Raw genomic sequence first — 111,447 nt, forward strand, 5'->3', positions numbered from 1 at the left:
CATCAGCAGATACAACCTGTGCATTGTTTGCAGGAAGCGGTGGGGCGAGGCTACCAACTTACAATTGGGACATAGCCTTTTATTTGGCGGAAGGGGCAGGGTCAAAAAGACATGGCCAGCCCCAGATACCAAGCGATGATTTCCTTTCCCTTCCAGTGGGCGACCAGGCCCGCGGCGATAAGATAGGGGCCGAATGCCTGCGGCTGGCTGCCATCGATGCGCTTCAAATGAATTTTCAGGCCGCCGAAGATGGCGCTGCCGACAGCGCCGATGGCGATGATCAACGGTATGGCCTGCCATCCCAGCCAGGCGCCCATTCCCGCCATTAATTTCCAATCCCCCCTGCCCAGGCCATCCTTTCCTGTGCAAATCAAAAATAGAGCCGCAATCGCCCGCATGGCCAGGTAGCCGGCCATGGCGCCGATGACGGCGTCCGGCAGCGTCGTGAACCGCTCCGACATATTGAATGCCAAGCCCAGCCAAAGCAGCGCTTGAGTCAAAACGTCCGGCAGCAGCTGAGCGTCAAGGTCGATGAGCGCGAGGGCGGCCAGCAGAAACAGGAAAGTCATTTCGGCCAGCGCTCGGCTGTCCAGTCCATGGCGCCAGCCTATCCAGGCGGATGCCAAGCCGAAGGCGGTTTCCACAAGCGGGTAGCGCAGGCTGATCCTCGCGCCGCAATCGGCGCATTTGCCGCGCAGCAGCAAGTAGCTCAACAGGGGGATGAGCTGCCAGGCGCGCAAAGGGGTGAGGCAAGCCGGGCAGTGGGAGCGCGGGCGGCGCAGGTTGAGTTCGGGCATGGCGGGGGATGCCGCGCCCATATAAGCGGCGCACTCTTGCCGCCATTTTTGGGTCAGCATCAGCGGCAGTCTATGAACCAGCACATTTAAAAAACTGCCCATGGCCAGGCCTAGCAGCAACAGCGCGGCAGCGCTCTTGCCGGCCGGCGCGCCATGCAGGCCCAGCCAGGAGAATGCGGCCAGCAGCGCGACAATGAGCAGGGACAGGCAGGAGAAATTTCTCAAAGCATGATTCATGGGTTCCCCATCCGGGAGTGGCTGAGCTTGGCGCGAAAGACGGATTATCAAGCGTTGAGTTCGCCACGTTTTGCAAAATGTTTGATTAAGTATGTATCTTAATATAACATAATTTCATCGGAATGATGAATGGGTGCTTGCGATGCGGAAGGGTCAGGATTTTGGCGAGGCGGAAAGTTTGGCGCTGGAGGGCGATGCGCTGGAGCCGCCCATGGTTGAGGCTGGCGGCCATGTCGAAGAGCGTGCGGGCAAGCAGGCTGAGCCGCGCCGGCCTGCGCGAGATTACCGCAAGATGGTTTTGCTGGTCCTGATCGCCTGGCTGTCGCTGGCGGCTGCCGGTCTGTTTCTATGGCAAAAATTTTCCGGGTATCCGCCGCTCCCCGTTGAGGCCGAGGCAAAGCCGCTTGTCTCTATAGCGCCGGACAAGCGCGGCCCTGCGCCTCAGGCATCCATGCCGGCCGCCGCGCCCGCGCTGCAACTGCGCCCGGCCAATGCCGGAGTGAGCGCGAAGCCGGTTATGGCTTCGGCTTCGGCTCCGCAAAGCCTGGCCGCGACGCAAGCGCCTGTCGCCATTTCCCGGCCGGCGCTGAAACCCGTGGCGGATATGGCGCGGCTGGAGGATAGGGTGGCCAAGCTAGAACAGGAAATCAAGACATTGTCCGGACGCGGCCATGCGCAGGCGCGCACGCCCAAACCGCAAGCCGCGCATGACGCCGGCAAAGTGGTGGGCATGTCTTCGACCTCGGTCTGGGTGAGAAAGGCCGGCGGCGAGATGGTTGAGCTGCGCGTGGGCGACCGGTTCAGAGGGAGCGAGGTCATTCAGAGAATCGATCAGCAGGCGCAATTGATTGAAACGGATAGAGGCAGCTACAAGGCGGGTCTCTAGCCTGCGATTGGCGAAGCGTGCGCCAGGCGACTGGCATCAATAAGGACATATCATGCGCAAATTTTTCGCGAAAATGCTGCTGGGCGACGACGCCGCCAGCAAACTAAAAACTCCGCAGCCGGTGGAGGCCGCGCCAACGCTTCCGGCCGCGCCGACGCGCAGCTCGGCGGAAGACGCCATCAGCGAAACGCTGAGAGCAAGCTCGCCCACCATCACCCGTGAGCAGATCCGCTCCTTGATCGAGATAGATATGGAGATCCATGGCGATATCTATATCGGGCGGGGCGTCAAAATTTCAGGCCGCGTCATCGGCAATCTGATGCCGAATGGCGCGGTGGAGGGCGGCGATCCTATCGTGATTGTCAGCCAGGGCGGCGATGTGGATGGCAATTTGCACGCGCGGGTGGTGGTGGTGGCGGGCAATCTGGATGGGGACATTTACGCCGATCATGTGCTGCTGATGCCGACCGCGCAGGTGAGCGGAACCGTCAATTATCGCCACACCCTGAGGCAAGACATTGGTTCGACCTTGTCCGGCATGGTTCGGCGAGTGGAGCAGATCGCCATGCTGGATATGCCGCCCCATCCCGCGGATACGTTGAGCATGGACGCGCTGGGCGGCGCGACGGATGCCATACCGGTGCTGTCGCTGGAGCGGGAAGAGCTGGCCGCCGCTTCGGCCGTGTCGCCGCTGGCCAGGATAGCGGCCATGGCGCCGACTTCGTCGGGCCTGGATATCGAAAGTTTGTACCGGGGCCTGGAGATGGGGCGCGAAGCGTCGCCGCCACTGCGTCCCGTCGCCGCCAGCGCGTAATCTCCTGCGGCCTGGTTCTGATGGCCAGGACGAAAGGGGGCTTGTGATGTTCAATATGGTTTGACATGGATGGCATGATGCTGGATGAGGGATTTCCGCTAAGAGCGCCTGCCGATGCCTTCTCGGAGGCGGAGCGGGAGCAACTGGGCCTGGCGGCGGAGGCCGAATCGCCGGAGAGCGACGAAGAGGATGCGCGCTGGTCGCATGTGCCCTTCTTGTCGCGGGCTGTAGAGAGGATGGGCATGCTGTTGCTGCTGGCGGAGGATTATGAGGTCGAGCTCGACCCGCGCGGCATGGAAGACTTGGCCGCGGCCGGGGCGGCCGAATCGGGCGAGGATGCCGTATTCGCGCAGATAGCCGTCGACTATCTTGCCGGACTGGAAACGTTGGCCTCGATGAGCGGGCGCCGAGCCGACGATTGGCATCGCGCTATTTGTGCGCTGTATCAGCCGGAGCGCTTGTGATGGAGAAGCAAGCGTGGAGAATGCGCGACTATGCGCGCGAAGCGGCGGACAAGATAGCGGCACGCATCGAGCTCTCTTCCGAGGGGATGGCGAGATTTTGCAGGCCGGGCCGCGGCGCAGTCCGGCATTTCAACCCGGTATCCGGCGCGCTTTACCGTGGGATCAACCACCTGATGCTGTCGCTCGCCGCGCCGCCAGACGGCGGCGATTCGCGTTGGCTGACGCTTAGCCAGATAGAGGCGCGCGGCATGAGTCTGGCGCCGGGCGCGAAAGCCGGTCTGGCGCTGTTCGCCAAGCGGGTTTCCGGCGGCGCGGAGCCTGCCGCCTATGCGATAAAGGGCTGTTCCATCTTCCAGGCCGCGGATGTGCTCGGCTTGCCTCGGCAGGAATGCGCGGCGAAGAGACAGGATAATCCTTCGCTATTGCTGGATGTCGTCAGGCGGGAATGCGAGGAGCGTTTCACTGAGGCCGGGCGGGTTATGGAGGCCGGAGATGCATCTGGGGAGGATGGCGTCGGCGCGCAGGCGTACCGGCTGGCGGGCTTGGCGGCCTGCGGCATAGGGTTGTCCGCCAGCCCATCGATGATGGCGGCAAGCACCGCCATCGCCGCGTTTTTGCTTTTGGACATGTTGGAAGTCGAGGGCGGAGTGGATTTGCCCTGGCGCGCGGAACTGGCGGCGTGGCAAAGAGAGTTGGCCGAGGAGCCGCGGCAGGCCTTGCGCGCCGCGCGGATGGCGGAAGAGGTCTTGTCTGCGGTAAGGACGGCCTCCGCAACTTGGTCGGGCAGGCAGAAGATTGCGGACGCGCGGATGAAAAGCGGCTTGCTGCGGGACGGCGCGGCGGGCGAATTGGCGACCCAGGCTCAGCTCGCGGCTCGCGCGGCCCTGAAGCTGGAGGTGTCCTTGCTCAGTCCGGCTGAGCTGGAACATGCGCTGGCCGCGGCATATGGTTGCCAGGGCGTTTTGCCGCAAACCAACGAGGCGATTCACCGAGACTTTGCAGCATGGGCCGCCCAGTCGATAGATTCCGGCGCGCTGGATGGCCAAGCGGCCGACGCGAAAAGCGCGTTCCTGTTTTTTTTGCGGAGCGAAGCCTTGCGCGTGGAGGACTGGCTAGCGCGGGACGAGGCGAGTCGGAGGCAACGCTTGGCGGAGGGGGCCATCGATATGCCGCGCGGGCACGGGCAGGCCCTGTGCGGCGAAACGCGGCGGATCGACTTGCAGCCGCTGCGCGACGCGAATGGCGAATGGCTGGCGGTGGCGCATGGCGACCTGGTCGCATCTGGCCTGAGCGAGGGCATCGAGGACGGGCGCTGCCGCATGGGGCCGGAGCGAGTGTATCTGATCGGCGAAGATGCCCAGCGATTTCTTCAAGCAGCCGCATCGGCGGGTTGGGGTCTGGAGATGCGCGCCGCCATTGAGGCGGACTGCGATATCGTTGGCGGCTATGCCGCCTACTATGCGCCATTGGCGGGTTACGCGCCCGCGGTGGGGGACAGGCTGCGCCTGGCTTCGGGAGAGGGCTGGATAGAGGCGCGCTTGCCGGAGGGCGATTGGCTGTTGCGGCTTGAGTGCGGCCGTCGACAGCTTTTTCGTCGGGAAAACTTCTATGACCACATCGAGGCGGTCATCGAGAGGGCGGCGCAGACCTAAAGCGATGATGCAGATGCAAAAGGGAAGGCTCAGGCCTTCCCTTTTGCATGGCCGCCGTTGCGGTCACCAGTCCTGCATTTCCGGCGGCGTGCCGTCTGAAAGCATGACATCCTGCATCCATTGCTTCAATTGGAACTGCAGGTTGACCGCATTCATCAAGGCGGTATTCAAGGGTGCTCGCAGCGGGTCTTCTAGGGAGGTCTGTTGCAATGCCCGCCGCAACAATGCCTGTTGCTGTTCCACGGTCGCGCAGGCGGGGGGCTGATCCGGCGCGGCGCGGCATTGGCGCAGCAAATTGGAAACCGCATTGGCCCGCGCTTGCAGCGGCTGTCCCTTCGGGTTCGCCAATACTGGAGATTGGCGCAAGGCGTCCAAGAAAGGCGAAAGCAAGGCTTCGGTCTTGTCTTGGGCGCTTGGGTCGTTGACTGCCGCGGCGGCGCCGGAGAGCCTGTGCTGAAGAGACACGACAGGCTCCATGGAGGAGGGCGCGAGCCCGGCCGGCAATCCGCCGGCGGCTTGGGTGGTCAGCATGATTCCGATTCCTGATGATCGTTGTCGGCAGCCTGCGAGAAGGCTTGCAGCCTGGCGTCGAGTTGTTGCTGGAGCTGCCTGAGCGCCGCTGCGGAGAGGCCGGCGCAGTCTCGGGACAGCGTGTGGAGGCGTTGCCGCAGAAGCTGGCTGGCCGGCTCGACGAATTGCTCTGGCGAAAATTCGGCTGCCTGATCGGCGCAGCGCATGATGAAGCGCTCATCATCGTGATAATCGATCTGAATCGCGCCGTGCCAATTGTCGGACAACAGAGCCATCAGCTCGGCTTGCCGTCCTTTGGCACGTCTGGGCAGCAACAAATGCAAAACCGCTTCTTGCGCTGAGCCATTCTGGCTTTGCAGCCATTCATCCAGCAGCAATAGCAAGGTGTCTGGGTGATTCACCGCCGCGGTCAGCATGTCGCGGGCCTCGGCCGAGAGTTGCGCCTGCCAGCGCGCCGCCTGGCTTTGATAGTCGCCCAGCTGCGCCGCCACCTGGTCCAGCGCGCGCAGCATGCCTGCTTCGTAACCGGCTTGCCAGGCATGGCTTTGCAATGTCTCGGCCTCACGCAGAGCCGCGTCTACAATCTGCCGCGCGCGTCGCCGCGCCGTTTTTTCCAGATTGTCGCAACGGCGCAGTTGCTTGAGATCGGATTGGCGGATCAGCGCGTTTTCAATCGGGGTCGCTGGGCGGGGCAAAAGGGTGTCTCCCGGCCTGTTGCAAGGCCAAAGTCAATAGCAGAGCGTCGGGCTGCCCGGCCGCCGTTTCAAGGTCATCGACCATGGGCGGAAACAACAGCGGTAGGCGCTGCGTCAAGGCCAGCGGAAGCAGAGTGCGCCAGCGCAGCAATTGATGGTAGCCGGCGCATGACAGGTCCCGGTGGTTGACGCGCCGGGTAGACGGAGCATTGTGGGCGGTTTGCAGCGGTAGCCGGACAAACGCTTGCGCCCAGCCGGGCAGTCGCAAGATGGCCCCCTGCCGCAACAACTCGGCGCGCAAGGCTTGACAACCCATCAGATAGGCGGCTTGCGGCAAGCGCTGCCAGTGGCGCAGAAATTGCCGCGCGACCCCGCTCATCTCGTTGACGCCCCAACAGGTATCCAGTTCGTAAGCTGCGATCAGCAAGTCATTGACGATGCCGCGAGCAGCTGGGTTGGCAAGGGATGGCGTCCATGGCAGTCGCTGGGGGGCGATATAGGATAGCGGGTCAAACAAGATGGCCCTCCATTCGGGTTTCATCTCGTCCGCAGCTGGATCGGCGCCAAGCCGGCGTTTAACCATGTGTCTGCCTATGTCTGGGGCGTTGCCGTTGTAGCCAGAACCAGGCCGCAACGACGGCGATCAGGGCGGCCAGGCTCAGTCCGGCAATCAAAGCGGGCTGGCCGGGCGAACGATTGGATGGTGGCGCGACGGCCGGCTGCTGCTGGGCCTCTTCTCGGCGCGAGAGTACGACTGAGATATTGTCGTACTCCACTTCGGCGAAGCTGTTCTTCAGAAAACGCTTGATGTCGTTGATCATCGGCGCGGGGTCGGCGTCGCGGTCGTATATGGCCAACACCGAGATATGCACGGGTGGTGCGGGGCGGCCATTCTCGCCGGCCTCCAGGTCATAGCTGATGTGGACGCGGGCAGACAGCACCCCGTCCAGGGTTTGCAGCGACTGCTCCAACCTTTGCTCTATGGCCGAGTACAGCCGCGCCTTTTCCGCCCGCGGCGAGGAAACCAGCGCGTCGGCGGGGAACATTTGCGACACCTCCATCCGCGGCCGCGAGGGCAGGTTGTAGGTTTTCAGCCAATCCACCGCGGCGGCGAAATCCGGCGGTGCCACCATGATGCTGTAGCCGCCCTTGCCCTTGTCCTGTTTGTCCGCCTCGATATTGTGCCTTTGCAGCACGGCGATCACCTCGTTGGCCTGCTGCTGATCCAGGCTCTTGAGCAATTCCTTTTGCTGGCAGGCGCAAAGCAGTAGCGCCAGCGCGGCGGCCTTGAGGATCGATGGCTTCATGCCCGCAGCAGGCTTTCCACCACCGCCACGCCTTTGCGCGCCAGGGTGCTGAGCATGGACACTTCCAGGTTGTAGTTGGAGGTGCGGACCTGCAATTGATACAGCTCGGCTGGGTTGGACAGCGACTTGGCCTGTTCGACCTTTTGCATGATCTGTTCTTTTTCCACATCGGCGGCGGATGCGGATTCGGCGAAGGCGCGCACCAGCCGGTCTTCCAAGGAAACCGGCTGTTGCAGGCTGGCGCTGATGTCGCGCGCTTGCGTGGCGGCGATGCCTGAAACGGGAAGCATGATGCGTCTCCTTTTGGAGGGCCGGCGCATTGCCGGCCCTTATGGTTAGCGGAAGTTCTGGATGATGGCCGCATCGATGTCCTTGAAGGACTTCACCACGTTGGATTGGGCGTTGCGGTACAGGTTGTATTCCGACAGCGTGCTTTGATACGTGGCGAGTTTGGTAGGGTCGGACGGATTCTTGATCAGATCCGCCAGCGAAGTTTCTACCGCGGCATGTAACGCAGTGGTATCAAAATCTTTGGATTGCTTTGTGATATAAAAAGCATCAGCCATGATTGCTCCTTTGGTTTAAAACTGTTTTGGAAAAACCCAATGGCCAGCGTCTTGCTTGACGTAGCCTTGGTCGCCGTACAGAAAGGACTTGCCCTTGAGCTTGTCATCTTTCAATTCGATAGCGAACTGCGCGTAACGGCTGCCCCACTGCCGGGTGTAGCCATCAATGAATTGGCGCAGTCCTTGCAGCGCGCCGTCTTCCAGTTCGCCGGAAATGATGAAGGTGATGCTGTCCGCTTGATTCTGGCGGCGGAAGGGCAGCGCCAGGCTGGCCAAGCCGGCCTCGGCCTGTTTGGCGGCCTCGTTGTCGTCCATATCGATGATTTCAACTTTTTCCGCGTAAGGCAGTTGCTCCGCCAGCTGGGCGCGAAGCCGCAGCTTGTCCGGCGCCTGCAGCGCGGCGCGTTGCCGGCTGATCCACAGGCTGGGGTGGCGCGGATCACGCAACTGCAGCCTGAAATACGCCAAGCCGGGATAGCTGGCTGCCAGCCAGCGGCTCAGTCTTTCGTTTTCCAGTCCGGCCAGTATCACCTGTGGAGGATTGGGGAAATCGGCGCGCAACGCCGCCTGCCTGGCCCAGGCGCGGTCTCTTTCGTTCTGGGTAGCGACATACAGCAGGCCGTCATGCCCTTGCATCACCTCAAAGCGCCCGCTGTCGCCGCCTAGCAGCGCCGACAGTTGTTCCGCCTGGAGTTGCGGCAAGTTTTGCGAAGCCTGGTAATCCAGCGCCAGCCATGCCAGTCCGCCGATCGCCGGCAGCAGCGCCAGCCAGGCCCATGCGCGCAGTCCGGCTCGGCGCGGGCGAGCGGGCGCTGGCTCCGCTCCGTTTTGCGGCTGGCGCAAAACCTCCGGCGACCAGTCCATATGCTCGGCGCGCAAAGCCAGCTCCAGGCTGCCGATGCGGATGCGCTGGTTGAGCGTGGCTTCGCGCTCGTTCGCTCCGTCCTGGCCCAGTTCGCGCAGCCTGATGGTTTCGCCGACCAGGATTTCGAAATTCACGCCGCCTTCTTGCCAGGGCAGATAGATCGCGTCGGCGGGCAGCTCCGGCAGCTGGCGCGGATCGGCCAGGGCCTGATCGGCGCCGACCAGAAACAGCGTCTTGCCGGCAGGCAGCTCAAATTCACAGCCGCGCAAGGGGCCATTGAGCAGCCGCAGCGTCAAGCCGGCGCTGTCTAGGCTATGTGGATTCTCGGCGGACATGGGGGGGGGCTCAGGCCTGGCTGCTTGGGTTCATGGAAAGCACTGTATGCGCGCGGCGCTTAGGATTCCTGATGGAAAACCGATTAAAAGCCGCTGGCTTGATCATAATCGTCCGGCATCCGCCACTCCGCCGCCGCCATGGCCGGGTCGTTGAACAGCTCGGCCAGCCGCGGATCGTGCCGCCAGGCCGCCAGCCAGGGATAGCCGCCGTCTTGCAACTGGCGCAACAAGACGATGGCGGATTCGCGGCCTTCTCGCGCCAGCACTAGCGGGAGCAGGCTGGCCCGCACTTGGCGGCTGTCGATTTGCGGCGCGGACAGCCGCGCGCCGTCGCCCGAGCGAGCGTATTCCACGCAGCGGCGATTGATTTCCAGCAGCCCGTCTTCTTCGCCGGCTTCTTGCACTTGGCGAACCAGCTCCTGCGCTTCGTCATGGCGCTGCTGTTGCGACAGCATCAGCGCCAGCAGGTTTTGCAGCACGGGATGCTGCTGGCCATAGCGGCGCAATTGGCTGTGTCCCAGCGTCACCGCTTCGTCGATGCGGTTTTGGTAGAAGGTCAGCCACAGCTTCAAAATGCCAGGCGCGATGCGGGAAGGATCGCGCGTCAGGCAGGCGTCCAGCGCGCCTTGCGCGAGTTCTAGCCGGCCGGTCAGGAATAAATGCCAGGCGCGATAGTAATGCAGCTCCACCGATTGCGGAGCCAATAGCCTGGCCTGTTCCAGCAGCGCGTCGGCCAACGCGTATTCGCCGCGCAGGCTGCCCAGCAGCGCCAGCAAACCCAGGGTTTGCGGATGGGCGGCATCCAGCTCCACCGCTTTGTCCACCGCCGCCTTGGCCTGGCGCAAGGCCTGCTCCTGATCGAATAGGCTGAGTTGCGCCAGCGCCAGATAGCACTCGGCCAAAGCGCGCCAGGATGGCGCGTGGCCTGGTGCGCGCTCCACGCACTGGTGCAGTTGCGACAGCGCGCGGCGCAGGCTGGAAGGCGTGTGTTGTTGCAGCTCGCGCATGGCGTTGAGATAGGGAGTGGCGGAACTGAGCGAATCCAGCTCGCGGGCCTGATCTCCGCGTTGGCCGGCGATTTGCCGCGCCAGCAGGTCGCTCAGCCGCGCTTGCAGCGCGGCGGGGTGCAAACCAGCCAGGGCGATGCTTTCGTGATGCACCAGCTGATGCCCAGGCGAACGGATCAATTCCACCCGCAGCACGGCGGCTTCGCCTTCGCCTTGCGCCTGGCCGGCCAAGTAGTAGTCGGGGGAGAGCTGCTCCATCAGCAGCTTGAGGTCGCTCAGGCTTTGGCAGTCGCGCGTGAGCGTGGCGGGCAAGACCCGCAAGCCGAACGGCAGGTAGCGAACCAGATTCTGCACCAGCGCGCCATGCAGCGCCTGCGTATCCAGCTGGCCCTCGGCCCGGAACGGCAGCACCGCCACCGATGCGGAGCTTGCCGCCTCCCCTTGGCGCGCCACCACCGCCACCGGCCGGCAAAAGCGGTAGCCCTTGCCGTATACGGTGTCGATGTAGCGCTGCTCCTTGTTCTCCAGCAGGATGCGGCGCAGCGCGCAAATGCAGCGAGTCAGCGATTCTTCATTCACCTCGCCGCCTGGCCAGGCGCGCTCCAGCAGCGCGTCCTTGCTGACCAGCTCGCCCGCCGCTTCCAACAGCGCGGTCAACACCGCCAGCTCCTTGGGCGGCACGCCGACAGGCTGGCCGCTGTGCGTCAGCCTGCCGTCGAAGTGCAGGATGAAGTCGCCGAAGACGAATTGCCGGTGGATGAAGCCGTCCTTGTTCACCATCTTGCTCCCCAGTCACGGATATTCCGCACGTGAATGCGGTGATGTAATGTTTGATATAATACATACTTTAGTGAACATGATATGATGTATGGGCTAGGTTGGCAATCTGAAATTTGCAAGGAGGCAAGATGTGGGTGGGCGGGCGAAAAATGAGCGGTTTTTGTAAGTAAAAAAGTGAGTTATTGCTTATGCTGAGTCCTAGTTGTATCTGAAAAAAATAGTGGGATCTACCTGCCTGGTGTGATTTGTATCGGTGGCCATGCAATGTCTTTAAAGTGTTCTAATTGGTGGATAGTTTAATTTGGAAAATTAGCAGTTAGTGGTATTTGCATGTCAGTGCTGTTGATGTCATTCTACTTATTATTAATTGGGGTTGAGAATATGATTCAGAATGCAATGAATCCATTATCTTTTTCAGGCCAAGTAGCATGCAGCTTGGGCGAACTGGTAAAGGAAACTCTTTTGCAATTGGGTGTTAATGAAAAACTATTGATTGAGTTTGATCATGATTTATCAGTGGCGCTAAGTTTTGAGGGAGTGCCGGATGTACTGATTTCTGTTTCCGACGACCGCCTGTGGGTGTGGAGTAACTTTTCAGGGGTGAGTGAAAATATAATATTAAGTAATGCTTATGGTATTTTAATGGTGCTAATGGAACCGTTAGATAATGTTGAGTGTGGCCAGCTTACATTTGGCAGAGGAAATAATGGATATGAGTTGAAGGCACTGGTGAATTTAAGGTGTTTGTCATGTGGAGATGGAGGTGGTTTAGGTGTGCTGCTGGAGAGTTTTTATGAAAGGTTGAGAGGTTTATGTGGAGTGATTTGTTAGGGTTGATTTAACTTTTATATAGAATAGGTAATTAATCCGGTGAGTTGTGTATTGGGTGTTGCTGTGTCAGCGGTATTTTTATAGAGAATGTTTTAGTTTTTGATTGTGCCTAGTTTTTAGGTGATGATTTGTGAAACTTTACCGCGTTAGTACTTGCATTTTTAATGGATGCCGCAGTGAAATTTTTCAATCAATTACCTATGTTGATTAATTGGAGTGGTTTGTTAAAGGAGTTATTCGATGGTGAATCCACTGCGTAGAAGTTTGTCGTGCCCAGACTTAAGGTCATCTCTTGGGTCTACGAAGGAAAATTTTTCTTTTGCGGAAAAGATTTTGGCTTTGAAGTCAAGTTCTATTGATCCGACTAGCCGTGGAAGGGGAGAGCCTATTGAGGTGAAATTAAACCCTCAGTGGATAAATCCTGAAACAAGGTTGCAATGTAAATATTCCCCAGTAACTGTTCCTAAAGGTCAGCGTCCCCAAGCGCAGGGCAGCATGCGAGGTGTTTGGGAAGATCGTATTGCTGTATGCAAAGAGTTGGCGAGTGGTGGGAAGGAAAGCGATAGTTGGTTGTCATTTAGGCGGAGTAATACTATACAAGTAAAGGGGGCAAGCCCTAAAACTGTGCCTGCCATTGTGATTAGCGGTGGGGCGGCAGGAAAAATAAAGACAGAACTCAATCGGGAGGCTATTCGTGAAACAGGCAAACAGTTTATAGAAAGCCTAGATAGTAAGGTTGTGTGGCATCCAGGATATAATGGAGGTGAGCCGGTTTATCTGATGGTGCATAAGGATGAGTATGATAATTATAAGAACGTGCTGGGCGACGAGCTAGAGAAATTCAAAAATCTATCACTAGTTGGATGGGATGGGGGTGAGCTAGCCGGATTTGGTCCTGCTCGAGTAGCCGCCACTACTTTTGCGGACTCTTTGGAGTATCAACCAGAGAGATTTATGATGATAGATCAGGATGTTGTCCTAACCAAGAATACAAATCCTGCTTTGGAAAAAGTTAAGACGAGTGTGGAAGAAATGCACGCTCGGTTTGGTAAAGCGAAACCCATTGTAGCATATGGGGTGGGCGAGCCAACTAGATTTTCCATAGAAGAAATAAGTGCTGCGCGAGGTGGGACGGTTGTAAGGTCTGAACCGGATAGTGAAGAGATAAGAAAATTTAACTCACCAGCCCAGCAATTTGTTTCTATCAAAACAGGTGTTCGGCACAGCAGTATAGTGGGAAATGATGGCATCTATCCTGCCTACATGATTGCGGGTGGCGAGGATATGCTCATGGGGCAAATTTTAAATCTTACGGAAGACGATGTAAATGCCGTATTAAGAGATGCGCAGATCTATAAAAAAAACTTGATGGGTAATTATGATGCGACTAATGGGGGTAAAAATTCTCGAGTTAAAACACTGGAGCATATTTATGAAAGGGAAAAAAATACTGAGCTGAAATTTGAAGGTAAAAACATGACCTTGGAAGACTTGATGAAAGAATTTGTATCGCGCGAGTATATTAAAGAGAGTGATATTCCGAATACGGCAGCTTGTGTTGTCGAGCGTATTATATTGAGGGCGGATAAAGAATTGGGAGGAAATAGTAACCGGCCAGATGGCACTGTATTTATGCGCAACCCTAATTGATTCTCTTCTGAATATCAGGGCCTCTGCGTTCTGAAATTGTAATGATGCATGCTCGATAAGCAATGGCTTGCGTATCCTAATACTAGCAGGGTGTTGAAAAAACTATTTTTGATGATGGAAAAATTGCCGAAATGTCTATTTCGAACAAAAAATAAGCTAAAATAGATTAAATTTTAGGCAAAACACCATTGTGAGTGGTATTTATTCAATGATTTTCTGTTCTGAAATTTTTTTTAAACAGTCTGCTAGGGCTAAATTTACGAAGTCAAATGTTTGACATGAGTAAGGCCACTTCAGTGATGGCGCTTTGCCTTGTTGATACTTCGTTTGAGCGGATAGGCACTTGGGAAGTTGGCTATTTTATCAGTGCATGCTTTGGGTGGTTGGTGTGATAACTTGGCGCATTTATTATTGAGGTGGTTGAGTATGACGGGTGCAATTGACAGGATGGTGTCTTTTTTTTGGGGGGGGAAGGAGAGATGTGATGTTTTTGATGCGATTGCTGATGGTGCGCCGCTTGATACTAAAGTTACACATGGACCAGACGGATTGTTGAAAAGAAACTCATCAATTAATAATTATTTGGATGGTTTGGTGACCAGTACTGAAAGGGGGAATAGGAGTAGTCTTGAAATGCTAATGAACATTGCGTTGACAGAAAGAGGGGCAGGTAATTATGCGCGAGATGCTCTGGTTGCGTTGATGAGTAAGCCAGATTTGGGGAATTATGCGCTTGCTAGGGATATTAGATCTTGTGCCCAGGAAGCTATTGGCTGTGTTTCGGGGAAGTCGGGTTATGTGAGTAATGAATCAAGCGAGTTCTTTAAATTATTGCTGATGGCTGGTTCGATGTTGCATGATGAGACGAGTGATAATAATATCAATAGATTGATTAAGGATGGTATTAAAAAATTCTCTGTGCGCGATTTAGACGTACCGCCTCCGACGCCTCTGCCGCCTCCGCCGCTTTCCATGAATTCGGAGGTGCTACCATTTTCCGAGGGTTCGGCGGCTCAAGTTGCTCTGCGGAGTCTACCTGATTTGCCTGATCCAGAAGATCTGCTTTCTCGACCACGGTGGTGGATAAATAATTCGCCCCAAAATGGGGTATTTAGTTTTGATCAACTCCAAAATATAGCTAATGATTTGGTTAATGAAGATCATCAGGCGATGGCTGCTGTCGATTCCGATGCTAGTAACGCAGATCGAAATGCTCAAGACGCTGCGAGGCGTGATATTTTACTCAAGCAATTTCAACACCGTTTGGATCCCTGACGGATGCGCTGAGAAAGGTGAATGCATCCGCAATGGTGAGCATGCTTTCCAACGCAGATGGGCATTGTTGCGCCACTCCGTGTTGGATACAGATCTACAGCCCGCGGCCATTCAATTCTAAAACGGATCAATGACAGCTTCTCGCCGCTGCGTCCAGGGTATGAATTGATCGATCTTGGCCGGAAGGATTTTGCCGCGGGCGCATTTCTTTTGGGCAGCGAGCGCCAGGCTGATGAAGGTCAGCTGCTGGCACATAGCGGCGTCCTGGATAGGCTGAGGTGGAGTGAGTATGCGGGAAGGGCAGGGGCTTGTTCAGACCTTGCCTAGTTTTTGCGATGCTCATCATATTCCCATCAGGATTCCTTCTCCTTCCTCCCCCACACTGCTGTCATCCCGGCATTTGCCGCAGCCAGGACAGGCGCGATGACAGACAACCATATGCTTCACCCGATGCAAACGATAGAAACGGCCTGCCGCCGCGAGGTGTCCGGCCAGGCTGCTTGGCTATTGCTGCCGCTAGCCCAGCCGGGTGCGGAGTTGAGGTTGTCCGGCGCTTGCGGCAAGGCGCAATGGCAGTTGCCTCCTGGCTGGCAGGGGCTGCTGTTGTTGGAGCATGCCCGCGTGTTGGTGGCAACGGGCAGTTTGAGTTTTCACGCGGTTCAACTGGAGATCCTGGCCAAATTGCTGGCCTTTATCGACGAGGCGCGGGCCTTGCCGACGGTGAATCCGGAAGCGCGCTGCGAGCGTTTGTTTCTGGAGGATTTATCCATCTGGTCCGACCGGCGGCGTTTGGAGTATTGGTTCTTGGCGCAGCTATTTGCGCCGGAGCAAACCGTCGCGCCTCTGTTGGCCCAGCTTAGGCGCAATGAGAGCTATTGGCTGGTGCGGTTTTTATTGTCGCACTCGGCCCGCGGCGACAAGTTGCAGAGTTTGGGCGATCGCTATGGGGTGTCGACTTCGCATTTCCGCCGTTTGTGCCGCCATGCGCTGGGCAATGCCGCCAAGGCGTCGTTGCGCGATTGGCGCGCGGCGCGCTGCATGCTGGACGTGGTGGGCGGCGAGGAAAGCCTGACCCAGCTCGCGCTCAAGCACGGCTATGCTTCGCCGGCCCACTTTTCCAAAGAGGTAAAGGACTTGATGGGCATCTCTCCGCGCGGCTTGTCCAATCTGATTCAGCTGGCGGCGAAATGAGCAAGGCAGTGGCCATCGCTCTGTTATTGGCAGGCTTGTGTTTGCCGCAGTTTTGCGCGGCGGAGAGCGAGGGGCGCGGCTCGGGCTATGTCGCGCGGCAAGATAGCTTGCGCTCGGTGTTCGACGCCATCTCTTCCAGGCTCAAAAAACCGGTCATCCTCAGTTCGCGCGCGGCGCGCAAGCAGGTCAGCGGAGAGTTCGATCTGGGCAATCCCCAGGCCTTGCTGGAAAAAATGACGCTGCAATTGGGTTTGATCTGGTATGGGGATAGCCAGTCCATTTATGTTTACGACGCCGGCGAAATGCGCAACTCGGTGGTGCTGTTGCGCAATGTGCCTCTGGCCACGCTGAACGACTTTTTGCGCAAATCCGGTTTGTACGACAAACGCTATCCGCTGCGTGGCGATAATCGCAGCGGCACCTTTTATCTCTCCGGGCCGCCGGTCTATGTGGATTTGGTCAGCAATGCCGCCAGTTTCATGGATCAGCAGAGCGAGGGCATGGATCTGGGGCGGCAGAAGATAGGCGTGATCCGGCTCAACAACACCTTTGTCGGCGACCGCAGCTATGAGATGCGCGATCAGAAAGTCGTCATTCCCGGCATGGCCACGGTGATAGAAAAATTGCTGCAGGGCGAGAGCAAGCCGCTTGCCGCGACGGAGGCCGCGCCTGCCAAGCCGGCCGCGGAGGCGCTGGCCAATCTGCCCATGCCCGTGCCTGCCGGTTTGCCGCCTTTGCCCCGGCCGGGCGATGCCAAGCCCAAGTCAAGCCTCCCGGCGGAAACGCTTGACCCGTTCGCCCGTGCCGCAGCCGCCAGCGATATCAAGGTGATCGCCTATCCCGACACCAACAGCCTGCTGGTCAAGGGCACGGCCGAGCAGGTGCGCTTTATCGAGAAGCTGGTGGCCGCGCTGGATGTGGCCAAGCGCCACGTCGAGCTGTCTTTGTGGATCATCGATATGGAGAAGGATGATCTGGACCAGCTGGGTGTGGATTGGCGCGGGCAGGTTTCCCTGGGCGGCCGCCTGGGCGTAACGCTCAACAGCGCGGGTTCGTTCAGCACCCTGGATGGCACCCGTTTCCTCGCCTCGGTAATGGCCCTGTCGCAAAAGAACAAGGCTAATGTGGTGTCACGCCCGGTGCTGCTAACCCAGGAAAACGTGCCAGCCATCTTCGACAATAACCGCACCTTCTACACCAAGCTGGAAGGAGAGCGCAGCGTCGATTTGCAGCATGTCACCTATGGCACGATGGTGAGCGTATTGCCGCGTTTTTCCGCCGACGGCCAAATTGAAATGGCGCTGAATATCGAAGATGGCCGCGAGGCTCGCGCCCCAGACTATAGCCAGGGCAATAAGGACGCCTCCACGCCGGAAGTGGGGCGCACCCGCATCAGCACGGTGGCGCGGATGCCGCAGGGCAAAAGCTTGCTGATAGGCGGCTTTACCCGCGATTCCAGCAGCGATGCCCAGACCCGGATTCCGCTGCTGGGCGACGCGCCTCTAGTGGGAAAGCTGTTCCGTTATCAACGGCAGAATCTTTCCAATACCGTGCGCGTGTTCTTGATCCAGCCGCGCGAAATCACCGAGCCGCTCAAGCCGGACGCGGCGGAGATGACAGCCGGCCTGGCCAGCCAAAGCGGGCTGGACGTTGATCCCTTGCAGCAGAAAGTGCGCGATTACCTGGAACGGCGCGGGAGCTGGACCGGTGGACATTAGCGGCAGGACGCTTAGCCATTCGGCTTTGCGCACCGCCAGACAGCAAGCGCAGCTGGACGCTAAGCGCGAAGCGCGCCAAGCGCCTGTGCATCAGGACGAGTCCCAACAAGCCCAAGCTGAATTGAACGAGGCCGAGCAGGCGGAAGCGGCCAGTCCGGGCGCTTTGCAGCAACGCGCGGCGAAATCGGCCAATGGCATGGCGGCCATGCTGGCCCAGTTTCGCAACCGGCGAGATTACGACAAGAAGCGCAGCAGCCTGGCGGATAGCTTCGAGCGGGTGCTGGAGGAGGATGTTGAATCCAAAGCGGATGGCATTTTGCTTGTCGCGCGGTCGCCCGACGCTTCGGCGGAGGAACTGCTAAACCAGGCGCGCCGGCAGTTTCCCGACGATAGCGATTTGGTGTTGGTGCTGCGCCAACTGGCGCGGCGCAAGCAACTGGACGAGGCTGCCCGCAAGCGGCTGCGCGAAGCGCTGAAGCAGGCCGAGGCCGAAGCGGACCCGCAGGCTTTGAAGGCGGGCATCAACAGCGCGCTCAAGGCGAGGCTGTTCGGCGCGGCGCTGGAAATGAGCCCCAGCCTGCTGCGGGCAAGCTACAGACAGTTTTTGCAAAGCGAGGGCTCGGAGTCGGAGATCTATCAAGACTGGGTGGCGAGCTATGGCTTCCAGCATCGCCGCGCCGTGCTGGATTTTGTGGAGGGCGCGCTGCTGGCGGATATCGACTCTCTGGACCCCAGCTGCTCGCGGCTGGAATTCGGCAATCTGCTGGGCAGGCTGACTCAGCTCAAGCTGCTGCGCTCGGCGGATTTGCTGTTTGTCCGACGCTTGTTGGCCAACCCGTTGGTTTGCCGTTTCAACCCCAGCGAGGCCGACTGGCTGCTGTTGATGCTGTCTTTGCTGCAAACGCCGCAAGAGCTGGATGGCCTGTTGGCCGAAACCGTAGGCGACACCGCGTTGCTGAGCCGCCATGCCGATCGTTCCGCCTTGTTGCAAGCCTTATATCAGGCGTGCAAGACGCTGCCGCCCAGGCTGTTTCCAGATGAGGAATGGCAGGAAGCCTTGCTGGAGGAGTTTCGCTATCTGGCCCATATCGCTTATCGGCACGAGCAGATCGAGCGGCGTAGAGAGCAATGATGCCGCGGCCCTTGGGTTTGCATGTTTTGTCAGGCGCGCGCGTCTGTATTTTCTGGATGGATGAACGGTGTTGAATTCTTTGTTGAGCGGCGCGCGGGCGCGGCCGGAGTTGCTGATTCTGGCGCTGATGGTGATGATCATCTCGATGTTGATCATCCCCTTGCCCACCTATTTGGTGGACTTCCTGATCGGCCTCAATATCGTGTTGGCGGTGCTGGTTTTCATGGGCTCGTTCTACATCGACCGCATCCTCAGTTTTTCCACCTTTCCTTCGGTGCTGCTGATCACCACGCTGTTCCGCCTGGCCTTGTCCATCAGCACCAGCCGCTTGATTCTGATCGAGGCGGATGCCGGGGAGATCATCGCTACCTTCGGCCAGTTCGTCATCGGCGACAATCTGGCGGTGGGTTTCGTGGTGTTTTCCATCGTTACCGTGGTGCAGTTCATCGTCATCACCAAGGGTTCGGAACGGGTGGCGGAAGTGGCGGCGCGTTTTTCGCTGGACGGCATGCCCGGCAAGCAGATGAGCATCGACGCCGACCTGCGCGCCGGCATCATCGACGCCGACGCGGCGCGCGAGCGGCGCAGCGTGCTGGAACGCGAAAGCCAGCTGTATGGCTCGTTCGATGGCGCGATGAAGTTCATCAAGGGCGACGCCATCGCCGGCATCATCGTGATCTTCGTCAACTTTGTCGGCGGCATCGCGGTGGGTGTGTCCCAGCACGGCATGACCCTGTCCAACGCCTTGTCCACCTATACCATGCTGACCATAGGCGACGGCCTGGTGGCGCAGATTCCCGCATTGTTGATCGCCATCAGCGCCGGCTTCATCGTCACCCGCGTCAATGGCGACAGCGACAATATGGGCCGCAACATCATCGTCCAGTTGCTGGGCAACCGCTTTGTGCTGGTGGTGACGGCGGTGATTGCGCTGGCGGTGGGCATGCTGCCGGGCTTTCCTTTGTTGGTCTTCTTGATCCTGGCTGCCGCGTTGGGCGGCCTGTTTTACTACCGGCGGCGCAATGATCAGCCGGCCCAGGCGCAGCAGGGCGGCGGCGCCAGCCGACAGGAGCGAGCGCCCAAGCCGGGCAAAGCGGGCAAGTCCGCCGCGTCGTCCGCGCCAGCCGGCGCTGCCGGCGCGGAAGATAAGGCCGGCTCCTTGCGCTTGATCGAAAACTTGGATCAAGTGGCGACCGAAACCATCCCGCTGATTTTGTTGGTCGCGCCATCGCGGCACGCGGAGCTGGAGAGCTTGAAGCTGGCCGAGCGGCTGCGCAGCCAGTTCTTCATCGATTACGGCGTGCGTTTGCCGGAGATGATGCTGCGCGACTCGCCTAACGTCGCGGACAACCGTGTGATGCTGCTGATCAACGAGGTGCGCGCAGAAGAGTTCGTCGTGCATTTCGATCTGCTCAAAGTCATCAACTATTCGGACGAACTGGAGGCTTTGGGGGTCAAGCCAGTGTTCGAGCGTCAACAAGAAGGCCAGAGCGCCTGGGTGAAACCATCCGACCGAGACAAGCTGGCCAAGCTGGGCTATCAGTTGCGGACCGCGCTGGACGAGTTCTATCAATGCCTGGCCGCCAGGCTATCGCGCCATGTCAACGAATACTTCGGGGTGCAGGAAACCAAGCACATGCTGGATCAGCTGGAAAGCCGCTATCCGGACTTGCTCAAGGAAGTGCTGCGCCACGCCACGGTGCAGCGCATCGCCGAGGTGCTGCAAAGGCTGCTGACCGAGCGGATATCGGTGCGCAATATGAAGCTGATTATGGAGGCGCTGGCATTGTGGGCGCCGCGCGAGAAGGACGTGATCAATCTGGTCGAGCATGTGCGCGGCGCCATGGCCCGCTACATCTGCCACAAATTCGCCCAGGACAATGAGCTGCGGGCGGTGATGGTGTCGGCCGAGGTGGAGGACGTGGTGCGCAAGGGCGTGCGGCAGACCTCGGCGGGGGCCTTTCTCAATCTTGATCCTTCCACCTCGGAGGAGCTGATGGATCTGTTCGGCGCCGGGCTGGGCAGCCTGGGTTTGTCCAATAAGGACATGGTGCTGCTGGCCTCGGTGGATGTGCGCCGCTTTATCAAGAAATTAGTCGAAACCCGCTTCCACGACCTGGAAGTGGTGTCCTTCGGCGAGATCGCCGACAGTGTGTCGGTCAATGTGATCAAGACCATTTGAGCGGGAGGGCAGGCATGAAGGTAAGCAATTGGAATAGCCGCAAGCTCGATGGGAGCCCGCGATGAAGCCGCCGCGCCTGTTGCGCAGGCTGGCATATCCCTTGCGCTTGTCCGGCCCCATCATCGAAGCGCTGCTGCCCGATGTGGCGATAGGCGAGCTGTGCGAAATCCGCCGCAGCTGGCAAGACAGCGAGGTGGTGGCTCGCGCCCAAGTGGTGGGCTTTCATGGCTCGCGCGCGGTGCTGAGTCTGATCGGAAATGCCCGCGGCCTCTCGCGCGAGGCGGTGCTGCAACCCACTGGCGGCGCCTTGTCGGCCTGGATAGGCGACGACGCGCTGGGCGCGGTGATCGATCCCACCGGCCAGATCGTCGAACGTTTTTGCGAATCCACCGGTTTGGCCGGCGGCCGTCGCGGCATCGATGTCGATCCACCGCCGTATTCGCAACGGGTGGGCATACGCCAGCCGCTGTTGACCGGCGTGCGAGTGATAGATGGTTTGCTGACTTGCGGCATTGGCCAGCGGGTGGGCATTTTCGCTTCGGCTGGCTGTGGCAAGACCATGCTGATGCATATGTTGATCGAACAGACCGAGGCGGATGTGTTCGTGATCGGACTTGTGGGCGAGCGCGGCCGCGAAGTGACCGAGTTTGTCGAGGCCTTGCGGCAGTCGCACAAGCGCGAGCGCTGCGTGCTGGTGTACGCCACGTCGGATTATTCCTCGGTGGATCGTTGCAACGCTGCTTTGTTGGCCACCACGGTGGCCGAGCATTTCCGAGAGCAAGGCAAGCAAGTGGTGCTGTTTGTCGATTCCATGACGCGCTACGCCCGCGCCCTGCGCGATGTGGCGCTGGCGGCGGGGGAACCGCCGGCGCGGCGCGGCTATCCGGCGTCGGTGTTCGACAGCCTGCCGAGGCTGCTGGAGCGGCCCGGCACGATGAGCCAGGGCAGCATCACCGCTTTTTATACCGTGCTGCTGGAAAGCGACGACGAGCCGGACCCGCTGGCGGATGAAATCCGTTCGATTCTGGACGGCCACATTTATTTGAGCCGCAAGCTGGCCGGGCAGGGGCATTACCCGGCCATAGACGCGCTCAAGAGCACCAGCCGGGTGGCGGGGCAAGTGACGGAGCGGGCGCATCAGCAAGCGGCATCGGCGGTGCGGGGATTGATGGCGCGGCTGGAGGAGCTGCAAGTCTTTATCGACCTGGGCGAGTACCGGGCCGGCGAAAACGCCGACAACGATAAGGCGATGAAGGCGCGGGACGCGCTGCGGCTATGGCTGCGCCAGCCCATGGATCAGCACTCGCCGTTCCCGCTCACGCTGCGGGGCATGCATGAGCTTGTTGCCTAAGATAGGCGCGTTGCTGCGCCGCTGCGAACTGGCGCAATCGCGCTGCGAACAGGCCTTGGCGCAATTGGCGCGGCGCGATGCCGACTTGGAGCGGGAAATTGCAGCGATGAAAACGCAGCAAGACGGCATGCGCCAACTGTTGCTGGCGCAGCGGCCGGACGGCGAGGTGATGGCGCGGGACGAGTTGTTCGCCTGGCAGCGGACCCAAGCTGTTTTGCGCCATCGCATGCAAGACCTGGATTTTCAGATGGACCGCTTGCGCGAAGCGCGCGGCGAAGTGAAGCAAGAGCAGGACACGCAAACCACGCTGCGCAAGAGTTGGCTGCGCAAAGAAGATAAGTACCAGCGTTGGGCCAGGACGCAGCGCAGGCTGCGGCGGCTGGAAATGCTGAGTCGAGAAGAGAGCGAATCGGAAGAGAGGACAAAATGGGGATCGTGATGCCGGGCGCGGCGCTGGGGCGGGCGGCGTCGCTTGGCGAGGATGCCGGCGGCGTGGTTTCACTCGAGCGCATCGCCAAGCTGAAAGTGGAGCGAAGCAAGAAACGCTTGGATGCCGAAGCTGAAGAGGCGTGCGCCTGGCTGGCGTATGCGCCGCCGACAGACCGCTTGGCCGATGCCCCGCTCGCGGCGGAATCGTTTTCCATGTCGGCGGGGCCGGCGGAGGCGGTCTCGTCGGCCAGTGTTTTCGACGCTTTGCCGGAGGCGGGAACTCGCGCGGGCAATCCCGTCGCGGCAATCCAGTTGCCGATGGCGCCAGCAATAGGAATGACGGCCTCTGCTGAGCCCGTTCTTGTCCATGGCCGCGAACTTTCGCCTGCCGCGGCCGACAGCGCGACGCGCACGGATGAGCCGGCCTTGCGTGTTCCGGGCATCGTGGCGGCTGCGGCCACGCCGGGCCAGGCCCTGGCTGTGAAAGCGGGCGTCCAAGGGGCGATGAGAGACCCGGCGAGGATCGCTAGCGCTAAGCCATCCAGACAAGAGGAGCCTATTGACAGGTTTGCTGTCTCTTTGCCGCCAGCTTTGCCTGCCGATCTGCTGGCGCGTCCGCTTGGCGCCGATAAGGGCGAAACGAAGGGGGCGGCCCGGCCGAATCCAGATTCGATCTCTGCGATGGCAGTCGGCAAGCCGCCGCAGCATCATCGCTCCGCGCAACCGCAACCGCAACCGGATTTGCTGCATCTTCGAGCAAATGCCGTGAAACCGATTGGATCGCCGCATGATCGCGCGGCGGTTGCGCCGCTGGAGGGGCGGAAGGCGGCAGGCTTGCCGCCGGAAAAGATCGGCGCGGTCAGCGGGGTGGAATGGCAAAAACACGATGAAACGATAGCGAAGACAGAGAGAGCTGCAGGCATTTCTGACGGCATGGATCTCACCTCGGCAGAAAAACATGCCGTGAGGGATGGCCAGCGACACAGCAAGCAGAGCATGGAGGCCGTCGCGCAGCAGGCCGCTATTCCAGCCAACTCGCCAGCCCACGGCGCGGTAGCGGGTGCCGCGCTTGGCTCAGCCTTGGCTGTCAAAGCTGAGAACCAGCCAGAAGCGAGTCTGCCGGGCGCATTGCCGACTGACCATGTCGCGTCCGCTACGGCTGCCGTGCGGGAAGCCGCGGCGGTGGATGCTATTGCGTTTGCTTCGAACGCGGCCGCGTCAGCGTCCCCCGCTTTGCCGGGTGAAGCTGGGGCTTTGCAAGTCGCGGCATTGAATCTATCCGGCGAGCTGGTAGCGCCGAACCTGAAAATGCTTGCGCGAGAGGTAAGCCTCATTCCAGAAACGCGCGGTGCGGATATACCCAAGGCCGCGCACCCTCCATCTCGAAAAAGTGGGCTCGCGTTTGAGTATGAGCTTAGCGGGGCTGAGGCAGGCGTTTGGATGCCGCGGCCTTCGCTGTCGCGAGGGAACCAATCCGAAGAGTCTCATGCGCCGGCCGCGAAGAAGACGCCGCCGCAGAGCCGCCAGGCGGCTGTGGAGCCGGAAAAGTCGCCATCAGGCATGAATTTTCGCTTTCAAAGCTGGGGGGAGGCGCATGCGGTCAAGATCACAGCGGAAACCGGCCCTTCTGGCTGGCAACTGCAGTTGCAGCCTTCCGATAGCCTGGTGTCGCAACGCTTGAGCGAACAATGGGCGTCCGGTAATCCTCAGCAATGGCGGCTGCTGCCGGGCGATGGGGAGGGCCGGCGCGATGCGCCGCCGCAGGGCGAAACCGAAGAGGATGAATGATGTTGCGTTTGCGGCGAGTGAATAGCCAGGCGATCCACTTGGCGGCGATGGCTGAGCGCTGGAGCGGGATGGGGCTTGAGACGGCGCTGGCGCGCCCCTCCCGCGCCGGAAGATGGTTGCCGCTGGGCGATGAGCAGCGCCGTTGGCATGGCTGGCTGGAGCATCGCGATTGCCTGCGGCGCTTGTCGCCGCAACTGGCCGGTCTGGCTAGCGGCGCGGCGTCGGAAGGATGGCTGGCCGAGCTGATCGCGGCCAGCGCAGAGCCTCAGGAGTGGCCGATGCCGGAGCTGGTTTGCCGGCGGCTGCGGGTGGGGGCTGCGGTGGCGGGAGATGCCTTGCCGGCTGGCGACATGCTGAGAGTGGAGACGCCGCTGGGCGAACTATGGCTGGACCGCGTTGAAGCGCCGCAGCAGGCCTCTGCCGCTTGGGACGCCTGCCTGCGGCGCTTGCCTTTCCCCTTGAGTTTTGTGTTGGGCCATAGCCGGGTGTCGCTCGGCCTGTTGCGCAGCGTGGCGGCGGGGGACTGCCTGCTGATCCAGGACGCAAGCGCCGTGGTCGCGTGCCATGGCCAGGTGGTGGGGCGTTTTCAACAATTGGATGAGGGAATCACGATGACGTGGCAGCAAGAGGACATGGCGCAAGACGAGGAACAAGCAGTATCCGATTTTCAGCGCCTGCCGGTGCGGGTGGAATTTGTTTTGCAGCGCAGTCAGATGACGCTGGAGGAACTGCAATCCTTATGCCAAGGCAGCGTGTTGCCGCTGGAGGCAGAGGCGCAGCGCCGGGTGGAGGTGAGGGCCAATGGCGCCCTGCTGGGCCGGGGCGAGCTGGTGCAGCTGGATGGCCGCATGGGCGTGGAGCTGGAGCAATGGCTGGGGAGCGCCGACGATGTCGAATGATATTTCACTGATCGCCTTGATGGCGTTCGCCACGCTGCTGCCTTTTTTGATCGCCTCCGGCACCTGTTATATCAAGTTCTCCATTGTGTTCGTGATGGTGCGCAACGCGATGGGCCTGCAGCAAGTGCCTTCCAACATGACGCTCAATGGCATCGCCTTGATGCTTTCAATGTTCGTTATGATGCCTATTGCACAGCAATCTTATGAGTACTACAAGGACGAGCATGTCAGCTTCGCCAGCATCGATTCGATAAGCGATTTTGTGCAAAACGGCATGGAAGGCTACCGCTCGTATTTGCAAAAGTACGCCGAGCCGGAATTGGTCCGTTTTTTTGAAAAAGCGCAGGCCCAGCGCTTGGGCGCGGAACCCGCCGCCGCCGCCGCTTCCAATGAGCCGGCATCGATATTCGCGCTGTTGCCGGCTTACGCGCTCAGTGAAATCAAGGGCGCGTTCAAGATCGGCTTTTATCTGTATCTGCCCTTTGTGGTGGTGGATCTGGTGATTTCCAGCGTGTTGCTGGCCTTGGGCATGATGATGATGAGCCCGGTCACGATCTCGGTGCCGGTCAAGCTGGTGCTGTTCGTGGCGCTGGATGGCTGGACACTGCTGTCCAAGGGCTTGGTGCAACAGTATCTGGATGTGCCGGCTTAAGGGGCGAGAAATGAATGACTTGGTTTTCGCCAGCAACCGGGCTTTGTACCTGGTGCTGCTGATGTCGGCAGGTCCTGTCGTGGTGGCGACTGTCATCGGCTTGCTGATCGGCCTGTTTCAGACGATTACCCAGCTGCAGGAGCAAACCCTGCCTTTCGGCATCAAACTGGTCGGCGTCAGCCTGTGCTTGTTTTTATTGTCGGGCTGGTATGGCGAAACGTTGCTGGGCTTCGCGCACGAGGCGATGCGGCTGGCGCTGCGCAAGGGATAGCCGCATGGCCGCGGGATTGTATTTCGACATCCATGGCTGGGCGGCGACGGCGGCGCTGGGCTTTGCCCGCGTGGGGCCGGTGTTCTTCATCTTGCCGTTTTTGAACAGCAATGTGTTGACCGGCGTGGCCCGCGGCGCAATCGGCATGTTGGTGGCGCAGGGCCTGTGGCCGCATGCGGCCGGAATCGAATTGCCTGTCGATATGCCGCCTTTCCCATTGTTGTTGCTGCGCGAAACCATGATAGGCCTGCTGCTGGGGGTGCTGTTGGCCTGGCCGTTTTGGGTATTTCATGTGCTGGGCAGCGTCATCGACAACCAGCGCGGCGCCACCTTCAGCAGCAGCGTGGACCCCGCTACAGGGGTGGATACTTCCGAGCTGGCCAATCTGTTCAACTTGTTTTCGGCGGTGATTTATCTGCAAGGCGGCGGCATGGCGTTGATGTTGGAGATGTTCGCGCAAAGCTACCGCTTGTGCGATCCCTTGTCCGCCGGCATGCCCGCTTTGCAGCCGGTGTTGGGCGTGGCGGGGCGGCTCATCGGCAAGGCCGTGGTGTTGGCCAGCCCCATGATCGCCGCCTTATTGCTGACCGAAATGACTTTGGGCTTGCTGTCGCGCTTCGCCCAACAACTCAATGCGTTTTCCGTCGCGATGACGGTGAAGAGCCTGGTCGCGCTGATCATCCTGCTGCTGTATTTCGAGCCCGTGCTGTCGCGCGAGGTGGCTCTGCTATCCATTCATCCCGCCGCCTTGAACGTCTGGTTGCCCGCGCCGAGCTGACATGGCTGAAAAAACCGAACAACCCACCCATAAGCGGCTGCGCGATTCCGCCAAAAAAGGTCAGTCCTTTAAAGGGCGCGACCTGATTATCTGCTGCATGACGCTGGCCGGCGTGGCCTGCCTGGTGTCCTTCGGCTCGCTGGTCGAGGTGATGGGTTTGTTCCGCCAAGCGGTCGCCCATCGTTTTCAGCTCGAAATCCATGGCTATGCGCTGGCTGTGTTGTGGCTCAGCGCCAAGTTGATGCTGCCGGTGCTGCTGGTGTGCATCCTGGCTTCGGCCTTGCCCTCCTTGCTTTTCAGCGGCTTTGTGCTGGCCACCGAAGCCTTGAAGCTGAATTGGGAAGCCTTGAACCCGGTGGAAGGCTTCAAGCGGCTGTTCAGCCTGCGGACAGTCAAGGAGGTGGTGAAAGCCTTGCTGTATCTGGCCAGTTTCATCGTGGCCGGCATGGTGGTGTGGAACAAGCACAAGGTGCTGCTGTTTGCCCAGCTTTACGGCACGCCGGCCAATCTGGCGACCGTCTGGCGGGAGCTATTGCTGTCGCTGGTGCTGACCTGTTTGGGCTGCATCGCGCTGATCGTGGTGCTGGATACCCTGGCCGAATACTTCTTGTTCATGAAGGACATGAAGATGGAAAAGGAGGAGGTGAAACGGGAAATGAAAGAGCAGGACGGCAATCCGGAAGTGAAGTCGCGCCGCCGCGAAGTGCATATGGAAATCCTGTCCGAACAGGTGAAGTCAGACGTGTCCAATTCGCGGCTGATCGTCGCCAACCCCACGCACATCGCCGTCGGCATTTATTTCCGCCCGGATTTGTCGCCTATTCCGCTGGTGTCGGTGCTGGAAACCAACCAGCGCGCGTTGGCGGTGCGCGCCTACGCCGAGAAAGTGGGCGTGCCTGTGGTGCAGGACATTCCACTGGCGCGGCGGATTTACGCCACGCACAGGCGTTACTCCTTCATCAGCCTTAAGGAAATCGACGCGGTCTTGCGGCTGCTGGTGTGGCTGGAACAGGTTGAGGCTGCTGTTGTGGCTGAGTATCCCATTGAGGATGAGCCACCGGGCTGAAAATGAGCGTTTCTTGAATGTTTTTTTCCGAAATTCCAGGCCAAATAGACCCATTGAAAATTTTTAGTAAATTTCAGTGTTGGGCCCCGTCTGGAGTGCTGATTAATAGTGAGGGTAATGTTATGCAGACTTTGGATGAGACGAGTAGTGATAGGTTATCCCAGCAGATTTGGGATGCGATTAATGAAGGCGCTACCTTAAAAGACATGCACGGCGTGTCTCAAGAGATGATGGATGGCATATATGCCTATGCCTATCACTTTTACCATAGCGGCCGCTTAGAGGAGGCAGAGGCTTTTTTTCATTTCCTATGTATTTATGATTTTTATAATGCAGATTATATTATGGGTTTGGCTGCTGTATTTCACTTGAAGAAGCAGTATAAAAAAGCATCTGATCTATATGCGCTTGCTTTTGCGCAAGGGAAAAGTAATTATGCAGCCATATTTTATATAGGCCAATGTCAGTTGAGCATGAGGAAGGCAGTCAAGGCAAAGCAATGCTTCGAAGTTGTCCAAGAGTTCAGTACTGACGAGTCTTTGATTGAGAAAACTAAAGTATATCTGGACGCGTTAGCTGAAGTCGAGGGTGCTGATGTTAGTGATGTTGGCGAAGAGGACTAGATAAATGGTAGAGAAAGTGAATGGCGGGTTCCAGGCTTTTGATCCTTTAGGTAATACTGTCTCGAGTATGGTCCGGTGGTCGGAAGAAAAAGTTGCCAAGGTTTTTTCTCGGCTAGATAAAGGGGATTTAAGGCTGGGTGCTGCTCCTGTTGTAAATGATGCGCTTCCTAAAATACCTTCCCCTTCCGATGCTGCGCAAAGCATGATAGGTAAGGATGGTTTTTTTGTCGGCTATGTGATGACAGCTATAAGCTTGCTAGGCAAAGTGACTGTTGAAGAGCTGGAGCAGATGGTTGCGAATTGGCGTGCATTAATGAAGAGCGAGAAAGATGCAAGTGATAAACTGTCGATGAAATTTAACAAGGCGGTAGCTGATTCAGAAGCCGCTATCGCGGATTTTAAAAAGAAAGATGCAGCGTATCAGGCTGATTTGAAAGATGAGTCGGATAAGAAGGCTACATTCGATAAGGCGAGTGATGAATTAAAGAAGGCAGAGCCGAGTGCTTCGAATTATGGAAAATTAAAGGATGATAAAGATAAGGCGGAAAGGGAGTGGAATGCGGCAAAAGATAAAAGTAAAAACTCTGGAACTGAGCAAGCCAATGCCTATGCGGAAATGAGCAGGCAGATGAAAAGCACTCAGGATTTGTCGCATAAGGTGGTTACAAAAGATGGTAATTGGTCTGATTATAGAGATTCACAGACGAGAAATCTGAATAATCTTGGTATTATGGTTAAAATCATTGCAGAGATGACCAAAAGGCTGGGCGAGGATGGCGTGAAAAGTTTAGGGACCGATCTGGAGATATTCAAGCAAATTCAAGAGGCACGCATTAAGGAGATGGATAAAAAAGCGAGTGATCTTGAGGAGAAAGAAAATACGTCCAAGGCTTTGGGGTGCTTGGGGAAAATATTTGGCTATCTTCTTGCTGCGGTGGCAGTTGTCGGGGCGGTTTTTACAGGCGGAGCCAGTTTGGCGTTGGCTGTAATTGGTTTGGGCTTAATGGTTGTGGATGAAGTGGTAAAGGCTGCAACCGGAAAGTCATTTCTGGGTGAGGCAGTTAGCTATCTGTATGATAAGTTGATAAAGCCATTGGCTGATTTGATAGGAAAGGCGATTACATCATCTTTAATGGCTTTGGGTGTTGATAAAAAGACAGCAGAAATTATTGGGAATGTGGTTGGAACTATATTGGCGATAATTGCTGTTGCTGCAATGATGGTGCTTGCCAAAGCGGGAGGGCAAGCTTTGGCAAGTAAAATGGAAGGCTCTATGATAAGTGTGATGATCAAGGAGGCTGCTAAGTTTATGGAGAGAGCTTTAGAGAATGTCACGGGGAAAGCAGGTCAGAAAGTTTCTAACTCGGTTACAAAGTTAAGAGAATTTTTTACAGGGCATAAGCAAGGGACGGATGGTTTTGATAAGGCGGTGTTGCAGGGGGAGAAGTATGCAAATCGAGCGCAATTTGTGGTTGGTGGCGTTGATGCAGGATTTTCAATCGCAAAGGGTGTGACAGATATGTTGAAAGAGCAGGACTTGGCAGTGATTACCTTGTTGCGCTCCGAGATGGAGTTGTTGAGTCAATTAATGAGTCAGGTGGTGGAGCGTATTTCGAAAGACTTCAAGGTGGAAGAGAGAATGGCTAATTTAAATTCCAGGTTGATAGAGACAAACTATTCAACGGGTGTGGCTATTCTTGGTCAGATGAAACTTTAATTGGGAGGTGTGTATGACTGATGCTAATGCGATCAATAGATCTAGTGGCCCGATATATATTCCAGAAAACAGCGATGATGAAAAGCACCTAATTCTTGCGCCGCGGGTGGATTATTTTGGCTGTGTTTTCTTGGGCTTGCCAGGTAAGGATGGTAAAGATGGCAAACTCAAATCTCCAAAGCTTAGCCAGCAGGATGCTGGCGATTTGGATATTGGTAATTTGTCAGGGGGGGCGGCGCATATGCTATCCATCCTTTGGCAGGATTTTTTGAAGGTTTATCAAGATCATAAGAAGTTGCAAGGAAAAATGATTGAATTCAGCTTTAAGCTAAGCCAGGCGCAGGCTGAAGATATTGTCCGTAAAGGATGGATGGAGTTTGGTGTTGGCATGGCCGGTGGGGTTCTTTCTTTGGGGCTTGCCTTTCATGGGTTTAACAGCACAAGAAAGGGGATAAATTTACAAGAGAGTGCGTTGTCAAAAAATGTGGGTGTTGATGCTGTGCAAACTAGCACCCTAAGTAAGGGTTTAGAGAATATTCCTTTTGCTGTGCCAGTGAATCCCACACGCCAATATGGTAAGAATCCTTCTATCGTTCCTGTTAAGTCAGAGAGCAATGCTGGTAATCCTGCTACGGCACCAAAAAATGATCCTGCTAAAGAAGCGGAGTTATTAAAAAATAAAGGCGCCTTTTTTACTGCCATTGCCATGTCTTCGGGGCAGGCTGTGGGGGCGATCTTTCACGTTCCAGCTTCAATGGCTGAAGCGGATTCAATTTTACATCAAGCGGAGTCCCAAATAGCGCAAGCACAGGCTCAAGCTGAGAGTGAAAATAGTGGGAAAGATTTGCAAATGATCGATGGAATTTTTTCCACGATAGATAAATTTTTTGAATCAAATAATGGCGTTATGTCGACGTTGGCGGGACAGCGCTATGCATAACCCACTTGGGTTGTATTTTATTAATCTTGGGAGCGATGATGCTTGATTTTCAAAGTCAATTAGTGCCATTTCAATCTGGCCTGCATACGGCTTCTAATTGGTTAAATCCAAACCAAGTCAAATTGGTCGATGAGAGTAATGGGCAATTTTCGACAGTCGAAGAGGGGAGAAGTAAGCTATTGCATGACATTGAGTTGCGAGCGAATCGTGTGAGAGAGTCACTGCCGTTGATCGAGGATGGAGTCGTTTCCTCTGGTGAAGTGGATAGTAATTTACTGAGTGATATGCAGTTAAATCAACATCAATTACAGGGAGCAGTTAAAAGTCTGAGAGCATTGAGGCCGAATATTCCAAGTGCAGTTGTAAGCGCTCAGCTTGATAGCTTAAGCACGATTGTGCATTCCTCTACTCCTTTTGCTAGGTCTCTCATGGCCAAAGCGGAGGGCGGGACTTTGTTGCGAGATAAAGGCAGCGATTTTTATTTGTGGGATCAATTGGCATTTGGCATTAATAGCGTTAACGTGGCTTATTTGCAGGCATATCAGGAGATTGTATCAAGGTATGTAAATTTCTATACGAATTTTAGCGATAAAGTTTTGGCGAAGATGGGAGATTGGGTTACTGCGACCAGTGGCGATAACGGAGACAAGATTACATTGGATACAGGGGCCTTGGGGGGGGCGCTGGATTCTCTTATTAAGAGTAATGAACTGCTTTTGTATAAAGTGAAAGACAGAGAAGATAGTGATAAAAAGGTCACGAAGAGTGCGAGTGAAGCGGCAAAGGAATGGTTCTATGAGTTGACGGGGTATAAAGATACTTCTCTTCCTCGCGGTGGGATTTCTCTAAAGAGTCCTGAGCTATATATAGATGTGACACCTCTTGAAAATATGAAAAAGAGTTTGGGAGGCTTGCCTAAAGATATGAATAGCGCCAAGTTTCAAGCATGGAAGGCTGGATTTGATTCGCAAGCTGAGGAGTTGAAGAGCACCATGCAGGCGTTAACTCAGAAGTACAGCAATGCAAATTCTATTTTTGACAACTTGGTAAAAGTGTTGAGTTCAACCATTACCGCTTGCCTGGAAACGGAGAAGTTATTTTTACAGGTTTAGTATTGGTAAGTGTGAATTGGATTGAGGGCTTGTATGGTTTGGCAAAATGGGATTGAGAAAAGAGTTGTTGAAGTGCTGCGAGTGGCTTTTGATGTGAGGGCAGAGCAGCTGCTGCCCCAGGTCAGATTGGTCGATGAGTTGTATGCAGACTCTATGGAGTTGCTGGATATGGTGTTGCGACTGAATGATGCTTTTAAAATTCAAATTAGCGCTGTTGATGTTTCTCGTATGCAGACTGTTGAAGATGTGTGCGCGGTAGTGCTTAAATGCCTGGCCGCGGATGGGAAGCAACTGGTCTGATTCGAATGTTGATCATTTTTTTATGGTTTTCCTAAAAAGCAATTTTCTGCCCAGGTGGCGAGGATATCTGGACGTTTTCTATGCTGAGTTGAGATATTTCAAAATCACCAAGGTGTTGGCATGTTTAAGTTATGCGGTAATGATTTGGGGTGGTCAAAGAGTTGATTGAAATTTGACTGGCTGAGAGTAATGCATTTTGTTTTTGAATTTGGCTTGGTTTTCTTAATGGGAGTTTGGGAGGGTTTGGATTTGGCAGCAATAACTGTAAGGAGGGAGTGAGTAGCATGCCTGAATTGGTGACCGGTGGTCATGTGGATGCATATGAGCAATTTGACAGGTCGCTGTCTTGGATAACTAATTTTGCCTTTTCCCAAGCGTTGGGCAATGGCGAGTTCCGGATGTGCTATCAGCCACAGTTATGTTGCCGGAGCTTGAGGATCGTCGGCGCCGAGGCCTTGATGCGTTGGAACAGCAGTGTGGCAGGACGAGCGATTAGTCCTGCCGACTTCATTCCACAGGCCGAGGAGAATGGTTTTATCGTCGAATTAGGCGGTTGGAGCATGTCGGCGGGCTTGCGAGAGTTGTCGCGTTGGCGGCAGGCGGTTTCGCTTGAGAGCGGTTTTCGCTTGGCGATCAACCTCTCTGGAAGGCAGATGACGGCAAGTTTGCCGAGCAGGGTGGCGGCTTTGTTGGAGGAGGTGGAGGTCGCTCCCGAGTGGGTGGAGTTGGAGATCACGGAGTCATACAGGCATCTGGATATCGACTTGATGGCGAAAGTCGCCGCGCGATTGCGCGACATGGGCTTGGGCATCGCCATTGATGATTTCGGCACCCGTTTTTCGGTGATGGAGTACTTGCGGCGCATGCCGGCGACGCGGATCAAGATCGATGGCAGCTTGACCCGGCAGATAATGGTTTCTGAACGTGATCACGCCCTTATGCGCAATTTGATCCGCATGATAGGCGAGCTGGGCATGGAAAGCGTGTGCGAGGGTGTGGAAACCGCCGAACAATTGGCGGCGATCCAGGACATGGGCGCCGATAGCTGGCAGGGCTTTCTGTTTTCGCCCGGCGTTTCCAGCAAAGCCTTTCAGGCTTTGCTGGACGATGGCCCCCAGCAATGAGCGCGGCATGAAGCTGCGCATGGCTGGCCTGGGGTATACTCCGACGATTCTGTGGCGATAAGCCGCATAATCGTTATCGGGGTAGAAATGGCGGAACAACATTCCCTTTTTGGCGGCGCGCAGGAAACCATGGCGCGCGGCGCGTGGCAGGCGGGCTTGCCGGCGGTGCTGACTTTCCCGGATGAGCGGCCTATCGTCGGCAGCGATTTGGACGTGTTCAAAGAGTATTTCGGCGCCACGGTGGCGCAGGCGCTGGCGGCGCTGGGCATTCAAACTCACGGCCGCTGGTCTACTATCGTCAAGAAAAATGCCGACAAGCCGGTGGATGGGGCCATCGCCAATCTGGTGCGCTGGTATGCGGCGCATCCCGAGCGTTTTCCGTTCGGCCAGGTGGATATGCCGACATTGCGCCTGCGCTTGTCGATAAACCAGGATTCCTTTGCCCAGCTGTTCGGCCGCAGGAAGGTGGCGGTGTCGCACTGGGAGCGCAAGCAGGTGAAGCCGGAGCCGCAAGTCCAGATCATCGCCCGCGAGATCGATGATTTGTTGAAATCATACGAACAGCAAGCAGAGCAAGAGCGGGACGGCTCGCCGCGGATGATCGTGCAGCATCTCTTCCATAAGCTGGAAGAGGTGGAGCAGGACAAGAGCCTGCGCGGCAAGGGCGAGATCTTGGCGGCGATCCGCGAAACCTTGTCGATGCTGGAGAAAAACATCCTGGTGAAGCAAGAAGCCACCACGCGCAGCCTGGATATGTTGCACGAGTTCATGGACATCGCGGCCCTGAACGCCAGCCTTATCCCCGCTTCCCCTCCGCGCCGCAAGGCTGCCGCCGCCAACGATGATTGATCGCCTCGGCGGCTCAGGAAGCCGCCGCCAACTCTCCCACTCGGATCAGCGCCCGCTGATAGGCGTCGTTCCACGGGTAACAGCAGGATAGGCGCAGGCAGTTGCGGTAGCGGCCCTTGGCCGAGTACATCGCCCCCGGCACCACGGTGATGCGTTCGGCCAGCGCGGCGCGGAACAGCTGCATGGTGTCGGCGTGGCTGGGCAGCTCCACCCACAGCAGGCAGCCGCCGGAGGGCAGGGTGGCGCGGGTGCCGGCCGGGAAGTGCTGGGCCACCGCGCCGCGCAGCTTCTCCATCTGGCTGATGAAGTGGCGGCGGATCAGCCGCAGGTGGTGATCGTAGCCGCCGCTTTCCAGATACTCGGCCAGCGTCTCTTCCAGCAGCGCCGGCTGGCCCAGGCTGCTGGAGAATTTCAGCCGCCGCACCTCGCTGAGAAAGCGGCCGGGCGCGATCCAGCCGATGCGGAAGCCCGGCGCCAGCGTCTTGCTGTAGCTGGCGCACAGCAGCACCCAGCCGTCGCGGTCGTAGGCCTTGACCGCGTTTGGCGTCGCGGCGCCGTAAAACAAATCGGCGTGCGGCACGTCCTCGATCAGCGGCACCTGGTAATCGTTGACCAGCTGCGCCAGCCGCTGCTTGGCTTCCGGCGGCATGGTGCTGCCCAGCGGGTTGTGCACGGTGGGCATGGCCACGACGGCGTTGAGCCGCTTTTCCGACAGCAGCAGCTCCAGCGCGTCCAGCGCCAGCCCGCTGGTGGGATGGGTGGGGATTTCGATCACGGAGAGGCCCAGGTCTTTCAGCATGGGCAGCAGGGCGAAGTAGGTGGGCGATTCCACGCCTACCGTATCGCCGGGCTTGCAGGTGGCCCTGAGCGCCAGTTGCAGCGCTTCGGTGCAGCCATTGCTGATCACCAGATCATCCGCCGCCAGCACGCAGCCCCAGCTGACCGCGCGCTGGGCGATCTGCCGCCGCAGCCGTTCCGAGCCGGGCGGAAACGGGTAGTCGGTGGTCAGTTCCGGCTGCTGGCGCAGCAGCCGGCCCATGATGTGCTTGAAGCGGGTGGTGGGGTAGAAATCGCTGCCGCGCGGGCTGGCCAGTGACAGATCGATGAAATCCGCCTGGTTCTGCGCGCCCATCACTGCCTCGATCTGGTCCACCACCTCGCCGGTGTGGTGGGCGGCGCTTTGGCGGCGCATGCGCGGCAAGGGCAGGGTGGCGGCTGATTTGACGTAGAAGCCGGATTGCGGCCGCGCCTCTATCAGCCCGCGGTCTTCCAGGGTGCGGTAGGTTTGCAGGATGGTGGACGGGCTGACCTTGTGCATGGCGCAGGCCTTGCGCACCGATGGCAGCCGTTCGCCTGGCCGCACCGTGCCGTTCTGGATCAGCGTGATCCACTCGTTGACCAGCTGCTGATATAGCGGCTCTTGGCTCATGTTTTGCTCTCCTGCAAATCCAAACAGTACAGTTCCGAACGAAATTAACCATAACAGTTTCGCAACTGTACAACTGTTATGGTCTCAATTCTATTTTTCTGAATCTGTATTTGTCCAGCCGCAAGGCATAAGATGGCGGCCTTGAGTCGGGGGGCTGCCCCGAGGATGCCGGCGCCTTGCCGGACGCGGTTTCAGGAGTCGTCATGAATCTGGTTGCGCTTGTCACTTATCTTTTGGTGATGTCCATCACCCCGGGCCCCAACAATCTGGTGCTGGCCTCGTCCGGCGTGAATTTCGGTTTCTCCCGCACGCTGCCGTCGCTGCTGGGCATGACATTGGGCCTGTCGCTGCAAATCGGCATCCTGACGGTGTGCCTCGGTGAAGTGATGGCGACTATGGCCTCGCTGCAGCTGTACCTGGCGCTGGCCGGCTGCGGCTACCTCTTGTGGTTGTCCTGGGGCATGGCGCGCTCCGGCAGCGCCAAGCGCGTGGAGGCCGGCGCCCGGCCCATGGGCTTCTGGGGCGGCATGCTGTTCAATTGGCTGAACCCCAAAGTCTGGCTGATGGGCTTCAATATGGTGATGGTGTTCCTGCCGGCGCAAATGAATCCGTGGCGCGCCGCCGCGCTGTTTGTGCTGATCACCTTCCTCACCAGCCTGCCGTGCATCGCGGTATGGGCCGGTTCCGGCGTGGCCATCCGCCGCTTTCTGGATTCGCCGGGCCGTCTGCGCCTGTTCAACTGCGCCATGGCCGCTTTGCTGGCGCTGACGGCCTTGTGGCTGCTGTCGGAAATGCTGCCGGCCCAGCCGCTGCCCAACATGATCTGACGTCGAGAAAGCCCGCCTGTTTGCGGGCTTTTTTGTTGGCGGCGTACAATAGCCGTCTTTCAGTGTTTTCGTAGAGTCCAAGCCATCATGATCCGTACCCGTTTCGCTCCCAGTCCCACCGGTTACCTGCACATCGGCGGCGTCCGCACCGCGCTGTTCTCCTGGGCCTTCGCCCGCAAGAATAACGGCGTATTCGTGCTGCGCATCGAAGACACCGATCTGGAGCGCTCTACCCCGGAATCGGTGAAGGCGATTCTGGACGGCATGCACTGGGTGGGTTTGGACTACGACGAGGGCCCGTTCTACCAGACGCACCGCTTCGACCGTTACAAGGAAGTGATCCAGCAGCTGCTGGCCTCCGGCCATGCCTACCATTGCTACTGCAGCAAGGAAGAGCTGGAAGCGATGCGCGCCGAGCAAGAGGCGCGCGGCGAAAAGCCGCGCTACGACCGCCGCTGGCGTCCGGAAGTCGGCAAGACCCTGCCGGCGATTCCGGAGGGCGTGCAGCCGGTGGTGCGCTTCAAGACCCCGCTCTCCGGCGTGGTGGCCTGGGATGACGCGGTCAAGGGCCGCATCGAGATTTCCAATGAAGAACTGGACGACCTGATCATCGCCCGCCCGGACGGCAGCCCCACCTATAACTTCTGCGTGGTGGTGGACGACTGGGACATGCAGATCACCCACGTGATCCGCGGCGACGACCACGTCAACAACACCCCGCGCCAGATCAACATCCTGAAGGCGCTGAACGCGCCGCTGCCGGTGTACGGCCATCTGCCGATGATCCTGAATGAAGACGGCCAGAAGATGTCCAAGCGCCGCGACGCGGTCAGCGTGGTGGACTACGCCGACAAGGGCATCCTGCCGGAAGCGCTGCTGAACTATCTGGCGCGCCTGGGCTGGGGCCACGGCGACGACGAGTTCTTCACCATGGAGCAGTTTGTCGAGTGGTTCACGCTGGAAGCGGTGAGCCCGTCCGCCAGCCGCTTCAACCATGAAAAATTCATGTGGCTGAACGCCCAGCACATCAAGGCCGCCGACAACGCCCGCCTGGCAGAGCTGATCGCCCCGCGTCTGGCCGCCGCCGGCATCGAAGCCGCGAATGGCCCGGCGCTGACCGAGGTGATCGCGCTGGTGAAGGATCGCGTGCAGGATCTGAACGCCTTGGCCGTGGAGGCCGATTACTTCTACCAGAAGCGTGAGCCGGCCGCCGCAGATGTGGAGAAGCATCTGGCGGGCGACGCCGTGGCGCGCATGGGCCGCTTCGCCGACAAGCTGGCGGCGCTCGACGTCTGGACAGCCGAATCCATCCATGAGCTGTTCAAGCCGTTCTGCGCCGAGGAAGGCATCAAGATGGGCCAACTGGGCATGCCGCTGCGCGTGCTGGTGTGCGGCACCACGCAAACGCCGTCGGTGGACGCAGTATTGGCCTTGATCGGCAAGGAAGAAGTGCTGCGCCGCATCCGCGGCTGATCCGGCGTTTCAGCCTGAAGCACAATGCCCCGCCTTGCGCGGGGCGTTTTGTTTGTGGATGGGCTGTGCGCTAGGGGCTGTTGACGTTTTGTGAGCGGTCGCGCCGGGATGCGTTTTGCGACGAATCGAGGCGTTTCGCGCGCCGCATAGTCATTCTCTGCCAGCGCGGAACAACGAAGAGTCGGCGCGAAAGGCACCCGGCCCTGCGGGTTTGGCCGCTTTGGGCCGGAAGCCACGTTGCCCAGCCCTTGCATAGAATGACTATGCGGCGGACTGTGCGCCTTGCTTCCGGCACAAATCGGCTCAAACGCGATCCACTCACCAAACGTCAACAGCCCCTAGCGCCGCAGCCACTGCCAGCTGGCGATGCCGGCCAGGGTCATCAGCAGCGAGCCGCTGACGTGGAATGCGATGGCGGTCAGCGCCGGCAGCAATTGCCCCTGGCGCAGCAGGTCCACCACCTCGGCGGAAAAGGTGGAAAACGTGGTCAGCCCGCCGCAAAAGCCGGTGATGATCAACAATCTCCATAGCGGCGACAGGCCCGGCAGGTCGGCGAATACCGCCACGGCCACGCCGACGATGTAGCCGCCTATCAGGTTGGCGGCCAGCGTGCCCGGCGGCAGCGCCGGGAACAGGCTGTTGAGGCGCAGGCCCAGCAGCCAGCGTAGCAAGGCGCCGGCGGCGGCGCCGATGGCGATGGCCAGTATCGATTTCCACATGGTCGGGACGCTTGAAGCGGCAAACAGCTTGCATTCTGCATGGCGGCGTCCCGCGCGTACAGTCCTGCGGCCTCACAGGATTTCGGCGATGGCGCGGGCGGCGCGCTTGGTGTCCAGGAAAATCAGCCCGAGCTTGGCCTCCTTGCGCGCGATCACCGCCAACACCGCGTCGCGGCTGGCATGGCTCATCAGGATGTAGCCGTTGTCGCCCTTGACCATCACCTGCTCCAGCTCGCCGCGCGACAGCTCGCGCGCGGTGCGTTCGCCCAGCGACAGCATGGCCGCAGCCATCGCGCCGACGCGATCTTCGTCCACGTCCTGTGGCAACAGCGCCGCCATGGTCAGGCCGTCGGCTGAGATGATGGCCGAGGCCTCGATGTCGGCGGAGGCGCCGTTCAGGTCCTTCAAGATCGATTTGAGCATTTGTTCGCGCATGGTTTTCTCCGGGGCTAGGCGTAGCGGCGGGCCAGCAGCTCCACCAGCGTGACGAAATGCTGGTCTTGCAGGCGCGGCATGCCGCCGATGATCAGGACAAACGATTGCTGGCCGATGTACAGCGGGTAGAAGGCCAGCTCGCTGGCGCCGGCCGGATTGGCCACCGCCCAGGCCGAGCTGCCCAGGTTCAGATGTTGTTGCAGCAGCAGGGCGTGGCGGCGGCCCAGGCTGATGATGTCGCCGGCCAGCGCGGCCACTTCCTCCGCTGTTTCGTGGTGGAAGCCGGCTGCGGCGTAATACAGGCCGTTGTCGTCGGCCAGCATGGCGCGGCCGCTGTCGGACAGCGCCGTCAGCACCGGCGGCAGCTGGCTCTCCAGATTGCTGCCCAGCGTGGGGCGTGGCGTTTCCGTGCCGTGGACGAAATCCAGCCGCTGCAGCCGGTACAGCGTATCCAGCGCGGCTTCGCCATCGCCGTCGCACCATTCGGCCAGCAGCGCTTCCGTCAGCGGCACGCTGTGGCCCAGGCGCAGAATCTGCGACAGCAGGCGGCGGGCGAGGGTCTTCTCCTGGCTGGCCACCGCGAAATACGCGCCGGCGGGGGTGGCCATCGGGTAGAGCCTGTCTTTCAGTTTCAAAGTGCCGTCCATCTCATGCCTCCAGACCCGGGTCCAGCGAATACAGCAGCGCCAGCACCAGCTGCTTGACGTCCTCGCGGCGGCGGCAATCTACCTCGAAGACGGGCGGCCGCATGCCGAAGCGGGCCAGCAGCCGCGCGTAGGATTCGACGTCCGGCTCGCGCTTGAGGTCGGTCTTGCTGACGCCTATCACCAGCGGCGCCTGACGCAACAGCGGCTGGAACGCTTTCAGGAAAAACTGCAAGTCCTTGACCGGATTGGGGCGGGTGTTGTCCAGCAGCAGCACCAGGCCGATGCCGCCGCGGCTGACGATCTCCCACATGAAGTCGAAGCGCTCCTGGCCGGGCGTGCCGTACAAATGCACCTTGCAGTCCTGGTCCAGCCGCAACAGGCCATAGTCCAGGGCGACGGTGGTTTCCCCCTTGCGCTGCAGCGTCATGTCGGAAGCCGCCGCGTCGGTGCGCACCGGTTCGATGTCGCTGATCGCGGCGATGGCGGTGGTTTTGCCGGCGCCTACCGGTCCGGCGAAGATGATCTTGTTGTCTGGGCTTGGCATGGCGTGAGAGTCCTGATGGCTTACAGGCCGGTGATCTTGCGCAGCAGCCGGGACAGCACGCCGCGGCGCGAGGCGTCGGACGCGGCTTCCGGCTGGGGAGGCCGGCCGCGCATGGGCGGGGAGGCGATGACGCCCAGCCTCCCTTTCGTCGGGATGTCCAGCGCGCCTATGCTGTGGGCCGCCGCGAGGAAGTCGAACAGATCGGCCGGGGCGATGCGCAGCATGCGCGCGATGACCCGTAGATTCACCGTGGCGCGGCACAGCAGCGCGCTGACGCGCAGCGCGTCTGGAATCGGCGCCAGGCGGGTCAGGTTGGGCCTGTAGCGCAGGCGCAGCGGGGTGTCGGCCTGAATCTGGCGGATCAGGCGGCCGCGCGCGCTCCAGATCGCCAGTTGCCACAACAGCGGCTTCAACGGGCAAACCGGCGCTTCGGCGGGCAGCGGGGCGCGGGTCAGCGGCGCGTGCTGGATGGCCGCGGCATCGATCTGGCAAATCTCGCGCAGCCACTCTGCGCGGCATAGCCGCCGCGCCTCGTTGCGGCTGCCCAGGATGGCGACGATGGGTTCGCCGTCGGCCAGGATCAGCGCGTCCTGGCGCTGACGTTGCAGCAGGCAGGCTTGACCCAACAGTCCGCTGGCGGGGTCAAAGCGTTCGATAACCGCTGGGCGTGCGGGCCGGGCGCTTGGCTTGGGCGGCGGCGCGCTTGGCGGCGACCAGGCTGTATCCGCAACGGGTTTTTCCTGTAGCTCGCGCAGCAGCGGGAAGAGCTGTTCGACGCGCAAGGGTTTTTTCAGGATGGCGGCCGGGGCGCGCTGCGGCGGTGCGGCGGAAACGATGGCGGCAGGCAATTGGGGATGCGCCTGGCGGAAGCGCTGCCACAGCGGCCAGCCTTCGCCGTCGATGTCCACCAGGGCGAGGTCGGGCGGGGCATCGGCGGCGTCGACGGCCAGCCGGTAACCGAGCGCCGCGTGCATGCGGAAAGCCAGCCGCAGCAACGCCAGCTTGCGCTCGTCCATGCCGGCGGTCAGCACGGTCACCGGCGCGGATGCGGGACGGAGCAGACGGCAGGCGTCAAGCGGCAAGTCCACGATGCCGCCGCTCATGCATGGCCTGGACAAAGGCGCTCAAGGTCAAAGTGATTTCGCCGGGCGGCTGCCGGCCATCGTCCTTCAGCCGGCGCAGCAGCCAGGTGAAGCGCGGCAGATCATCCAGCCGTTCGTACAGCTGCAGCAGCGGCGGGTATAGCGCCGCGTCGTCGGGGCGGCACAGGATGGCTTGCTCCAGCACGCGCGTCGCTTGATCCGCTTGGCCGTAGTCGAGATAACGCTCGGCCTCGCGCAACGGGTCAGGGCTGTCGTCGCCGCCTGGTCCGGCGCGCCGCTCCACCAGCTGCAGGCACGGTTTGGATGGGGGCGCGCTCAATGGGCTGTAACCCGCCTGGCGGCCGATTCTTTCCAGTTCGGGGCGGTCGGGGTCGGCTGCCAGTTGTTTCAGCATCGGATGGCTGCCGATGATCAAGCCGGCATGCACCAACTGCTGCTTCAGCCTGGCGCCGTAAGGCCCCAGCGCCAAGTGGAATTGCCACAGCGTCCGGCAATAGCCGTCCAGGTCGCGTTGCTGGTAGTGAACATACAAGGCGTCCAGCCGGTGCGACAGCGAGCCAGGCCGCAGCCGCAGAATGGTTTCCAGCACCGGCAGGGCGTGGCGGAAGTCCTGGCTGGACAGCAGGATGCGCGCCTGGCGCTCGGCCGGCAGCAGGCTGGAGACGATGTCGCGCTCCATGGCGTCTAGCGCCGCCAGCGGCCGGCGTCCGTCCACCAACGCCACCGGCGTCAGCGGCGCGCCCTGGCCGCTTGGGGCCGCTTCAGGTTCCGGTTCGGGCACGGCCAGGGCTTGCAGCGTGATTTCCTCGATGCCGTCGCCCAGCGCCGCCGCGATGTCCGACATGCCGAGGCCGAGGCGCTGTTCTGCCAACAGCCTCAGCTCAAGATTGTTGAAGTCGCGGCGCAGCCCCTGCAGCACGGCATCCTCCAGTTGCGCCCGGTCCAGCAAGGCCTGGTCGTGCATGCTGCGCAGCGTTTCGGCGTAGTCGTGGATGTGGTCCAGCTGCAGGTACAGTTCGGCCAGGCGCTGCAAGTGTCGCCTGGAATGCCCTGCATAGTGTTCGACATAGCCGCGTAAGGCCTGGGCGGCGTTTTCCAGCTGGCCGAACTGGATGAAGACTTCCACCTCGGTCAGCGCATCGACGGCGCCCACTTCGTAGTCTGGCGCGTTTTCCGTCTGGGCTGGCGGGGGAGGTTCGGGCATGCCGGCGTGGGGCGGGGCGGCATGCGTAGTCTGCATGGCGGCGTTTGCCGGCGAGATGCGGCGCAGACGAGGCAGCGACATCAACATGACAGCGATCGCGCCGGCCAGCGCCGCCAGGGCCAGCCAGCCGCTCTGGGCATGGGCGAACACCAGATCGGTCCAGTCAGTGGCGTTCATGGCAGCGGCTCATGTTTTTGCCGCAGCGCGTAGTCGTCGCTGCTGAGCAGGTCGGTGCCGCATTCCAGCCGCTCGAACCAGTCGAGGAAGCGCTTGACCATGTCCTTGCCTTGGTACGAGCCGCCGTGTTGCGGCACCAGCCATTCGATGTCGAGCTGGCGCACCATTTCCACCCACAGCCGGCAAGCCTTGTTATTGCTCATGTAGCGGCGGTGGAAGCCTTCCATATGGCTCTCGCGCAGGTGGCGCTCGAAGTCCTGCACCGGCAAGCCGGCTTCGCGGCCGTCCATCAGCGAGGCGCCGATATCGCCGGAAAACAGGATTTTGCTGAGCGGGTCGTAAATCTGGAAAAAACCCACGGTGTGCAGGTAGTGCGCCGGCACGATGCGCAGTTCGCAGCCGCCCAGCTTCAGCAGCATGCCTTGCGGCGGAATGGCGATCAGCCGCCCCTCCGTGACGCCGCGCACGCAGAAGTGCGGCAGGAAGCGCACCCATTCTTCAGCGATGATGATCTTGGCGTCGGTGATCAGCAGCCAGCCGTTGGCGGAGGCGACAATGTCCGGGTCCTGATGCGAAGCGAAGATGTAGCGCGTATGGGACGGCAGGAAGTATTCGGCCATCTCCGCCAGCAGATGCTTGTAGGTGAGATTGCCGCCGGGATCGAGCAGGATGCCTTCGCCCTGATCGATGATGGCGAATTGATTGGCCTGGATGCCGTCGCCCTGCACCAGTTCGGTGAAGGCGACGCACTTATGGTTGCCGTCGTCGTAAAGCACCTGCGCCATGATGACCTCTGCCAGCGTAACGGGGTTTCTCGCCAGGGGCGAGCGTGACGTTGGGATATTAGGCGGTCTTGGCAGGGGCGGGCTTGATTGAAATCAATATGTCATAAACGGCGCGCGACAAAAAAAAGAGCCCCATGTGGGGCTCTGAATTGCACCTTCGCTCAGGTGATCGAACCGCGAGCCGCAATGCGGCAGGCCATTCGATCGCGTCCGGCTCGCTGGCTCCATGGAGTTGGCGAACTGACGAGGCCATTATGCTGACGAGCGGGGTGGGGGAGTAGCATGATTGTTGATGGCTTATGTGACGGCATGTAATGAAAAAGGCATCTTCTTAACACTTTAGAAAACAATTTGCGTGGACTGTTCTGGTTCGCCGCCGACAGTCATTTTACGTTTATGATGTCGCTTTGCATGACAAGCAGGAGAGGCCGCTTTGACTACGCAGTTTCCGGTGATAGACCGCCGCGTCATCAGCATGCGCTGGGGAGACATGGATGCGGTGGGGCATTTGAACAATACCTATTATTTCCGCTATCTGGAGCAGGTGCGCATCGAGTGGCTGCAATCGCTAGGATACGGCATCGAGCCGGATGCGATCGGCCCGGTGCTGGCCAGCACCAGCTGCACTTTCCGCAAGCAGCTGACCTATCCGGCCACGCTGGACATCACTATCGAACTGGAAAAACTGGGGCGCAGCAGCTTGAAGCTGCGCCACCACTTCTACCGGCAGGATGATCCCGGCACGGTATACGCCAGCGCCGAGGTCATGCTGGTGTGGGTGGACTACAAAGCCGAAAAATCCGTGCCGATTCCGGACCCGATCCGCGAGGCCATCCTGCAGGCCGCGCCGCAAACCTGAACTCAGCCTTCATCCAGCGCGAGCTTGCGGCGGATCAAATCGCGCAGCAGGAAACGGCTGGGGTGCACGGCCTGCATCAGGTCAGCCGGCAGCGGCGCCGGTTCGTCTTCCAGCAGCGCGGCCAGAATTTCACCGGATAGCGGCGCGGTGATCATCCCGCGCGAGCCGTGGGCGGCGTTGACATAGAGTCCGGCGGTCCACGGGCAGTCTGTTTCCGGCTGTTGCGTGGCGTCGCGCGCCAGCTCGCGGTAAGCGCGCGCAAAATCGCGCTGGGTGACGACGGGGCCGATCAGCGGCAGGTAGTCCGGGCTGGTGCAGCGGAAGGCGGCGCGGCCGGCGATGGCTTGAGGCGGCTGGCCCAGCGCGGCGTGCAAGGCCGGCGCCAGTTCCGCCAGCATCGCCAGGTTCTCCGCGTGCTCGTCCTCGCGCACCGCCAGGTCATCCGTGTCGAACTTGAATGTCGCGCCCAGGCAGTGGCGGCCCTGGCGCGCCGGCGAGATATAGCCTTCGCCGCACAACACGGTGCGCAGGGTAGCGCTGTCCGCGGTGGCGGCAACCTCGCTGACCTGGCCGCGTATCTTCTTCAAGGGCAGGTGGCTGGTGGGGTCGAACTGGGCGGTTTCCGCGGCGGCGGCCAGCACCACGACAGAGGCAGTGGCCAGCGGGCCTTGCTCATCGCTGACGGTCCAGCAAGCCGCCGCGGGGTTGTGGCTCAGCTCCAGCGCGCTGCGGCCGACGCGGTGGACGATATTGGAATGCGTCGCCAACTGGCGTACCAGCGCCGGCGGATGCACCCAGCCGCCCTGCGGGAAGAACACGCCGCCGCTGGGCAAGGGCATGCCCGCCAGTTTGCTTGCCTCGGCCTGGTCCAGCTGGCGCATGGTTTCGAACGGCAAGCCCAGCGCGGACAGCGCCTGCTGTTTTTCCGATTCTTTGGCGTCGTAAGCTAGCTGCAGCACGCCGCAGGCTTGCCAGTCTTCGCCACCCTTGGGCAACTGCATGGCCAGGGTGCGCAGGCTGTAGGCGTAGCCGGACAGCACCAGCTGCGTCAGCGGCGTCATGTGCGGCGACAGTTTGGTGTACAGCACGCCTTGCGGATTGCCGGAGGCGGCGCCGGCCAATCGCGGCAGCCGTTCGATCACGGTGACCTGCCAGCCGCGCACGGCCAAGCTGTGGGCCGTGGCCGCCCCGGCGATGCCGCCGCCGATGACAATCGCGCTGCGTTCGCGCCAGCGCTGCGGCGGCCGCGCATACCAAGGGGCCTGCCAGCCCGCGGTCGGCGGCTGGGCGATCCAGCCGTGGCTGATATGGCGTTTGCGGCCGTGGCCCGGGGCTTTTTTCACCTCGAAGCCGGCTTCCGCCAAGCCGCGGCGCACCACGCCGGCGCTGGTGAAGGTGGCGAAGCTGGCGCCGGGCGCGGACAGCCGCGCCATCTGGCGGAACAGCTCCGGTTGCCACATGTCCGGGTTCTTGGCCGGGGCGAAACCGTCCAGGAACCAGGCGTCGATGCGGGCGTCTAGCCTGGGCAGCGCGTCCAGCACGTCTCCCACCATCAGCGTCAGCGTGACGCGGCCATCGGCCAGCAGGAAACGGTGCCAGCCCGGCGTCAGCGTGTCGTACTGCGCCAGCAGCTGCGCGGACCAGGGGGCCAGCTCTGGCCATAGCGCCAGCGCCTGGGACAGATCCCGCGGCGTGAGCGGATACTTCTCCGCGCTGACGAAATGCAGCCTGGCATCGGCCGGCGCCAGCGCCTCGAATTGCTGCCAGGCGCAAAGAAAATTCAAGCCCGTGCCGAATCCGGTTTCGGCGATGACGAAGCGCCCGTTAGGCGCCAACGCGGCGAAGCGTTCTTCCAGCTGGTTGTGCTTCAAAAAGACATGGCGGGTTTCCTCGAGTCCGGAATCGCGCGAGAAATACACATCGCCGAAGGCGATGGAGAACGGTTGGCCGTCATGCCAGTCCAGTTGGGCAGGCGCGGTCGCGCCATGGGGAAGAGAGCTTTTCATCTACGGTGATGCCGCCTGGCGGAGGCGGGCGAAGGTGGATCCGGGACCGGATTGTCGCATGGCTCATACACCGGGGCCAGCCTGAAGAGGCTGGTTTGCGCATGGCACGCCTGTTGCGTCATCAATATGTCATGATGCGATGTCGTGGATCGCCGCGAGGCCGATTTTGTCTCATCCGCGGCATTCAAGATGCGAACGCATGTAATAAGATGAACAAACGACGGGCCGCAGCAGCGGCGCGTCCATACAAGGAATTGCCAGCTCCGGCGAGCGACCGGCGCGGCGCACCGCATGACCCGCGGCCGAAACGGCGGCTGGCGGATCGGGGGAGTGGGGATGAAGCGAACGATGAGCATTGGCGGCCGTCTGGTGCTGACCCAGACGCTGCTGATGGTGGTGGTGGCCTGCGCCATCATGTACCCCTTGTATCTGTTCAGTCAGAAGATGTTGCTGGAGCGCACCCAGAAAGTGCAGAGCCAGCTGCTGGAACAGTCTTTGAACATGGTGGACGGTTTCAATGAATCCTTGAAGATATCCACGCGTCAATTCGAGAAGGTGTTCCTCGCGGAATTTCCCAGCGGCTTCAGCCTGAAGCCGACGCAGAAGGTAACGGTGGCCGGCGTGGCGACGCCGACCTTGCAGATGGGCAATGCGGTGATCAATGGCAATAACCAGATGGTCGATCACTTCTCCACTGTAAGCGGCAATGTCGCGTCCATCTTCGTGCGCGACGGCGACGACTTTGTGCGCATCGCCACCACCTTGCTGATGGAGAACGGCAACCGCGCCATGGGCAGCAAGCTGGACCCGGCCAGCACGGCCTATGCAAAGCTGAAGTCCGGCGACGGCTATATTGGTTTGGCCAGTCTGTACGGCAAGGATTACGTCACCAGCTACAGCCCGATCAAGGACAGCGAGGGCAAGGTGATCGGCGCCACTTTCGTCGGCGTCGGCGCGACTGAGGGCATTGCCAGCCTCTTGGTGAGGCTGGGCAAGGTCAAACTCGAAGAGAGCGGCCACATCGATGTGATCGACATCAATCCCGCCTCTCCCAACTACGGCCGCTATCTCTTGCATCCCAAGCTGAACGGCCGCGCCATCGACAAATCCGTCGATGCGAATGGGCAGCCGTATCTGCGCGATATCCTGAAGGCTGGCAGCGGCAATCTTTCGGTGCGCCTGCCGACGGAAACCGGCAGCGCCGCCCATATGCTGTCTTACGCCACCTTTGGCCCATGGAACTGGCTGCTGGTCAGCGACGAGAACGAATCCGAGCTGCAGCGCGAAAACCGCATGTTGACGATCTGGCTGGCGGCCGGCTGCGGCATTTTGCTGCTGGTGCTGGCCCTGGGATCATGGTTGGTGACGCGGGTGCTGGTGACGCGGCCGGTGCGCAGGCTGGTGACCGAAGTGGCCGCCATTCAGGACAACCACGATCTGCAGCACCGCCTGCCGATGGCGCGGCGCGACGAGGTCGGCGAGGTGGCCGACGCGTTGAACGGGCTGCTCGACAGTTTTCAGCAGGCCTTGAACCGCACCGGCCAGCACGCCGAGAACCTGGACCATGCGGCGCGCGACTTGTCGCAGAAGGCCAGCGCGGCGGCGGCCTCGTCCGGCGAGCAGCGCAGCAGCGCCCAACAGATGGCGCAGCATGCCGACCTGCTGATTGCCGGTGTGCAGCAGATAGAAGAAGTGGCGGCGCAGGCCAGCGAGGTGGCGCAAGCGTCCAGCGAAGCGGCGCAAAACGGCAGCGCCAGCCTGGTGGCGGCGGTGGACGAGGTCAATCGCATTTCCGCCACGCTGGACAATGCCGCCGACAGCCTGCAGGCCCTGGAAAACAATGCCCGCCAGATCAGCGACATCGTCAATGTGATTCACGATATCGCCGACCAGACCAATCTGCTGGCCTTGAACGCGGCCATCGAAGCGGCGCGCGCCGGCGAAATGGGGCGCGGCTTTGCCGTGGTGGCGGACGAGGTGCGGAAGCTGGCCGAACGCACCAGCCAGTCCACCCGCCAGATCAGCGAGATGATCAGCGCCATGCAGCAGGCCACGATGCAGGCAGTGCAAGCGATGCGGCAGTCTGTCAGCTGCGCGTCGGAAGGCGCGTCCATCACCGCCAGCGCGCGCCAGGCCATGGCCTCCATCGTCGCCGACGCCGAGCGCTCGATGGCCGTGGTCGCCGCCATCAATCAGGAGTTGGCCACCCAGCGGCAGACCGTGGCGAGCATAGCCGAACAGATTGCCCAAGTAGCCCAACTGGCTGAAGCCAACAACGAGGCGGCAGAGCGTTCCGCCGATACGGCGGGGGAAATGACGCAGCTGGCCGATTCGCTGAAGCGGGAGGTGAGGGTGTTTCGCACTTGATGACGCAATGCGGCAAAGTGTGATGGCGCGCTCTTGAAATGGTTATCCTCGCCCCCAAAATGAAGGACATCGACAAGTTTTCAGGGAGGCGCGGACCATGCGATTCGACAAGCTGACTACCAAATTCCAGCAGGCGCTGGGGGATGCCCAGAGCCTGGCCGTGGCGAACGACAACCCCTATATCGAGCCACAGCACCTGCTGCTGGCGATGCTGGATGACGGCGAAGGCGGCATCGGCGGCCTGCTGGCCCGCGCCGGCGTCAATGTGCCGGCGCTGAAGGCCGCGCTGAAGCTGGCCGTGGAGCGCCTGCCGCGGGTGCAGGGGCATGGCGGGGAGGTCACGGTGTCGCGCGACCTTTCCAATCTGCTGAATGTCACCGACAAGATCGCGATGAAGCTGGGCGATGAATTCATCGCCAGCGAGTTGTTCCTGTCCGCGCTGTCCCAGGACAAGGGCGAGACCGGCCGTTTGCTGAAGGAACACGGCGGCAGCCACGCGTCCATCCAGGCCGCGATAGACGCGGTGCGCGGCGGGGAGAGCGTCAACAGCGCCGACGCCGAAGGCCAGCGCGAAGCCTTGAAAAAATACACCATGGACCTGACCGAGCGCGCGCGCCAGGGCAAGCTTGATCCGGTGATCGGCCGCGACGATGAAATCCGCCGCGCCATCCAGGTGCTGCAGCGCCGCACCAAGAACAATCCGGTGCTGATCGGCGAGCCGGGCGTCGGCAAGACCGCCATCGTCGAAGGCCTGGCGCAGCGCATCGTCAACGGCGAAGTGCCGGAAAGTCTGAAGAACAAGCGCTTGTTGGTGCTGGATCTGGCGGCCTTGATCGCCGGCGCCAAGTTCCGCGGCGAGTTCGAGGAGCGACTGAAGGCGGTGCTGAACGATCTGGCCAAAGACGACGGCCAGACCCTGATCTTCATCGACGAAATCCATACTCTGGTGGGCGCAGGCAAGGCCGAGGGCGCGATGGACGCCGGCAATATGCTGAAGCCGGCGCTGGCGCGCGGCGAGCTGCACTGCATCGGCGCCACCACGCTGGACGAGTACCGCAAGTACATCGAGAAGGATGCCGCGCTGGAGCGCCGTTTCCAAAAGGTGCTGGTGGGCGAGCCGTCGGTGGAGGACACCATCGCCATCCTGCGCGGCCTGCAGGAAAAGTATGAAATCCACCACGGCGTGGATATCACCGACCCGGCCATCGTCGCCGCCGCGGAGCTGAGCCAGCGCTACATCACCGACCGCTTCCTGCCGGACAAGGCCATCGACCTGATCGACGAGGCCGCGTCCAAGATCAAGATGGAGCTGGATTCCAAGCCGGAAGCGATGGACAAGCTCGACCGCAGGCTGATCCAGCTGAAGATCGAGCGCGAGGCGGTGAAGCGCGAGAGCGACGAAGCGTCGCAAAAGCGCTTGAAGCTGATCGAAGACGAGATTGCCGATCTGTCGCGCGAATATGCCGACCTGGAAGAGATCTGGAAGGCTGAGAAGGCCGCCCAGCAAGGCACGCAGAGCATCAAGGAGGAAATCGACCGCCTGAAGGTGGAGATGGAAGACCTCAAGCGCAAGGGCGATTGGCAGAAGCTGGCCGAGTTGCAGTACGGCAAGTTGCCGCAACTGGAAGCGCGCCTCAAGGACGCGGAGGCGGCCGGCGACACGGGCGAGAACAAGCCCAACCGCTTGCTGCGCACCCAGGTGGGGGCGGAAGAGATCGCCGAGGTGATCAGCCGCGCCACCGGCATCCCGGTGTCCAAGATGCTGACCGGCGAGCGCGAGAAGCTGCTGCATATGGAGGACGTGCTGCACCAGCGCGTGGTGGGGCAGGACGAGGCGGTGACCGCGGTGGCCGACGCCATCCGCCGCTCGCGCTCCGGCCTGGCCGACCCGAACAAGCCGTATGGATCGTTCCTGTTCCTGGGTCCGACCGGCGTCGGCAAGACCGAGCTGTGCAAGACGCTGGCAGGCTTCCTGTTCGACAGCGAGGAACACCTGATCCGCATCGACATGTCCGAGTACATGGAGAAGCACTCCGTCGCGCGGCTGATCGGCGCGCCGCCGGGCTATGTCGGTTATGAGGAGGGCGGCTACCTGACCGAGCAGGTGCGCCGCAAGCCGTACAGCGTGATTCTGCTGGACGAGGTGGAAAAAGCCCATCCGGACGTGTTCAACGTGTTGCTGCAAGTATTGGACGACGGCCGGCTGACCGACGGCCAGGGCCGCACCGTGGACTTCAAAAACACGGTCATCGTGATGACGTCGAATATCGGCAGCCAGCAGATCCAGGCCATGGCTACCGACGACTATCAGGTGATCAAGCTGGCGGTGATGGCGGAAGTGAAGACGCAGTTCCGGCCGGAGTTCATCAACCGCATCGACGAGGTGGTGGTGTTCCACGGTCTGGACGAAAAACACATCCAGTCCATCGCCCGCATCCAGCTGAAGGGTCTGGAGGCGCGCCTGGCCAAGCTCGACCTGAATCTGCAGATCAGCGACGAAGCCTTGGCGTTGCTGTCCGAGGCCGGCTTCGACCCGGTTTACGGCGCGCGTCCGTTGAAGCGCGCAATCCAGTCTGAGCTGGAAAACCCGCTGGCCAAGGCCATTCTGGCGGGCAAGTATCCGCCTAAGTCCACGGTGCTGGTCGGCGCGCGCAACGAACAGCTGGTGTTCGATTGAGCTTGACTGCGCTGATTGAGTGGGAGAGCCGCCTGCGATGTCTCGCAGGCGGTTTTGTTTTATCGGCAGGTCAGTCCAGCGTGGCAGGTTCCACCACGATGCCGGCGCGCAAACCCGGTTTGACCTTTGGGTTGGGGAACAGGATGCGTTCCGCGCCGCCGGCCGCCACGTAGCGCGTGTCGCCATCGTCGGCAATCAGCATGCCGTCCGGCAGTTCGGTGAAGTTTTCCACGCTATCGGCCAGATGCAGACAGAAAGACTCGCTGTGTTTGACCAGATCGTACTTGGCGCGGAATAACGGCAGGTTTGGCGCGTCCAGCGGCGCGATGGCGGCGTCGGGCGTGGATAGCAGTTTGCGCAAGGCTTGGTCTATGCCGGCAAAGCGCGCCAGATCGTTTTGGCCGAACGGCCTGGCCTTGCCCAGTTCCAGCGTGAAGGCGTCCGCCGCGCAGTGGCGGCTGGTGAAGTAGCTGAAGGTATTGGCAGGCTGGCTGTGCAGCAGCACCGCCTCGATGCCGCATTGCTGCAGCCAGGCAAGCTGTTCGCGGCTGTGGCTGCGCTCGTGCAGATAGGGATAGATGGCGAACTTCTCGAACACCGAGCCGCGGATGGCGGTGTGCAAGTCATAGTGCAGCCTGCGTTTGCGCGCTGCATGGAAGAAGCCGGCAGCCAGGTTCTCCAGTTGCGCTGCGCGTTGCGACTCGGCTAGCTCCGGCTGCGCGCTGTGCGCGCCGTTGAACAGGCGGTTCATGTCGTACTGGCTGTAGCGCGCGCCGTCGCGGATCGCCTGCGGATTGGCGAATATCACCAGCAGCCTGCAGTTCAGGGCAAGCCGGCCGGCGGCCAGATCGTAGAGTATGCCGTCCACCACTTCGATCGGCGCGGTTTCATTGCCATGCACGCCGCAGGACAGCAACACCGAATCGGCATCGTCCGGCGCGCCGTCCAGCTGCACGCAGCCGGGGGCGAGCCAGCGCGCGCAAAGGCCATTGGGTAAGTTCCAACTGGGATGGGTGGGGTCGGCGGCGAGGGCGTGCTGCAAGAAGCGGCTCATGGTGCGTGTGCTGTGCGGAGGGTGGATGGTCTTCCGATTGTAAGCGCGATGCCATTGGCGCGTCATGCTGCAGGCTGGCGCGATGGGCGGCAAGGTGTTGCGAATTTGACGAAAAACTATGTTTGAAGCGGAAAATGTTGGCGGTGAAACTATCTGCTGAAAAATGCCGAATGTCATGGCTGGGCGCGGGCCAAGCCTGCAATCCTTTGTTTTGTCAGCATGGATTTTTTCCCGGGCAAACCCTGATGGCCGCAGGGTTGCGCGCTGAGCGCGGAGCGCTGTGCGGCCGGGAGATTTTTTTTACTTGTCAATCAGCCTGATGTTGCTACAATCCGCGCTCGTTTGCGCTGTGCAACAACTACAATTCACTCTGTTTCGCTCCGACATCCCAGGCCCACATAAAAGCTGTAGAGCCCGAAAGCCGTGCACTAAGGAGCGGGGTTATCCATCATAAGTTCTGAGAGGAAAACTCATGGCTTGGTCTGTGGCTGATAGCCGGAGCCTGTATGGCATCCGGCATTGGGGGGCTGGTTATTTCGATGTCGGGGACAACGGCAATATCGTCGTGAGTCCCAATGCGCGCCAGCACAAGGAAATTGATCTGTACCGGCTGGTGCATGATCTGGGCGCCAAGGGCCTGGACCTGCCGCTGCTGGTCCGCTTCCCGGACATCCTGCAGGATCGCGTCACCCGCCTGTGCGGCGCTTTCGACAAGGCGATTTCGGAGCAGGGCTATGGCAACCGTTATACCGCCATCTATCCGATCAAGGTCAACCAGCAGGAGGCGGTGGTCAAGAGCATCATCGCCACGCCTGACGTCTCCATCGGCTTGGAAGCCGGCTCCAAGCCGGAACTGATGGCCGTGCTGGCGCTGGCGCCCAAGGGCTGCACCATCGTCTGCAATGGCTACAAAGACCGCGAGTTCATCCGCCTGGCGCTGATCGGCGAACGCCTGGGCCATCAGGTTTTCATCGTCATTGAAAAAGAATCGGAAGTCGATCTGGTGATCGAGGAGTCGCGCAAGCTGGGCATCAAGCCCAATATCGGCCTGCGCGTGCGTCTGTCGTCCCTGGCGTCCAGCAAGTGGTCCGACACCGGCGGCGAAAAGGGCAAGTTCGGCCTGTCCGCCGGCCAGCTGATTTCCGCCACCGACAAGCTGGCGGCTGCCGGCCTGTCCGAGTGCGTGCGGCTGATGCACTTCCACATGGGTTCGCAGATCGCCAATATCGGCGATTACCGCATCGGCTTCCGCGAAGCCATCCGCTACTTCGCCGAACTGCGCGCGCTGGGCATGCCGGTGGACCATGTGGACGTGGGCGGCGGCCTGGGCGTCGATTACGACGGCACCCATTCGCGCAACGACAGCTCGATCAACTACGACATGGACGAATACGCCCGCGTGATCGTCTCCATGCTGGCCGAGTTCTGCGACGAGAACGGCATCCCGCATCCGCGCATTCTGTCTGAATCCGGCCGCGCCATGACCGCGCACCATGCCGTGCTGTTGATGAACGTGACCGACGTCGAGCGCCTGCCGGACGCGGTGGACCCGATCGACAACATCGATGAGCTGTCCCGCCCGTTGCGCAAGCTGGTTGGCTTGGCCAGCCTCAATGATGAAGAGCTGGTCACCGAGATCTACTACCGCGCCAGCCACTATGTATCGGAAGTGGGCGAAATGTATGCCGAAGGCCGTCTGTCGCTGAAGGAAAAAGCGCTGGCCGAAGATGTGCACGCCGCGCTGTGCCGCCGTCTGCACAACCAGCTGCAGGCCAGCCAGCGTTCGCAGCGCCAAGTGTATGACGAGCTGACGGATCGCCTGGCCGACAAATACTTCTGCAACTTCTCGGTATTCCAGAGCCTGCCGGACACCTGGGCCATCGACCAGGTGCTGCCCATCATGCCGCTGCATCGCCTGGCCGAGCAGCCAACCCGCCGCGCCGTGCTGCAGGACCTGACCTGCGACTCCGACGGCAAGCTGAAGCAGTATGTTGATCAGCAGAGCATCGAGTCCAGCATGTCGGTGCATGAGGTGAAGCAGGGCGATGAATACCTGATCGCGGTGTTCCTGGTCGGCGCGTATCAGGAAATCCTGGGCGACATGCACAATCTGTTCGGCGATACCGACTCGGTGAACGTATACGTCCGCGCCGGCGGCGAGCTGGAGATTTCCGGCATCGAAGAGCACGACACCATCGAGGACATGCTGCGCTACGTGCACCTGTCGCCGGAAGATCTGCTGAACCGTTACGAAGCCAAAACGCGCGAGTGCGATCTGAGCGCTGAAGAGCGCAGCCAGTTCTTCGCCGAGTTCTGCCGCGGTTTGAAGCAGTCGTCCTACCTGTCGGTTTGATCTGAGAAATCAGGGTAAAAAACAAAGCCGGGCATTGTCCCGGCTTTTTTCATGTCTGGTTTGGACGCCCGGGCCAGGCCAATCGGCGTCGCTTGGGCGCGCCTATGCCTCTTCGGCAGGAACGAAGTACAGGCTTGGCCCCTCTATGCCGGGCAACTCCAGCAGGCGGTCGTAGCGCAGGCCAAGCTTCTCCAGCACGCGGATCGATCCCTGATTGTGCGGCGCGGTGATGCCGACGACAACGCCGATGTTCAGGACGTTGCGGGCATGGTCCAGGCAGGCCGCCCCGGCTTCGCAGGCATAGCCGCGGCCCCAGTGGCGTTCGAGGAAGGCGTAGCCGATGTCCGGGTGCGGCAGGCAATCGCGTTTGACCAGGCCGCAGATGCCGATCGGGGTGGCGTCGTGCGACAACTCCACCAGCAGCAGGCCGTGGCCATGCTGTTGATAGCTGGCTTGCGGGCCTTTCGCGATGTATTGGCGAGCGCCGTCCAGATCGCGCACATCCTTGTCGCCGATGTTGGCGAGAAAGGCCGGTTCGTTCAGCAGTTCCAGGATGAACGCGGCGTCCTGTTCCTGAAGCGGACGCAGGCGGAGGCGGGGCGTTTCGATATCAAGTGCGTGCACGGAGTATTCTTGCGTATAGGTTCGGGTTCAGTGTGCCAGCTTGCCGGCACGGATGCCAGCGCGAAAAAACGGCCATGGCGGAGTGCCATGGCCGCATTTTCTCAGGCGGTGCGGATCAGCATTCCACGATGTTGACCGGCACCTCGATCACATTGATCGCCAGGCCGCCGCGGGCGGTTTCCTTGTATTTGGTGCTCATGTCCATGCCGGTGTCGCGCATGGTCTTGATCACGCGGTCTAGCGACACGAAATGCTGGCCGTCGCCGCGCAGCGCCATGCGCACCGCGTTGATCGCCTTGACCGACGCCATCGCGTTGCGCTCGATGCAGGGCACTTGCACCAGGCCGCCGACCGGATCGCAGGTCAGGCCCAGGTTGTGCTCCATGCCGATCTCGGCGGCGTTTTCCACCTGCTCGGGCGTGCCGCCCATCACTTCGCACAAGGCGCCAGCCGCCATGGAGCAGGCCGAGCCCACTTCGCCCTGACAGCCTACCTCGGCGCCGGAGATCGACGCGTTGAGCTTGAACAGGATGCCGATGGCGCCGGCGGTCAGCAGGAAGCGGACGATGCCGTCATCGTTGGCGCCCGGCACGAAGCGGGCGTAGTAGTGCATCACCGCCGGGATGATGCCGGCCGCGCCGTTGGTGGGCGCGGTGACCACGCGGCCGCCGGCGGCGTTTTCTTCATTGACCGCCAGCGCGTACAGGTTGACCCAGTCCATCACCGTCAGCGGATCGCGCATGGCGGCTTCCGGGGTGGCGAGCAGCTTGCGGTGCATGTCGGCGGCGCGGCGTTTTACCTTCATGCCGCCCGGCAGGATGCCGTCGCGCTCGCAGCCGCGCTTGACGCAGGCCTGCATCACGTTCCAGATGTTCAACAACCCGGCGCGCACTTCTTCTTCGCTGCGCCAGGCCAGCTCGTTTTCCAGCATGATCTGGCTGATGCTCTTGCCGTGGCGCTGGCACAGCGCCAGCAACTCAGCCGCGCTCTTGAACGGGTGCTTCAATTCGGTGACGCCCGGCGGGACGAAGCCGGCGTCGATCGCCGCCTCATCGACCACGAAACCGCCGCCGACGGAGTAGTAGGCGCGCTTGGACAGGCTTTGGCCATCGGCGGCGAAGGCTTCGAAGATCATGCCGTTGGGGTGGTAGGGCAGGGTCTTCTTCTTATGCAGCACCAGATGCTCGCCTTCGACGAAATCGATCTCACGCTTGCCCAGCAGCTTCAGTTTGCGCTGTTCGCGGATGGCGGCCAGCATGCCGTCCACCGCATCGGTATCGACCAGATCAGGCTGCTCGCCTTGCAGGCCCAGCAACACCGCCACATCCGTGCCGTGGCCTTTGCCAGTCGCGCCAAGCGAGCCGAACATCTCGGCGTTGACGCGGACGGTAGCATCCAGCAAGCCGTCCTTCTCCAGGCGGCTGATGAATTGGCGGGCTGCGCGCATCGGTCCCACGGTGTGGGAGCTGGACGGGCCGATGCCGATCTTGAACAGGTCGAAAACACTGATTGCCATGGTAATGCTTCTCTAAGGGAAAGTCCCGGATCGGGTCCTGGTTGTTGTCGGGCGCCGTGGGGCGTCGCTTAATATGTATTGTAATGGTTGCTGAGACGGGCGCAGTAGGCAATGGGTTCAGCTTTATCGTCGGCAGATTAACCCAGAGTGCCATCCAGTGCCACCCTGCCAAGAGTGTGGTCTTATTTGGAATATGTCTTTGTTTTTTTAGGCGCTTGGCGCAGCACTTTGCTGATGGCCGGCACACATCGGCATGGGTGCCAAGTCTGGCTTTGAAATGGCCAAAGCTTGCGCCTTCCGCCGCGCATAGGGTTACGGCTTAAGCCAGTGCCGTGCGGAAATGGCTTTGAACGGGTTCTTGGTAAGCGGGGGCAAAGATGTTGGTCCGCTTGCGGCTTGGCGGCGAGCAGGATTGCTGTTTCATTTGCTATGGTTAAACGACTAGGGGCTGTTGATGTTTGGAGAGCGGTCGCGCCGGGATGCGTTTTGCGCCGAATCGAGGCGTTTCGCGCGCCGCATAGTCATTCTCTGCCAGCGCGGAACAACGAAGAGTCGGCGCGAAAGGCGCCCGGCCCTGCGGGTTTGGCCGCTTTGGGCCGGAAGCCACGTTGCCCAGCCCTTGCATAGAATGACTATGCGTCGGACTGTGCGCCTTGCTTCCGGCCCAAATCGGCTCAAACGCGATCCACTCACCAAACGTCAACAGCCCCTAGCGTTCAGGCATTCAATGCGCATTGGACTGACGCGCATTGGCCTGTTCTGTTCGAAACCTGAAGAGGGGCGGCGATGAAATCCTATGCAGCGGAGTTTCTGGGTACTTTCTGGCTGGTGCTAGGGGGCTGCGGCAGCGCGGTGCTGGCGGCGGCGTTTCCCAATGTGGGCATTGGCTTTGCGGGTGTGGCGCTGGCTTTTGGCCTGACGGTGGTGACCATGGCTTACGCGATCGGCCATATTTCCGGTTGCCATTTGAACCCGGCGGTGTCCATTGGGCTGTGGGCGGGCGGTCGTTTTCCCGCCAAACAGCTTGGGCCGTACATCGTGGCGCAGGTGTTGGGCGCGATTGCGGCGGCGGCCGTGCTGTACGTGATCGCCAGCGGCGCGGCCGGTTTCGACGTGGCCAAGGGCTTTGCGTCCAACGGCTACGCCGAGCATTCGCCGGGTGGTTATTCGCTGCTGGCGGCCTTGGTGTGCGAAGTGGTGATGACCATGTTTTTCCTCTTGGTCATCATGGGCGCCACCGACAAGCGCGCGCCGGCGGGTTTCGCGCCGTTGGCGATAGGCCTGGCGCTGACCCTGATCCATTTGATCAGCATTCCGGTCACCAATACTTCGGTCAATCCGGCGCGCAGCACCGGCGTGGCCTTGTTCGTCGGCGATTGGGCGGTGCGGCAGCTGTGGCTGTTCTGGCTGGCGCCTATCATAGGCGCGGCGCTGGGGGCGCAGGTGTATCGCTGGATTGCCGGCGAATCGCAATGAGCGGTGCATTAAGGGCGGCGGCGGCCGCCCTCTATTGCACGATTGCTAGGGGCTGTTGACGTTTGGTGAGTGGATCGCGTTTGCGCCGATTTGGGCCGGAAGCAAGGCGCGCAGTCCGCCGCATAGTCATTCTATGCAAGGGCTGGGCAACGCGGCTTCCGGCACAAAGCGGCCAAACCCGCAGGGCCGGGCGCCTTTCGCGCCGACTCTTCGTTGTTCCGCGCTGGCAGAGAATGACTATGCGGCGCGCGAAACGCCTCGATTCGCCGCAAAACGCATCCCGGCGCGACCGCTCTCCAAACGTCAACAGCCCCTAGACGCTGACCGCGCAGTCTATGCTCTGGTTTTTGCCGTTCCTCAACATTTCTGCGCCAGTGGATGGCTCAAGGCTGTAGTCGCCTATCTGCCAGACCCGGTCATGGCAAGCATCCACCTCCGGCCGATGAGAGACGCTGATGATCGTGCAATGAGGCAGCTCTGTGCGCAACAACGCGTAGCAGTGCTGCTGGTTGGGCAAGTCCAGGGCCGAGGTGGCCTCATCCAGCAGCAACCACTGCGGCCGGTGCAATAAGGCCCTGGCCAAGGCCAGACGCTGCTGTTCGCCGGCCGATAGCCTGGCGGACCAATTGCAGTTTTCATCCAGTTGCGGCGTCAAATGCCCTAATCGGCATTGCGATAGCACGAATGTCTGCTGCACCGTGGTAAAGGCATCGCTTGCCGCGGGGTAGCTGATGGCCTCGCGCAAGGTGCCAATCGGCAAATACGGCAGCTGCGGCAAGAACATCACTTTATTGGGCGGCAGGGTGATATGGCCTTTTCCCCATGGCCAGATGCCGGCCAGCGCTTTCAGCAGAGCGCTTTTGCCGCTGCCGGAGGCGCCCTTCAGCACAATGCGTTCTCCTGCGGACGCCTGTAGATTGATGCCCTGCAGCAATACCCGCCCATCCGGCAGCGACACGTCCAGGGCGCTGAGTCGAATTTCATCTCCAGGGCGTCGCGAGATTCGGCTATGCGCCAGTTCCTGCCGCGCTTGCTGCGCGGCGCGCTGAAAAGAGGACAAGCGTTCGATATTGGCTTTCCACGATGCCAGGATCTCATACGCGTTCACCATCCAGCTCAAGGCGCCCTGCACCTGGGCGAATGCAGAAATGGCCTGCATCAGCCCGCCCAGCGCGAGTTTGCCGGCAAAATAGCCCGGCGCGCATACCAACATCGGGAAAATCACCGCCAATTGCGCGTAACCGGCGCGCGCCCCGTTCAAACGCCATTCCGCGCCTATCAGCAGGCGCCAGTTGGCGCAGATGGCTTGAAAGCGACGGTTGAGCGCGCTGCGCTCGACATCCTCGCCGCCGCTCAGCGCCACCGCCTGCGCATGCTCGCGCAGCCGTACCGAGGCATAGCGAAAATCCGCCTCGCGCCGCTCGCCTTCCATATTGATGCGAGACAGCCGGCGGCCAAGCACATGCATCAGTCCGCTGCCCAGCAGCGCATAGGCCAGCGCAACCCAGACCAGATAGCCGGGAAGGCTGACGTTCCAGCCAATCAGCGCCAGGCTTAGCGGACCGGACAACTGCCAGAGTAGGCCGATGAAGCAGACCAGGGTAGCCAGATTGCGGATCAATTCAAAACCGAGATTCAAGGATGTCGCGGTCAGCGCCTTCAGATCCTCGGCAATGCGCTGGTCGGGGTTGTCCGTGCCATAGGCCTTCAACTCCAGCAGGCAATAGGCCCGGCCCTCCAGCCATTGTCCAAGATAAAAATCGGTCAACCACCGCCGCCAACGCAAATTCAGCATGGACGTCAGGTAGGACATCAGCACCGCGCAGCCGATGAAGCCGAAGGCCAGCGCGGCGAACACTTGTAACAGCTGTAGGAAGCGGTCCCAGTCGTGTTGTTGCAAGGCATTGAAGAAGTCGCCATTCCACTGGTTGAGCAGGACATTGCAGTAGACCATGGCAATGTTCAGCGCGCTGATGGTCAGCAGCAGCGCCCACGCCATCCATCTGTCTTCCGAGCGCCAATACGGCGCCGCCAAGGCCAGGAACTTGGCGATTAATCCCTTGCTGGCTGTGCCGCCAGCATTTTGTTCATTCATGCCGTACCTCAATTCTTGCCGTCTGGGCGCATCAATGTGTCCAGACGTCTTCTGCAAACCGCGAGATGGGCTGACCACTCGCACATCGAGATGACTGTATTGGAAATAAAATTTACTGTAAAACAATAATTTTTAGTTGTTTTACGTTCATTATCTTGCTTGATAGAGAAAAGGTCGCCGCCATGACAAGCCAGGCTTGGCTTTCGGCGTTTTGTGCGGGGAAGGTTGGCGACGGGTGGGATGTGACGGAAGCGCCACAGTGATAAAGTTAAACTTGCGCAGCAATAAATTATCGTTTAACAATAAAAAATACTGGGTGCAGTGAACTCCCTTCGGCGATGTTCCGTCGGCACCGCTTCGCAACAACACTAAGGACAAGCGATGAATTCTTCACGATTAAGCCGCTACTGCGCCGGCATGGCCTGCGTCACCTTTCTTGGCATTTGCGCCATGCTGCTGTTTCATCTCTTGCTGTGGCTGTTTCCCCAAGCCATCCTGGATGCCGGCTTGAGCATCACCATCGATACCAGCCAGGGCTTTTATGGACTGCGCAACTTCAAGCTGATGGACGTGCCGCTTTGGCAGCGGATAGGCGGCGCAGTGATATCCTGCGTCCCCTTGCTGGTGCTGGCCCAGGGTTTGAATGCGCTGCGCCGTCTGTTCCGCCTGTACGCCGAGGGCGAGTACTTCTCTGAGCGTTCCGCGTCCTTGCTGGCTAAGGTCGGTTCCAGGGTTGCGCTATGGGTGTTGGCGGAAATTCTGGTCCAGCCGCTGATGGGACTGTGGCTGACCATGATGTGGCCTGCCGGGCGTCACCAAATTACTTTCGGCGTGGATAGCGGCAACTTGGAGAGCTTGTTCATCGCCGCGGTGGTCATGGTGATTGCGCGCATTCAGCAGGAAGGCGTGGTTCTGGCGCGCGAAAACAAGCAATTCATCTGAAGAAAGCATCCTGTGCCCATAAAAATCAACCTGGACGTGCTACTTGTTCAGCGCAAAGTGAAATCCAAGGATCTTGCCCACGCCATAGGCATTACGGAACAGAATCTGTCGCTGCTGAAGCAGGGAAAGATCAAAGGCTTCCGTTTTTCAACGCTGGAGGCGATCTGCCGGCACCTGCACTGCCAGCCTGGCGATTTATTGCAATACATTCCACCGGCCCCGGGCGAAGAAGGCGATTCCGATGATGAGGCTGGGTTTTAGGTCTGGAGTGACTTGCTTTGATGTATGGCTTGGCTTGGGCTTGCGCAAAGATGATCCCGCCGCCGCTTGGAAAAGATGAAAACAGGGTTTAGCAAAAAAGCAGGAGTCAAGTCTCCCGTAATTTCACCGCAGGATGGCTCTGAGGAATGAGCGCCTATTTTGAGTGAGGGCTTGGGCTGCGTGGCCAAACAGGCTATACCGCTGCGGCTGCCATCGTTTCCAGATGTTACCCATGATCATGCACTGCCGGCCAGCTATCGTCGTATATCAGGTCAGCCAGGCTTTGGCGATGAGCCCAGTTTTCCTGCTCCAGCATGGGTTTTTCATAGAATGCTTCCACGTGTCCCAGGCATAGTATCGCCACTGGCCGCGCACCGGCGGGCATCGCCAGCAGTGAGGCGAGTTTGGCGGGATCGAAGATGGATACCCAGCCCAGGCCCAGGCCCTCGGCGCGGGCGGCCAGCCACATGTTCTGGATCGCGCAGGCTACCGAAGCCAGGTCCATCTCCGGCAGCGTGCGGCGGCCGAACACATGGCGCTCGCGGCCGTCCATCAGAGCCGCCACCAGCACTTCGCCACATTCGAGCAAGCCTTCCACTTTCAGCCTCATGAACTCTTCTTCGCGCTCGCCCAGCGCGCGGGCGGTCTGGATGCGCTCCTCCTCCACCAAGGCATGCAACTGGCGGCGCAGCTCCGCGCCGCGGATGCGGATGAAGCGCCATGGCTGCATGAAGCCGACGCTGGGCGCGAAGTGGGCGGCGGCCAGCAGCCGCTGCAGGGTGTCGGGATCGACCGGGTCCGCCTTGAAGTGGCGCATGTCGCGGCGTTCGCGGATGGCGCGGTAGACGGCGTCGATGTCGGCTTGTGGGTAACGGTTCATGGCAGAAACAGGCTCGCTGCGGCTAGGGGATTGGACGGGAAGTAAGCGTGGAAGTAGCTGGCCAGCAGGCTGCCGCGGCGGTACAGCGCCTCGCCGCTTCCCGCGCCGCTGGCGCGCGCGGCGCGGGCAATCGGCTCCAGCGCTGTTTCCAGCCGGGTGTAGTGGAAAGTATGACCGCGCAGCGCGCCGCCGGGGAAGTCCATTTGCTGCAGGCCCAGCCCGCATAGCCGCTCTTGCAGCGTGGCGTGGCCGGGCAGCAGCCCCAGCATCGCCGCGCTGTCGCCGTCGCGCCTGGTCAACCGGTCCAGCAGATAGAGCATGCCGCCGCACTCGGCGTACAGCGGCTTGCCGGCCTCAATGTGTCCATGCAGCTCCGCCTTCAGCGCCGTGTTGGCGGCCAGCGCGTCCAGATGCAGTTCCGGGTAGCCGCCGGGCAGGTAGACCGCGTCGCAGTTTGGCAGCGCGGGGTCGGCCAGCGGCGAGAAGAAGGCCAGTTCCGCGCCCAGTCGTCGCAGCATCTCCAGATTGGCCGGGTAGACGAAGGCGAAGGCGGCGTCGCGGGCGATGGCGATGCGCTTGCCGGCCAGCAGCGGCGGCATCTCGGCCAGCTTGACGGTGGGAAACGCCGCCGACGGCGGCAGCCCGGCCAGCGCGGTGGCGGCGATCTGAGCCGCCGCGCTGTCGAGACGGGCGTCGAGGTCGGCGATTTCCTGAGCCTGCACCAGGCCTAGGTGGCGTTCCGGCAGCCGCGCCGCCTCGTCGCGGCGCAGCGCGGCCAGCAGCGGCAGGTGCTCAGGCAGTTGCTGCGCCAGCATCTCGGCGTGGCGCTCGCTGGCGACATGGTTGGCGATGAAGCCGTGAAAGGCCAGGCCGGGGCGGAAGCTGGCCAGGCCATAGGCGACGGCGGCGAAGGTTTGCGCCATGCCGGTGGCGTCTATCACCGCCGCCAGCGGGATGCCGAGCAGCTCGGCCAGATCGGCGCTGCTGGGCGTGCCGTCGAATAAGCCCATGCTGCCCTCGATCAGGATCAGGTCCGCCTCCGCCGCGGCCTGATGCAGGCGCGCGCGGCAATCGTCCTCGCCGTTCATCCACAGGTCCAGGCCATAGACAGTGTGGCCGCTGGCCCGCTCCAGGATGTAGGGATCGAGGAAGTCCGGCCCGGTTTTGAACACCCGCACCCGGCGTCCCAAGTTGCGATGATGGCGGGCCAGCGCCGCGGTCACTGTGGTCTTGCCCTGGTGGGAGGCGGGCGCGGTCAGGAACAGCGCCGGGCAGGACCGCGGCGTCATCAGAATTCCACCCCGCGCTGCGCCTTGATGCCTTGCTCGCGATAAGGGTGCTTGACCAGCCGCATCTCGGTGACCAGGTCGGCGGCCTCCAGCAAGGCTTCGGGCGCGTGGCGGCCGGTGACGACCACATGCTGCATCGCCGGCCGGGCGGCGAAGGCGGCCAGCACCTCGTTCAGCGGCAGGTATTCGTATTTCAGCACCACGTTCAATTCGTCCAGGATCACCATGTCGTAATCGTCGCTTGCCAGCATCGCCAGCGCCTGCTTCCAGCCCTTGCGCGCGGTGGCGATGTCGGCCTCGCGGTCCTGGGTGTTCCAGGTATAGCCTTCGCCCATGGTGTGGAAGTCGCAGTTGTCGAAGCCGCCCAGCAGGTCGCGCTCGGCGGTGTGCAGCGCGCCCTTGATGAATTGCACCACGCCCAGGCGCATGCCGTGGCCGACGGCGCGCAGGCCCATGCCGAAGGCGGCGCTGCTCTTGCCCTTGCCGGTGCCGGTATTGACGATGAGTAGGCCCTTTTCGCCGGTGGCGGCGGCCTTTTTCTTCTCGAAGCCCGCCTTGCGTTTCTCGGTCATGCGCTGGTGGGAGGCCGGATCGGTTTTCATAGTGTCGTCCTTGCGTGTGGGGCGCGCGCCGTCAGCGGCGCAGCAGCCAGATGAAAAAGGCGCCGCCGACGGCGGCGGTGCCGACGCCGACCGGAATGTCTTCCGGCGCGATCAGCGTGCGCGCGGCGGCGTCCACCCAGATCAGGAACAGCGCGCCCAACAGCGCGCAGGCCGGCAGCAGGCGGCGGTGGTCGGCGCCGACGCAGCGGCGGGCGATGTGCGGAATCATCAGGCCGACGAAGCCGATCGCCCCGCTGACCGCCACCATGGTGCCGGTCAGCAGCGAGGAGGCGGCGAACACCGCCAGCCGCAGCCGGGTCACGCGTATGCCCAGCGTGACCGCGGTCTGCTCGCCGGCCATCAGCGCGTTCAGCGGCCGCGCCACCGCCAGCAGCGCGGCCAGGCCCAGGCATAGCGCCGCCAGCGGCGCCGGCAGCAGCTCCCAGCGCGCCTGGCCCAGGCCGCCCAGCATCCAGAACAGCACCGCCGAGGCCGAGCGATGGTCGCCCAGATACAACATCAGATTGGCCAGCGCCATCAGCAGAAAGGACACGGCTACGCCGGCCAGCAGCAGCCGCTCGGCCTGCAAGCGGCGCTGGCGCACGGCGATGCCGGTGACCAGCAGCGTGGCCAGCAAGGCGCCGGCGAAGGCGGCCAGCGGCAGGGTGGCGCCGCCCAGCACATTGCCGCTGAACAGCAGCACCGTCACCGCGCCCAGCGTGGCGCCGGAGCTGACGCCCAGCAGGTGCGGGTCGGCCAGCTGGTTGCGGGTGGTGGCCTGCAGCGCCGCGCCGACCAGCGCCAGGCCGGCGCCGACCATGCCGCCCAGCAGCACGCGCGGCAGCCGCAGCTGCCAGATGATCAGGTCCTGGCCCGGCGGCCAGGCCGGCGCCACCGGCAGGCCCAACTGGTGCAGCAGCACATTGGAGCTGACGGAGAAGGCCACCGGCGCGGCGCCCAGGCCGGAAGCCAGCGGCAGCGACAGCGCGAGCAGGACCAGCAAGGCGCCCAACAGCGGCCAGGCCGGCGGACGGTTGACGACAGAGCGGATCACTTGGCGAAGGACTCCGGGTGCAGGCTGCGCGCCAGCGCGCTGATCGCGTCGGCGTTGGCGATGCCGGGCGTCGCGCTGTCATAGGGCAGCACGATGAAGCGCTTGTCGCGCACCGCCGCCATCTTGTTCAGCGCCGGATGGTTTTGCAGGAAGGCGATCTTCTGCTGGGCGGTGACCTTGCCGTAGTCGATGATCACAATGGCTTGCGGATTGCGCGCCACCACGGTTTCCCAGTCGACGCGGGTCCAGCTGGCGTTGACGTCGTTCAGGATGTTGCGGCCGCCGGCGGCGCGGATCAGCGCGTCGGGCATTGCCAGCCGGCCGGCGCTGAAGGGGCGGTCCTCGCCGCTGTCGTAGACGAAGACCGACGGCGTGGCCTTGCGCTTGGCGACGCGGGCGGCGACCCCGTCCACCTTGGCGCGCATGTCGGCCACCACTTTCTGCGCGCGCGGCTCCACGTCGAAGATGCGGCCGAGGTTGTCGATGTCACGGTAGACGTCGTCCAGGCTGGCCGCCGAGCGCTTCATCACGTGGGCGCAGGATTCGCTGAGCTCGTAGACATTGATGCCCAAGGGCGCCAGCGAGGTCGGCGTCACCGGGCCGCCGACGCGCAGGCCGTAGTTCCAGCCGGCGAAGAAGAAATCGGCGTTGCGGGTCAGCAGCGCTTCCGACGACGGATAGTCGCCGGCCAGCTCCGGCAGCTTGCCCAGCGCCTGCTTCAGCGGCGCGTTCAGCTTGTTCCAGGCGCTGATGCCGGTGTAGCCCGCCATGCGGCCTTGCAGGCCCAGCGCCACCATCATCTCGGTCAGGTTGATGTCGTGGCTGACGGCGCGCTGCGGCGCGCGCTGGAAGGTGACCTTGCGGTTGCAGCTGTCTATGGTCAGCGGGTAGCGCGTGGCGTGAACGTGGGCGGATAGCAGCGCGGCCAGGCCGCAGGCGATGAGCGAAGGCGGATTCAGTTTCATGCGTTTTCCTCTTCCAGCAGGGTGATGCGGGGGTGGCCGGCTTGCGGGTGGCGGTCCACCAGCGCGCGCACGCCGAACACCTCGGCCAAAAGCCGGGGCGTCAGCACGTCCTCCGGCGCGCCGCTGGCGACGATGCGGCCAGCCTTCAGCGCGTACAGGCGGTGGCAGAAGGCGGAGGCCAGGTTGAGGTCGTGCAGGGTGGCGACGGCGGCGATGCCCAGCCGACGCACCAGGCGCAGCAGCGACAGTTGGTGGCGCAGGTCCAGATGGTTGGTGGGTTCGTCCAGGATCAGCAGCTCTGGCCGCTGCGCCAGCGCCCGCGCCAGCAGCGCGCGCTGCTTTTCGCCGCCGGACAGCGTGGCGAAGGGCTGGTGTTGCTGCGCCGCCAGGCCCACCTGGACTAGCGCGTCGTCGACGATGGCGTGGTCGGCGGCCGATCCACCGCGCAGCAGCGACTGATGCGGGATACGGCCCATGTCGGCCACTTCGCGCACGGTCAGGCCGAAGTCCTCCGGAAATTCCTGCAGCACCACCGCCACACGGCGGGCGAAGGAGGTGGCGGACTGGGACCAGATGTCGGCGCCGTCCAGCCTGGCTTCGCCGGCCAGCGGCTTGTTGAAGCGGAAGGCGCAACGCAGCGTGCTGGTCTTGCCGCTGCCGTTGGGGCCGATGACGCCGACGAACTCGCCGGGCCGGACTGCGAGCGCGATGTCGCGCAGCAGCCTGGCCTCGGGCACCGCGGCCGGGTCCGGCGACCAATCCAGCCCGCATAGTTCCAATGCGTTCACCGGTTAGCTCCAGTGCGCGCCGGTGATGTCGCGCAGCAGCGCCACCACGCGCGGGCGGCTGGGGTGGTAGCCGATGAACACAAGCTGAGCCTGGCGCGGCGCGGCCAGCGCCTCGTCGCGGCTCAACTCGATGCGGTTGCGCACGCCCTGGGCCAGCAGCCGGCCGGGGCCGTCGGCGCAGGCGGCGAAGCCCTTGATGCGCAGCAGCGGCTCCTCGCGGGCGATGGCCTCCAGCGCGGCGGCCAGCTTGTCGGCGCGCTGCGCCTCCTTGCTGCGGATCATGAACGATTGCCAGCCTGGGTCCTGCTCGTGGAAATGCTTGTGGGTGGACAGCCCGTGGCTGTGCGCGGCCTGGCCGCCGTGGCTGTGGCCGTCCAGCAGCGTTTGGTTGGCCAGTGGCCGCATCGCGAGCCCCGGCATGCTGGCCACCGGGCCGTAATGGCGGTGCGCGGCCGGCGAGGCTTCGTGCAGATGCAGGCCCAGCGTCAGCCGGGTGTCCAGCTTGGCTTGATAAGCCAGCTCGATGAAGCGGATCGACGGCGCTTGCCGGCGCACGGCTTCCTCCGCCGCCAGCAGTTGATCGGCGGATAACGCGTCTATCTTGTTCAGCACCACGATGTCGGCGTGGCCCAGCTGCTGGTCGAACAGCTCCGCCACCGCATCTGCCTTGCCCTGGTCTCCCGCCGGCGCGAAATGGCCGGCCAGCAGCAGCGGGGTGTCGACCACAGCCAGCGTGGCGTCCAGCACGAAATAGGGCGCCAGCGCCTCGCTTTGCAGCTGGGCCATCACCGCGCTGGGCAGCGCCAGGCCCGAGGTTTCGATCAGCACGTGGTCTATCTGCTGGCGGCGCTGCCACAGCGCCAGCATGGTGGGCAGGAAATCGGCGTCGTCGTCGTAGGCGACCAGGCCGTTGGCGAGATCATGGATTTCCACGCCGCCGGCGTCGGCGTCGCGCAGCAGGCCGCCGTCTATCGACACCTCGCCGAACTCGTTGACCAGAATGGCCAGCCGGCGCTGCTTGTTGTTTTCCAGCAGCTTGGACAGCAGCGTGGTCTTGCCGGCGCCGAGGAAACCGGTCAATACGGTAACGGGAAGCCGCGGCGCACTCATGCCTGGCCTCCCTGCGGCAGGGCCGCCAGCACGGCGTCAAAGTCGCTGAATGTTTGCGGATAGTCCAGTCGAGGGCGGTCGATGACGATGAACGGGATGCCCAGCGCGGCGGCGGCCGCGGCCTTGGCATCGAAGCCGCCGGCTTCGCCGCTGTCCTTGCTGATCACGCAGTCTATGCCCCAGTCGCGCCACAGCGCCTCGTTGGCGGCCTGCGAGAACGGGCCCTGCATCGCGCAGACGCGCGAGCGCGGAATGCCCAGGTCCAGCGCCCGCTGCAGGTGCTGCGGGTCCGGCGCCAGACGGACGAACCATTGCTGTTGTTTCTCGGCGTCGGCGGCGAGGAAGCGATGCAGCTCCTTGCTGCCGGTGGCGAGGAAAACGCGGCGTCCTTTAGTCATCGCCAGCTTGGCGGCCGCGTCGCTGTCGGCGCAGCGGATGACCGGATGTTCGCTGCGGCTGGCCGGGCGCTCGTAGCGCAGATAGGGCAGGTCCAGCTCCTCGGCCAGCGCCATCAGCTGCTGCGACATCTCGCTGGCGTAGGGGTGGGTGGCGTCGACGATGGCCGAAGCCCGGCTGCCGGACAGCAGCTCGCGGCGGCGCTCGACGCCGAGACGGCCGCTGACGGTGGCGACGCCAGGCACGGCCTGCTGCGCTTGCTCGTTGCCGTAATCGCTGGCGCTGCTGACCACCACCGCGCGGCCGGTTTCGGCGATGGCGCGCGACAGCGCGTTGCCGTCGCTGGTGCCGGAAAACACCCAGGCCGCGCCCGCGGGCAGCGCGTCGGCCTTGACCGTGTCGCTGGTGTTGTCCCAGTTGAAGTAGCCGCGCGGGGTGAACATCCAGTTGCGCTTGCGGCGGGTGAAGCGGTTGCCGATGACGATGCTGGTCAGCATGTCGAAGCGGCGGGTCCGCAGCTCGGCCAGGGTGACGATCTCCACGGCCTGGTCTTCGCGGTAGGCATTGCGGACGATGCCGCACAGCGTCTCAGGCTTCTTGTGCTCCAGCATGATGTCCAGGATGCGGTAGACGCCTTCCTGGCGCTGGCGGCTTTGCACGTTGTAGAACACCACCGCCAGGTCGGCCTGGGCGATGTGGCGGGCGCGGGTTTCGATCCATTCCCACGGGCACAGCAGGTCGGACAGGCTCAGCGTGGCGAAGTCGTGCGACAACGGCGCGCCGAGCAAGGACGCGCAGGAATTGGCCGAGGTGATGCCGGGGATCAGCTGCACGTCGAAAACATCGTCCTCGCGCATGTCCTCGTAAGCCAGCGTGGCCATCGCATAGACGCCGATGTCGCCGCTGGACAGCAGGGCCACGGTCTTGCCGGCGCGGGCCTCTTCCAGCGCCAGCTGCGCGCGCTCGCGCTCCTGGGTCAGCGGCAGCGTGCGGATGTCCTTGCCGGCGATCCACGGCTGTACCCAGGTCAGGTAGAGGTCGTAGGAGACGATCACGTCGCTCGCCGCCAGCGCCTGGCGGGCGAGCTCGGGGATCAGTTCGGCGCGGCCGGGGCCGACCGAGACGAGGTAGAGTTTGCCGGTCATTCTGTCAGTTATCCATTTATTGCATAGGGCGGAAGCATCGGCTTGGCCGGGGTGTTCCGCCTGTTAAAGTCATTTTTCGTGCCTGCTTCGCAGGTGATGTTTAGGGGCGGTTCCACCGCCGGGGGCAAGGGGGGCTGCGCGGCCAGCCCCCCTTGCAACCCCCAGGCCGCCCCTACGTCGCGCGAATTCCCGGCAAAAATCAGGCTGGCAAGGCGCCGTCGAACTCGTCCCGCGCTAGCGTCGCGGGACTCAGACAGGCGACGGCTTAAAACCTTGCCAGCCTGATTGTTGCCGGCGCGCGACAAAGGGGAGTGGGGGCGCGTCGTCAATGTTTTACCTTCTTGTATGGGCTCCATCGTGGCATCGGTGGCCATCGTCATGTTCATGCGAGCCATTCCACCCCGTCCTCCACCACCGCCACCGTCACCCCATCCACCGCGGTCTTGGGCACGATCAGCCGTCCCCTGGGGCTGGCGATCAACGCGCACGGCTCGCACACGCCGTCCACGCCCACGTTCTGCCGCACCCAGTCCGACGGCGCGCCGGTCCAGCCGCGGGCGGCGACGTCTTCGCGGGCGATGACGCGCAGGGGCAGCGCGTGGCGGGCGCAGAAGGCCAAGAGGCCAAGCTCGTCGGCCTTCAGGTCTATCGTCGCCACTTCGCGCACGTCGGTCAGCGGCCGGCCGGCCAAGGCGTGCAGCACGGCCTGTTCGATGGCCTCGGCGCTTTTGCCGCGGCGGCAGCCGATGCCCAGCGTCAGTGGCTTGATCGCCTCCGTCGCGGTGGTGATGGCCGGCACTGCGCCGGTCAGCCGCGCCGCTTCGTAGGCCAGCGCATTGGCGCCGCCTTCGTGGCCGGACAATAGCGGGATGGCGAAGCGGGCGGCTTCGTCCATCACCACCGCCGCCGGGTCGCTGTATTTGCTTTGCGGCAGGCCGTCCAGGTAGCGGACGGCGATGCCGCTGGCCATCACCAGTATCCAGTGGCTGTGCGCATGAAAGGCGGCTCGAAATTGCTCGCGGCCGCTGGCGTCGGGCTGCAGCCACGGCTGGTATAGCTGGGCGTCCAGCGCCGCCGCCAGCTTCCGTCCCAGCGGCAGCGCCTCGGCGCGCACCAGCCACACGGCGCGGCTCATGCCTGGTTTTCTTTCTGCAGGCTGGTCCGCTTGGTCTTGCGGTCGTCGCCGTCGCGGAAAATGTGGGTGAAGCCGGCCGCGTACAGGCTGGATTCGACGCCGCCTTCGCGCGACAGCGCCTCGCCGACCAACAGCAGCGTGGTCAGCAGCCAGTCCTTCTGCTTCACCTCGTCCAGCATCCTGCCCAGCGTGCTGCGGTGGACCGATTGGTCCGGCCAGCTGGCGCGGCGCACCAGCGCCACCGGGGTATCCGGCGGGTAGTGCAGCGACAGGTCGGCGACGGTCTGCTTCAGCCGCTGGCCGGACAGGAAGATGCACATCGTCGCGCGGTGGGCGGCGAAGCTGGCGATCGACTCCGTCTCCGGCACCGCGCTGGCGCGGCCGCTGGTGCGGGTCAGGATGATGGACTGCGACACTTCGGGCCGGGTCAGCTCGCTGCCCAATGCGGCGGCGGCGGCGGTGAACGAGGACACGCCGGGGACCACTTCGTAGCCTATGCCCAGCGCTTCCAGCCGGCGCATCTGCTCGTTGGTGGCGCCGTAGATCGCCGGGTCGCCAGAGTGCAACCGCGCCACGTCCTTGCCCTCGGCCTGGGCACGGCGGTACAGCGCTTCTTGCTGGTCCAGGTTCAGCTCGGCGGTGTCGTGGATTTCCGCGTCCGGGCGGCAGTGGCTGAGCATCTCGGCCGGCACCAGCGAGCCGGCGTACAGCACCATGGGGGCCGTGCCCAACAGGCGGCTGCCGCGCAGCGTGATCAGGTCGGCGGCGCCGGGGCCGGCGCCGATGAAATACACTTTCATGAGTGGCGTCTTTCTCTGGCTGTCTTGCGGATCAGCATGGTGGCGAGGTAGCCGCTGGCGTCGGCGTCCAATTGCGAGACGTCGGCGCACAGCACTTCGCCGGGCAGGCCGATGCGGCGGGCGAAGGCGCACAACTGGGCGATGCCCATCTGGTTCAATAGCGCCAGCACGTCCGGCAGCCGCTTGCCTATCTTCATCAGCACGATGAGGTCGTGGCTGTCGATGTCGGCTCGCAGCGCTTCCATATCGTCGGGGCAGGGCAGGATCAGGATGCGTTCCTTGCCTTCGCCCAGCGGCCAGGACAGCGCCGACGCGGTGGCGGCGAAGCTGGTGACGCCGGGGAAGGTCTGCGTTTCCAGTTCCGGCAGCATTTCGCGCAGCGCCGCCAGCAGGTAGCCGTAAGTGGAGTAGGTCATCGAGTCGCCTATGGTCAGGTAGGCGACGTTCCGGCCGGTTTTCAATTCGGCGGCCAGTTGTTCGGCCAGCGCGCCGTAATGGCGCGACAGCGCGCCGCGGTCCGGATTCATCTCGAACTCGATCTCGCGGAAGCGGCTTTCGTCCAGCTCCAGCCTGGCCAGGCATTGGCGGGCGACCGACGTGTCGCTGGAGGTGGCGCGCGGCAGGTAGACGATGTCTGCCTCGCGCAGCGCGGCCAGCGCCGCCACCGGAATCAAGCCGGCCGGGCCGGGGCCGACGCCTATGCCTATCAATCGTCCCAGCTTCATGCGGCCTCTCCCAGCGGGGTGCCGTCCATGCTGAACAGCCGCACCGCCACCTGCCGCACGCTGGGCACCTTGATCGCCATCAGCGCGGCGGTACGGCGTTCTATCTCCATCCAGTAGCCGCGCGGGTCCGGCTGGCTGCTCATGATCTGCACTACGTTCTCCACGGTATTCGCTTGTTTGATTTGCGCCACCAATTCGGGCGGATAGCCCAGATCGGCGGCGACGCCGGCGACGGCGTCCATCGCCATGCCGCTCTTGCCGGAGTGGGTGTCCCAGACGCCGTCCAGCAGCTTGGCGATCTTGCCCGGGTGGCCCAGCACCCACAGCGTGTCGAGGATGCGGCCCTGTTCGATCAGCACCGATTCGGCGAAGTCCAGCGAGTCGCCGACGAAGTTGGCGATCTGCACCACCTGCTTTTTTTCCAGCCCCAGCGCGTCGGCGGCGTAGCCGCGGCCTATCTTGCCGGGGGTGACGGCGATGGCCGACGGCAGCTCGCCCAGCGCCACCCGCACATAGACTTCGATCGACGCGATCCACGCCGCCTGCGACATCGGTTCGACGATGCCGCTGGTGCCCAGTATCGAGATGCCGCCGACGATGCCCAGCATCGGGTTGAAGGTGCGCTTGGCGATCTTGTCGCCGTCGACGCAGCCTATCGCCAGGTCGAAGCCCGGATCGGGCCGGCCCGCCAGCGCTTCCTCCACCGCCATCCGCATCATCTGCCTGGGCACCGGGTTGATCGCCGGCTCGCCGGGCGGGATGCGCAGGCCAGGCTGGGTGACCATGCCGACGCCGGCCGCGGCCAGGAAGCGCAGCGCGCCGCTGCCGTTGAGCCTTACCTCGGCGAAGATCGTCGCGCCGTCGGTGTTGTCCGGGTCGTCGCCGGCGTACTTCAGCACCTCGGCGCGGACGGTGTCCGCGTCCAGCCAGGCCACGCTTTGCACCGGCACCGCCAGGTAAAAATCCGGGTCCGGCAAGCTGATGAAGACCTCGTCGGCGTCCACGCCGTCCAGCAGCATCAGCAGCGCCGCCTTGGCGGCGGCGGTGGCGCAGCTGCCGGTGGTGCGGCCGCGGCGCATGCCGTTGGGGGCCGGGGCGGCAAGGTTGTAAGGCTGGCGCACCGGGCTCATTCTTCCCGTTGCTGTTGCTGATGGACGTGTTCGATCGCGTCTATCATCAGCGCGTTGACCACGGTGGCCGCCCACGGCGAGCCGCCGCGGGTGCCGCGGTTGGTGATGCGCGGCACTTGCAGCAGAGCGCGGAGCTCTTCCTTGCATTCGCGGGTGCCGACGAAACCTACCGGCAGGCCCACCACCAGCTGCGGCCGCCAGCCGTGCTCGCGCACCAGGCGCACCACTTCGCGGATCGCGGTGGGCGCGTCGCCTATCGCCACCACGCAGTCGTTGCCGAACTTCTGCCAGGCGCGGCGGATGCCGGCGGCGGAGCGGGTGAGACCGCTGGCCTCGGCCAGCAGCCGGGTTTCCTCGTCGTGCACGCCGCACCAGGTTTCCACTTCCAGCTGGCGCAGCACTTCGCGCTTCAGGCCGGTTTCCACCATCGTGACGTCGGTGACCACGCGGCGGCAGCGCAGCAGCGCGCGCATGCCGGTTTCGCAGGCACCGGGCGAGAAGAACAGGTCGTCGACGCTGTTGAAGTCACCGGTGGTGTGCACCAGCCGCATCAGCGCGGTGCGTTGCTCGGCGGGGAAGGCCGACCAGTCGCGGCCCTCGTCTATGATGCGCATGCTTTCCGCCTCGATAGGATGCGGGGTGTAGCGCTTCCAGGCCGGCGGCTGGTTGGCGGCAGGCTCCCGCTCCAGCAGGCCGCGCACCTTGCCGTGGTGCCCGCGCTGCGGCTCGCCCACCTGCTGCTCGAAGCCGACGATCTGCACCCGGTACTTGCACAGCGCGCAGTTCATCGCGGCGCGGCCTTCCACGCCTTCCTGCGCGCGCTCGAGGAATACCTCGGCCACTTGCGGGTCCGGGCCCAGATAGCCGGCGCTAAGCACCTCGATCTCCGGATGGCGCGCCGCCAGGTCCGCCGCCGCGCCGTAGATGCGCTTGACCAGCACGCCATCGAACAGGAAGTAGGGCAGCACCACGATGCGGCGGTAACCCAGCAGCGCGGCGGCGCGCAGGCCGTCGGCCACCAGCGGCTTGGCGGTGCCGGAATAGCAGACGAAAGACGCGGCGAAGCCCAGGCCTTCCTCCAGCATCCGCGCGAGCTTGGAGATTTCGGAGTTGGCGTCCGGGTCCGAGGTGCCGCGGCCCACCACCACCAGACAGGCGTCGTTGCGCGACACTGTGTGCGGCGACGCGGCTTCGGCCTCGACGATGCGCTGGCGGCACAGCGCCAACAGCCGCGGATGCAGGTCCAGCGCCGCGCCGAAGTGGAATTCGACGCCCGGATGCGCCTGCTGCAGCGCCAACAGCTCGCTGGGCATGTCGTTCTTGGCGTGGGTGGCGGCCAACAACACGCCGGGCACCATCACCACGGTCTTGGCGCCGGCGGCCAGCACCTGCTCCACCGCCTCGTCTATGGTCGGGCGGGCGAACTCCAGAAAGCCGTGGGCCACCGGGCGCTCGCCGGCGCGCGCCTTCAGCGCGTCCACCAGCTGCATGAACTCGTTGACCCCGTCCGGGTCGCGGCTGCCGTGGCCGGCCAGCACGATGGCGTAGTCTGGCTGGCTCATTTGTGGGTCGGCTCGATCTGGCTGTCCATCGGCACGAGGGTGCGGATCAGCATGATGCTCATGTCGGAGAAGCGCTGTTCGGCGCACTCGGCCAGCGTGCCGCGCCATTCCGCCTCGTTGCGGGTCAGGTTTTCCCACACTTCCACCGGCTGGCCGGCCGGGATGCCGTTTTCCAGCAGGTAGGCGGCGATGTGCCAGGGCATGAAGGAGCGCGCTTCGTCCCAGGGGCAGGGGATCACGATGGCGTTGCGGCCGTCCTGCAGCACGTGCACCAGGTGGCGTTTGAACGGGGTCAGGTCGCCGCGGCGGTGGAAGGTGATGAAGCTGGTTTCGTCGAAGCACACCTTGCCGCGCGAGGCCAGGATCTGCGACGAGGAGATGCCGGGTATCGTTTCCACCGGGTGGCCGCAGGCGCGCTCCACCCGCTCCAGGTACTGGAAGCCGCTGAAGTGGATGTCGCCCATGAACACCACCACGCATTTCTTGCCGGCATGGTGGCGCTCGGCGACGATGTCCAGCTGGGCCACCTGGTCGCGGTAGCCCATCTGTATCACTTCGGCGCTGTCCGGGATCAGCGGGCGGACCACGTCCACCACCGCGTTGAAGCCGGCCACGACGTCGGCCTCGCGTATCAGTTGGGCCGAGCGCTGCGGCAGGTAGCCGATGTCGCCGGGGCCGGCGCCTATGCAGATGATCATGCGTATTCCTTTGGCTGCAATGTAGTCATTCGATTCTGTTCTACAGGCCCCGGCAAAGCCGGGCCTCTTCACTGTGCGAGTTCAGTCGGCAGCCACTTGGACTCATTCCCAATCCCTCCGCCCTTGCCCTGCAAGGGAGCCTCGCTGCGCTCGAGCGCTGAGGGGCTACAGGATGCCAGCGCCACCGTCGGTCCGATGACGATCAGCGCCGGGCTGTGGATGCCGGCTGCGCTCATGTCTTGTTCCAAAGTGTCCAGCGTGCTCAGCACCTGGCGCTGCTGCGGCAGCGTACCGTTTTCTATCGCCGCCGCCGGGGTGTCGGCTGCGAGGCCGTGGCGCAGCAGCTCGGCGCGGATCAGCGGCAAGCGCTTGATGCCCATATAGATCACCAGCGTTATGCCGCTTTGCGCCAGCGCCTGCCAGTTGGGCTCGTCGCCGTCCTGGTGCGGGTGGCCGGAGACAAAGGTCACGCCGTGGACGAAATGGCGGTGGGTCAGCGGAATGCCCAGCGTGGCCGGCACCGCCAGGCCGGCGCTGAGGCCGTTGACGATTTCCACCTCGATGCCGGCCGCTTGCAGCGTCAGCATTTCCTCGCCGCCGCGGCCGAAGACGAAGGGGTCGCCGCCCTTGATCCGCGCCACCGTTTTGCCGGCGCGGGCTTCGTCTATCATCCGTTGCTCGATGGCGGCTTGCGACGCCGACGGGCAGCCGCCGCGCTTGCCGACCGGCACGATTTCAGCGTCTGGCCGCAGCAGGGTGCGAATGTCCGGATGCACAAGATCGTCCACCAGCGCCACGTCGGCCAGTTTCAGGCAACGCGCGGCCTTCAGCGTCAGCATGTCCAGGTCGCCGGGGCCGGCGCCTATCAGGTAAACCTTGCCCGTCATTTCAGCGGCCCAGTCTTTGTTGAATCGTCAATGTCAGCTGCTCGCCGGTCAGGGTGTCGCAAGCCAGGTATTCCGCGCCCAGCGCCTCGGCCAGCTCGCGGGCGCGGCCCAGGCGGACGAAGTCCTGCTCGGTGTCCAGCACCAGCGCCGGCGCGCCGGCCAGCTGGCCGGCCAAGTCCAGCGCCTGCCGCCACGGGTCGCCGTCGCCGTCCAGCGCCACATTGGCTCGGCCGTCGCTGAGGATGACCAGCAGCGGCGCGGGGCCGCCGAGCTGGCGGGACAGCGTGTCGGCGGCCAGCGCCAACGCGTGCGCCAGTGGGGTGCGGCCGCCGGTGGGCAACTCGCGCAGCGCGGCTTCGGCTTGTTCGACGCGGTTGCACGGCGGCAGCAACAGCTCGGCCTTTTGGCCGCGGAAGGCGATCAGCGCCACCTGGTCGCGGCGGCGGTAGGCGTCCTCCAGCAGGCTCAGCACCGTGCCCTTGACCTGTTCCATCCGCTGGCGCGCCGCCATCGATCCCGAAGCGTCCACCACCAGCAGGATCAGGTTGCCCTGCTTGGCGACGCGGACCTTGTCGTGCAGGTCGGCGCGGGTGACGGTGAAGTGATCTGGATCGCGCAAGATCGCGTGGCGCAGCGTGGCGTCCACCGCGAGTTGGGCCGGTTGCGGATTGGCCTCGGCGCGCACGTAATGGCCGCGCTGGCGGCTGGCGCCGTCGCTGCGTCGGCCGGCCGCGTCGTCAGCCGACGGCGCCTGGACGCGGATGCGGGCGATGTCGTAGGCCGGCGCGGCGGCGAAAATCTGCTCGGCGCCGTGGCCGGCGGGATTCTGTTCCTGTTCGCTGTCGGCGTCCGGCGGCTGCTGCGTGGCGTCGCCCTGGTCCTGCGTTGGCGGAGGGTTGGACGCCTGTTGCGTCATCTGCTCTAGCTTGTCCTGGTCCAGCCCGCTTTGCTCGAACGGCTTGCGGCGGCGGCGGTGCGGCAGCACCAGCCGGGCGGCGTCGCGGATGTCTTCGGCGGTAGCGTCGGCGCGGCCGTCCAGCGCGGCCAGCGCGCGCGCGGCTTTGTTCAGCACGATGTCGGCGCGCAGGCTGCTGACGTCGAATTCGCAGCACAGCTCGCTGACGAAGTGGAACAGGCTATCGCTGAGCCGGGTTTGCGGCAGCAGCGCGCGGGCTGCTGCGATGTTTTCGCGCAGTGCCTCGCTGTCGGTTTGCCATTGCGCGGCGAAGCCGGCCGGGTCGGCCTCAAAGGCCAGGCGGCGGCGCACCACCTCGGCGCGCAAGCCAGGCTCGCGCGGCGCGGCCACGTCCACCATCAGGCCGAAGCGGTCCAGCAACTGCGGCCGCAGATCGCCTTCTTCCTGGTTCATGGTGCCGAGCAGCGTCACTCGCGCCGGGTGGCTGACCGCCAGCCCCTCGCGCTCGACGGTGTTGACGCCCATCGCGGCGGCGTCCAGCAGCACGTCCACCAGGTGGTCGGCCAGCAGGTTGACTTCGTCGATATACAGCATGCCGCGGTGGGCTGCCGCCAGCAGGCCGGGCTTGAACGCCTGCTTGCCGCCCTGCAGCGCCTTTTCGAAATCCAGGCTGCCCAGCACCCGGTCCTCGGTGGCGCCCAGTGGCAGGTTGATGAAGGGCACCGGGCCGTCACGCAGCTCGCGCGCGCCGCCGGAACACACCGGGCACAGCGGCAGCGGGTGCTCCGGCTCGCAGTTGTAGCCGCAGCCGGCGGCGCGGCGGATCGGCGGCAGCACGGCGGCCAGACCGCGCGCGGCGGTGCTCTTGGCGCTGCCCTTGTCGCCGCGCACCAGCACGCCGCCGACCGTCGGGTCCACCGCGCAGATCAGCAGCGCCTGTTTCAGTTGTTGCTGGCCGACGATGGCGGCGAAGGGGTAAATCGGGCTCATGTTTGTTTCTCTCCACGCGCTTCCAGCAGCGCTTCGCTATCCAGGTGCAGCTGGCGCAAGGCGGCCAGCGTGTCCGGGTCCGGCTCCGCCCACAGCTGGCGCTGCGCGGCTTCCAGCAGGCGGTCGGTGATGGCGTTCAGCGCCCACGGGTTGCTGTCGGCGAAGAACTGCTGCATCGCCGGGTCCAGCGCGTAGCGTTGCGCCAGCTGCTCGTACACCCAGTCGTCCACCACCTGGGCGGTGGCGTCGTAGCCGAACAGGTAGTCGACAGTGGCGGTCAGCTCCAGCGCGCCCTTGTAGCCGTGCTTCTGGATGCCGGCGATCCACTTCGGATTGGCCACCCGCGAGCGGAACACCCGCAGCACTTCCTCCTTCAGCCCGCGCACGGCAGGCGCTTCTGGGTTGTGGCTGTCGCCGAAGAAGGCGCGCGGCTGGCGGCCGCTGAGGCTGCGTATCGTCGCGATCATCCCGCCGTGGTACTGCAGGTAGTCGTCGCTGTCGAAAATGTCGTGCTCGCGGTTGTCCTGGTTGTGCAGCGCTACCTCGACGCCGGCCAGCCGGTGGCGCAGCGCGTCGCGCGCGTCGGCGCCGTTGGCCTCGCGGCCGTAGGCGTAGCCGCCCCAGTTGACGTAGGCGGTGGCGAAGTCGGCGTCTTTCTGCCAGTTCTGCTCGTTGATCAGCGGCAGGATGCCGGCGCCGTAGCTGCCCGGCTTGGCGCCGAACACGCGGTACAGCGACTGCGCGTCGGCGTTGGGCAGCTTGCCCAATAGTTCGTTTTTCAGGTCGGCCAGGTAATGCTTGCGCAGGAAGTTCTGCTCCACCGGCTCGTCCAGCCGCGCCACGGTGTGCACCGCCTCGTCGATCAGCGAAATCAGGTGCGGGAAGGCATCGCGGAAGAAGCCGCTGATGCGCACGGTGACGTCGATGCGCGGCCGGCCCAATTCGGATAGCGGAATCACTTCCAGGCCCTGCACGCGGCGGCTTTCCTGCTGCCAGCGCGGCTTGACGCCGAGCAGGGACAGGATTTCGGCGATGTCGTCGCCGTGGGTGCGCATCGCGCTGGTGCCCCACACGCTGATGGCCACAGATTCCGGATACTGGCCGGTTTCCTTCAGGTGGCGGGCCAGCATTTCGCGGGCCAGGCCGTCGCCGATGCGCCAGGCGGCGTTGGACGGCAGGCTGCGCGGGTCCACCGAATAGAAATTGCGGCCGGTGGGCAGGATGTGGGCCATGCCGCGCGTGGGCGCGCCGCTGGGGCCGGCCGGCACGTAGCCGCCTTCCAGGCCGCGCAGCAGATTGTCTATCTCCTCGGCGGTGCGGGCGAGCTTCGAGCACAGCTGGTCGCAGACGAAGCTCAGCACCTGCTCCAGCTTTGCGCACGGCTCGACGCCGGGCAGGATGTTTTCGACAGCGGCCGGGATGGCTGCGGCGTGGTAGCCGCGCGCGGCCAGCTCGGCGATCAGCGCGCGCGATAGTTTCATTACCGCGTCGTGCGCGTCGGCGCGGGTGACCAGCGGCTGGCCGGCCAATGCCTGCAAGGTGGCGGGCGTCTCGGAAAGGCGCTTGCCCTGGTCTTGCTGCCATAGGACCCAATCGCCGCCGCAGGCCGCCGCCACGCTGGCGGGCAGGCCAGGGATACCCAGATTCGGCAGCCGGGTTAGCGCCAATAGCATGTCGATCAACGCTTCGCCCTGCGGCGCGTTGCCCAGCACGTGCAGGCCGTCGCGGATCTGCGCTGCGCCCAGCTCGCACAGATAGCCGTCTATGTCTTCGATCAGGTGGGCGACGTCGACGCCGTCCATCTTGGCCAGGCTCAGCGGCACGCCGTCTTCGTTCAGCGTGTCGTCCCAGTCGTGGTCATGGTCGTGGTGGTCGTGGCTGTGGCCGTGATGATTGTGATGGTGGTCATGGTGATGGCCGTGGTCGCCATGATGGCGACCATGGTCGTGGCCGTGCGCGGCTTTGGCCGGGCGGTATTTCGCCGCCGCGGCAGTCGCCGGCTTCATCGCGGCCGCCGGCTTGGCCGCCCGCGGCCGGTACTTGCCGTGGACGGCGGCGGGCGCGCGCTGATGGCCGCCATGCGGATGATCGTGGCCATGGTCGTGATCGTGATGATGCTCGTGCTCATGCCCGTGATCGTGGTCATGGTCGTGGTCGTGCTTCAGCATCGCCGCCAGGTCGGTGTCGAGCTTGGCTTCCTTGATCAAGTCCCAGATCTGCTGCTGCAGCAGCGGCAGTTTGTTCGGGTCCAGCAGCTCCACCTGGTAATACTCGTCCACCAGCTGGGTCAGTTGCGCCAGCGGGCCGTAGCTGTCGGCGGTGGTCATCGCCGGCGTCAGGTGGTCGATGATCACCGCGTGGCCGCGGCGCTTGGCCTGCGAGCCTTCGCCCGGATCGTTGACGATGAATGGGTAGAACAGCGGCATGTCGCCCAGCAGCGCGTCCGGGAAGCAGTCTTGCGACAGGCCCACACCCTTGCCCGGCAGCCACTCCAGCGTGCCGTGCTTGCCGACGTGGACGATGGCGTCAGCCCGCCAGTCGTCGCGCAGCCAGCGGTACAGCGCGTAGTAGTGGTGGGTGGGCGGCAGGTCCGGAGTGTGGTAGATGGCGTCCGGGTCCATGCCGTAGCCGCGCGGCGGCTGCAGCGCGACGAAGACATTGCCGTAATCCAGGCCGGAGAACACCAGCTCGTCGCCGTCGACATAGGCGCCGCCCGGTGGCTGGCCCCAGCGTTGCAGCATCTTGTCGCGCTGCGCGTCCGGCAGCTCGTCGAACCAGGCCTGATAGCGTTGGGCCGGCACGCGGGCGGCGGCGTTCTTCATCTGCTCGGCGCTCAGGTAGTCCTGGTCGTAAGCGCCGCGGTCTATCAGCTCGTGCATCAGCGCGTCGCTGTCCGGCGGCAGCTCAGCCATTTGGTAGCCGCGCGTCTGCATGCCGCGCAGCATAGCGTATAGAGACGCGGGGGAGTCCAGGCCCACCGCGTTGCCTATCTGCGAGGCCTTGCTGTTGGAGTTGGTGAAGATGAAGGCGATGCGCTTGTCGGTATTGGGCAGATGGCGCAAGCGAGCCAGGCGCGCGGCGATGCCGGCCAGGCGGCGGGCGCGGTCCGGCAAAGGCGCGTATTGCTCGGCCTGGCCGGCCTCCGCCGGCTGTTTGAAGCTCAGCGGCACGCCTATGATGCGGCCGTCGAACTCCGGCAGCGCCACGTTCATCGCGGTGTCCAGCGGGTTGAAGCCGCGGTCGGACGCTTCCCACTGTTCGCGGGTCATGCTGCTGGTGATGGCCTGCAGCACCGGCAGATCCAGCTGGTCCGATGCTTCCACCGCCCAGCCGGGCTGGGTGGGGCCGTCATTGTTGATGTCGCCCATCGCGAACGAGGTGGTGTTGATCAGCAGGGACACCTGGGCGCGCGGGTCGGCCAGCAGCGCCAGCGCCGCCGGCAAACCTCCCTGGTCTATGGTTCGCAAGGACGAGGTGAACACCGGCAGCGCGTTGACGCCGCGTTCGGCCAGGCAATCCACCAGCAGGTCGATGAAGCGGGTGTTGCCGGACAGCCAGTGGGCGCGGTAGAAGCACAGGCCCACGGTCGGCCAGTCCGGATTGCGGATTGCAAGCCAGTCGTCCAGCGAGCAGGGCGCGGCCAGCTCCGGGTGGTAGATCCCGTGCTCGGGCAGCGGCTGCGGGCTCTGGTAACCGAAGCCGGTCAGCAGCAGCCTGTCGGCCAGGCAGCGCATCAGCTCGCCCAGGTTGGCGCTGCCGCCGGCCTGCAGATAGGCGTGGACGTCCTGCTGCAGCGATACCGGCGCGCTGCACAAGGCCTGCAGCTCCGGGTCCGGCTCGCCGGTGCCGCTGACCACGAAGACCGCGGCCTGCAAGCGGCGGGCATGGGCCAGCAGCCGCTCCAGGCCTGGGATGGCATCGGCGCGGCCCAGCACGCGCAGCACGATGGCGCGGGCGTGGGCCAGCTGGCCGTCCAGCAGCGCCTGCATCGCAGCCTCGTCGGCCAGGCTTTGCAGCGCGATGCCGGCGATGGCGGGAAAATCTTCCGGCCAGCGCGCGCGCGACAGCGCGGCGAGGTCGGTGCCGGCATGGCTCAATAGTGCGATTTCGGCATTCATGGCTGCGGTTCCGTTTCGATGTCGCCGATGCCGGTTTTATGGAACACCAGCTCTTCAACCGGAACGCCGCCCTTCAGATGCTGGCAGACGATGCGCTCGATATCGGTTTCGTTGACCTTGCGGTACCAGACGCCGTCCGGGTAGACCACCATCACCGGACCTTCCTTGCACACCGCGAAGCAGTGGCTGCGGGTGCGCTTGGCGCGCAGGCCTGCATAGGCGTCTATGCTGCGTCCCAGGTGCAGGAACATCGCTTCCGAGTCCTCGCCATTAGGCGTGCAGCGCGGGCCGGTGCACATCAGCACGTGTTTGTCGTGCGTTCTCATTGAATCTCCGGGGCCAGTTGGTCGAAGCGCTTCCACTTATAAATGGCGGCGGAGGCGAGCCAGGTGAGCAGGAACACGCCGACCACGAAATAACCGAAATGGGCAAGGTCTTCGTTGAGCGCGGTGATGACATCCCACAAGCCGCCGCTAAGTTGCAGCTTGTCCGCCAGCAGGGCCAGGCCCTCCAGTCCGCCAATGCCGACGGCGACGACCACGGAGACGAAGGTGATGGTCAGGTTGTACCACAGCTTGCGCACTGGCTTGACGAAGGCCCAGCCGTACACCTCAACCATCAGCAGGCTGTCGAGTGTGTCCACCAGCGCCATGCCGGCGGCGAACAGCACCGGGAACACCATGATGTGCCATAGAGCCACGCCGTGGGCGCTTTGGGTGGTGGCGATGGCGAACAGGCCGATCTCGGTGGCGGTGTCGAAGCCGAGGCCGAACAAAAAACCTATGGGCAACATGTGCCAGCTCTTGGTCACCATCTTGAACAGCGGGCGCAGTATGCGCGCGATTAGGCCTCGGTTGTTCAACAGCAGGTTCAACTGCTCGTCGCAGATCGGCTCGCCGGCGCGGGCGCGGCGGAAGGCAGCCCATACGGCGCGCAAGGAAGACAGGTTGATCAGCGCCAGTGCCAGAAGGAAGAAGGCCGACACGCTGGTGCCTATGACGCCGCCTATCTCCTTGAAACTGGTGACGCGGCTTTGCAGCGCGTTGGCGGCGAACACGATGATGGCGACGGCGATGACCACCACGGTGGAGTGGCCGATGGAAAAGAACAGGCCCACAGCTGACGGGTGGCGGCCTTCCTGCATCAGCTTGCGCACAGTGTTGTCGATGGCGGCGATATGGTCAGCGTCCACCGCATGGCGCAGGCCGAACAGATAAGCGAGCAGGGCGGTGGCGAGCTGAGCCGGATGGCCGGCGAAGGCGGCGAGCGCCCAGGTCCAGGCCAGCAGGTTGGCAAGGATCAGCCCGGCGAGCATGGGAGCGTGGCGCGCCAGATGGCGGCCCACGGACAGAGTGGTGGATGGATGCATGGTGCCCTCGTAGACGATACTCGTCGCGCAAGCGAGGGCACATCATTCCGTCTTCTGTCTATGAGCGGAGCTTGTGCGTATCCCCCGGTACACCCCGCCCGGTTTTGCTTGCGTCGACACGTTTGACGGCCGGTCTCCTGGCTTGCGCGTCGCAGCCCGGTCGCCGCCTTCCCGGCCGGTTAAGGCCAGTGGCGTCAGGCGTGGGCTCTGCGCTTACAGTTGCGGGGGCAGCCGCGGCATGGCACCGCGTTCCCGTTTCACCCTCAAGGGGCACCGTCATAATTGGACTGGATGATACGTGACAAAAACAAAGCTGTGAACATCGAGATAATGGATTACTGTAAGCTCCAACTCCCCAACGCCTGTTCCAAACGTATCCAGTCCGAGTCGTCCTTGGGCAAGCCGAAGCGCAGGCTGGCAGGAGACTCGAAATAGCGGGTGAGAATGCCGCAGCCGGCCAAGTAGCGGTGAATCGACAGGCTGTTGTCGCCAGGCACCCACTGGAAAAGCTCGCACCCGCCGGCAGGGGCCAAGCCATGCCTATCAAGGCAGCGCTTAAGCCGGGCGCAGTCTCGCAGTAACTTGCCGCGCATGGCTTGTTGCCATTCAGAGTCTCGCAGCGCCAGCTTAACGGCCTCTCGCGCCGGGCCCGCCATATTCCACGGCCCCAGCTCCTCCGCCAGCGCGTCCAGCAGCGCTTGCCAGGCGAACACGAATCCGGCACGCGCGCCTGCGAGTCCAAAAAACTTGCCGACTGATCGCAGCACAATCAGTCCTGGCTTGCCGATGTGCGGCAGCATGCTGTATTCGGGCGAAGTGTCGATAAACGCTTCATCCACGACCAGCCAGCCCCCTCTGGCGGCCAAGCGTTGCCGCCAGTTTTCCAGTAGCCGGGGATCGAAGCGGTCGCCGGTGGGATTGTTGGGATTGCAGAGTTGCACCACGTCCAATTGCTCGATCGCCGCCGCCAGCGCATCTGGCGCGAATCGCTCCACTTTGTGACCGCGCTTCTGCCAGTGATAAGGATGTTCGGCATAGCACAGAGCCAGCATGCCGACTCGGCATGGTGCGCGCAGCTGCGGCAGCAGCTGGATAGCGGGTTGAGAACCCGCTACCGCCAGCAATTGCCCGCATCCATAATATTCCTCCGCCGCCGCCTCCAGCCCGTCATGGCTTTGCGGCAGCCGCAGCCAACTGTCCGGCGACAGCGGCGGCACGGGCCAGCCATTGGGGTTGACGCCGGTGGAAAGGTCCAACCAGTTTCCAAGCGGAATGCCGTATTCCGCTGCCGCGCGCAGCAGGCCGCCTCCGTGTTCAAGCATGGATCACTCCGATCAAGATGGCTGCCGTCAGCGACAACGCCGCCCATAGCCACATGCCGCGGTTGACCAGCCGCAGCGCACGGCCAATGTCTTGGTGGGTGGGCGCGGGGCCGCAGCCCAAGGGCGGGCGTTCCTTCCATTGGCCGTGGTAGCGCGCCCCGCCGCCCAAGGAGACTCCGAGCGCGCCGGCGCCGGCCGCCATCACCGGGCCGGCATTGGGGCTGTACCAGGTGGGGGCTTGGGTCCGCCAGCAGCGCCAGCCGTTTGCGGCATTGCCCAGCAGCAGATAGGTGAGGGCGGCTAGTCGGGCCGGGATGTAGTTCAGCACGTCGTCAAAGCGCGCGGCGGCCCAGCCAAAATGCAGATAGCGATCGTTTTTGTAGCCCCACATCGCGTCCAGCGTGTTGGACAGCCGGTACAGCACGGCACCGGGTGCGCCGAGCAGCAAAAACCAGAACAAGGCGGCGAAGATGGCGTCGCTGCCGTTTTCCAGTACTGATTCGATCGCCGCGCGCGCGACGCCGGCTTCGTCCAGCTCGCTGGTTTCGCGGCTGACGATCCAACCCACCCGCTCGCGGGCCAGCGCCAGATCTCCCTCGGCCAAAGCGTGTTGAACCACTTGGGCGTGCTGCGCCAGGCTCTGGGCACCGACGGCCAGGTACAGCAGCACGATGGGAACGATAGCTTTCAGCCACGGCAGTTTCGCCAGCGCCCAGGCCAACAGCGTGAAAGGCAGGATCAGCAGCGCGATGGCGGCCGCGCCGCGCAGCCGGATGTGCCAGACCGGCTCGGCGGCGGCGCGGGGGGGGTAGGCCAGCCGCTCCATGGCTTTGACCAGTCGGCCGAAACCGACCAGAGGATGCCAACGCGGCGGCTCGCCCAGCAGACGGTCCAGCAGCAGCGCCAACGGCAGAAACAATGCGGAATTCAACTAGCAGCCCTATATAATGGCCGGCCGCCGTCAGCAATATCCAATGTGCAAGTATTGGGCGCTTTGGGCGGCCGGAATGAATCGAGCCGACATTCTAAGCCTTGTCGGCCATCCATGCGCAGGGAGATCGCCATGACCGCCAAAACCATCATGATCCAGGGCACCACCTCTGATGCCGGCAAGAGCGCGCTGGCCACCGGCCTGTGCCGGCTCTTGGCCCGGCGCGGGGTCAGGGTGGCGCCGTTCAAGCCGCAAAACATGGCGCTCAACAGCGCGGTGACGGCGGACGGCGGCGAAATCGGCCGCTCACAGGCGGTGCAAGCCCAGGCTTGCGGCGTGGAGCCGCATACCGACATGAATCCTGTGTTGCTGAAGCCCAATAGCCATACTGGTTCTCAGGTCATCATTCAGGGGCGCGCCATCGGCAATATGGAGGCGCGCGGCTACCATGGCTACAAGCCCATTGCGATGCGGGCGGTGCTGGAGTCGCATGCGCGGTTGGCCGCGCAGTACCAGTACATCGTCGCAGAGGGCGCCGGCAGCCCGGCTGAGATCAATCTGCGCGACGGCGACATCGCCAATATGGGCTTCGCCGAGGCGGTGGACTGCCCGGTGATTCTAGTGGCCGATATCGAGCGCGGCGGCGTGTTCGCCCATCTGGCCGGCACACTGGCGCTGCTGTCCGAATCCGAGCGCGCGCGTGTGGTGGGCATGGTGATCAACCGCTTCCGCGGCGATCCGAGCTTGCTCAAAACCGGCATCGATTGGCTGGAGCAATACACGGGCAAGCCTGTGCTGGGCGTGCTGCCCTATCTGTACGACCTGCATCTGGAGGCCGAGGACAGCTTGGGCTTGGACAAGCCTGGCGGCGCATCGGGCGGCGGCGACAAGCTGCGCGTTATCGCGCCAGCGATGCCACGCATCAGCAACCACACCGATTTCGACCCGCTGCGCCTGCACCCGCAGGTGGAGTTCGCGCTGGTGCGCGCCGGCCAGCCCATCCCGCCGGCTGACTTGATCATCCTGCCCGGCAGCAAGAGCGTGCGGGCGGACCTGGCCTGGCTGAGGACGCAGGGCTGGGAAGAGGCGATACGCCGCCACCTGCGCTACGGCGGCAAAGTGCTGGGCATCTGCGGCGGCCTGCAGATGCTGGGCAAGAAGCTGCATGATCCGGATGGGCTGGAAGGAGAGGCGGGCAGCGGCTATGGCCTGGGCTGGCTGGACTTGGAAACCACGCTGGAGCCAGAGAAACGGTTGACGCGGATGCGCGGCCGGCTGACGCTGGACGATGCCGAGGCCGCCGGTTATGAAATCCACATGGGCGTTAGCAGCGGGCCGGCGTTGGCGCGACCGGCACTGTATTTCGACGATGGCAGCCCGGATGGCGCGCGGTCTGAAGACAATCAAATACTGGCCACCTATCTGCACGGCGTATTCGATCAACCTGCTGCTTGTCAGTCCATTCTGTGCTGGGCAGGGTTGCGGGCGCCTGAGCCGCTGGACTACCCGGCGCTGCGCGAGGCCAATATAGACAAGTTGGCGGATATGTTGGAGAAGCATTTGGACCTTGGACCTGTCATGCATGGCGGGTCTTAGGTTTATGCTGATGGACTGGATTGTCGCGCAGTGGGAAAAATTTCCAATATCCATTGCGCCCTAAACGACATAAAAAAGCGCCTCCTTCTTGCCTCTGGATTTACCTGCATTTTTTTGGCAAGCATTCTATGCTGGGAAAGCATCCGAATGTTTCGTGTCGACGCGCGGCGACTTGGGGTGGCAAGGGTCTGCGCATGAGGGAGGGATACCATGAAACTGGACGATTTCAACGTGGTGGCCGATCTGATCGGCATGAAGAAGCGCTCGCGTGAGGCGGTGTGGCTGATGGAAGTGGAAGGCATGACCGGCTATTACGCCGCCCAGCAAATGGACATCAGCGAGTCCACGGTTTCCCGCGCGCATTCTCGTTTCCGTCGCGCCATCAAGCAGCTGAATACTTTGGCAGGGCATCTGCCCCTGCGCTGAATTTCCGTTCATTGCAGCCCATTGGCCCGAGGCGTTGTCTACGCTTCGGGCCTTTTGTCGTTTGGGGCTTTCCAAGCGGCGATTGCAGCTGGATTGTGCGACGCAGAGCTTGGCATACTGGTCGTACCCCATTCTTAGGCGAGGCGGCAATGGCGAAGCGGCATGGCATTGATCTAGGGGCTGTTGACGTTTGGTGAGCGGTCGCGCCGGGATGCGTTTTGCGCCGAATCGAGGCGTTTCGCGCGCCGCATAGTCATTCTCTGCCAGCGCGGAACAACGAAGAGTCGGCGCGAAAGGCGCCCGGCCCTGCGGGTTTGGCCGCTTTGTGCCGGAAGCCGCGTTGCCCAGCCCTTGCATAGAATGACTATGCGGCGGACTGCGCGCCTTGCTTCCGGCCCAAATCGGCGCAAACGCGATCCACTCACCAAACGTCAACAGCCCCTAGGCAAGATGCGTGAACTCCATCAGCGGGAGCGGGCGGACTTTCTGGCCCGTCGGCCGCGGGCGAGGGCTTTGGCTGGACAGTCTGGCAGGCATTTGCTGTTTGGCGTGCCGTTGCATTGGATGGACGATTGGCCCACGCCCAGCCCGCTGTTTGTGGCGGAGGCGCAAGGCGCCCAATTGATCGATGCCGATGGCCATCGCTATGTTGATTTCTGTCTGGGCGACACCGGCGCGATGTTTGGCCACTCGCCGGCGCCGGTGGCGGCCGCGATCGCCCGCGAGTCGGCGCGCGGGCTGACCGCCATGCTGCCGGGCGAGGATGCCCTGTGGGTGGCCGAGGCTTTGGCGCAGCGCTTCGGGCTGCCAGTGTGGCAGTTCGCGCTGTCCGCCAGCGATGCCAACCGCTTTGCCATCCGCTGGGCGCGCGCGGCGACCGGTAGGGATCAGATACTGGTATTCAATGGCTGTTACCACGGCACCGTGGACGATGTGTTCGTGGACCTGGACGGTGGCCAGGCCAAGCCGCGCGCCAGCCTGCTGGGCCAGGTGTATCCGCTGACCGAGCACACCCGGGTGGTGGAGTTCAATGACCTGGCCGCGCTGGAACGGGCCTTGTCTGATGGCCGCGTCGCCTGCGTGCTGGCTGAGCCGGCTATGACCAATATCGGCATGGTGTTGCCTGATCCGGACTACTGGCAGCAGGCGCAGGCCATCATTCGCCGTCACGGCAGCCTGCTGCTGTTGGACGAGACCCATACCATCAGCTGCGGACCTGGTGGCTTTACGGCCCTGCATGGCCTGCGGCCGGACCTGCTGGTGCTGGGCAAGCCCTTGGCTGGCGGACTGCCTGCGGCGGCTTACGGCTTCAGCGCCGAGTTGGCGGCGCGGGCGCAGCAGGCCAAGCGGAATGCGCCGGCAGGCCATTCTGGCATTGGCACCACGCTTAGCGCCAACCGTCTGGCCTGCTCCGCGATGCGCGCCAATCTGGCCGAAGTGATGACCGACGATGCCTACCAGATCATGTTTGAGCGGGCGGAGCAGTTGGAGCGGGGGCTGCGAGAGCTGTTCGTCCGTTTCGATCTGCCATGGTGCGTGACGCGGTTGGGCGCGCGCTGCGAGTTCCAGTTTGTCCCGCGCCCCCCACGCAACGGCAGCGAGGCCGCGGCAGGGCAGGATGCCGAACTGGAACAGTGCATTCATCTGTACCTGTTGAACCGGGGGCTGCTGATCACGCCGTTCCACAATATGCTGCTGCTCAGCCCGCATACCACGGCGCAGGATGTGGAACGCTTGCTTGCGGTGTTTGAGCAGTGGCTTCGAGCGGTGCGCATGGCCTGATTTGTAGTGGGAGGGGCGGCTTCTGTTAATTTGCGTGTCATCAACATCGGAGGCTGAGAGGCCGATGGTATAACCACGTTATGAGGGGAGGCCGTCCCTGTTCGCGATAAAGTGAATGCCATGCGTTTCGCCATCACGCTTTCGGACCGCTTCAAGCCGGTGCTGGATGTTTTCCTGCAGGCAGGCTGGCAGCCTGTGAAGATTTTCTGCACGCCGGTCGACCATAGAATGCACCACCACAAGGCCTCGGTGACGTTTGCCGAGCAGCGCAAGCTGCCGCTGCAATTGTCGCCGATGCGCCAGCATGATTTGGAAGAGCTGGCCGATATGGGCTGCGAAGCCCTGCTGGTGGGAAGTTACAACTGGCGCATTCCGGATTGGACGCCGCATCTGAAATACGCCGTCAATTTCCACCCGTCGCCGCTGCCTTTGGGGCGCGGGCCGTACCCGCAGGTGCGCGCCTTGCTGGAGGGGCATAAGGAGTGGGGGCTGACCTGTCACAAGGTGGGGCCGGCGTTCGACAGCGGCGACATCCTGGCGCAGGAGCGTTTTCCTCTGGGCGAAACCGACAGCCATCAGGTGCTGGACATCAAGTTGCAACTGGCCTTGCACCGGCTGTGCCACAAGGTGGCAAACCAGTTTGAGCGCTTGTGGGACGAGGCTGCGCCGCAGGGCGATGGCGGCAGCTACTGGCCATTGTGGACCGATCAGGACAGGATGCTGGATTTCCAGCGCCCGACGGCGGCGCTGCTGCGGCAGATCCGCGCCTTCGGCGACTTCGAATGCGCGGCGACCCTCAACAACGTCACCATTTTCATTCACCGCGCCGAAGGTTGGGAGGAGACTCACCATTTCGCGCCGGGCAGTCTGATCTACTCCCAGGCGGAGCAGCTGTTGGTCGCCACGGCCGACGGCATGCTGCTGATCAGCGAGTGGAGTCTGTATGGACCGGATGCGGTGACTGGCAGAGGGCGGCGCTGATTTTATCTATTTGAAATTTTTGTTGCGGCATTGCCGCGCGCTTGTTCTTTCTTGGCATGCCGATTTGACCATTGCCGCCAGAGTGTTAAAAAATGTGAAACGCGACAGAGACTTGTCGCGTAATCAGTGAAATCGGCTGTGGCCGGTTGCCAATCGCCGTTCGGACCCGCTCCGGCGGCGATTTGTTTTGGGAAGGCGCGGCGGGGTGGTGCTGGGGATATGTTCAGGATTGTGGTGGGCGTGGCGTGCATGCTGATGCTGGCTGGCGAGAGCCGGGGCGGCGTGGCGCGCTGGTATGCGGAGAGTTCGGCGCCGGTTCGTCAGGCATGCGCGTCTGTCGCGTCTTGCCGTGAGGCGCAGGCATGGCAAGGCGCGGCAAGGCGGGAAGCTTCCGCGCTAGTGGAAGATAATATGACGCAGTTGGCGGCGGCCAATGAGGTGATGTCGCGCAGCGAGAATATGCGGGATGCCAAGCGTTGGTTTGCGCTGGATCTATTGCTGCTGGGTGTTGGGGTGTTGTGTCTGCTGGCGTATTGCCGGCGCCTGCTGGGGCCGGAAGAAGACGAGATGTGTTGAGTCCCTGGATATCAAAACGGCGCCATCGTAAGGGATGGCGCCGTTTTCGTTCGCAGGCTTACAGCACTTCGCCGGCGTAATCCGCCAGCCTGGAGCGTTCGCCGCGTTGCAGCGTGATGTGGGCGGAGTGGTCCCAGCCCTTGAAGCGGTCTACCACATAGGTCAGGCCGGAGCTGCCTTCGGTCAAATAGGGCGTATCGATTTGGCTGACGTTGCCCAGGCATACCACCTTGGTGCCCGGTCCGGCCCGGGTGATCAGGGTCTTCATCTGCTTCGGCGTCAGGTTCTGCGCTTCGTCGATGATCAGGTACTTGTTGAGGAAGGTGCGGCCGCGCATGAAGTTGAGGCTCTTCACCTTGATGCGGCTGCGGATCAGGTCGCGGGTGGCGGCGCGGCCCCAGTCGCCGCCATCGTCGTCGCTCTTGTTGAGCACATCGAGGTTGTCTTCCAGCGCGCCCATCCACGGCGCCATTTTTTCTTCTTCGGTGCCCGGCAGGAAGCCGATGTCCTCGCCCACCGGCACGGTGACGCGGGTCATGATGATTTCGCTGTAGATCTTCTGCTCCAGCGTCATCGCCAAACCCGCCGCCAGCGTCAGCAGCGTCTTGCCGGTGCCGGCCTGGCCCAGCAGCGAGACGAAGTCCACATTGGGGTCCATCAGCATGTTCAGCGCGAAATTCTGTTCGCGGTTGCGCGCGGTGATGCCCCAGACGTTGTTCTTGTTGTGGCTGTAGTCCTTCAGCGTCTCCAGCACCGCGCTCTTGCCTTCCAGCTTGATCACGCGGGCCTGGAACGGGCGGTCTCCCTCCTGCCAGATCAGCTGGTTGACGTACAGGCTGGCGACGTCGGGGCCTGTCAGCTGGTAGTAGCTGCGGCCGTGCTCCTGCCACGACTTGATGTCCTTGCTGTTGCGTTCCCAGAAGGCCTGGTCGATTTCCCGCGTGCCGGTGTACAGCACGTCGGTGTCTTCCAGCACCTTGTCGTTGAAGTAGTCCTCCGCCTCCAGGCCCAGGGCGCGGGCCTTGATGCGCATATTGATGTCTTTGGACACCAGAATGACGGAGCGGTCCTCATAATGGTCTTTCAAGGCCATCACGATGCCGAGGATCTGATTGTCGGCTTTGCCGACCGGCAGCGAGGAGGGGAGCGAGCCGTTGATGGCCTGGGTCTGCAGAATCAGGCGGCCGCTGGCGGCGTCGCGGCTGGCGTGCTTCAGCGGGATGCCGTCGCCGATGTTCAGTTCATTGCCGCTGAGGATGTCGTCAAGAAAACGGCTGGCCTGGCGGGCGTTGCGGGCCACTTCGGACATGCCCTTCTTGTGGGTGTCCAGCTCTTCCAGGGTGATGATGGGGATGAACACATCGTGTTCTTCGAAGCGGTACAGACAGGTGGGGTCGTGCAACAGTACATTGGTGTCCAGAACAAACAGCTTGCACGCGCTGGTCTTTTTGCGGCCGGCCATGATGTGGTCCCCTTGTTCGTGTTGTAGCCCGGCCGGCTGGCCGGGCGGGCACTGCCTTACAGCGTTTTGACGAACGCCAGTACCTCCTCGGCGTGTCCAGGCACTTTCACGCCGCGCCATTCGCGCGCCACATTGCCATGGGCGTCAATTACGAAGGTGCTGCGCTCGATGCCTCTTACCTGTTTGCCGTACATGTTTTTCATCTTGATGACGCCAAACATATTGCAGACAGTTTCTTCCGAATCCGACAACAGTTCAAACGGCAATTCCAGCTTGGCCTTGAAATTTTGATGGGACTTCAGGCTGTCGCGCGAGATGCCGACGATGTCTGCGCCCAAGGCGGCAAATTCCGGGTGCAGATCGCGGAAGGCCATGCTCTCGTTGGTGCAGCCTGGAGTATTGTCTTTGGGGTAGAAGTAGATCACCAGCGGCTTGCGGCTGGCGGAAAGCGTAAAGTCGGCGCCGGCGGCGCCGGGCAGGGTGAAGTCGGGGCAGGGTGTGCCTGTCATGCATTACTCCTGGGTAGGGTGCAGGGGGCCGCCTTGATTTGAGCTTAGCGGATTCCCCTTGCGGTTGTCACGTATCCTGAGAGCCTGTTCTCGCGCTTTTTTCGCGCCGGGCATCCTGCGGAAATTCACCGTCGGCGGATGCGGATTGCGATCAAGGGCTTAGTCATCGGTATCGCCTGAAGCCGGGCGGCGCAGCAGCACCAGCAGCGAGCCGCTGTGGCCGCCGGTTTCGGCCTCGCAAAAGGCCAGCACGTCCGGGTGGTGCTGCAGCCAGCTGCGCACCAGCTTCTTCAGCACCGGTTCCCCTTGGGGTGAGCCGAAGCCCTTGCCGTGTATCACCTTGACGCACTGGCCGCGCGAGCGGGCGCGATGGATGAACAAGGCCAGCGCGTCTTGCGCCTGATGCCGGGTGTAGCCGTGCAAGTCCAGTTGGGCGCAGACAGGCCAGTTGCCCTGGCGCAGCCGCTTCAATGTGGCTGAAGGCATGCCGGGGCGGGCGAATTGATGCAGCAGTTCCGGCGGCTCGAACCAGCCTATTGGATGCTGCGTGATTTCCTGGCCCTTGAATGCATGCGCGGCGGGACCCTGGCTGGGTTTGCGCGGGCGGGGCTTGGGTTTGGGACGCTGAGGATGGTGGCGGCCGTCAGGCTTGAGCGGCTTGACGTCGCCGAATAGCTGGCGAAAGTCCGGCTCCTCGGGCGCAGCAGGCTGCGGCGGCGTGGCCGCCCGTGGCGGGACGGCCTGCCGCAGCGACTGGCGAAGTCCCTTCAAAGAGTCCTTGAAGGTCTTCATGATGCGGGACTCCGGCGCTTACTTCAGGCTGTCGAGATAGCGCTCTGCGTCCAGAGCGGCCTGGCAACCGGAGGCGGCGCTGGTGACGGCTTGACGGTAGATGTGATCCTGCACGTCGCCGGCGGCGAATACGCCCGGCACGCTGGTGGCGGTGGCGTTGCCGTCGCGGCCGCTCTTGGTGATCAGGTAGCCGGTGCTGTCCATTTCCAGCTGACCCTTGAAGATTTCGGTATTCGGCTGGTGGCCGATGGCGACGAACAGGCCCATCACCTTGATCTCTTCGCTGCTGCCGTCCTTCATGGACTTCAGGCGCAGGCCGGTTACGCCGGAGTCGTCGCCCAGCACTTCATCCAGCGTGGCGTCCAGCTTCAGGCTGATCTTGCCCTGCTTGACGCGGTCCATCAGCTTGTCGATCAGGATTTTCTCGGCGCGGAAGGTGTCGCGGCGATGGATCAGAGTGACGTGCTTGGCGATATTGGCCAGGTACAGCGCTTCTTCCACGGCGGTGTTGCCGCCGCCGATCACGGCCACGTCCTGGTTGCGGTAGAAGAAGCCATCGCAAGTGGCGCAGGCGGACACGCCCTTGCCCTTGAAGGCTTCCTCGGATGGCAGGCCCAGGTACTTGGCGGAGGCGCCGGTGGCGATGATCAGCGCATCGCAGGTGTATTCGCCTGCGTCGCCCACCAGACGGATGGGCTTTTCATGCAGATGGGTGGTGTGGATGTGGTCGAACAGGATTTCGGTGCCGAAGCGTTCGGCATGCTGCTGGAAGCGCTGCATCAGCTCCGGACCCATCACGCCTGCGGCGTCGGCCGGCCAGTTGTCCACGTCGGTGGTGGTCATCAGTTGGCCGCCTTGGGCCATGCCGGTGACCAGAACCGGCTTCAGGTTGGCGCGCGCGGCGTAGACGGCGGCAGTGTAGCCGGCCGGGCCGGAGCCAAGAATCAGCAGGGGGCTGTGACGGGTTGCGCTCATGTGTGTTTTCCTGTCATCAAAAGGGTGGGGACTGGCGCCCATTCTAGCAGTTTTGTTGTGACAGCAGACCTGCGGTCGGCTAAACTGCTCTTGAACGACGCTATTTGAGTCAGGAGGTTGGGGTATGGATCCGTTAAGTCAAGTCAACGCACAACAAATGAGCAATAACCTGCAGGCGCTGGTATTGAAGAAATCCATGCAGGCGGATGCGCAATCGGCGATGACCCTGCTGCAGGGCGCAGAGCAGTCTGCCCAGCAAATCCAGGCTTCCAATCCGGTGCATTTGGGACAGAACCTCGACGTCCGGGCCTGAGCCGCCGCGCGCGGGCTTGCCCGGCGAATTGCCGGCTAAATAAGGCGACCTGTGGGTCGCCTTTTGTTTTATCTATAAGATCTGCGTCACGCTGTCATTTTCAAATTCAGCAATAAAATCCTGCAATTCCTACCCCAATTATCAATCTTGGCCCTGGTCTGAATAATCGACCCCTGACGCTGCCGGCATGTCGCCGGCGCGATGAAAACCAGGAGTCGTCATGAGTCGTCTTTCCTATTTGATCTGCTCTAGCTTGCTCGCGCTGTCTTCCGCGTCGGCCTTTGCCGCCGACGCGCTGCCGCAGCCTGCCCGAGTGTTTTCCGAGCGCAATAATGGCGCGGCGGCGGCGGTGAAACTTGCCGCCATGCGCTACGCCGCATTCTGGAATACCGGCGATCCGCGTTACGCAGAACTGGCGCTGGACCCCGCGTTCATGGATCGCACCTTGCCGGAGGGCCGTCCGCAGGGCGTGGCGGGGCCATTGCAGGCCTCGCGGACATTTCGCGCCGCGGTGCCGGATTTGAAGGTGGAAGTCACCGACATGGTGCTGGCGGATGATCGCGTGGCCCTGCGCCTGCACTTCACCGGCCATTTCAGCGGCCGTTTCGGCGACAGGCAGGGCGATGGCCAGGCGATCGACTTCCAGGCTTTTGATTTGTACCGGGTGAAGAATGGCCGCATCGCCGAGAACTGGCACCTGGAAGACAATCTGACGCTGCTGAAGCAGCTGGGGGTGGTAAAGCCATGATCCCATCCCCCGACTTGTTGAGACAGCGCGATGTCGTGGTGCTGGGCGGCACTTCCGGCATCGGCCAGGCGGTAGCGCAAGCCGCAGCCGCGGCCGGCGCGCGGGTTTTTGTATTGGGCCGCCAGCCGGCGCAGCCTGGTCCCTGGCAGTATCTGCCGGCGGACGTGACCGATGCGGCGACGCTGCGCGCGGCCTTGGCCGAGATTGGCCATATCGACCATTTGGTGCTGACTGCCGGCGCGCGGATAGGCTCGCCGCGGCTGGAGCAGGCGACGCTGGAGGATTTTCGCCGCACTTTCGACGTCAAGCTGTTCGGCAATCTGCTGGCGGCGCAGCAGGCTTTGCCCTACCTCGCGGCGGATGCTTCGGTGACGTTCACTTCCGGATTGTTATCCCGCAAATACGGCGCCGGCGGCTTGCTGAAGAGCACCGTCAATGCCGCGCTGGAAGCGGCGGCGAAGAATCTGGCCAAGGAGCTGGTGCCGCGCCGCGTCAACGTGGTCAGTCCAGGCGTGGTGGATACCGAGTTGTGGGGCGAAGCTGGGGCCGATAGCCGCATCGCGGCGATGACGCGCATAGGCGCAGGCCTGCCGCTGGGCCGCGTCGGCAAGCCGCAGGAACTGGCTCAGGCCTATCTGTTTGCCATGGGCAACGCCTTCCTCACCGGCGCGGTGCTGGATGTGGATGGCGGCGGCTTGTTGTAGCAAAGCTTCCCGTCGCCAGGGCGCCCAGCCTGGCGACGGGGCGCGCGCTATTGCTGAGGCTTTTTCTTGGCGTGGGCGCGGCGGGCCGATGCCTTTGCCGTCGATTTGGTTTGTTTCTTGGCCGCCGCCTTCGTTTTTGCCGGCTTGGCTTTGGATTTGACCGCCGTCGCATGGGATTTGGCAGGCTGGGCGCGCGTTGCCGCCGGCGCCCGCGCCGCCACCGGCTGGAAGCCGCTCAGCTCGGCTACCAGCTTGTTTACGCCGTTGCTCATGTTCTGGTAGTGGGTGCCGCCGGTTCGGGTGAGACTCACCCATACGCCGACCTCATTTTTCGGCGCGATCGCCACATAGCCGATGAAACCGCCGCCACCGGCGGTTTTCTGGATGATTTCCGGCGAGTTCGGCGTCGGCAGCATGCGTATCCACCCCAGACCCAATTCATCCGCCTTGCCGGCGACGTCCATGCCGCGCAGCGCGCGCAGATCGTCGCGCTTGAAGTACATATGGAAGAGCTGCTCGCGCAACTGGCGGCGGGATTCGTTTTGCGGGCGCACCAGGTCCTGCAGCCAGCGCTGCATATCGCGCGGGGTGGAGTAGATGCCGCCGCTTCCGCTGGCGGCGCGGGTATCCAAGCAGGGGCTGGCGCCGTAGCCTTCCATCAGTCGGGCGCATTGCGCGGCGGTGGGCGTCAGGGTGGTATCGCGCATGCTCAGCGGCGCGGTGATCTTTTCACTCAGCAGCGCGGCATAGGGGCGGCCGGTGGCGGCGGCCAGCGCGTCGGCCAGGAAGTCGAAAGCCAGGTTGGAATACTGGGCGCGCATGCCGGGCGCGAAGCGCGACTTGGTCGATGACAGCCATTGCCAGCGTTGCTGCTGGTCGGGCCAGACGAAAACCGGCGTGTTCTGCGGCTTTTCGCCCGGCATTTCGCGCGGGAAACCGCTGGTGTGGCTGGCCAGATTCAGCAGAGTGATGGGTTGCGTGGTGGGCGGGAATGTCACGCCGGCCGGCGCGTATTTTTGCAGCGGATCGTCCAGTTTTACCCGTTTTTCTTGCGCCAGCGAGGCCAGCACCTCGCCGGTCATGGTCTTGCTGATGCTGGCGATGCGCAGCAAGGAGTTTTCATCCGGGCGCTGGCCGCTGCCGGGGCGGGTTTGGCCGTAAAAGCGCTGCGTGGTCTGCTGTTTGTTGACCACTACCATGACCATGCCGACGGCGCGGCTGTTTCTGAAGATTTGCTCGCCGTAACGATCTATCGGGTCGGCGCTCGTTTCTTTTGGAGCGGCGGCAGAGGCGAAAGGAGCAAACAGGGCCAAGCTCAGGCCAAGCAGTTTCAAAGGCTTCATCGAGTTTCCGAAATGGCTGACGGTATAGGCCGGATCGCGCGGGGACAGGGCGCAAGCCGGCTGGAATAGGTTTGTCTTTATCGATAACGGGCAAGGCGGCCGTATGGTGGACGCGATTTGGCCTTCCGTGCAAAGTTCGGGCCGCTTTGCGGCGCTGCGGCATCGCTAGCGAAAAAACAGGCCGGCAGTGTAGCGCAGACCGCCGCCGCGCGCAGGGCTTATTGCGCATTTGCCAAGGTGTCACGGCCGGTTTGCCGGCCGGGGCATTCCGGCGGGTGACAATTCCGCCAGCAGAAAGTCGATCAGCCTCCGTACCCTGGCCGGTTGCAGCCGGTGTCCCGGGTAGAGCAGGTGCAAGGGGGCGGGTTCGGTGAAGTAGTCGTCGAGCACGGTCAGGAGCCTGCCGGCTCGCAGGTCGGCGGCGATGTCCAGTTGCGACTTGTAGGCGAAGCCGTGCCCTTGCAGCGCCCAGCGGCGTATCACTTCGCCATCGTTGCTTTGACGAGTCCGTTGCAGGCGCAGCGAGCGGATTTCGCCGCCGTCGCGATAGCGCCATTCGTTCATCGGGCCATGGCCGGTGGTGAGCGTCAAGGTGGGCAATCCGGTCAAATCCTGAGGGTGGGACGGAACGCCCAAGGTTTGCAGCAGCGCCGGCGCGGCGCAGACCACGCGGCGGCTGGCGGCCAGCTGACGCGCCACCAGGCTGCTGTCGGCCGGCATGCCGTAGCGGATGGCCAGATCGATGTCGTCGCCTATCAGGTCTGCCGGCGTATCGCTCAGCGATAGCGAAAAGTGCACTTCCGGGTGGGCGGCGGAGAAGCGGTCCAGGCAGTCCAGCAGCCGGTTGCGGCCCAGGTCTGACGGGGCGGACAGTCGAATCGCGCCGCTCAGTTGCCGGTGTTCCCGCTGCAGCTGATTCTCTCCTTCCGCCAGCAGGTCCAGCGCCTGCCGGCAATAGGCGAGATAAGTCTCGCCCGCCTCGGTCAGTCGGAGCCGGCGAGTGGTGCGCTCGAACAGCCTGACGCCCAATGCTTGCTCCATGCGCTGGATGCAAGCGCTGGCGGCGGCGGGAGACAGGCCGTGCTTGCGCCCGGCGGCGGAGAAGCTGCCCAGCAGCGAGGCATCCTGAAACAGGCGCAGGTCATTGAGGCGGTCGAACGGCATGTGGGCTCCGGGAAACAAAACAGGCCATGCGCAGCGCATGGCCTGTGTGCCGAGCGGGCGGTTTACAGCGCTTCGGTATTGGCCAGCAGCCAGTCGCGGGCAGCGCCGTCCACCAGCGGCAGCAGCCGCGCGCGCACCTCGGCGTGATAGCCGTTCAGCCAGTCGATTTCCGGCCGGGTCAGCAAGGCGTGGTCTATGCAGCGGCGGTCTATCGGGCACAGCGTCAGCGTTTCGAACTTCAGGAAGTCGCCAAACTGGTTCTTGTCCGACGCCACGTTCAGCACCAGGTTCTCGATGCGCACGCCCCATTGTCCGGCGCGGTACACGCCTGGCTCGATGGAGGTGATCATGCCTTCCTGCATCGCCATATGCGGCTCCGGCACCGCGCGCGAGATGCTTTGCGGGCCTTCGTGCACATTGAGGAAGTAACCGACGCCATGGCCGGTGCCATGGCCGAAATCGATGTCATGCTGCCACAGCGGCGCGCGCGCCAGCGCATCCAGCATGGGCGACAGCGTGCCGCGCGGGAAGTGGGCCATGGATAGCGCCATGGTTCCCTTCAACACCAGGGTGAAGTCGCGCTTTTGCGCGGCGGACGGGGTGCCGACCGCCACCACGCGGGTGATGTCGGTGGTGCCGCCCAGGTACTGGCCGCCGGAATCGATCAGCAGCAGGCCGTCGCCCTGGATTTCGCTGTGCGCTTCCGGCGTGGCGTGATAATGCGGCAGCGCGCCGTTGGCGTTGAAGCCGGCGATGGTGCCGAAGCTGGGCGAGACGAAGCCTGGGCGGCGCGCGCGCGCGGCGGTGATTTCTTCGTCTATCGTCAGCTCGGTGATGCGGGCGCGGTTGACGTTGGCTTCGAACCAGGCGAAGAACTCGGCCAGCGCAGCGCCGTCCTGCTCCATCGCGCGACGCACGTGTTCGACCTCGGCCGTGCTCTTGCGCGACTTCATCAGCGTGCTGGGGTTGATCGCCTCGATCACCTTGACGCCATCGGCCACCGCCTGGCGCAGGCCCAGCGTGACGCGGCGCGGATCGATCAGCAGCGCGCCGCCGGGCAGGGTATTCAGCGTCGGTTTGGCGGCCGCGTAGTCGACCACCTTGACGCCGTCTGCCGCCAGCTGGGCGGCGAGGGCGGCGTCTATCTTGCCCGGCGCGACGAACAAGGTGGCGCTGTCAGCCTCGATCAAGGCATGGGCGATGAACACCGGGTTGTAGCTGACATCGGCGCCGCGCAGATTGAACAGCCAGGCGATGTCGTCCAGCGTGGAAAGGAAGTGGCGGTCGGCTCCCGCCTCGCGCATCGCCTGGCGCACGCGGGCGAGCTTGGCGGCGCGGCTTTCCGGCGCGAAGGCCGGCTCATGCTGGTAGACGGCAGCGGCGGGCAGCGCCGGCCGGTCGGGATAGATCGCGTCGATCAGGTCGATATCCGTGCGCAGGGAGATGCCGCGCGGCTCCAGCGCCGCTTGCAAGGCTTTGGCTGCGGCCAGGCTCAACACATCGCCGTCCACCGCCAGCGTCTGGCCTGCTTTTAGCGTATCGGCCAGCCATTGCAGATGCAGGCTGCTGGCGGCGGTGTCTATCTTCATCAAGGTAATGCCGGTGCCGGCCAATTCTTGTTCCGCCTGCACCCAGTAGCGGCTGTCCGCCCACACGCCGGCGAAATCCTCGCTGACGATCAGCGTGCCCATCGAACCGGTAAAGCCGGACAGCCAGCGCCGCGCCTGCCAGCGTGGCGGCAGGTATTCCGAAAGGTGCGGGTCGGACGACGGCACCAGACAGGCGTCTACGCCGGCCTTGGCCATGGCGGCGCGCAGCGATGCGATGCGTTGCGGGATGGTGTCCAGTTGCGGGGTGGTGGGGGTGTTCATGCCGGCTCCGGAGAAAATATTGTATCCATTCTGTTGCTAAAGCGAAGACCGCGCAAGGGGATGAGCGATGCTCATGCGAGCATGCCCATCGCCTCGCGCGGGAAACGGTCTTGAACCGTTGCTGAGGCAGTCAGGGCGCTTAGCGTTGCTTCAGCCGGCGCAAGCCAGGGCGGCCGGCAATATGGCAGAGCTGAACAAAATTATGCAAAAAATGCTTCATCACGGCTCCTGTATTTTTAGAATGCGCCACCATGCTTCCGGTGACAGGTTGGATGATATCGGCATTTCATGCGTTTGTAATGATGCTGCCAGGCGCTTCTTGTTGAGAAAGGCGTTTAAGCGCAGCGCATGTGATTCATTCACGATGATTCATCCGTAATGATCTATACTGGACCAGCAGTATCGGATCCTCCGATGCTCAGCAAGGAGCGTGTCATGAGCAAGTCCAGACAAAGCACCAAGGAAGCCAAGAAGCAGCCGCAGATGACCTTGAAGGAAAAACGGGCCGCCAAGCACCAAAAGAAGCATGCGCCTGACGGCGCGCCTATCATCATTCCCCACTAGGCGGGACGATGAAGCCGCCGCAAGCACGCGGCAAGGTTGAGCAACCTGACCGCCCAGAAAGGGCGGATATTCCCGGCCACCAAGCCGGACCAGCGGACAAACCTCCCAGCCCCTATCCGGCGGGAGGTTTTTCATTGCGGCTTCAGGCGTTCGCCAGCATGACGCTGAGGGCGGCGTAGTCGTAGCTGGTGATTTCGTAGCCATTGCCGTCCGGGTCCTTGAAGTACAGCGACCATGACAGCTCGTGATCCACAGCCTCCAAAGGCTGGCCTAGCGCTTGTCGCAGGTGGACGCGCCAAGCCATGAAGCCAGCGGCGTCCGTCGCCAAGGCGATGGTTGAGGCCGGGGCGATGGTTGCCCGCTCAAACAAGGCCAGTTTGACCCCGCCGGCGGCATCGGCCAGCGTCAACGGCCCGCCGTCCCGGCTCCAGCTCTCCAAATTTTCCAGCCTGGCCAGACCCAATATCCGTCCATACCAGATTTCTGCGGCGGCGCGATCGCGCACGTAGACATGGATATGGTCTATGCCCTGGCTTGCGGGGATCATGTTGCTGCCTCCGTTTGTAGCTGGTTCAGTTGGCTGGAGAGCCGGGCCACGCGCCGGCCAAGGTGGCGGGCGGTTGCCAGATCGGCCGGATGCAGGTCGGGATCTGCGGTATTGGCGATGGCGCCCCATTGGCTGCCCATGCGGTTCAGACCTTGCGGGCCATGATGGCTTGGAAGGTCCAGGCCGCACCACAACATGCCGTGCTGCGAAGCCAGCATGGCAAAGTAGCTCAAGGTGCCGTGCTGGTCGCCGTTCAGTCCCGAGCCGGTGGTGAACCCGGCTGCTATCTTGCTGGCCAGAGCCTGATCGCGCCACAGTTCGCTGCTGGCATCGGCAAACGCTTTGAATTGCGCGGCCGGGCCGCCCATATAGGTGGGGCTGCCAAAAATGATGGCATCCGCTTCGCGCAGCGCTGCGGAGATGCGCGCTATGGGATAGCGGCCATCGACGATGTGCTCGGGCCGGATGCGCAGCAGTTTGGCATGGCCATGTTCCGCGGCGCCTTGGCAGACCGCTTCGGCCAACTGGTGGGTGTTGCCGCTGCCGGAAAAGTAGAGGATTAATACGGTGCTCATGTCGGGTTTTTCTGTTGTCATGGATTTGCTAGTATTGATCTTCAAGTTAACTTGAAGTCAATGGCGCATGAATGACACGATCACGATAGGCTACCTGGCCAAACGCAGCGGCGTGGCCGCCAGCGCCCTGCGCTTTTACGAGTCGCGCGGGCTGATTCGCAGTGTGGGAGAGCCTGGCAAGACGCGGCGTTTCCGCCGCGATGCCTTGCGCCGGGTATCGTTTATCCGCGCGGCGCAAACGCTGGGATTGAATTTGCAGGAGATAGGCGAGGCGCTGGTCAGGCTGCCGCAGCAGCGCACGCCGACGGTGGACGATTGGGCCGGGCTGTCCATGGCGTGGAAGCCGCTGCTGCAAGCGCGCATCGACGCGCTGACGCGGCTGCGCGATCAACTGGACGATTGCATAGGCTGCGGCTGCCTATCGCTGCAGAAGTGCAAGCTGTTCAATCCCGACGACGCAGCCGGAGGGCAGGGCTGCGGCGCGCGCTTTCTGCTGGACGAGACGGCGGCGGAATAGGTCTTAGGGCCGCTAACGCAACCTCGAAGAGCGCCTGAGCCAAGGCGCGCAACGCAGGATCAGGGGTTTTGTTCGCGGCTCTTATAACGCCTTGCGCAGGAAGAGGCGGCTGTGACCCGGCGGATCGCATGGGATTTCGCCAAACACCTGCCAGCCGTGCTTCTGGTAAAAGCCGGGCGCCTGGAAGCTGATGGTGTACAGCACGGCATGCTTGCAGCCGCGGCGGCGGCCTTCTTCTTCGAAGGCTGCCAATATCCTGCTGCCCAGCCCCTGGCTGCGTAGCGATTTCGGGAGATGGAACAGGTCGAGAAACAGCAGGCCCAGCGAGCTGCGGCCATATGCGCCGCCTAGCGCCTCGCCGCTTGCTGGATCGCGCGCCAGCACAGCCAGCGGCTGGCGGTCGTTGTAGCCGGTGATTTCATCGTTGTAACGGTTCAGTCCGTTTTCGATGGCGCTTGCCGCATCGGCGGGGATGTGGTTATGGACGGTGATGTGCGGGGTGTTCATGGCTTGGATTGGCGCTGTGAAAATCAACCCGCCGGCAAGAAAGCCGGCGGGTTGATTCATGAGGCTGCCAGGCCGCGCGCTTACGGACGCTCGACTGCCAGCGCCACGCCCATGCCGCCGCCGATGCACAGCGTGGCCAGGCCCTTCTTGGCGCCGCGGCGCTGCATTTCATGCAGCAGGGTCACCAGCACGCGGCAGCCGGAAGCGCCGATCGGGTGGCCCAGCGCGATGGCGCCGCCGTTGACGTTGACCTTGTCCGGACCCCAGCCCAGCTCTTTTGCCACGCCCAGCGCCTGAGCGGCGAAGGCTTCGTTGGCCTCCACCAGATCCAGGTCTTCCACCTTCCAGCCAGCCTTGGCCAGCGTTTTGCGGGTGGCGGCAACCGGGCCGATGCCCATGATTTCCGGTTCGCAGCCGGTCAGCGCGTAGCCCTTGATGATGGCCAGCGGCTTCAGGCCCAGCTGATCGGCCTTCTGGGTGGACATCAGCATCACGGCGGCGGCGCCGTCGTTGATGCCGGAGGCGTTGCCGGCGGTGACGGTGCCATCTTTCTTGAAGGCGGCGCGCAGCTTGGCCAGGCCTTCGACGCTGGCGTCATGCTTGATGAACTCGTCGGCGTCGAAGGCAACCGGATCGCCCTTGCGTTGCGGCACCAGCACCGGGACGATCTCGTCCTTGAACTTGCCGGCCTTCTGGGCGGCGGCGGCGCGTTGCTGCGATTGCAGCGCCAGCGCATCCTGCTCCTCGCGGCTGATGTCGTACTTGGCGGCGACGTTTTCAGCGGTGATGCCCATGTGGTAGGCATTGTAGGCATCGGTCAGGCCGTCGTTCACCATGGTGTCCACCAGCTGGGCGTTGCCCATGCGGAAACCGTCGCGCGAGCCCGGCAGAATATGCGGGGACAGCGACATGCTTTCCTGGCCGCCGGCGATGACGATTTCGGCGTCGCCAGCCAGGATGGCTTGGGCCGCCAGATGCACGGCGCGCAGGCCGGAGCCGCACACCACGTTCAGCGTGGTGGCCGGGGTGGTGACCGGCAGGCCGGCCTTGATCAGCGCCTGACGCGCCGGGTTCTGGCCGCTGCCGGCGGTGAGTACTTGGCCCAGGATCACTTCGCTGACCTGTTCCGGCTTGACGCCGGTTTTTTCCAGCAGGGCCTTGATCACGGTGGCGCCCAGTTCCGGCGCCGGAATCTTGGCCAGCGCGCCGCCGAAGCTGCCGATGGCGGTGCGTTGTGCGGCTACGATTGCTACTTCCATGTCTTTCTCCTGTAATGGGCGGTCAGCCATTCGGCGGACCGCGTCTCTGCGGGACTCTATATTCGGTTCAGTTCAAGGCGGCGGCGACGGGAGGCATCGCCTTGGCGAGCACATAGCTGCCCGGCGCCGGCTGCAGCGGGGGGAGTTCCTTGCTGCCCAGCGTCTTGGGCGCCGGAACCTGTTTGCCGGATTGCGGGGCCAGCCAGGCATCCCAGTCTTTCCACCAGCTGCCTGGATGGCTTTGCGCGCTCTCCAGCCATTCTTCCGGATTCACCGGCAGCTGCTCGTTGGTCCAATAGTTGCGCTTGTCCTTGGTGACCGGATTGATCGAGCCGGCGATGTGGCCGGATGCGCCCAGCACGAAGCGGCGGCTTGGGGCGCCGGTCAGGTATTTCAGGCCGGAGTAGGCGGAGCTCCACAGCACGATGTGATCTTCGCGCGCGGCGAACATATACACCGGGATGTCGATCTTGGAGATGTCGATCGGCACGCCGCACAGCGTAATGGCGCCCGGGGTGATCAGCGCGTTGTTGATGTAGAACTGGCGCAGCATGAAGGTGTGCATCGGCAGCGGCAGGTCCACCGCGTCGTTGTTCCAGTACAGCAGGTCGAACGGCGCCGGGGTCTTGCCCAGCAGGTAGTTGTTGACGACGTAGTTCCACACCAGGTCGTTGGCGCGCAGGCTGGCGAAAGTGCGTCCGATTTCCTTGCCGCTGATGATGCCGCCGGCCGCCATTTTGGCTTCGCGGCTGGCTACCAGCGCCTCGTCGATGAAGAACGAGATCTCGCCCGGTTCGGCGTGGTCGATCAGCGACGTCATGAAGGTGGCGGAGTCGAAGTATTTCAGACCCTTGGCCTGGGCCACGCACAGCGCGGTAGTCAGGATGACGCCGCCCACACAGAAGCCCAGCGCGTTCATGGTCGGCTGCTTGGTGATCTTCTGCACCGCTTCGGCCGCGGCGAACACGCCTTTCTCGATATAGGTCTCCCAAGTGAAGTTCTTCATCTCGGGTACGGCGGAACGCCAGCTGACCAGGAAGACGCGGTAACCCTGGCCGACGAAGTGGCGCACCATGGAGTTGTCCGGCTGCAGATCCATCAGGTAGTACTTGTTGATGCACGGCGGCATGAACAGCAAGGGCTTCTCGTGGACTTTCTCGGTGGTAGGCGTGTACTGGATCAGCTCGATCAGCTCATTGCGGAACACTACCTCGCCCGGCGTCACCACCAGGTTTTTGCCGATTTCGAACTTGCTCTCGTCGGACATCGAGATGTGGCCCTTCTGGATGTCCTCCATCATGTTCTTCATGCCTTCCACCAGGCTTTCGCCCTGGGTTTCGATGGCGCGCTTGACCACGTCGGGGTTGGTCAGCATGAAGTTGCTGGGCGCCATGGCGTCCAGGTACTGGCGAGTGGCGAAGGACAGCTTGTCCTTGGCGGTTTCGTCGATCTGGGTCTTGTCCACCAGCTCCATCATCCACTTGGAGGTTTGCAGATAGCTCTGCTTGAGGAAGCTGTAGAACGGATGCTCATCCCACTCCGGCGAGGCGAAGCGGCGGTCGCTCGGCTTGGCCGACGGCGCGGAAGCGTCGTTGCCGGCGGTTTGGCCGAGGAATTGCGTCCACAAGCCCAATTGCTGTTGGTAGAGGCTGGATTGCAGCTGCAAGAGCTGATTGGTCTGGCTCATCAACTGCGACCAGGCGCCGGTCAGCGGATGGGAGGCATCGGCCTGGCCCTGGCCAAGCGACAGGGAATTGACAAACTGCTGCATCCATTGCTGGTTGGCCGCGGAAAGCCCGGCGAAAAAATCTTCCAGCGAGGCGGTGTTATTCTGGGACAAGATGAATCTCCTGATACGTACTTAAATCGTTATCGAAGCCTGTCTGAATCTGTCTGTCTGGAATGCATAGTCAAGCAGATGTACCTGCAAACTGTAACAGGATCGCATGACATTTTCACGCCATGCAGTTGTTAAAAACAGTGCTTGGCGGGAAATCGACGGCTTCTGTTGTTGCAATGCACAAGAGTGCCAAAGCGCCTACTGCGCCAAAGTATGGCTTTTGCATCTCGCTGTGGGATAATTGACCGAACAAGTCATGAGGAATTGCAATGGCAAGTGTAAAACTTGGTTTACAGCCTGTTCGGGTGGGCAATATTTTCTGCATCGGCCGCAATTACGCCGCGCATGCCGCGGAATTGGGCAATGCGGTGGAAAGCGAGCCGCTGGTTTTTCTGAAGCCCACGTCCTCATTGCTGGATGAAACGTCCCTTATCCGGCTGCCGGAATATTCGCGCGATGTGCATCATGAATGCGAACTGGTGGCGCTGATCGGCAAGGGCGGCGACGATATCGCGCCGGAGCAGGCGCTGAGCCATGTCGCCGGCTACGGCATAGGCCTGGATCTGACCGCGCGCGACGCGCAGAGCGAGGCCAAGAGCAAGGGCCATCCGTGGACCAAGGCCAAGGGCTTCCGCGGCGCGGCCTGCGTGTCCACGCTGGTGCCGGCCGCTAGCGTGGGCGATCCGCAGCGGCTGACTTTCGATCTGCGCGTCAACGGCCAATTGCGCCAGCACGGAGACACTGGGCTGATGCTGTTCACGCTGGCGCAGCAGATCAGCTATCTGTCGCGCCTGTATGGCCTGTCCGATGGCGACCTGATCTTCACCGGCACGCCGGAAGGCGTGGCGCGCATCGTGTCCGGCGATGAACTGCAACTCGAATTGCACGGCCATGTCTCGGCCGGCTGGAAGGTGGCATGATGGCGCAGCAAGAGCACGATGACGGCAAGGTCCGTCTGGACAAGTGGCTGTGGGCGGCGCGCTTTTTCAAGACCCGCCAGCTGGCGCACGAGGCGCTGGAACTGGGGCGGGTGCTGGTCAACGGCGAGCGAGTCAAGGCGTCGCGCGTGGTGAAAGAGGGCGATCAACTTTTCCTGCGCATCAACCAGTTGGAGTACAAGGTGGAAGTGCTGCAGCTGGCCACGCAGCGCCGGCCAGCCAAGGAGGCGGTGCTGATGTACCGCGAGGACGAGGCGTCGGTCGCCGCGCGCGCGGAGCGGGTGCTGCTGCTGAAGGCCGAGCATGCCAGTTTTCCGCATGGCGAAGGCCGGCCCACCAAGAAGGCGCGGCGCGAGATCACTCGTTTCAAGTCGTCGTATTAGCCGTATGTGAGGCGCCAGTCCGGCCTGGCGCCGGATGGCGCCAGGCATGGAACCACTAGAAAGATAAAAAATGCAGTCGCTGTTGCCGTTCGCCGGGTTTTACTTCACCTATTTCACTTTCCAGGGTATGTTCAGCCCGTTCTGGGGCCTGTACCTGGAGTCGCTGTCGTTCAGCGCCTGGCAGATTTCCATCCTGATGGCCCTGTCCACGTTTGCCCGGATTGTCGCCCCGGGTTTCTGGGGATGGTTGGCCGACAAAAGCGGCCGCCGCCGCAACATCATCATCACCACGTCCATCCTGTCCGCCGCCAGTTTTTGCCTGGTGGGCCTGCATAACGGCTTCTGGTGGATATTCGTCTGCCTGGCGGTGTCGCACTTCTTCTGGGCGGCGGCGCTGCCGCTGGTGGAGGCCAGCACCGCCTATCTCACCCGCGACAATCCCGGCCGTTACAGCCGGGTGCGGGTATGGGGGTCCATCGGTTTCGTCTGCCTGGCGATGACCGGTGGCTATCTGTTGGACTGGATGGGCATCGCCGCCACGCCATGGATCGTCTCGGCCTTGCTGATCGGCGTGGCGCTGACGGCTTTCAAAGTGCCCGATGTGGTGACGCAGAGCCGATCCAAGCAGGCCGGTCCGATATGGGACACACTGAAAAAGCCGATGGTGATTGCCCTGTTTGCCTGCTGTTTCCTGCAGGCCTTCGCCCATGGCCCTTACTACACCTTTTACTCCTTGGGCTTGAAGGACTTTGGCTACGACAAGGGCGCCGTCGGCATGCTGTGGGCGCTGGGGGTGGTAGTGGAAATCGGCGTGTTCATGCTGATGCCGCGCATCATGCGCCGCTTTGGTCTGGAAGCGCTGATGCTGACCTCTTTGGTAGCCGCGGTGCTGCGTTTCGGCCTGATCGCCACCTGCCTGGCCTCGCCGGCGATCGCCGCCTTTGCCCAGGCGCTGCATGCGCTGACCTATGCCCTGCACCATGCTTCGGCCATCGGCCTGATCAACCGCTTGTTCGCCGAGCAGCATCATGGCCGGGCGCAGGGACTGTACATCATCGCCTCGTTTGGCGTGGGCGGCAGCGGCGGCGGGCTGATCGGCGGCTTGATCTGGCCGCATGGCGGGGTGCTGCCGACCTTCACGATGTCGGCCGCCGCAGCTTTGGTAGGCGTGTTTGTGTGTTTGCGTTGGCTCAAGCCTCCGCATCGGGGAGTTCGATGAAGCGCGCTGACACTCCGCAACAGGCCCTGGATGGTTACAAGCGAGCGTTGGCCACCCATGACTGGCGCCAGGTGGCGCCCTGGCTGCATGAAGACGCCAGTTTCGTGTTTTCCGATGGCACGTTCAAAGGCAAGGCCGCGGTATGCGATGCCATCCGCCAGACTTTTGAATGGATACGCGGCGAGGAATACCGCATCGCCGATCTGCATTGGACGCATGTAGGAGAAAATTTCGCCGCTTGCGTCTATGCATTTTCCTGGCGCGGCCTCGTGGATGGGCAGCCAGCGGAAGGGCATGGCCGAGGCAGCTGCACCTTGATCCAGGATGCGCAAGGCTGGCGGCTGCTGCAGGAGCATCTGGGGCCGCCGGCCTTGTGATCTTTTCACTGCCCTGGCGCAGCGTTGTTGACGTCTGTTTGTTCGGCCAATTGCTTATTGGCGTCTTCGATTATGTGGTCTTCAAACATCCAGTTGGCATTGATTCTGACACGGCCATCCGCCTGCTGAGCCATCGCTAGCGAGGTGATGCCCATGCCCCTATGGAAGGCGGAGACTTTCTTGCCCGTATTGAGGTCCAGCACGTAAACATCATTGATGCCGTTCTCCATCGTTATGGCAATCGGGCCTTGCGGGGTGTTGTACCAGCCGACTTTCCAGT

General features: G+C 62.5%; 107 protein-coding genes and 1 riboswitch (1 of these 108 only partly in view). Of the genes, 49 read left to right on the top strand and 58 right to left on the bottom strand.

The genetic code is table 11. The features are described from left to right. Window positions 1–101 precede the first annotated feature (101 nt). Window positions 102–1,034 (bottom strand): prepilin peptidase, encoded by a 933-nt coding sequence (locus tag QUG01_RS00005; protein WP_500828305.1) that lies wholly within the window; start codon window positions 1,032–1,034, stop codon window positions 102–104. Window positions 1,035–1,212: 178 nt separating this feature from the next. Here QUG01_RS00005 and QUG01_RS00010 point away from each other — a divergent pair, with 178 nt between their 5' ends. From QUG01_RS00010 to QUG01_RS00025, 4 genes are all read left to right on the top strand, one after another. Continuing rightward, a complete protein-coding gene (locus QUG01_RS00010; RefSeq protein WP_500828306.1) occupies window positions 1,213–1,920 on the top strand; it encodes a hypothetical protein in 708 nt (235 codons plus the stop codon). A 52-nt stretch (window positions 1,921–1,972) separates the two neighbouring features. Continuing rightward, a complete protein-coding gene (locus QUG01_RS00015) occupies window positions 1,973–2,734 on the top strand; it encodes a bactofilin family protein (RefSeq protein WP_500828307.1) in 762 nt (253 codons plus the stop codon). A 74-nt stretch (window positions 2,735–2,808) separates the two neighbouring features. Next, window positions 2,809–3,198, top strand: a complete 390-nt coding sequence (locus QUG01_RS00020; protein ID WP_500828308.1) for a hypothetical protein — start codon at window positions 2,809–2,811, stop codon at window positions 3,196–3,198. After that, the gene (locus tag QUG01_RS00025; protein ID WP_500828309.1) at window positions 3,198–4,850 is read left to right on the top strand and encodes an ArdC-like ssDNA-binding domain-containing protein; all 1,653 of its coding nucleotides are present in this window, start codon (window positions 3,198–3,200) and stop codon (window positions 4,848–4,850) included. Before QUG01_RS00020 ends, QUG01_RS00025 begins: the two co-directional genes overlap by 1 nt. 63 nt (window positions 4,851–4,913) lie before the next feature. Here QUG01_RS00025 and QUG01_RS00030 read toward each other — a convergent pair whose 3' ends face one another. The 8 genes from QUG01_RS00030 to QUG01_RS00065 form a co-directional block, all read right to left on the bottom strand. Next, on the bottom strand, window positions 4,914–5,381 hold the full coding sequence (locus QUG01_RS00030) for a hypothetical protein (protein WP_500828310.1): 468 nt from the start codon (window positions 5,379–5,381) through the stop codon (window positions 4,914–4,916). Beyond that, entirely contained in the window at window positions 5,375–6,076 is a 702-nt protein-coding gene (locus QUG01_RS00035; protein WP_500828311.1) for a hypothetical protein, read from the bottom strand. Before QUG01_RS00035 ends, QUG01_RS00030 begins: the two co-directional genes overlap by 7 nt. Beyond that, the gene (locus QUG01_RS00040) at window positions 6,051–6,593 is read right to left on the bottom strand and encodes a type III secretion apparatus protein OrgA/MxiK (protein ID WP_500828312.1); all 543 of its coding nucleotides are present in this window, start codon (window positions 6,591–6,593) and stop codon (window positions 6,051–6,053) included. Before QUG01_RS00040 ends, QUG01_RS00035 begins: the two co-directional genes overlap by 26 nt. A 58-nt stretch (window positions 6,594–6,651) precedes the next feature. Then, window positions 6,652–7,383 (bottom strand): EscJ/YscJ/HrcJ family type III secretion inner membrane ring protein, encoded by a 732-nt coding sequence (locus QUG01_RS00045; RefSeq protein ID WP_500828313.1) that lies wholly within the window; start codon window positions 7,381–7,383, stop codon window positions 6,652–6,654. Next, on the bottom strand, window positions 7,380–7,673 hold the full coding sequence (sctI, locus tag QUG01_RS00050; protein WP_500828314.1) for a type III secretion system inner rod subunit SctI: 294 nt from the start codon (window positions 7,671–7,673) through the stop codon (window positions 7,380–7,382). Before sctI ends, QUG01_RS00045 begins: the two co-directional genes overlap by 4 nt. A gap of 45 nt (window positions 7,674–7,718) precedes the next feature. After that, on the bottom strand, window positions 7,719–7,949 hold the full coding sequence (gene sctF / locus QUG01_RS00055) for a type III secretion system needle filament subunit SctF (RefSeq protein WP_500828315.1): 231 nt from the start codon (window positions 7,947–7,949) through the stop codon (window positions 7,719–7,721). A gap of 15 nt (window positions 7,950–7,964) precedes the next feature. After that, window positions 7,965–9,149, bottom strand: coding sequence for a PrgH/EprH family type III secretion apparatus protein (locus tag QUG01_RS00060; protein WP_500828316.1), 1,185 nt, complete (start codon window positions 9,147–9,149; stop codon window positions 7,965–7,967). Window positions 9,150–9,232: 83 nt separating this feature from the next. After that, on the bottom strand, window positions 9,233–10,936 hold the full coding sequence (locus tag QUG01_RS00065) for a HilA/EilA family virulence transcriptional regulator (protein ID WP_500828317.1): 1,704 nt from the start codon (window positions 10,934–10,936) through the stop codon (window positions 9,233–9,235). A 330-nt stretch (window positions 10,937–11,266) separates the two neighbouring features. Here QUG01_RS00065 and QUG01_RS00070 point away from each other — a divergent pair, with 330 nt between their 5' ends. The 3 genes from QUG01_RS00070 to QUG01_RS00080 all read left to right on the top strand — a co-directional run bounded on the left by QUG01_RS00070 (window position 11,267) and on the right by QUG01_RS00080 (window position 14,692). After that, window positions 11,267–11,767 carry an InvB/SpaK family type III secretion system chaperone gene (locus QUG01_RS00070; protein ID WP_500828318.1) on the top strand — a complete coding sequence of 167 codons (501 nt, stop codon included), beginning with the start codon at window positions 11,267–11,269 and terminating at the stop codon, window positions 11,765–11,767. A 240-nt stretch (window positions 11,768–12,007) separates the two neighbouring features. Then, on the top strand, window positions 12,008–13,417 hold the full coding sequence (locus tag QUG01_RS00075; protein ID WP_500828319.1) for a hypothetical protein: 1,410 nt from the start codon (window positions 12,008–12,010) through the stop codon (window positions 13,415–13,417). Between the two features lie 426 nt (window positions 13,418–13,843). Continuing rightward, window positions 13,844–14,692, top strand: coding sequence for a hypothetical protein (locus QUG01_RS00080; RefSeq protein WP_500828320.1), 849 nt, complete (start codon window positions 13,844–13,846; stop codon window positions 14,690–14,692). 117 nt (window positions 14,693–14,809) lie between these two features. Here QUG01_RS00080 and QUG01_RS00085 read toward each other — a convergent pair whose 3' ends face one another. After that, entirely contained in the window at window positions 14,810–14,947 is a 138-nt protein-coding gene (locus QUG01_RS00085) for a hypothetical protein (protein WP_500828321.1), read from the bottom strand. Window positions 14,948–15,115: 168 nt separating this feature from the next. Between QUG01_RS00085 and QUG01_RS00090 the strand changes: the two genes are divergently transcribed. From QUG01_RS00090 to QUG01_RS00180, 19 genes are all read left to right on the top strand, one after another. Continuing rightward, window positions 15,116–15,883 carry a helix-turn-helix domain-containing protein gene (locus QUG01_RS00090; protein ID WP_500828322.1) on the top strand — a complete coding sequence of 256 codons (768 nt, stop codon included), beginning with the start codon at window positions 15,116–15,118 and terminating at the stop codon, window positions 15,881–15,883. Further along, window positions 15,880–17,601 (top strand): type III secretion system outer membrane ring subunit SctC, encoded by a 1,722-nt coding sequence (gene sctC, locus QUG01_RS00095; RefSeq protein WP_500828323.1) that lies wholly within the window; start codon window positions 15,880–15,882, stop codon window positions 17,599–17,601. The genes QUG01_RS00090 and sctC overlap by 4 nt, the downstream gene beginning before the upstream one ends. Continuing rightward, window positions 17,591–18,733 (top strand): type III secretion system gatekeeper subunit SctW, encoded by a 1,143-nt coding sequence (gene sctW, locus QUG01_RS00100; RefSeq protein ID WP_500828324.1) that lies wholly within the window; start codon window positions 17,591–17,593, stop codon window positions 18,731–18,733. Before sctC ends, sctW begins: the two co-directional genes overlap by 11 nt. A gap of 67 nt (window positions 18,734–18,800) precedes the next feature. Continuing rightward, window positions 18,801–20,915 carry an EscV/YscV/HrcV family type III secretion system export apparatus protein gene (locus QUG01_RS00105; RefSeq protein ID WP_500828325.1) on the top strand — a complete coding sequence of 705 codons (2,115 nt, stop codon included), beginning with the start codon at window positions 18,801–18,803 and terminating at the stop codon, window positions 20,913–20,915. Between the two features lie 61 nt (window positions 20,916–20,976). Continuing rightward, on the top strand, window positions 20,977–22,266 hold the full coding sequence (sctN, locus tag QUG01_RS00110) for a type III secretion system ATPase SctN (protein ID WP_500828326.1): 1,290 nt from the start codon (window positions 20,977–20,979) through the stop codon (window positions 22,264–22,266). Next, window positions 22,250–22,705, top strand: a complete 456-nt coding sequence (locus tag QUG01_RS00115; RefSeq protein ID WP_500828327.1) for a SpaM family type III secretion system protein — start codon at window positions 22,250–22,252, stop codon at window positions 22,703–22,705. Before sctN ends, QUG01_RS00115 begins: the two co-directional genes overlap by 17 nt. After that, on the top strand, window positions 22,693–24,483 hold the full coding sequence (locus QUG01_RS00120; protein WP_500828328.1) for a SpaN/EivJ family type III secretion system needle length determinant: 1,791 nt from the start codon (window positions 22,693–22,695) through the stop codon (window positions 24,481–24,483). Before QUG01_RS00115 ends, QUG01_RS00120 begins: the two co-directional genes overlap by 13 nt. After that, window positions 24,480–25,382 (top strand): YscQ/HrcQ family type III secretion apparatus protein, encoded by a 903-nt coding sequence (locus QUG01_RS00125; protein WP_500828329.1) that lies wholly within the window; start codon window positions 24,480–24,482, stop codon window positions 25,380–25,382. The genes QUG01_RS00120 and QUG01_RS00125 overlap by 4 nt, the downstream gene beginning before the upstream one ends. Continuing rightward, window positions 25,372–26,034, top strand: coding sequence for an EscR/YscR/HrcR family type III secretion system export apparatus protein (locus QUG01_RS00130; RefSeq protein ID WP_500828330.1), 663 nt, complete (start codon window positions 25,372–25,374; stop codon window positions 26,032–26,034). Before QUG01_RS00125 ends, QUG01_RS00130 begins: the two co-directional genes overlap by 11 nt. A gap of 10 nt (window positions 26,035–26,044) precedes the next feature. After that, window positions 26,045–26,305 carry an EscS/YscS/HrcS family type III secretion system export apparatus protein gene (locus QUG01_RS00135; protein WP_254297148.1) on the top strand — a complete coding sequence of 87 codons (261 nt, stop codon included), beginning with the start codon at window positions 26,045–26,047 and terminating at the stop codon, window positions 26,303–26,305. Between the two features lie 4 nt (window positions 26,306–26,309). Next, window positions 26,310–27,083, top strand: coding sequence for a type III secretion system export apparatus subunit SctT (gene sctT, locus QUG01_RS00140; RefSeq protein WP_500828331.1), 774 nt, complete (start codon window positions 26,310–26,312; stop codon window positions 27,081–27,083). A gap of 1 nt (window position 27,084) precedes the next feature. Continuing rightward, window positions 27,085–28,149, top strand: coding sequence for an EscU/YscU/HrcU family type III secretion system export apparatus switch protein (locus QUG01_RS00145; RefSeq protein WP_500828332.1), 1,065 nt, complete (start codon window positions 27,085–27,087; stop codon window positions 28,147–28,149). 122 nt (window positions 28,150–28,271) lie between these two features. Further along, the gene (gene sicA, locus QUG01_RS00150; protein ID WP_500828333.1) at window positions 28,272–28,772 is read left to right on the top strand and encodes a type III secretion system translocator chaperone SicA; all 501 of its coding nucleotides are present in this window, start codon (window positions 28,272–28,274) and stop codon (window positions 28,770–28,772) included. Window positions 28,773–28,776: 4 nt separating this feature from the next. Next, window positions 28,777–30,489, top strand: coding sequence for a type III secretion system translocon subunit SseC family protein (sctE, locus tag QUG01_RS00155; RefSeq protein ID WP_500828334.1), 1,713 nt, complete (start codon window positions 28,777–28,779; stop codon window positions 30,487–30,489). 13 nt (window positions 30,490–30,502) lie between these two features. Further along, window positions 30,503–31,429 carry an IpaC/SipC family type III secretion system effector gene (locus QUG01_RS00160; protein WP_500828335.1) on the top strand — a complete coding sequence of 309 codons (927 nt, stop codon included), beginning with the start codon at window positions 30,503–30,505 and terminating at the stop codon, window positions 31,427–31,429. Between the two features lie 38 nt (window positions 31,430–31,467). Then, window positions 31,468–32,541 carry an IpaD/SipD/SspD family type III secretion system needle tip protein gene (locus QUG01_RS00165; protein WP_500828336.1) on the top strand — a complete coding sequence of 358 codons (1,074 nt, stop codon included), beginning with the start codon at window positions 31,468–31,470 and terminating at the stop codon, window positions 32,539–32,541. Window positions 32,542–32,574: 33 nt separating this feature from the next. After that, window positions 32,575–32,841 (top strand): acyl carrier protein, encoded by a 267-nt coding sequence (locus tag QUG01_RS00170; RefSeq protein WP_500828337.1) that lies wholly within the window; start codon window positions 32,575–32,577, stop codon window positions 32,839–32,841. Window positions 32,842–33,125: 284 nt separating this feature from the next. Further along, the gene (locus QUG01_RS00175) at window positions 33,126–33,965 is read left to right on the top strand and encodes an EAL domain-containing protein (protein ID WP_500828338.1); all 840 of its coding nucleotides are present in this window, start codon (window positions 33,126–33,128) and stop codon (window positions 33,963–33,965) included. An 87-nt stretch (window positions 33,966–34,052) separates the two neighbouring features. Beyond that, a complete protein-coding gene (locus QUG01_RS00180) occupies window positions 34,053–34,814 on the top strand; it encodes a hypothetical protein (RefSeq protein ID WP_500828339.1) in 762 nt (253 codons plus the stop codon). A 13-nt stretch (window positions 34,815–34,827) separates the two neighbouring features. Here QUG01_RS00180 and QUG01_RS00185 read toward each other — a convergent pair whose 3' ends face one another. Further along, entirely contained in the window at window positions 34,828–36,243 is a 1,416-nt protein-coding gene (locus tag QUG01_RS00185; protein ID WP_500828340.1) for an aminotransferase-like domain-containing protein, read from the bottom strand. A 203-nt stretch (window positions 36,244–36,446) separates the two neighbouring features. On the opposite strand from QUG01_RS00185, the gene QUG01_RS00190 reads away from it, so the two are divergent. Together QUG01_RS00190 and gltX are read left to right on the top strand one after the other, a co-directional pair. Then, window positions 36,447–37,070, top strand: coding sequence for a LysE family translocator (locus QUG01_RS00190; RefSeq protein ID WP_500828341.1), 624 nt, complete (start codon window positions 36,447–36,449; stop codon window positions 37,068–37,070). Window positions 37,071–37,154: 84 nt separating this feature from the next. Continuing rightward, a complete protein-coding gene (gene gltX, locus QUG01_RS00195) occupies window positions 37,155–38,543 on the top strand; it encodes a glutamate--tRNA ligase (protein ID WP_500828624.1) in 1,389 nt (462 codons plus the stop codon). A gap of 338 nt (window positions 38,544–38,881) precedes the next feature. On the opposite strand, the gene crcB is transcribed toward gltX, so the two are convergent. The 7 genes from crcB to QUG01_RS00230 form a co-directional block, all read right to left on the bottom strand. Next, window positions 38,882–39,262 carry a fluoride efflux transporter CrcB gene (gene crcB / locus QUG01_RS00200; RefSeq protein WP_500828342.1) on the bottom strand — a complete coding sequence of 127 codons (381 nt, stop codon included), beginning with the start codon at window positions 39,260–39,262 and terminating at the stop codon, window positions 38,882–38,884. A 72-nt stretch (window positions 39,263–39,334) separates the two neighbouring features. After that, complete coding sequence (locus tag QUG01_RS00205) at window positions 39,335–39,697, bottom strand: roadblock/LC7 domain-containing protein (RefSeq protein WP_500828343.1); 363 nt, start codon at window positions 39,695–39,697, stop codon at window positions 39,335–39,337. A 14-nt stretch (window positions 39,698–39,711) separates the two neighbouring features. Next, window positions 39,712–40,344, bottom strand: a complete 633-nt coding sequence (locus tag QUG01_RS00210; protein WP_500828344.1) for a peptidase M23 — start codon at window positions 40,342–40,344, stop codon at window positions 39,712–39,714. Window position 40,345: 1 nt separating this feature from the next. Then, entirely contained in the window at window positions 40,346–40,888 is a 543-nt protein-coding gene (locus QUG01_RS00215; protein WP_500828345.1) for a GTP-binding protein, read from the bottom strand. Window positions 40,889–40,908: 20 nt separating this feature from the next. Next, window positions 40,909–41,991 (bottom strand): hypothetical protein, encoded by a 1,083-nt coding sequence (locus tag QUG01_RS00220; protein WP_500828346.1) that lies wholly within the window; start codon window positions 41,989–41,991, stop codon window positions 40,909–40,911. After that, a complete protein-coding gene (locus QUG01_RS00225; protein ID WP_500828347.1) occupies window positions 41,960–43,372 on the bottom strand; it encodes a type IV pilus assembly protein FimV in 1,413 nt (470 codons plus the stop codon). Before QUG01_RS00225 ends, QUG01_RS00220 begins: the two co-directional genes overlap by 32 nt. Then, a complete protein-coding gene (locus QUG01_RS00230) occupies window positions 43,369–44,157 on the bottom strand; it encodes an oxygen-binding di-iron domain-containing protein (protein WP_500828348.1) in 789 nt (262 codons plus the stop codon). Before QUG01_RS00230 ends, QUG01_RS00225 begins: the two co-directional genes overlap by 4 nt. A 433-nt stretch (window positions 44,158–44,590) precedes the next feature. On the opposite strand from QUG01_RS00230, the gene QUG01_RS00235 reads away from it, so the two are divergent. Beyond that, window positions 44,591–45,016: an acyl-CoA thioesterase gene (locus QUG01_RS00235; RefSeq protein ID WP_500828349.1), complete on the top strand. Its 426-nt coding sequence runs from the start codon at window positions 44,591–44,593 to the stop codon at window positions 45,014–45,016. A gap of 2 nt (window positions 45,017–45,018) precedes the next feature. Here QUG01_RS00235 and mnmC read toward each other — a convergent pair whose 3' ends face one another. Beyond that, a complete protein-coding gene (gene mnmC, locus QUG01_RS00240; RefSeq protein WP_500828350.1) occupies window positions 45,019–47,022 on the bottom strand; it encodes a bifunctional tRNA (5-methylaminomethyl-2-thiouridine)(34)-methyltransferase MnmC2/FAD-dependent 5-carboxymethylaminomethyl-2-thiouridine(34) oxidoreductase MnmC1 in 2,004 nt (667 codons plus the stop codon). Between the two features lie 336 nt (window positions 47,023–47,358). Here mnmC and QUG01_RS00245 point away from each other — a divergent pair, with 336 nt between their 5' ends. Together QUG01_RS00245 and clpB are read left to right on the top strand one after the other, a co-directional pair. Further along, window positions 47,359–49,389 (top strand): methyl-accepting chemotaxis protein, encoded by a 2,031-nt coding sequence (locus QUG01_RS00245; protein ID WP_500828351.1) that lies wholly within the window; start codon window positions 47,359–47,361, stop codon window positions 49,387–49,389. A gap of 97 nt (window positions 49,390–49,486) precedes the next feature. Continuing rightward, complete coding sequence (clpB, locus tag QUG01_RS00250) at window positions 49,487–52,066, top strand: ATP-dependent chaperone ClpB (RefSeq protein WP_500828352.1); 2,580 nt, start codon at window positions 49,487–49,489, stop codon at window positions 52,064–52,066. Between the two features lie 70 nt (window positions 52,067–52,136). Here clpB and astE read toward each other — a convergent pair whose 3' ends face one another. Continuing rightward, complete coding sequence (astE, locus tag QUG01_RS00255) at window positions 52,137–53,120, bottom strand: succinylglutamate desuccinylase (protein WP_500828353.1); 984 nt, start codon at window positions 53,118–53,120, stop codon at window positions 52,137–52,139. Between the two features lie 472 nt (window positions 53,121–53,592). On the opposite strand from astE, the gene speA reads away from it, so the two are divergent. Beyond that, entirely contained in the window at window positions 53,593–55,473 is a 1,881-nt protein-coding gene (gene speA / locus QUG01_RS00260; RefSeq protein WP_500828354.1) for an arginine decarboxylase, read from the top strand. A 102-nt stretch (window positions 55,474–55,575) separates the two neighbouring features. Here the strand turns inward: speA and QUG01_RS00265 are convergent, their stop codons facing one another. After that, window positions 55,576–56,097 carry a GNAT family N-acetyltransferase gene (locus QUG01_RS00265; protein ID WP_500828355.1) on the bottom strand — a complete coding sequence of 174 codons (522 nt, stop codon included), beginning with the start codon at window positions 56,095–56,097 and terminating at the stop codon, window positions 55,576–55,578. 115 nt (window positions 56,098–56,212) lie between these two features. After that, window positions 56,213–57,613 carry an L-serine ammonia-lyase gene (locus QUG01_RS00270; RefSeq protein ID WP_500828356.1) on the bottom strand — a complete coding sequence of 467 codons (1,401 nt, stop codon included), beginning with the start codon at window positions 57,611–57,613 and terminating at the stop codon, window positions 56,213–56,215. Window positions 57,614–58,399: 786 nt separating this feature from the next. Between QUG01_RS00270 and aqpZ the strand changes: the two genes are divergently transcribed. Then, complete coding sequence (aqpZ, locus tag QUG01_RS00275; protein WP_500828357.1) at window positions 58,400–59,089, top strand: aquaporin Z; 690 nt, start codon at window positions 58,400–58,402, stop codon at window positions 59,087–59,089. 313 nt (window positions 59,090–59,402) lie between these two features. On the opposite strand, the gene QUG01_RS00280 is transcribed toward aqpZ, so the two are convergent. Then, complete coding sequence (locus QUG01_RS00280) at window positions 59,403–61,184, bottom strand: ABC transporter ATP-binding protein/permease (RefSeq protein WP_500828358.1); 1,782 nt, start codon at window positions 61,182–61,184, stop codon at window positions 59,403–59,405. Between the two features lie 381 nt (window positions 61,185–61,565). On the opposite strand from QUG01_RS00280, the gene QUG01_RS00285 reads away from it, so the two are divergent. Together QUG01_RS00285 and QUG01_RS00290 are read left to right on the top strand one after the other, a co-directional pair. Then, the gene (locus tag QUG01_RS00285) at window positions 61,566–62,126 is read left to right on the top strand and encodes a DUF2975 domain-containing protein (protein ID WP_500828359.1); all 561 of its coding nucleotides are present in this window, start codon (window positions 61,566–61,568) and stop codon (window positions 62,124–62,126) included. Window positions 62,127–62,138: 12 nt separating this feature from the next. Beyond that, the gene (locus QUG01_RS00290; protein WP_500828360.1) at window positions 62,139–62,387 is read left to right on the top strand and encodes a helix-turn-helix domain-containing protein; all 249 of its coding nucleotides are present in this window, start codon (window positions 62,139–62,141) and stop codon (window positions 62,385–62,387) included. A 226-nt stretch (window positions 62,388–62,613) separates the two neighbouring features. On the opposite strand, the gene bluB is transcribed toward QUG01_RS00290, so the two are convergent. The 22 genes from bluB to cbiB form a co-directional block, all read right to left on the bottom strand. After that, window positions 62,614–63,267: a 5,6-dimethylbenzimidazole synthase gene (gene bluB / locus QUG01_RS00295; protein ID WP_500828361.1), complete on the bottom strand. Its 654-nt coding sequence runs from the start codon at window positions 63,265–63,267 to the stop codon at window positions 62,614–62,616. Then, window positions 63,264–64,556, bottom strand: a complete 1,293-nt coding sequence (locus tag QUG01_RS00300; protein ID WP_500828362.1) for a cobyrinic acid a,c-diamide synthase CobB — start codon at window positions 64,554–64,556, stop codon at window positions 63,264–63,266. Before QUG01_RS00300 ends, bluB begins: the two co-directional genes overlap by 4 nt. Beyond that, complete coding sequence (gene cobO, locus QUG01_RS00305) at window positions 64,556–65,158, bottom strand: cob(I)yrinic acid a,c-diamide adenosyltransferase (protein ID WP_500828363.1); 603 nt, start codon at window positions 65,156–65,158, stop codon at window positions 64,556–64,558. The genes QUG01_RS00300 and cobO overlap by 1 nt, the downstream gene beginning before the upstream one ends. A gap of 31 nt (window positions 65,159–65,189) precedes the next feature. Continuing rightward, window positions 65,190–66,212, bottom strand: coding sequence for a FecCD family ABC transporter permease (locus QUG01_RS00310; protein ID WP_500828364.1), 1,023 nt, complete (start codon window positions 66,210–66,212; stop codon window positions 65,190–65,192). Then, window positions 66,209–67,177: an ABC transporter substrate-binding protein gene (locus QUG01_RS00315; protein WP_500828365.1), complete on the bottom strand. Its 969-nt coding sequence runs from the start codon at window positions 67,175–67,177 to the stop codon at window positions 66,209–66,211. Before QUG01_RS00315 ends, QUG01_RS00310 begins: the two co-directional genes overlap by 4 nt. Further along, on the bottom strand, window positions 67,174–67,965 hold the full coding sequence (locus tag QUG01_RS00320; protein ID WP_500828366.1) for an ABC transporter ATP-binding protein: 792 nt from the start codon (window positions 67,963–67,965) through the stop codon (window positions 67,174–67,176). The genes QUG01_RS00315 and QUG01_RS00320 overlap by 4 nt, the downstream gene beginning before the upstream one ends. A 3-nt stretch (window positions 67,966–67,968) precedes the next feature. After that, window positions 67,969–69,075: a CobW family GTP-binding protein gene (locus QUG01_RS00325; RefSeq protein WP_500828367.1), complete on the bottom strand. Its 1,107-nt coding sequence runs from the start codon at window positions 69,073–69,075 to the stop codon at window positions 67,969–67,971. Continuing rightward, window positions 69,072–70,616 (bottom strand): precorrin-3B C(17)-methyltransferase, encoded by a 1,545-nt coding sequence (gene cobJ, locus QUG01_RS00330; RefSeq protein ID WP_500828368.1) that lies wholly within the window; start codon window positions 70,614–70,616, stop codon window positions 69,072–69,074. Before cobJ ends, QUG01_RS00325 begins: the two co-directional genes overlap by 4 nt. A gap of 8 nt (window positions 70,617–70,624) precedes the next feature. Continuing rightward, on the bottom strand, window positions 70,625–71,002 hold the full coding sequence (locus QUG01_RS00335; RefSeq protein WP_500828369.1) for a hypothetical protein: 378 nt from the start codon (window positions 71,000–71,002) through the stop codon (window positions 70,625–70,627). Next, window positions 70,999–71,751 (bottom strand): cobalamin biosynthesis protein, encoded by a 753-nt coding sequence (locus tag QUG01_RS00340; protein WP_500828370.1) that lies wholly within the window; start codon window positions 71,749–71,751, stop codon window positions 70,999–71,001. The genes QUG01_RS00335 and QUG01_RS00340 overlap by 4 nt, the downstream gene beginning before the upstream one ends. Further along, a complete protein-coding gene (cobM, locus tag QUG01_RS00345; protein ID WP_500828371.1) occupies window positions 71,748–72,551 on the bottom strand; it encodes a precorrin-4 C(11)-methyltransferase in 804 nt (267 codons plus the stop codon). The genes QUG01_RS00340 and cobM overlap by 4 nt, the downstream gene beginning before the upstream one ends. Continuing rightward, window positions 72,548–73,276 (bottom strand): precorrin-2 C(20)-methyltransferase, encoded by a 729-nt coding sequence (gene cobI, locus QUG01_RS00350; protein ID WP_500828372.1) that lies wholly within the window; start codon window positions 73,274–73,276, stop codon window positions 72,548–72,550. Before cobI ends, cobM begins: the two co-directional genes overlap by 4 nt. Continuing rightward, window positions 73,273–74,406: a cobalt-precorrin-5B (C(1))-methyltransferase CbiD gene (gene cbiD, locus QUG01_RS00355; RefSeq protein ID WP_500828373.1), complete on the bottom strand. Its 1,134-nt coding sequence runs from the start codon at window positions 74,404–74,406 to the stop codon at window positions 73,273–73,275. The genes cobI and cbiD overlap by 4 nt, the downstream gene beginning before the upstream one ends. Beyond that, window positions 74,403–75,968, bottom strand: coding sequence for a precorrin-8X methylmutase (locus tag QUG01_RS00360; protein WP_500828374.1), 1,566 nt, complete (start codon window positions 75,966–75,968; stop codon window positions 74,403–74,405). The genes cbiD and QUG01_RS00360 overlap by 4 nt, the downstream gene beginning before the upstream one ends. Next, window positions 75,965–76,666: a cobalt-precorrin-7 (C(5))-methyltransferase gene (locus QUG01_RS00365; RefSeq protein ID WP_500828375.1), complete on the bottom strand. Its 702-nt coding sequence runs from the start codon at window positions 76,664–76,666 to the stop codon at window positions 75,965–75,967. The genes QUG01_RS00360 and QUG01_RS00365 overlap by 4 nt, the downstream gene beginning before the upstream one ends. A 68-nt stretch (window positions 76,667–76,734) precedes the next feature. Beyond that, the gene (cobA, locus tag QUG01_RS00370) at window positions 76,735–77,553 is read right to left on the bottom strand and encodes a uroporphyrinogen-III C-methyltransferase (protein WP_500828376.1); all 819 of its coding nucleotides are present in this window, start codon (window positions 77,551–77,553) and stop codon (window positions 76,735–76,737) included. Between the two features lies 1 nt (window position 77,554). Then, window positions 77,555–79,459 carry a putative cobaltochelatase gene (locus tag QUG01_RS00375; protein ID WP_500828377.1) on the bottom strand — a complete coding sequence of 635 codons (1,905 nt, stop codon included), beginning with the start codon at window positions 79,457–79,459 and terminating at the stop codon, window positions 77,555–77,557. Next, window positions 79,456–83,577 carry a cobaltochelatase subunit CobN gene (locus QUG01_RS00380; protein ID WP_500828378.1) on the bottom strand — a complete coding sequence of 1,374 codons (4,122 nt, stop codon included), beginning with the start codon at window positions 83,575–83,577 and terminating at the stop codon, window positions 79,456–79,458. Before QUG01_RS00380 ends, QUG01_RS00375 begins: the two co-directional genes overlap by 4 nt. After that, window positions 83,574–83,903 carry a (2Fe-2S) ferredoxin domain-containing protein gene (locus QUG01_RS00385; protein WP_500828379.1) on the bottom strand — a complete coding sequence of 110 codons (330 nt, stop codon included), beginning with the start codon at window positions 83,901–83,903 and terminating at the stop codon, window positions 83,574–83,576. The genes QUG01_RS00380 and QUG01_RS00385 overlap by 4 nt, the downstream gene beginning before the upstream one ends. Next, the gene (locus QUG01_RS00390) at window positions 83,900–84,946 is read right to left on the bottom strand and encodes a HoxN/HupN/NixA family nickel/cobalt transporter (protein WP_500828380.1); all 1,047 of its coding nucleotides are present in this window, start codon (window positions 84,944–84,946) and stop codon (window positions 83,900–83,902) included. Before QUG01_RS00390 ends, QUG01_RS00385 begins: the two co-directional genes overlap by 4 nt. Before the next feature lie 110 nt (window positions 84,947–85,056). Beyond that, window positions 85,057–85,239, bottom strand: a riboswitch (cobalamin riboswitch). A 42-nt stretch (window positions 85,240–85,281) separates the two neighbouring features. Continuing rightward, window positions 85,282–86,268, bottom strand: coding sequence for a threonine-phosphate decarboxylase CobD (cobD, locus tag QUG01_RS00395; RefSeq protein ID WP_500828381.1), 987 nt, complete (start codon window positions 86,266–86,268; stop codon window positions 85,282–85,284). Beyond that, window positions 86,261–87,199, bottom strand: a complete 939-nt coding sequence (gene cbiB / locus QUG01_RS00400) for an adenosylcobinamide-phosphate synthase CbiB (RefSeq protein WP_500828382.1) — start codon at window positions 87,197–87,199, stop codon at window positions 86,261–86,263. The genes cobD and cbiB overlap by 8 nt, the downstream gene beginning before the upstream one ends. Before the next feature lie 132 nt (window positions 87,200–87,331). On the opposite strand from cbiB, the gene QUG01_RS00405 reads away from it, so the two are divergent. From QUG01_RS00405 to QUG01_RS00425, 5 genes are all read left to right on the top strand, one after another. Further along, on the top strand, window positions 87,332–88,795 hold the full coding sequence (locus QUG01_RS00405; protein WP_500828383.1) for a cobyric acid synthase: 1,464 nt from the start codon (window positions 87,332–87,334) through the stop codon (window positions 88,793–88,795). 210 nt (window positions 88,796–89,005) lie between these two features. Continuing rightward, complete coding sequence (locus QUG01_RS00410; protein WP_043628339.1) at window positions 89,006–89,221, top strand: sigma factor-like helix-turn-helix DNA-binding protein; 216 nt, start codon at window positions 89,006–89,008, stop codon at window positions 89,219–89,221. Between the two features lie 450 nt (window positions 89,222–89,671). Continuing rightward, window positions 89,672–91,003, top strand: coding sequence for an aspartate aminotransferase family protein (locus QUG01_RS00415; protein WP_500828384.1), 1,332 nt, complete (start codon window positions 89,672–89,674; stop codon window positions 91,001–91,003). Between the two features lie 120 nt (window positions 91,004–91,123). Beyond that, window positions 91,124–91,984 (top strand): methionyl-tRNA formyltransferase, encoded by an 861-nt coding sequence (locus tag QUG01_RS00420; RefSeq protein WP_500828385.1) that lies wholly within the window; start codon window positions 91,124–91,126, stop codon window positions 91,982–91,984. A 411-nt stretch (window positions 91,985–92,395) separates the two neighbouring features. Next, the gene (locus QUG01_RS00425; RefSeq protein ID WP_500828386.1) at window positions 92,396–92,560 is read left to right on the top strand and encodes a hypothetical protein; all 165 of its coding nucleotides are present in this window, start codon (window positions 92,396–92,398) and stop codon (window positions 92,558–92,560) included. 58 nt (window positions 92,561–92,618) lie between these two features. Here QUG01_RS00425 and QUG01_RS00430 read toward each other — a convergent pair whose 3' ends face one another. The 4 genes from QUG01_RS00430 to trxB form a co-directional block, all read right to left on the bottom strand. Then, complete coding sequence (locus tag QUG01_RS00430; RefSeq protein ID WP_199155016.1) at window positions 92,619–94,022, bottom strand: PhoH family protein; 1,404 nt, start codon at window positions 94,020–94,022, stop codon at window positions 92,619–92,621. A gap of 56 nt (window positions 94,023–94,078) precedes the next feature. Next, window positions 94,079–94,531: a peroxiredoxin gene (locus QUG01_RS00435; protein WP_500828387.1), complete on the bottom strand. Its 453-nt coding sequence runs from the start codon at window positions 94,529–94,531 to the stop codon at window positions 94,079–94,081. Between the two features lie 159 nt (window positions 94,532–94,690). Beyond that, entirely contained in the window at window positions 94,691–95,323 is a 633-nt protein-coding gene (locus QUG01_RS00440; protein ID WP_500828388.1) for a Smr/MutS family protein, read from the bottom strand. 18 nt (window positions 95,324–95,341) lie between these two features. Next, complete coding sequence (gene trxB, locus QUG01_RS00445; protein ID WP_500828389.1) at window positions 95,342–96,298, bottom strand: thioredoxin-disulfide reductase; 957 nt, start codon at window positions 96,296–96,298, stop codon at window positions 95,342–95,344. A 124-nt stretch (window positions 96,299–96,422) separates the two neighbouring features. Between trxB and QUG01_RS00450 the strand changes: the two genes are divergently transcribed. From QUG01_RS00450 to QUG01_RS00460, 3 genes are all read left to right on the top strand, one after another. Then, entirely contained in the window at window positions 96,423–96,611 is a 189-nt protein-coding gene (locus QUG01_RS00450) for a putative motility protein (RefSeq protein WP_500828390.1), read from the top strand. A gap of 220 nt (window positions 96,612–96,831) precedes the next feature. Further along, window positions 96,832–97,359, top strand: a complete 528-nt coding sequence (locus tag QUG01_RS00455) for an ester cyclase (protein ID WP_500828391.1) — start codon at window positions 96,832–96,834, stop codon at window positions 97,357–97,359. Further along, window positions 97,356–98,063 (top strand): SDR family oxidoreductase, encoded by a 708-nt coding sequence (locus QUG01_RS00460; protein WP_500828392.1) that lies wholly within the window; start codon window positions 97,356–97,358, stop codon window positions 98,061–98,063. Before QUG01_RS00455 ends, QUG01_RS00460 begins: the two co-directional genes overlap by 4 nt. A gap of 47 nt (window positions 98,064–98,110) precedes the next feature. Here the strand turns inward: QUG01_RS00460 and ampH are convergent, their stop codons facing one another. The 3 genes from ampH to QUG01_RS00475 form a co-directional block, all read right to left on the bottom strand. Beyond that, complete coding sequence (gene ampH, locus QUG01_RS00465; protein ID WP_500828393.1) at window positions 98,111–99,406, bottom strand: D-alanyl-D-alanine-carboxypeptidase/endopeptidase AmpH; 1,296 nt, start codon at window positions 99,404–99,406, stop codon at window positions 98,111–98,113. A gap of 240 nt (window positions 99,407–99,646) precedes the next feature. Continuing rightward, window positions 99,647–100,570 (bottom strand): LysR family transcriptional regulator, encoded by a 924-nt coding sequence (locus QUG01_RS00470; protein ID WP_500828394.1) that lies wholly within the window; start codon window positions 100,568–100,570, stop codon window positions 99,647–99,649. 62 nt (window positions 100,571–100,632) lie between these two features. After that, the gene (locus tag QUG01_RS00475; RefSeq protein WP_500828625.1) at window positions 100,633–102,417 is read right to left on the bottom strand and encodes an aminopeptidase P family protein; all 1,785 of its coding nucleotides are present in this window, start codon (window positions 102,415–102,417) and stop codon (window positions 100,633–100,635) included. 459 nt (window positions 102,418–102,876) lie between these two features. Here QUG01_RS00475 and QUG01_RS00480 point away from each other — a divergent pair, with 459 nt between their 5' ends. Then, the gene (locus QUG01_RS00480) at window positions 102,877–103,005 is read left to right on the top strand and encodes a hypothetical protein (protein ID WP_255408125.1); all 129 of its coding nucleotides are present in this window, start codon (window positions 102,877–102,879) and stop codon (window positions 103,003–103,005) included. A 142-nt stretch (window positions 103,006–103,147) separates the two neighbouring features. On the opposite strand, the gene QUG01_RS00485 is transcribed toward QUG01_RS00480, so the two are convergent. Together QUG01_RS00485 and QUG01_RS00490 are read right to left on the bottom strand one after the other, a co-directional pair. Beyond that, window positions 103,148–103,552, bottom strand: coding sequence for a VOC family protein (locus QUG01_RS00485; RefSeq protein ID WP_500828395.1), 405 nt, complete (start codon window positions 103,550–103,552; stop codon window positions 103,148–103,150). After that, complete coding sequence (locus tag QUG01_RS00490; RefSeq protein WP_500828396.1) at window positions 103,549–104,127, bottom strand: flavodoxin family protein; 579 nt, start codon at window positions 104,125–104,127, stop codon at window positions 103,549–103,551. Before QUG01_RS00490 ends, QUG01_RS00485 begins: the two co-directional genes overlap by 4 nt. Window positions 104,128–104,194: 67 nt before the next feature. On the opposite strand from QUG01_RS00490, the gene soxR reads away from it, so the two are divergent. Then, on the top strand, window positions 104,195–104,644 hold the full coding sequence (gene soxR, locus QUG01_RS00495; protein WP_500828397.1) for a redox-sensitive transcriptional activator SoxR: 450 nt from the start codon (window positions 104,195–104,197) through the stop codon (window positions 104,642–104,644). A gap of 81 nt (window positions 104,645–104,725) precedes the next feature. Here soxR and QUG01_RS00500 read toward each other — a convergent pair whose 3' ends face one another. The 3 genes from QUG01_RS00500 to QUG01_RS00510 form a co-directional block, all read right to left on the bottom strand. Next, window positions 104,726–105,151 carry a GNAT family N-acetyltransferase gene (locus QUG01_RS00500; RefSeq protein ID WP_500828398.1) on the bottom strand — a complete coding sequence of 142 codons (426 nt, stop codon included), beginning with the start codon at window positions 105,149–105,151 and terminating at the stop codon, window positions 104,726–104,728. Between the two features lie 80 nt (window positions 105,152–105,231). Further along, window positions 105,232–106,410, bottom strand: coding sequence for an acetyl-CoA C-acetyltransferase (locus QUG01_RS00505; protein ID WP_500828399.1), 1,179 nt, complete (start codon window positions 106,408–106,410; stop codon window positions 105,232–105,234). A gap of 67 nt (window positions 106,411–106,477) precedes the next feature. Continuing rightward, window positions 106,478–108,181, bottom strand: a complete 1,704-nt coding sequence (locus QUG01_RS00510; protein WP_500828626.1) for a PHA/PHB synthase family protein — start codon at window positions 108,179–108,181, stop codon at window positions 106,478–106,480. Between the two features lie 338 nt (window positions 108,182–108,519). Between QUG01_RS00510 and QUG01_RS00515 the strand changes: the two genes are divergently transcribed. The 4 genes from QUG01_RS00515 to QUG01_RS00530 all read left to right on the top strand — a co-directional run bounded on the left by QUG01_RS00515 (window position 108,520) and on the right by QUG01_RS00530 (window position 111,167). Beyond that, complete coding sequence (locus QUG01_RS00515; RefSeq protein WP_500828400.1) at window positions 108,520–109,170, top strand: fumarylacetoacetate hydrolase family protein; 651 nt, start codon at window positions 108,520–108,522, stop codon at window positions 109,168–109,170. After that, complete coding sequence (locus tag QUG01_RS00520) at window positions 109,167–109,571, top strand: RNA-binding S4 domain-containing protein (RefSeq protein ID WP_500828401.1); 405 nt, start codon at window positions 109,167–109,169, stop codon at window positions 109,569–109,571. Before QUG01_RS00515 ends, QUG01_RS00520 begins: the two co-directional genes overlap by 4 nt. Window positions 109,572–109,641: 70 nt before the next feature. Beyond that, entirely contained in the window at window positions 109,642–110,790 is a 1,149-nt protein-coding gene (locus tag QUG01_RS00525; protein ID WP_500828402.1) for an MFS transporter, read from the top strand. Further along, window positions 110,787–111,167 carry a nuclear transport factor 2 family protein gene (locus tag QUG01_RS00530; protein WP_500828403.1) on the top strand — a complete coding sequence of 127 codons (381 nt, stop codon included), beginning with the start codon at window positions 110,787–110,789 and terminating at the stop codon, window positions 111,165–111,167. Before QUG01_RS00525 ends, QUG01_RS00530 begins: the two co-directional genes overlap by 4 nt. 5 nt (window positions 111,168–111,172) lie before the next feature. Here QUG01_RS00530 and QUG01_RS00535 read toward each other — a convergent pair whose 3' ends face one another. After that, a protein-coding gene (locus QUG01_RS00535; protein ID WP_500828404.1) for a hypothetical protein crosses the window boundary here: on the bottom strand, window positions 111,173–111,447 show its end. It continues 1,036 nt past the right edge of the window; the window shows 275 of its 1,311 coding nt (coding positions 1,037–1,311); its start codon lies off the right edge, out of view; it ends in the stop codon at window positions 111,173–111,175.

Source organism: Chromobacterium sp. CCUG 76385, assembly GCF_059916625.1.

Bases quoted from the DNA above. Each gene is read 5' to 3' on its own strand.
- QUG01_RS00420 (WP_500828385.1), top strand. From the start codon at position 91,124: ATGCGTTTCGCCATCACGCTTTCGGACCGCTTCAAGCCGGTGCTGGAT.
- QUG01_RS00065 (WP_500828317.1), bottom strand. From the start codon at position 10,936: ATGGTGAACAAGGACGGCTTCATCCACCGGCAATTCGTCTTCGGCGAC.
- sctE (WP_500828334.1), top strand. From the start codon at position 28,777: ATGGTAGAGAAAGTGAATGGCGGGTTCCAGGCTTTTGATCCTTTAGGT.
- bluB (WP_500828361.1), bottom strand. From the start codon at position 63,267: ATGAACCGTTACCCACAAGCCGACATCGACGCCGTCTACCGCGCCATC.
- QUG01_RS00175 (WP_500828338.1), top strand. From the start codon at position 33,126: ATGCCTGAATTGGTGACCGGTGGTCATGTGGATGCATATGAGCAATTT.
- cobD (WP_500828381.1), bottom strand. From the start codon at position 86,268: ATGCTTGAACACGGAGGCGGCCTGCTGCGCGCGGCAGCGGAATACGGC.
- crcB (WP_500828342.1), bottom strand. From the start codon at position 39,262: ATGTGGAAATCGATACTGGCCATCGCCATCGGCGCCGCCGCCGGCGCC.
- trxB (WP_500828389.1), bottom strand. From the start codon at position 96,298: ATGAGCGCAACCCGTCACAGCCCCCTGCTGATTCTTGGCTCCGGCCCG.
- QUG01_RS00440 (WP_500828388.1), bottom strand. From the start codon at position 95,323: ATGAAGACCTTCAAGGACTCTTTGAAGGGACTTCGCCAGTCGCTGCGG.
- sctN (WP_500828326.1), top strand. From the start codon at position 20,977: ATGAAGCCGCCGCGCCTGTTGCGCAGGCTGGCATATCCCTTGCGCTTG.
- QUG01_RS00080 (WP_500828320.1), top strand. From the start codon at position 13,844: ATGACGGGTGCAATTGACAGGATGGTGTCTTTTTTTTGGGGGGGGAAG.
- QUG01_RS00390 (WP_500828380.1), bottom strand. From the start codon at position 84,946: ATGCATCCATCCACCACTCTGTCCGTGGGCCGCCATCTGGCGCGCCAC.
- QUG01_RS00425 (WP_500828386.1), top strand. From the start codon at position 92,396: ATGACGCAGTTGGCGGCGGCCAATGAGGTGATGTCGCGCAGCGAGAAT.
- QUG01_RS00205 (WP_500828343.1), bottom strand. From the start codon at position 39,697: ATGCGCGAACAAATGCTCAAATCGATCTTGAAGGACCTGAACGGCGCC.
- QUG01_RS00515 (WP_500828400.1), top strand. From the start codon at position 108,520: ATGGCAAGTGTAAAACTTGGTTTACAGCCTGTTCGGGTGGGCAATATT.
- speA (WP_500828354.1), top strand. From the start codon at position 53,593: ATGGCTTGGTCTGTGGCTGATAGCCGGAGCCTGTATGGCATCCGGCAT.
- QUG01_RS00520 (WP_500828401.1), top strand. From the start codon at position 109,167: ATGATGGCGCAGCAAGAGCACGATGACGGCAAGGTCCGTCTGGACAAG.
- QUG01_RS00335 (WP_500828369.1), bottom strand. From the start codon at position 71,002: ATGAACATGACGATGGCCACCGATGCCACGATGGAGCCCATACAAGAA.
- QUG01_RS00490 (WP_500828396.1), bottom strand. From the start codon at position 104,127: ATGAGCACCGTATTAATCCTCTACTTTTCCGGCAGCGGCAACACCCAC.
- cobI (WP_500828372.1), bottom strand. From the start codon at position 73,276: ATGAAGCTGGGACGATTGATAGGCATAGGCGTCGGCCCCGGCCCGGCC.
- aqpZ (WP_500828357.1), top strand. From the start codon at position 58,400: ATGAAATCCTATGCAGCGGAGTTTCTGGGTACTTTCTGGCTGGTGCTA.
- QUG01_RS00365 (WP_500828375.1), bottom strand. From the start codon at position 76,666: ATGATCATCTGCATAGGCGCCGGCCCCGGCGACATCGGCTACCTGCCG.
- QUG01_RS00405 (WP_500828383.1), top strand. From the start codon at position 87,332: ATGACCGCCAAAACCATCATGATCCAGGGCACCACCTCTGATGCCGGC.
- QUG01_RS00005 (WP_500828305.1), bottom strand. From the start codon at position 1,034: ATGAATCATGCTTTGAGAAATTTCTCCTGCCTGTCCCTGCTCATTGTC.
- QUG01_RS00505 (WP_500828399.1), bottom strand. From the start codon at position 106,410: ATGGAAGTAGCAATCGTAGCCGCACAACGCACCGCCATCGGCAGCTTC.
- QUG01_RS00120 (WP_500828328.1), top strand. From the start codon at position 22,693: ATGGGGATCGTGATGCCGGGCGCGGCGCTGGGGCGGGCGGCGTCGCTT.
- QUG01_RS00025 (WP_500828309.1), top strand. From the start codon at position 3,198: ATGGAGAAGCAAGCGTGGAGAATGCGCGACTATGCGCGCGAAGCGGCG.
- QUG01_RS00410 (WP_043628339.1), top strand. From the start codon at position 89,006: ATGAAACTGGACGATTTCAACGTGGTGGCCGATCTGATCGGCATGAAG.
- QUG01_RS00485 (WP_500828395.1), bottom strand. From the start codon at position 103,552: ATGATCCCCGCAAGCCAGGGCATAGACCATATCCATGTCTACGTGCGC.
- QUG01_RS00480 (WP_255408125.1), top strand. From the start codon at position 102,877: ATGAGCAAGTCCAGACAAAGCACCAAGGAAGCCAAGAAGCAGCCGCAG.
- QUG01_RS00500 (WP_500828398.1), bottom strand. From the start codon at position 105,151: ATGAACACCCCGCACATCACCGTCCATAACCACATCCCCGCCGATGCG.
- QUG01_RS00185 (WP_500828340.1), bottom strand. From the start codon at position 36,243: ATGAGCCAAGAGCCGCTATATCAGCAGCTGGTCAACGAGTGGATCACG.
- QUG01_RS00045 (WP_500828313.1), bottom strand. From the start codon at position 7,383: ATGAAGCCATCGATCCTCAAGGCCGCCGCGCTGGCGCTACTGCTTTGC.
- QUG01_RS00085 (WP_500828321.1), bottom strand. From the start codon at position 14,947: ATGTGCCAGCAGCTGACCTTCATCAGCCTGGCGCTCGCTGCCCAAAAG.
- QUG01_RS00435 (WP_500828387.1), bottom strand. From the start codon at position 94,531: ATGACAGGCACACCCTGCCCCGACTTCACCCTGCCCGGCGCCGCCGGC.
- QUG01_RS00115 (WP_500828327.1), top strand. From the start codon at position 22,250: ATGAGCTTGTTGCCTAAGATAGGCGCGTTGCTGCGCCGCTGCGAACTG.
- sctF (WP_500828315.1), bottom strand. From the start codon at position 7,949: ATGGCTGATGCTTTTTATATCACAAAGCAATCCAAAGATTTTGATACC.
- QUG01_RS00075 (WP_500828319.1), top strand. From the start codon at position 12,008: ATGGTGAATCCACTGCGTAGAAGTTTGTCGTGCCCAGACTTAAGGTCA.
- QUG01_RS00180 (WP_500828339.1), top strand. From the start codon at position 34,053: ATGGCGGAACAACATTCCCTTTTTGGCGGCGCGCAGGAAACCATGGCG.
- QUG01_RS00060 (WP_500828316.1), bottom strand. From the start codon at position 9,149: ATGTCCGCCGAGAATCCACATAGCCTAGACAGCGCCGGCTTGACGCTG.
- QUG01_RS00220 (WP_500828346.1), bottom strand. From the start codon at position 41,991: ATGAGCGGCGGCATCGTGGACTTGCCGCTTGACGCCTGCCGTCTGCTC.
- QUG01_RS00280 (WP_500828358.1), bottom strand. From the start codon at position 61,184: ATGAATGAACAAAATGCTGGCGGCACAGCCAGCAAGGGATTAATCGCC.
- clpB (WP_500828352.1), top strand. From the start codon at position 49,487: ATGCGATTCGACAAGCTGACTACCAAATTCCAGCAGGCGCTGGGGGAT.
- mnmC (WP_500828350.1), bottom strand. From the start codon at position 47,022: ATGAAAAGCTCTCTTCCCCATGGCGCGACCGCGCCTGCCCAACTGGAC.
- QUG01_RS00135 (WP_254297148.1), top strand. From the start codon at position 26,045: ATGAATGACTTGGTTTTCGCCAGCAACCGGGCTTTGTACCTGGTGCTG.
- astE (WP_500828353.1), bottom strand. From the start codon at position 53,120: ATGAGCCGCTTCTTGCAGCACGCCCTCGCCGCCGACCCCACCCATCCC.
- sctI (WP_500828314.1), bottom strand. From the start codon at position 7,673: ATGCTTCCCGTTTCAGGCATCGCCGCCACGCAAGCGCGCGACATCAGC.
- QUG01_RS00130 (WP_500828330.1), top strand. From the start codon at position 25,372: ATGTCGAATGATATTTCACTGATCGCCTTGATGGCGTTCGCCACGCTG.
- cbiD (WP_500828373.1), bottom strand. From the start codon at position 74,406: ATGAGCCCGGTGCGCCAGCCTTACAACCTTGCCGCCCCGGCCCCCAAC.
- QUG01_RS00270 (WP_500828356.1), bottom strand. From the start codon at position 57,613: ATGGCAATCAGTGTTTTCGACCTGTTCAAGATCGGCATCGGCCCGTCC.
- QUG01_RS00030 (WP_500828310.1), bottom strand. From the start codon at position 5,381: ATGCTGACCACCCAAGCCGCCGGCGGATTGCCGGCCGGGCTCGCGCCC.
- cobA (WP_500828376.1), bottom strand. From the start codon at position 77,553: ATGACGGGCAAGGTTTACCTGATAGGCGCCGGCCCCGGCGACCTGGAC.
- QUG01_RS00170 (WP_500828337.1), top strand. From the start codon at position 32,575: ATGGTTTGGCAAAATGGGATTGAGAAAAGAGTTGTTGAAGTGCTGCGA.
- QUG01_RS00415 (WP_500828384.1), top strand. From the start codon at position 89,672: ATGCGTGAACTCCATCAGCGGGAGCGGGCGGACTTTCTGGCCCGTCGG.
- cobM (WP_500828371.1), bottom strand. From the start codon at position 72,551: ATGAAAGTGTATTTCATCGGCGCCGGCCCCGGCGCCGCCGACCTGATC.
- QUG01_RS00455 (WP_500828391.1), top strand. From the start codon at position 96,832: ATGAGTCGTCTTTCCTATTTGATCTGCTCTAGCTTGCTCGCGCTGTCT.
- QUG01_RS00190 (WP_500828341.1), top strand. From the start codon at position 36,447: ATGAATCTGGTTGCGCTTGTCACTTATCTTTTGGTGATGTCCATCACC.
- QUG01_RS00145 (WP_500828332.1), top strand. From the start codon at position 27,085: ATGGCTGAAAAAACCGAACAACCCACCCATAAGCGGCTGCGCGATTCC.
- cobO (WP_500828363.1), bottom strand. From the start codon at position 65,158: ATGAAAACCGATCCGGCCTCCCACCAGCGCATGACCGAGAAACGCAAG.
- QUG01_RS00510 (WP_500828626.1), bottom strand. From the start codon at position 108,181: ATGCAGCAGTTTGTCAATTCCCTGTCGCTTGGCCAGGGCCAGGCCGAT.
- ampH (WP_500828393.1), bottom strand. From the start codon at position 99,406: ATGAAGCCTTTGAAACTGCTTGGCCTGAGCTTGGCCCTGTTTGCTCCT.
- QUG01_RS00070 (WP_500828318.1), top strand. From the start codon at position 11,267: ATGTCAGTGCTGTTGATGTCATTCTACTTATTATTAATTGGGGTTGAG.
- QUG01_RS00380 (WP_500828378.1), bottom strand. From the start codon at position 83,577: ATGAATGCCGAAATCGCACTATTGAGCCATGCCGGCACCGACCTCGCC.
- QUG01_RS00125 (WP_500828329.1), top strand. From the start codon at position 24,480: ATGATGTTGCGTTTGCGGCGAGTGAATAGCCAGGCGATCCACTTGGCG.
- QUG01_RS00385 (WP_500828379.1), bottom strand. From the start codon at position 83,903: ATGAGAACGCACGACAAACACGTGCTGATGTGCACCGGCCCGCGCTGC.
- sicA (WP_500828333.1), top strand. From the start codon at position 28,272: ATGCAGACTTTGGATGAGACGAGTAGTGATAGGTTATCCCAGCAGATT.
- QUG01_RS00375 (WP_500828377.1), bottom strand. From the start codon at position 79,459: ATGAGCCCGATTTACCCCTTCGCCGCCATCGTCGGCCAGCAACAACTG.
- soxR (WP_500828397.1), top strand. From the start codon at position 104,195: ATGAATGACACGATCACGATAGGCTACCTGGCCAAACGCAGCGGCGTG.
- QUG01_RS00470 (WP_500828394.1), bottom strand. From the start codon at position 100,570: ATGCCGTTCGACCGCCTCAATGACCTGCGCCTGTTTCAGGATGCCTCG.
- QUG01_RS00230 (WP_500828348.1), bottom strand. From the start codon at position 44,157: ATGGCGCAGGTGCTTTACGACGACGGCAACCATAAGTGCGTCGCCTTC.
- QUG01_RS00210 (WP_500828344.1), bottom strand. From the start codon at position 40,344: ATGGACGGCACTTTGAAACTGAAAGACAGGCTCTACCCGATGGCCACC.
- QUG01_RS00315 (WP_500828365.1), bottom strand. From the start codon at position 67,177: ATGAAACTGAATCCGCCTTCGCTCATCGCCTGCGGCCTGGCCGCGCTG.
- QUG01_RS00090 (WP_500828322.1), top strand. From the start codon at position 15,116: ATGACAGACAACCATATGCTTCACCCGATGCAAACGATAGAAACGGCC.
- sctT (WP_500828331.1), top strand. From the start codon at position 26,310: ATGGCCGCGGGATTGTATTTCGACATCCATGGCTGGGCGGCGACGGCG.
- QUG01_RS00450 (WP_500828390.1), top strand. From the start codon at position 96,423: ATGGATCCGTTAAGTCAAGTCAACGCACAACAAATGAGCAATAACCTG.
- QUG01_RS00165 (WP_500828336.1), top strand. From the start codon at position 31,468: ATGCTTGATTTTCAAAGTCAATTAGTGCCATTTCAATCTGGCCTGCAT.
- QUG01_RS00215 (WP_500828345.1), bottom strand. From the start codon at position 40,888: ATGCCAAGCCCAGACAACAAGATCATCTTCGCCGGACCGGTAGGCGCC.
- sctC (WP_500828323.1), top strand. From the start codon at position 15,880: ATGAGCAAGGCAGTGGCCATCGCTCTGTTATTGGCAGGCTTGTGTTTG.
- QUG01_RS00460 (WP_500828392.1), top strand. From the start codon at position 97,356: ATGATCCCATCCCCCGACTTGTTGAGACAGCGCGATGTCGTGGTGCTG.
- QUG01_RS00430 (WP_199155016.1), bottom strand. From the start codon at position 94,022: ATGGCCGGCCGCAAAAAGACCAGCGCGTGCAAGCTGTTTGTTCTGGAC.
- QUG01_RS00525 (WP_500828402.1), top strand. From the start codon at position 109,642: ATGCAGTCGCTGTTGCCGTTCGCCGGGTTTTACTTCACCTATTTCACT.
- QUG01_RS00285 (WP_500828359.1), top strand. From the start codon at position 61,566: ATGAATTCTTCACGATTAAGCCGCTACTGCGCCGGCATGGCCTGCGTC.
- QUG01_RS00020 (WP_500828308.1), top strand. From the start codon at position 2,809: ATGATGCTGGATGAGGGATTTCCGCTAAGAGCGCCTGCCGATGCCTTC.
- QUG01_RS00245 (WP_500828351.1), top strand. From the start codon at position 47,359: ATGAAGCGAACGATGAGCATTGGCGGCCGTCTGGTGCTGACCCAGACG.
- QUG01_RS00225 (WP_500828347.1), bottom strand. From the start codon at position 43,372: ATGAACGCCACTGACTGGACCGATCTGGTGTTCGCCCATGCCCAGAGC.
- cobJ (WP_500828368.1), bottom strand. From the start codon at position 70,616: ATGACCGGCAAACTCTACCTCGTCTCGGTCGGCCCCGGCCGCGCCGAA.
- QUG01_RS00325 (WP_500828367.1), bottom strand. From the start codon at position 69,075: ATGAGTGCGCCGCGGCTTCCCGTTACCGTATTGACCGGTTTCCTCGGC.
- QUG01_RS00015 (WP_500828307.1), top strand. From the start codon at position 1,973: ATGCGCAAATTTTTCGCGAAAATGCTGCTGGGCGACGACGCCGCCAGC.
- QUG01_RS00340 (WP_500828370.1), bottom strand. From the start codon at position 71,751: ATGAGCCGCGCCGTGTGGCTGGTGCGCGCCGAGGCGCTGCCGCTGGGA.
- QUG01_RS00360 (WP_500828374.1), bottom strand. From the start codon at position 75,968: ATGAGCCAGCCAGACTACGCCATCGTGCTGGCCGGCCACGGCAGCCGC.
- QUG01_RS00300 (WP_500828362.1), bottom strand. From the start codon at position 64,556: ATGACGCCGCGGTCCTGCCCGGCGCTGTTCCTGACCGCGCCCGCCTCC.
- QUG01_RS00160 (WP_500828335.1), top strand. From the start codon at position 30,503: ATGACTGATGCTAATGCGATCAATAGATCTAGTGGCCCGATATATATT.
- QUG01_RS00530 (WP_500828403.1), top strand. From the start codon at position 110,787: ATGAAGCGCGCTGACACTCCGCAACAGGCCCTGGATGGTTACAAGCGA.